Origin of the sequence: Arsenicicoccus piscis (assembly GCF_022568835.1) — a bacterium.
GTDB lineage: Bacteria > Actinomycetota > Actinomycetes > Actinomycetales > Dermatophilaceae > Arsenicicoccus > Arsenicicoccus piscis.
Window position 1 is genome coordinate 1 of the sequence record NZ_JAKZHV010000005.1, and the last position, 115,343, is coordinate 115,343.

The 115,343-nt window shown below is 71.5% G+C and carries 94 protein-coding genes, 1 tRNA gene, 3 rRNA genes and 2 pseudogenes (1 of these 100 running past the window's edge); 61 read left to right on the top strand and 39 right to left on the bottom strand.

The genetic code is table 11. From position 1 onward, the window contains the following. Positions 1 to 398, bottom strand: a pseudogene (locus MM440_RS10365) (hypothetical protein); the annotation flags it as partial. A gap of 1 nt (position 399) precedes the next feature. Next, a complete protein-coding gene (locus MM440_RS10370) occupies positions 400 to 819 on the bottom strand; it encodes a glutamate ligase domain-containing protein (RefSeq protein WP_241444237.1) in 420 nt (139 codons plus the stop codon). Positions 820 to 3,098: 2,279 nt separating this feature from the next. On the opposite strand from MM440_RS10370, the gene MM440_RS10375 reads away from it, so the two are divergent. The 4 genes from MM440_RS10375 to recD are packed head-to-tail and all read left to right on the top strand — an operon-like array spanning position 3,099 to position 11,045. Next, a complete protein-coding gene (locus MM440_RS10375) occupies positions 3,099 to 5,588 on the top strand; it encodes an exodeoxyribonuclease V subunit gamma (protein ID WP_241444238.1) in 2,490 nt (829 codons plus the stop codon). After that, positions 5,585 to 8,188 carry a UvrD-helicase domain-containing protein gene (locus MM440_RS10380; protein ID WP_338155640.1) on the top strand — a complete coding sequence of 868 codons (2,604 nt, stop codon included), beginning with the start codon at positions 5,585 to 5,587 and terminating at the stop codon, positions 8,186 to 8,188. Before MM440_RS10375 ends, MM440_RS10380 begins: the two co-directional genes overlap by 4 nt. Further along, positions 8,110 to 9,030: a PD-(D/E)XK nuclease family protein gene (locus MM440_RS17355; protein ID WP_338155641.1), complete on the top strand. Its 921-nt coding sequence runs from the start codon at positions 8,110 to 8,112 to the stop codon at positions 9,028 to 9,030. The genes MM440_RS10380 and MM440_RS17355 overlap by 79 nt, the downstream gene beginning before the upstream one ends. Further along, positions 9,030 to 11,045, top strand: coding sequence for an exodeoxyribonuclease V subunit alpha (recD, locus tag MM440_RS10385; RefSeq protein ID WP_241444239.1), 2,016 nt, complete (start codon positions 9,030 to 9,032; stop codon positions 11,043 to 11,045). Before MM440_RS17355 ends, recD begins: the two co-directional genes overlap by 1 nt. Here the strand turns inward: recD and gdhA are convergent. Continuing rightward, positions 11,000 to 12,316 (bottom strand): NADP-specific glutamate dehydrogenase, encoded by a 1,317-nt coding sequence (gene gdhA, locus MM440_RS10390; protein WP_241444447.1) that lies wholly within the window; start codon positions 12,314 to 12,316, stop codon positions 11,000 to 11,002. The genes recD and gdhA overlap by 46 nt on opposite strands. A gap of 178 nt (positions 12,317 to 12,494) precedes the next feature. Between gdhA and MM440_RS17360 the strand changes: the two genes are divergently transcribed. The 3 genes from MM440_RS17360 to MM440_RS10410 all read left to right on the top strand — a co-directional run bounded on the left by MM440_RS17360 (position 12,495) and on the right by MM440_RS10410 (position 16,816). Then, the gene (locus tag MM440_RS17360; protein WP_338155642.1) at positions 12,495 to 14,267 is read left to right on the top strand and encodes an alpha/beta fold hydrolase; all 1,773 of its coding nucleotides are present in this window, start codon (positions 12,495 to 12,497) and stop codon (positions 14,265 to 14,267) included. Positions 14,268 to 14,441: 174 nt separating this feature from the next. Continuing rightward, entirely contained in the window at positions 14,442 to 16,283 is a 1,842-nt protein-coding gene (gene ilvD, locus MM440_RS10405; RefSeq protein WP_241444240.1) for a dihydroxy-acid dehydratase, read from the top strand. Then, a complete protein-coding gene (locus MM440_RS10410) occupies positions 16,283 to 16,816 on the top strand; it encodes a DinB family protein (protein WP_241444241.1) in 534 nt (177 codons plus the stop codon). Before ilvD ends, MM440_RS10410 begins: the two co-directional genes overlap by 1 nt. A 39-nt stretch (positions 16,817 to 16,855) precedes the next feature. On the opposite strand, the gene MM440_RS10415 is transcribed toward MM440_RS10410, so the two are convergent. From MM440_RS10415 to modA, 6 genes are all read right to left on the bottom strand, one after another. Continuing rightward, positions 16,856 to 17,362 carry a universal stress protein gene (locus MM440_RS10415; RefSeq protein ID WP_241444242.1) on the bottom strand — a complete coding sequence of 169 codons (507 nt, stop codon included), beginning with the start codon at positions 17,360 to 17,362 and terminating at the stop codon, positions 16,856 to 16,858. Between the two features lie 58 nt (positions 17,363 to 17,420). After that, positions 17,421 to 18,839 (bottom strand): MFS transporter, encoded by a 1,419-nt coding sequence (locus MM440_RS10420; RefSeq protein WP_241444243.1) that lies wholly within the window; start codon positions 18,837 to 18,839, stop codon positions 17,421 to 17,423. Further along, positions 18,836 to 19,315, bottom strand: a complete 480-nt coding sequence (locus tag MM440_RS10425) for an SRPBCC family protein (RefSeq protein WP_241444244.1) — start codon at positions 19,313 to 19,315, stop codon at positions 18,836 to 18,838. The genes MM440_RS10420 and MM440_RS10425 overlap by 4 nt, the downstream gene beginning before the upstream one ends. Before the next feature lie 177 nt (positions 19,316 to 19,492). Next, a complete protein-coding gene (locus tag MM440_RS10430) occupies positions 19,493 to 20,578 on the bottom strand; it encodes an ABC transporter ATP-binding protein (RefSeq protein WP_241444245.1) in 1,086 nt (361 codons plus the stop codon). After that, positions 20,575 to 21,411, bottom strand: coding sequence for an ABC transporter permease (locus MM440_RS10435; protein WP_241444246.1), 837 nt, complete (start codon positions 21,409 to 21,411; stop codon positions 20,575 to 20,577). Before MM440_RS10435 ends, MM440_RS10430 begins: the two co-directional genes overlap by 4 nt. Further along, a complete protein-coding gene (gene modA / locus MM440_RS10440) occupies positions 21,389 to 22,264 on the bottom strand; it encodes a molybdate ABC transporter substrate-binding protein (RefSeq protein WP_241444247.1) in 876 nt (291 codons plus the stop codon). Before modA ends, MM440_RS10435 begins: the two co-directional genes overlap by 23 nt. 129 nt (positions 22,265 to 22,393) lie before the next feature. Here modA and MM440_RS10445 point away from each other — a divergent pair, with 129 nt between their 5' ends. Next, entirely contained in the window at positions 22,394 to 23,401 is a 1,008-nt protein-coding gene (locus MM440_RS10445; protein ID WP_241444248.1) for a hypothetical protein, read from the top strand. Here MM440_RS10445 and MM440_RS10450 read toward each other — a convergent pair. Together MM440_RS10450 and MM440_RS10455 are read right to left on the bottom strand one after the other, a co-directional pair. Beyond that, positions 23,379 to 24,422, bottom strand: coding sequence for an NAD(P)-dependent alcohol dehydrogenase (locus tag MM440_RS10450; protein ID WP_241444249.1), 1,044 nt, complete (start codon positions 24,420 to 24,422; stop codon positions 23,379 to 23,381). The two genes, MM440_RS10445 and MM440_RS10450, sit on opposite strands and share 23 nt — an antisense overlap. 83 nt (positions 24,423 to 24,505) lie before the next feature. Next, positions 24,506 to 25,729, bottom strand: a complete 1,224-nt coding sequence (locus MM440_RS10455; RefSeq protein ID WP_241444250.1) for an MFS transporter — start codon at positions 25,727 to 25,729, stop codon at positions 24,506 to 24,508. Between the two features lie 55 nt (positions 25,730 to 25,784). Here MM440_RS10455 and MM440_RS10460 point away from each other — a divergent pair, with 55 nt between their 5' ends. The 7 genes from MM440_RS10460 (at position 25,785) to MM440_RS10490 (ending at position 34,785) form a co-directional block, all read left to right on the top strand. Next, complete coding sequence (locus MM440_RS10460; RefSeq protein ID WP_241444251.1) at positions 25,785 to 26,228, top strand: (deoxy)nucleoside triphosphate pyrophosphohydrolase; 444 nt, start codon at positions 25,785 to 25,787, stop codon at positions 26,226 to 26,228. A gap of 13 nt (positions 26,229 to 26,241) precedes the next feature. Continuing rightward, entirely contained in the window at positions 26,242 to 28,146 is a 1,905-nt protein-coding gene (typA, locus tag MM440_RS10465; RefSeq protein WP_241444252.1) for a translational GTPase TypA, read from the top strand. 296 nt (positions 28,147 to 28,442) lie between these two features. Further along, entirely contained in the window at positions 28,443 to 29,504 is a 1,062-nt protein-coding gene (locus MM440_RS10470) for an ABC transporter permease (protein ID WP_241444253.1), read from the top strand. Positions 29,505 to 29,640: 136 nt separating this feature from the next. Beyond that, positions 29,641 to 31,383: an ABC transporter substrate-binding protein gene (locus MM440_RS10475; protein WP_241444254.1), complete on the top strand. Its 1,743-nt coding sequence runs from the start codon at positions 29,641 to 29,643 to the stop codon at positions 31,381 to 31,383. A gap of 124 nt (positions 31,384 to 31,507) precedes the next feature. Beyond that, positions 31,508 to 32,521: an ABC transporter permease gene (locus MM440_RS10480; protein ID WP_241444255.1), complete on the top strand. Its 1,014-nt coding sequence runs from the start codon at positions 31,508 to 31,510 to the stop codon at positions 32,519 to 32,521. Positions 32,522 to 32,537: 16 nt separating this feature from the next. Next, the gene (locus MM440_RS10485; RefSeq protein WP_241444256.1) at positions 32,538 to 33,695 is read left to right on the top strand and encodes an ABC transporter ATP-binding protein; all 1,158 of its coding nucleotides are present in this window, start codon (positions 32,538 to 32,540) and stop codon (positions 33,693 to 33,695) included. Positions 33,696 to 33,705: 10 nt separating this feature from the next. Beyond that, a complete protein-coding gene (locus MM440_RS10490; RefSeq protein WP_431308189.1) occupies positions 33,706 to 34,785 on the top strand; it encodes an ABC transporter ATP-binding protein in 1,080 nt (359 codons plus the stop codon). A gap of 182 nt (positions 34,786 to 34,967) precedes the next feature. Here the strand turns inward: MM440_RS10490 and ppk2 are convergent, their stop codons facing one another. Then, entirely contained in the window at positions 34,968 to 35,846 is an 879-nt protein-coding gene (gene ppk2 / locus MM440_RS10495; protein ID WP_241444450.1) for a polyphosphate kinase 2, read from the bottom strand. A gap of 155 nt (positions 35,847 to 36,001) precedes the next feature. Between ppk2 and MM440_RS10500 the strand changes: the two genes are divergently transcribed. The 5 genes and pseudogenes from MM440_RS10500 (at position 36,002) to MM440_RS10520 (ending at position 41,900) form a co-directional block, all read left to right on the top strand. Beyond that, positions 36,002 to 37,021 (top strand): PIG-L family deacetylase, encoded by a 1,020-nt coding sequence (locus tag MM440_RS10500; RefSeq protein ID WP_241444257.1) that lies wholly within the window; start codon positions 36,002 to 36,004, stop codon positions 37,019 to 37,021. A gap of 28 nt (positions 37,022 to 37,049) precedes the next feature. Then, the gene (locus MM440_RS10505; protein ID WP_241444258.1) at positions 37,050 to 38,906 is read left to right on the top strand and encodes a VanW family protein; all 1,857 of its coding nucleotides are present in this window, start codon (positions 37,050 to 37,052) and stop codon (positions 38,904 to 38,906) included. Between the two features lie 75 nt (positions 38,907 to 38,981). Continuing rightward, positions 38,982 to 39,302, top strand: a complete 321-nt coding sequence (gene fdxA, locus MM440_RS10510; protein WP_241444259.1) for a ferredoxin — start codon at positions 38,982 to 38,984, stop codon at positions 39,300 to 39,302. Position 39,303: 1 nt separating this feature from the next. Then, positions 39,304 to 40,418: pseudogene (gene dapC, locus MM440_RS10515) on the top strand (succinyldiaminopimelate transaminase). A 150-nt stretch (positions 40,419 to 40,568) separates the two neighbouring features. Next, positions 40,569 to 41,900, top strand: coding sequence for a citrate synthase (locus MM440_RS10520; protein ID WP_241444260.1), 1,332 nt, complete (start codon positions 40,569 to 40,571; stop codon positions 41,898 to 41,900). 30 nt (positions 41,901 to 41,930) lie between these two features. On the opposite strand, the gene MM440_RS10525 is transcribed toward MM440_RS10520, so the two are convergent. Further along, positions 41,931 to 42,863 (bottom strand): hypothetical protein, encoded by a 933-nt coding sequence (locus tag MM440_RS10525; protein WP_241444261.1) that lies wholly within the window; start codon positions 42,861 to 42,863, stop codon positions 41,931 to 41,933. 19 nt (positions 42,864 to 42,882) lie between these two features. Next, positions 42,883 to 43,812, bottom strand: coding sequence for a 2,3,4,5-tetrahydropyridine-2,6-dicarboxylate N-succinyltransferase (gene dapD / locus MM440_RS10530; protein WP_241444262.1), 930 nt, complete (start codon positions 43,810 to 43,812; stop codon positions 42,883 to 42,885). Positions 43,813 to 43,910: 98 nt separating this feature from the next. On the opposite strand from dapD, the gene dapE reads away from it, so the two are divergent. From dapE to MM440_RS10555, 5 genes are all read left to right on the top strand, one after another. Continuing rightward, positions 43,911 to 45,014 carry a succinyl-diaminopimelate desuccinylase gene (dapE, locus tag MM440_RS10535; RefSeq protein ID WP_241444263.1) on the top strand — a complete coding sequence of 368 codons (1,104 nt, stop codon included), beginning with the start codon at positions 43,911 to 43,913 and terminating at the stop codon, positions 45,012 to 45,014. Positions 45,015 to 45,176: 162 nt separating this feature from the next. Next, positions 45,177 to 45,878, top strand: coding sequence for an LOG family protein (locus tag MM440_RS10540; protein WP_241444451.1), 702 nt, complete (start codon positions 45,177 to 45,179; stop codon positions 45,876 to 45,878). Continuing rightward, on the top strand, positions 45,875 to 46,285 hold the full coding sequence (locus MM440_RS10545) for a DivIVA domain-containing protein (RefSeq protein WP_241444264.1): 411 nt from the start codon (positions 45,875 to 45,877) through the stop codon (positions 46,283 to 46,285). Before MM440_RS10540 ends, MM440_RS10545 begins: the two co-directional genes overlap by 4 nt. Continuing rightward, entirely contained in the window at positions 46,282 to 47,502 is a 1,221-nt protein-coding gene (locus MM440_RS10550; RefSeq protein ID WP_241444265.1) for a hypothetical protein, read from the top strand. Before MM440_RS10545 ends, MM440_RS10550 begins: the two co-directional genes overlap by 4 nt. Before the next feature lie 233 nt (positions 47,503 to 47,735). Next, a complete protein-coding gene (locus MM440_RS10555) occupies positions 47,736 to 47,903 on the top strand; it encodes a DUF3117 domain-containing protein (RefSeq protein WP_241444266.1) in 168 nt (55 codons plus the stop codon). 182 nt (positions 47,904 to 48,085) lie between these two features. On the opposite strand, the gene MM440_RS10560 is transcribed toward MM440_RS10555, so the two are convergent. Beyond that, a complete protein-coding gene (locus MM440_RS10560; RefSeq protein WP_241444267.1) occupies positions 48,086 to 48,718 on the bottom strand; it encodes an O-methyltransferase in 633 nt (210 codons plus the stop codon). Positions 48,719 to 48,913: 195 nt separating this feature from the next. Here MM440_RS10560 and sigE point away from each other — a divergent pair, with 195 nt between their 5' ends. Together sigE and MM440_RS17365 are read left to right on the top strand one after the other, a co-directional pair. After that, positions 48,914 to 49,633 carry an RNA polymerase sigma factor SigE gene (gene sigE / locus MM440_RS10565; protein ID WP_241444268.1) on the top strand — a complete coding sequence of 240 codons (720 nt, stop codon included), beginning with the start codon at positions 48,914 to 48,916 and terminating at the stop codon, positions 49,631 to 49,633. Positions 49,634 to 49,814: 181 nt separating this feature from the next. Next, positions 49,815 to 50,273, top strand: a complete 459-nt coding sequence (locus tag MM440_RS17365; protein WP_241444269.1) for a twin-arginine translocase TatA/TatE family subunit — start codon at positions 49,815 to 49,817, stop codon at positions 50,271 to 50,273. A gap of 240 nt (positions 50,274 to 50,513) precedes the next feature. On the opposite strand, the gene MM440_RS10575 is transcribed toward MM440_RS17365, so the two are convergent. The 3 genes from MM440_RS10575 to MM440_RS10585 are packed head-to-tail and all read right to left on the bottom strand — an operon-like array spanning position 50,514 to position 53,523. Then, positions 50,514 to 51,683 (bottom strand): Mrp/NBP35 family ATP-binding protein, encoded by a 1,170-nt coding sequence (locus MM440_RS10575; RefSeq protein WP_241444270.1) that lies wholly within the window; start codon positions 51,681 to 51,683, stop codon positions 50,514 to 50,516. A gap of 9 nt (positions 51,684 to 51,692) precedes the next feature. After that, positions 51,693 to 52,235 (bottom strand): DUF1003 domain-containing protein, encoded by a 543-nt coding sequence (locus MM440_RS10580; protein ID WP_420914155.1) that lies wholly within the window; start codon positions 52,233 to 52,235, stop codon positions 51,693 to 51,695. Next, positions 52,228 to 53,523, bottom strand: a complete 1,296-nt coding sequence (locus MM440_RS10585; protein WP_241444271.1) for a magnesium transporter MgtE N-terminal domain-containing protein — start codon at positions 53,521 to 53,523, stop codon at positions 52,228 to 52,230. Before MM440_RS10585 ends, MM440_RS10580 begins: the two co-directional genes overlap by 8 nt. A gap of 310 nt (positions 53,524 to 53,833) precedes the next feature. Between MM440_RS10585 and MM440_RS10590 the strand changes: the two genes are divergently transcribed. Beyond that, entirely contained in the window at positions 53,834 to 54,574 is a 741-nt protein-coding gene (locus tag MM440_RS10590) for a L,D-transpeptidase family protein (RefSeq protein WP_241444453.1), read from the top strand. 155 nt (positions 54,575 to 54,729) lie between these two features. Here the strand turns inward: MM440_RS10590 and MM440_RS10595 are convergent, their stop codons facing one another. Next, complete coding sequence (locus MM440_RS10595; protein WP_241444272.1) at positions 54,730 to 55,446, bottom strand: serine protein kinase RIO; 717 nt, start codon at positions 55,444 to 55,446, stop codon at positions 54,730 to 54,732. Between the two features lie 380 nt (positions 55,447 to 55,826). On the opposite strand from MM440_RS10595, the gene MM440_RS10600 reads away from it, so the two are divergent. The 6 genes from MM440_RS10600 to MM440_RS10625 all read left to right on the top strand — a co-directional run bounded on the left by MM440_RS10600 (position 55,827) and on the right by MM440_RS10625 (position 60,630). Continuing rightward, complete coding sequence (locus tag MM440_RS10600; protein ID WP_241444273.1) at positions 55,827 to 57,023, top strand: acyl-CoA dehydrogenase family protein; 1,197 nt, start codon at positions 55,827 to 55,829, stop codon at positions 57,021 to 57,023. 341 nt (positions 57,024 to 57,364) lie between these two features. Further along, on the top strand, positions 57,365 to 57,763 hold the full coding sequence (locus MM440_RS10605) for a hypothetical protein (RefSeq protein WP_241444274.1): 399 nt from the start codon (positions 57,365 to 57,367) through the stop codon (positions 57,761 to 57,763). Positions 57,764 to 57,793: 30 nt separating this feature from the next. Further along, positions 57,794 to 58,228, top strand: a complete 435-nt coding sequence (locus tag MM440_RS10610; RefSeq protein ID WP_241444275.1) for a hypothetical protein — start codon at positions 57,794 to 57,796, stop codon at positions 58,226 to 58,228. A gap of 63 nt (positions 58,229 to 58,291) precedes the next feature. After that, the gene (locus tag MM440_RS10615) at positions 58,292 to 59,041 is read left to right on the top strand and encodes a hypothetical protein (RefSeq protein ID WP_241444276.1); all 750 of its coding nucleotides are present in this window, start codon (positions 58,292 to 58,294) and stop codon (positions 59,039 to 59,041) included. Between the two features lie 58 nt (positions 59,042 to 59,099). Continuing rightward, on the top strand, positions 59,100 to 59,765 hold the full coding sequence (locus tag MM440_RS10620; protein WP_241444277.1) for a hypothetical protein: 666 nt from the start codon (positions 59,100 to 59,102) through the stop codon (positions 59,763 to 59,765). A gap of 319 nt (positions 59,766 to 60,084) precedes the next feature. Then, entirely contained in the window at positions 60,085 to 60,630 is a 546-nt protein-coding gene (locus tag MM440_RS10625) for a YflT domain-containing protein (protein ID WP_241444278.1), read from the top strand. Here MM440_RS10625 and MM440_RS10630 read toward each other — a convergent pair. Then, complete coding sequence (locus MM440_RS10630) at positions 60,627 to 62,138, bottom strand: aminopeptidase P family protein (RefSeq protein ID WP_241444279.1); 1,512 nt, start codon at positions 62,136 to 62,138, stop codon at positions 60,627 to 60,629. The genes MM440_RS10625 and MM440_RS10630 overlap by 4 nt on opposite strands. 151 nt (positions 62,139 to 62,289) lie before the next feature. On the opposite strand from MM440_RS10630, the gene MM440_RS10635 reads away from it, so the two are divergent. From MM440_RS10635 to MM440_RS10645, 3 genes are all read left to right on the top strand, one after another. After that, entirely contained in the window at positions 62,290 to 64,035 is a 1,746-nt protein-coding gene (locus MM440_RS10635; protein WP_241444280.1) for a threonine/serine exporter family protein, read from the top strand. A 92-nt stretch (positions 64,036 to 64,127) separates the two neighbouring features. Beyond that, the gene (locus MM440_RS10640; RefSeq protein ID WP_241444281.1) at positions 64,128 to 65,183 is read left to right on the top strand and encodes a MaoC family dehydratase; all 1,056 of its coding nucleotides are present in this window, start codon (positions 64,128 to 64,130) and stop codon (positions 65,181 to 65,183) included. Between the two features lie 109 nt (positions 65,184 to 65,292). Continuing rightward, a complete protein-coding gene (locus MM440_RS10645) occupies positions 65,293 to 66,138 on the top strand; it encodes a PHP domain-containing protein (RefSeq protein WP_241444282.1) in 846 nt (281 codons plus the stop codon). 3 nt (positions 66,139 to 66,141) lie between these two features. Here the strand turns inward: MM440_RS10645 and MM440_RS10650 are convergent, their stop codons facing one another. Both MM440_RS10650 and MM440_RS10655 read right to left on the bottom strand, forming a co-directional pair. After that, on the bottom strand, positions 66,142 to 68,019 hold the full coding sequence (locus tag MM440_RS10650; RefSeq protein ID WP_420914156.1) for a BCCT family transporter: 1,878 nt from the start codon (positions 68,017 to 68,019) through the stop codon (positions 66,142 to 66,144). 362 nt (positions 68,020 to 68,381) lie between these two features. After that, the gene (locus MM440_RS10655) at positions 68,382 to 69,989 is read right to left on the bottom strand and encodes a DEAD/DEAH box helicase (RefSeq protein ID WP_241444283.1); all 1,608 of its coding nucleotides are present in this window, start codon (positions 69,987 to 69,989) and stop codon (positions 68,382 to 68,384) included. Between the two features lie 218 nt (positions 69,990 to 70,207). Here MM440_RS10655 and MM440_RS10660 point away from each other — a divergent pair, with 218 nt between their 5' ends. After that, positions 70,208 to 70,936 carry a ferritin-like fold-containing protein gene (locus MM440_RS10660; protein WP_241444284.1) on the top strand — a complete coding sequence of 243 codons (729 nt, stop codon included), beginning with the start codon at positions 70,208 to 70,210 and terminating at the stop codon, positions 70,934 to 70,936. A gap of 163 nt (positions 70,937 to 71,099) precedes the next feature. On the opposite strand, the gene MM440_RS10665 is transcribed toward MM440_RS10660, so the two are convergent. The 3 genes from MM440_RS10665 to MM440_RS10675 form a co-directional block, all read right to left on the bottom strand. Beyond that, complete coding sequence (locus tag MM440_RS10665) at positions 71,100 to 71,372, bottom strand: GlsB/YeaQ/YmgE family stress response membrane protein (RefSeq protein WP_241444285.1); 273 nt, start codon at positions 71,370 to 71,372, stop codon at positions 71,100 to 71,102. A gap of 195 nt (positions 71,373 to 71,567) precedes the next feature. After that, on the bottom strand, positions 71,568 to 71,792 hold the full coding sequence (locus MM440_RS10670; protein ID WP_241444286.1) for a DUF3107 domain-containing protein: 225 nt from the start codon (positions 71,790 to 71,792) through the stop codon (positions 71,568 to 71,570). Positions 71,793 to 71,937: 145 nt separating this feature from the next. Then, complete coding sequence (locus MM440_RS10675; RefSeq protein ID WP_241444287.1) at positions 71,938 to 72,555, bottom strand: TetR/AcrR family transcriptional regulator; 618 nt, start codon at positions 72,553 to 72,555, stop codon at positions 71,938 to 71,940. 190 nt (positions 72,556 to 72,745) lie between these two features. Between MM440_RS10675 and MM440_RS10680 the strand changes: the two genes are divergently transcribed. The 4 genes from MM440_RS10680 to MM440_RS10695 are packed head-to-tail and all read left to right on the top strand — an operon-like array spanning position 72,746 to position 81,198. Beyond that, positions 72,746 to 74,053, top strand: coding sequence for a ThiF family adenylyltransferase (locus MM440_RS10680; RefSeq protein ID WP_241444288.1), 1,308 nt, complete (start codon positions 72,746 to 72,748; stop codon positions 74,051 to 74,053). Positions 74,054 to 74,090: 37 nt separating this feature from the next. After that, complete coding sequence (locus MM440_RS10685) at positions 74,091 to 74,510, top strand: MGMT family protein (protein WP_241444289.1); 420 nt, start codon at positions 74,091 to 74,093, stop codon at positions 74,508 to 74,510. Then, positions 74,504 to 77,902: a UrvD/REP family ATP-dependent DNA helicase gene (locus MM440_RS10690; RefSeq protein ID WP_241444290.1), complete on the top strand. Its 3,399-nt coding sequence runs from the start codon at positions 74,504 to 74,506 to the stop codon at positions 77,900 to 77,902. Before MM440_RS10685 ends, MM440_RS10690 begins: the two co-directional genes overlap by 7 nt. Then, on the top strand, positions 77,899 to 81,198 hold the full coding sequence (locus tag MM440_RS10695) for an ATP-dependent DNA helicase (RefSeq protein ID WP_241444291.1): 3,300 nt from the start codon (positions 77,899 to 77,901) through the stop codon (positions 81,196 to 81,198). The genes MM440_RS10690 and MM440_RS10695 overlap by 4 nt, the downstream gene beginning before the upstream one ends. Here the strand turns inward: MM440_RS10695 and MM440_RS10700 are convergent. Further along, positions 81,164 to 82,354, bottom strand: a complete 1,191-nt coding sequence (locus MM440_RS10700; RefSeq protein ID WP_241444292.1) for a phosphotransferase — start codon at positions 82,352 to 82,354, stop codon at positions 81,164 to 81,166. The genes MM440_RS10695 and MM440_RS10700 overlap by 35 nt on opposite strands. Before the next feature lie 41 nt (positions 82,355 to 82,395). Between MM440_RS10700 and nudC the strand changes: the two genes are divergently transcribed. After that, entirely contained in the window at positions 82,396 to 83,355 is a 960-nt protein-coding gene (nudC, locus tag MM440_RS10705; RefSeq protein ID WP_241444293.1) for an NAD(+) diphosphatase, read from the top strand. Between the two features lie 21 nt (positions 83,356 to 83,376). On the opposite strand, the gene MM440_RS10710 is transcribed toward nudC, so the two are convergent. Continuing rightward, on the bottom strand, positions 83,377 to 83,655 hold the full coding sequence (locus tag MM440_RS10710) for a glutaredoxin domain-containing protein (protein WP_241444294.1): 279 nt from the start codon (positions 83,653 to 83,655) through the stop codon (positions 83,377 to 83,379). Here MM440_RS10710 and MM440_RS10715 point away from each other — a divergent pair. The 4 genes from MM440_RS10715 (at position 83,654) to MM440_RS10730 (ending at position 86,980) form a co-directional block, all read left to right on the top strand. Then, positions 83,654 to 85,846, top strand: a complete 2,193-nt coding sequence (locus MM440_RS10715) for an ATP-dependent DNA helicase UvrD2 (RefSeq protein ID WP_277626586.1) — start codon at positions 83,654 to 83,656, stop codon at positions 85,844 to 85,846. The two genes, MM440_RS10710 and MM440_RS10715, sit on opposite strands and share 2 nt — an antisense overlap. A 186-nt stretch (positions 85,847 to 86,032) precedes the next feature. Beyond that, positions 86,033 to 86,284: a hypothetical protein gene (locus MM440_RS10720; protein ID WP_241444296.1), complete on the top strand. Its 252-nt coding sequence runs from the start codon at positions 86,033 to 86,035 to the stop codon at positions 86,282 to 86,284. A gap of 144 nt (positions 86,285 to 86,428) precedes the next feature. Beyond that, positions 86,429 to 86,716: a WhiB family transcriptional regulator gene (locus tag MM440_RS10725; protein WP_241444297.1), complete on the top strand. Its 288-nt coding sequence runs from the start codon at positions 86,429 to 86,431 to the stop codon at positions 86,714 to 86,716. 30 nt (positions 86,717 to 86,746) lie between these two features. Further along, positions 86,747 to 86,980, top strand: a complete 234-nt coding sequence (locus MM440_RS10730) for a hypothetical protein (RefSeq protein ID WP_241444298.1) — start codon at positions 86,747 to 86,749, stop codon at positions 86,978 to 86,980. 44 nt (positions 86,981 to 87,024) lie between these two features. Here the strand turns inward: MM440_RS10730 and MM440_RS10735 are convergent, their stop codons facing one another. Both MM440_RS10735 and MM440_RS10740 read right to left on the bottom strand, forming a co-directional pair. After that, on the bottom strand, positions 87,025 to 87,951 hold the full coding sequence (locus MM440_RS10735; protein ID WP_241444299.1) for a hypothetical protein: 927 nt from the start codon (positions 87,949 to 87,951) through the stop codon (positions 87,025 to 87,027). A gap of 183 nt (positions 87,952 to 88,134) precedes the next feature. Further along, a complete protein-coding gene (locus tag MM440_RS10740) occupies positions 88,135 to 88,290 on the bottom strand; it encodes a DUF5679 domain-containing protein (RefSeq protein WP_019287526.1) in 156 nt (51 codons plus the stop codon). Positions 88,291 to 88,472: 182 nt separating this feature from the next. On the opposite strand from MM440_RS10740, the gene MM440_RS10745 reads away from it, so the two are divergent. After that, positions 88,473 to 89,051 carry a M48 metallopeptidase family protein gene (locus MM440_RS10745; RefSeq protein WP_241444300.1) on the top strand — a complete coding sequence of 193 codons (579 nt, stop codon included), beginning with the start codon at positions 88,473 to 88,475 and terminating at the stop codon, positions 89,049 to 89,051. A gap of 30 nt (positions 89,052 to 89,081) precedes the next feature. On the opposite strand, the gene MM440_RS10750 is transcribed toward MM440_RS10745, so the two are convergent. Together MM440_RS10750 and MM440_RS10755 are read right to left on the bottom strand one after the other, a co-directional pair. After that, the gene (locus tag MM440_RS10750) at positions 89,082 to 89,756 is read right to left on the bottom strand and encodes an NUDIX hydrolase (RefSeq protein ID WP_241444301.1); all 675 of its coding nucleotides are present in this window, start codon (positions 89,754 to 89,756) and stop codon (positions 89,082 to 89,084) included. Beyond that, positions 89,753 to 91,282 carry a zinc-dependent metalloprotease gene (locus tag MM440_RS10755; protein WP_241444302.1) on the bottom strand — a complete coding sequence of 510 codons (1,530 nt, stop codon included), beginning with the start codon at positions 91,280 to 91,282 and terminating at the stop codon, positions 89,753 to 89,755. Before MM440_RS10755 ends, MM440_RS10750 begins: the two co-directional genes overlap by 4 nt. 177 nt (positions 91,283 to 91,459) lie before the next feature. Between MM440_RS10755 and MM440_RS10760 the strand changes: the two genes are divergently transcribed. Continuing rightward, the gene (locus tag MM440_RS10760) at positions 91,460 to 91,969 is read left to right on the top strand and encodes a molybdenum cofactor biosynthesis protein MoaE (RefSeq protein ID WP_241444303.1); all 510 of its coding nucleotides are present in this window, start codon (positions 91,460 to 91,462) and stop codon (positions 91,967 to 91,969) included. Next, positions 91,966 to 93,093: a YlbL family protein gene (locus MM440_RS17370; protein ID WP_241444304.1), complete on the top strand. Its 1,128-nt coding sequence runs from the start codon at positions 91,966 to 91,968 to the stop codon at positions 93,091 to 93,093. Before MM440_RS10760 ends, MM440_RS17370 begins: the two co-directional genes overlap by 4 nt. A gap of 33 nt (positions 93,094 to 93,126) precedes the next feature. Here MM440_RS17370 and MM440_RS10770 read toward each other — a convergent pair whose 3' ends face one another. Beyond that, positions 93,127 to 93,675: a PPA1309 family protein gene (locus MM440_RS10770; protein WP_241444305.1), complete on the bottom strand. Its 549-nt coding sequence runs from the start codon at positions 93,673 to 93,675 to the stop codon at positions 93,127 to 93,129. Between the two features lie 135 nt (positions 93,676 to 93,810). On the opposite strand from MM440_RS10770, the gene MM440_RS10775 reads away from it, so the two are divergent. Next, entirely contained in the window at positions 93,811 to 96,876 is a 3,066-nt protein-coding gene (locus MM440_RS10775) for a UPF0182 family membrane protein (RefSeq protein WP_241444306.1), read from the top strand. 61 nt (positions 96,877 to 96,937) lie between these two features. Here the strand turns inward: MM440_RS10775 and MM440_RS10780 are convergent, their stop codons facing one another. Together MM440_RS10780 and MM440_RS10785 are read right to left on the bottom strand one after the other, a co-directional pair. Next, positions 96,938 to 97,396: a PTS sugar transporter subunit IIA gene (locus MM440_RS10780; RefSeq protein ID WP_241444307.1), complete on the bottom strand. Its 459-nt coding sequence runs from the start codon at positions 97,394 to 97,396 to the stop codon at positions 96,938 to 96,940. Further along, complete coding sequence (locus MM440_RS10785; protein ID WP_241444308.1) at positions 97,393 to 97,623, bottom strand: PTS sugar transporter subunit IIB; 231 nt, start codon at positions 97,621 to 97,623, stop codon at positions 97,393 to 97,395. The genes MM440_RS10780 and MM440_RS10785 overlap by 4 nt, the downstream gene beginning before the upstream one ends. 283 nt (positions 97,624 to 97,906) lie before the next feature. Between MM440_RS10785 and MM440_RS10790 the strand changes: the two genes are divergently transcribed. The 7 genes from MM440_RS10790 to rrf all read left to right on the top strand — a co-directional run bounded on the left by MM440_RS10790 (position 97,907) and on the right by rrf (position 107,322). Next, the gene (locus MM440_RS10790; protein ID WP_241444309.1) at positions 97,907 to 99,151 is read left to right on the top strand and encodes a PTS transporter subunit EIIC; all 1,245 of its coding nucleotides are present in this window, start codon (positions 97,907 to 97,909) and stop codon (positions 99,149 to 99,151) included. A 23-nt stretch (positions 99,152 to 99,174) separates the two neighbouring features. Further along, positions 99,175 to 100,347: an N-acetylglucosamine-6-phosphate deacetylase gene (gene nagA / locus MM440_RS10795; protein WP_241444310.1), complete on the top strand. Its 1,173-nt coding sequence runs from the start codon at positions 99,175 to 99,177 to the stop codon at positions 100,345 to 100,347. A 65-nt stretch (positions 100,348 to 100,412) separates the two neighbouring features. Next, positions 100,413 to 100,489, top strand: a tRNA-Met gene (locus tag MM440_RS10800). An 88-nt stretch (positions 100,490 to 100,577) separates the two neighbouring features. Continuing rightward, a complete protein-coding gene (locus MM440_RS10805) occupies positions 100,578 to 101,540 on the top strand; it encodes a CHAD domain-containing protein (protein WP_241444311.1) in 963 nt (320 codons plus the stop codon). Between the two features lie 501 nt (positions 101,541 to 102,041). After that, positions 102,042 to 103,563 (top strand): 16S ribosomal RNA (locus MM440_RS10810). Between the two features lie 372 nt (positions 103,564 to 103,935). After that, a 23S ribosomal RNA gene (locus MM440_RS10815) occupies positions 103,936 to 107,046 on the top strand. A gap of 159 nt (positions 107,047 to 107,205) precedes the next feature. Further along, a 5S ribosomal RNA gene (rrf, locus tag MM440_RS10820) occupies positions 107,206 to 107,322 on the top strand. The 16S, 23S and 5S rRNA genes sit together here, the layout of an rRNA operon. A gap of 136 nt (positions 107,323 to 107,458) precedes the next feature. Here rrf and MM440_RS10825 read toward each other — a convergent pair. After that, positions 107,459 to 107,680, bottom strand: a complete 222-nt coding sequence (locus tag MM440_RS10825) for a hypothetical protein (protein ID WP_241444312.1) — start codon at positions 107,678 to 107,680, stop codon at positions 107,459 to 107,461. 199 nt (positions 107,681 to 107,879) lie between these two features. On the opposite strand from MM440_RS10825, the gene MM440_RS10830 reads away from it, so the two are divergent. Both MM440_RS10830 and MM440_RS10835 read left to right on the top strand, forming a co-directional pair. Then, on the top strand, positions 107,880 to 109,238 hold the full coding sequence (locus MM440_RS10830; RefSeq protein WP_241444313.1) for a M16 family metallopeptidase: 1,359 nt from the start codon (positions 107,880 to 107,882) through the stop codon (positions 109,236 to 109,238). Next, positions 109,235 to 110,635: a M16 family metallopeptidase gene (locus MM440_RS10835; RefSeq protein ID WP_241444314.1), complete on the top strand. Its 1,401-nt coding sequence runs from the start codon at positions 109,235 to 109,237 to the stop codon at positions 110,633 to 110,635. The genes MM440_RS10830 and MM440_RS10835 overlap by 4 nt, the downstream gene beginning before the upstream one ends. Positions 110,636 to 110,662: 27 nt before the next feature. Here the strand turns inward: MM440_RS10835 and hisN are convergent, their stop codons facing one another. Genes hisN through aroA form a run of 4 tightly spaced genes read right to left on the bottom strand, consistent with a single transcriptional unit; the run spans position 110,663 to position 114,756 of the window. Next, a complete protein-coding gene (gene hisN / locus MM440_RS10840) occupies positions 110,663 to 111,463 on the bottom strand; it encodes a histidinol-phosphatase (RefSeq protein WP_241444315.1) in 801 nt (266 codons plus the stop codon). Then, on the bottom strand, positions 111,460 to 112,356 hold the full coding sequence (locus tag MM440_RS17375; protein ID WP_241444316.1) for a phosphatase PAP2 family protein: 897 nt from the start codon (positions 112,354 to 112,356) through the stop codon (positions 111,460 to 111,462). The genes hisN and MM440_RS17375 overlap by 4 nt, the downstream gene beginning before the upstream one ends. Then, entirely contained in the window at positions 112,340 to 113,371 is a 1,032-nt protein-coding gene (gene rsgA / locus MM440_RS10850) for a ribosome small subunit-dependent GTPase A (protein WP_241444317.1), read from the bottom strand. Before rsgA ends, MM440_RS17375 begins: the two co-directional genes overlap by 17 nt. Further along, the gene (gene aroA / locus MM440_RS10855) at positions 113,368 to 114,756 is read right to left on the bottom strand and encodes a 3-phosphoshikimate 1-carboxyvinyltransferase (protein WP_420914157.1); all 1,389 of its coding nucleotides are present in this window, start codon (positions 114,754 to 114,756) and stop codon (positions 113,368 to 113,370) included. Before aroA ends, rsgA begins: the two co-directional genes overlap by 4 nt. A 194-nt stretch (positions 114,757 to 114,950) precedes the next feature. Between aroA and MM440_RS10860 the strand changes: the two genes are divergently transcribed. Further along, positions 114,951 to 115,343, top strand: partial view of an SOS response-associated peptidase gene (locus MM440_RS10860; protein ID WP_241444318.1) — the 5' portion only. Its footprint extends 408 nt past the window's final position; the window shows 393 of its 801 coding nt (coding positions 1-393); the start codon lies at positions 114,951 to 114,953; its stop codon lies beyond the right edge, outside the window.

Below are 115,343 nucleotides of genomic sequence, written 5' to 3' on the forward strand. Positions count from 1 at the left end.
ACGCCGAGGCCTGGGACGTGGGTGAGCGCCTGCAGCGCGATGGCGAGCAGCAGCGCGGGCAGCGCCATTCGCCGCTTCCACCACAGGGTCGGGATGCGCGAGGCGACGAACGCGAGCACCGCACCGATGAGCGCGAACCTCAGCTGGGCGAAGAAGACCGTGTAGGTGCGGATGCTCGCCGCCGACATGACCATGACCAGGCCGAAGACCGTCAGCGCGATGGTCGTCGACAGCAGCAGGTGATAGGTCGTGAGCGGCGTCTCGATGCGCTCGAGGAGGGCGTTGAGGCGCCCGACGAGGGTCGGGTCGTCGGGGTGGTCGGGCTTCGGGACGGACGCGCCGGCACGGCCCCGAGAGGCGCGTGCGCCGGGTCGCGCAGCGCCGGACGAGGTCGTCATGTCAGGCTCCTTCGGTCGGTCCCTGCTGTGCGCGGACGGCCTTCGCGAAGGCGTCGCCACGCGCGCCGTAGTTGGCGAACATGTCCATGGAGGCCGCAGCCGGGGCGAGCAGCACGACGTCGCCCGGCTGGGCGAGGGCCGTGGCCGCCGCGACGACCTCCGTCATGGCATCAGTGTCGGTGCTGGCGACGTCGACCACGGGGACGTCGGGCGCGTGTGGGGCGACGGCGTCGGCGATCTGCGCCCGGTCGCGCCCGAGCAGCACCACGCCGCGCAGCCGCGGCGCGGCCTCGCGGACCAGGTCATCCACGTCGGCGCCCTTGAGCAGGCCGCCGGCGATCCACACCACCGGGTCGAAGGCCCGCAGCGAGGCGGCTGCGGCGTGCGCGTTGGTCGCCTTGGAGTCGTCGACGTAACGCACCCCGAGATCGTCGCGACCTCGGCGATGCGGTGCTTCTCGGGGCGATAGGCCCGCAACCCCTCGCGCACGGCGAGCGGGCCGACGTGCTGCTGCTCCGGGCGAGGCCGGCGGCCGGCCAGCGCGTTGGCGACGTAGTGCGGCGCCACCGATGATCGCCGAGCAGGCGGCGAGGGTGCCGAGCTCGAGGCGCTGGCCGAGTCGGCGCAGGCCGCGATGAACGCCGCGGTCGGCGTCGCACCTCGTCGCACCACGCCGAGCATGCTGTCGGCCGGCACCCCGAGGGTGAACTCCACCGCGCGGTGCCCTGGACGGCGACGTCGAGCCTCCATGACCAGCGCTCGAGTGGTCGCCGGGCCCGCGAGACCGCGATGCAGGAGGCCATGCCCCTACGGCGCGGCGAGACCTCGCATGCAGTTCCCGAGCCGTGCCAGTCCAGGTGGTCGGCGGCGACGTTGAGGCACTGCGACGCGACGGGCCGAGATGGCGGCCAGTGCGAGCAGGCGCTGGACGCCGCGCGCGCCCACGTCGAACCCGCCAGGGGCGAGCACCGCCTCGACCCGGGACGCCGACGTTGCCGAGCGGCATGGACCGGCCCGGGGTGCCGCTGGCCTGCAAGATCGAGGCCAGCAGTCGGTGGTCGTCTTGCCGTTGGTGCCCGAGACGGTGGCCAGGGCGCGGCGCCGCGCTCGGCGCGCATCCGCCAGGCCAGCTCCACGCGGAGGACGGACCGGGATGCAGCGGGCGGGCCTCGTCCAGCCAGCCGATGGGACTGGGAGCAGCCCCGCCCTCTGCCTGCCCGCCGTCCCGACGACCGGCTGGTCGACGTCGCGCGAGCTCCGAGCTCGCATGGGGCGCCACGACGGACGTCGGCCTCGAGTCGAGGGCGGGCCGACCGGCGCGCCCGGCGGCAGCAGCGCTCCGGCAGGTGGCTCGGCTGTCGGCAGCCGTCGTGGCTGACGGCGATCCGGCGACGCCTCGGCGGGCGACGGACCGCGTGCGCCCCGACGACTGGCCGAGGCCGGTGACGAGGACGCGCAGGCCGGCCCAGTCGGCGTCGCGCGACAGCCCAGGCCGGTGCTGCGGTTCGGGCGCGACCGTGGAGCGGCCGGTGCCGGCATCGAGTCCAGGCGGTCGCTCGCGGCCCACCACCCACTCTCCGTAGAACGAACGCCACCGAGCGCGCGCACAGGCCCGTCGATCCAGAGCTGAACGACCGTGCCTCGCGAGGTCCCGGCGAGCTCGAGGTGGTGGTTCAGCGGGGCGCGATCCGGACGACGCTCTCGCCCACGTGCCGACAGCTCGGCAGAAGCCTGATGGCTGGATCATGACCGGGCGCCTCGGTGACGGCAGGCCCGGCGCTGGCGCTCGAGCAGCCGGTGCGCCGGCGCGATGTCTGCCGACGCCCGGCAGGTCCTGGTTCCGAGCCCTGCACGCCGAGCGCGTGCGCGCCGGTGTCACCGCATGAAAAGCTTGGCTCGGCGCTCTCGGTGCACCGGGTCCGAAGCGAGGCCTGACCTCGGCCGCGGCCGACGATGGCCACCACACCGGATCTTCGTGTGCACCTCGCCGCAGGCTGCGGCGCCTGCGGCGACCACCGGTGTGGCTCATGCCGAGGTGCCGGGGCCGATGATCCCTGCCGAGGCGGTCGAGCATCCTGCTCGCCGGCCCTGCCGCAGGGCCGATCAGGCCGCTCGGTACCGCCGGCTCCGGCCGGCACCGCTCAGCCCGGCCCAGGCAGCCGAACCAGCCGTCGTGGTCCGCCGGGGCGCTGGTCCGCGGTGGCCCGTCGATGACGGTCGACCGCGCAGCACGGTCGCGGATACGGGCACCTTGACCAGACGGCCGGCGTCCGACGGGTCCGGCGTCGAAGGTGTGACCCGGGGCTCCAGGACGAGCACACGAGATGTCGGCTTCCGTGACGGCGCGTGCCGCGATCGAGCGCACGCGCCAGTCGCGCGCAGGAGGCGCGACGTCTTGATGCCAGTCGGTGCGCAGCCGCGACGCTGCACGCTGCTCGCCCGGTCGCGTCGGCAGCTCGATCGCCTCGAGGGCATGGTCCGAGCTGCGCGACAGGTGCGGCTGCCAGGTGCCGTGCTGGACGGCGTCGCGGAGCCGGGCCGCAGCGTGATGACCGCGGCGATCATCGTCGGGGTGCCGCGCTTGGTGCTGGGAGCGGTCGGCCCGCGTCAGCAGGAACGGCGACCTCACCGGCTTGATGAACTCGGGCGCACCTGTCCGAGACCGGCGATCGCCGAGAACGCGCCGGCTCGGCGACCGACATGCAGTCGGTGCAGATCCACGCCTGTCACGGTGCGGCACGTCAGGTCGACGTGCTGCGTGACGTGATCACCGGCCTGCTCGAGGACGACCCGACCCTCGAGCCACGCGACATCCTCGTCATGTGCCCTGACATCGACGCGTTCGCCCCGCTGGTGCACGCAGGCTTCGGCCTCGGTGCGCCGCGGGCGGTGACCGGCGAGCACTCTCTCCCGCCGGGGTTCGCGGATCGCGCTGGGGCACAACAGCATCCGGCACCACACCATCCGGCGCAGGGGCATCCGGCACAAGGACATCCGGCCCACGGGCTCCGGGTGCGCCTGGCGGACCGAGGGCCGCGCGAGACCAACCCGCTGCTCGAGCTCGCCGCCCAGCTGGTGGTGCTGGCCGGCGGACGGCTCACCGCGAGCGAGGTCCTCGACCTGGCCCGCACCGAGCCGGTGCGGGTGCGCTTCGCCCTCGACGACGACGACCTCGACCGGTTCGGTGACTGGGTCGACCAGGTCGTCATCCGGTGGGGGCTCGACGAGGAGCACCGCGCCGACTACCAGCTGTCGTCGTTCGCGCAGAACACCTGGCGCGCCGGTCTCGACCGCGTCGTCGTCGGCGCCGCGCTCGACGGGGTCGACCGCGACCACGTCGGCACCGTCCTCGCCCTCGACGACCTCGACAGCGGTGACATCGACCTGGCGGGCCGGCTCACCGAGCTCGTCGACCGGCTGGGTGCCACCGTGCGCCGGCTGCGCGCGTGCCGGGGCGCCGACGAGTGGGCCGAGGCCCTGCGCGACGGGGTGCTCGGTCTCGCCGACGTGCGGTCGAGCGACGCGTGGCAGGTCACCCAGCTGCGCCGTGAGCTGTCCCGCATCCAGGGCTCGGCCGCCCGCGAGACCGGCACGGCCGATCTACGGCTGTCGGACGTCGCGACCCTGCTGTCCGCGCACCTCGCCGGGCGGGCCACGCGAGCCAACTTCCGCACCGGCACGCTCACCGTGTGCACGATGACCCCGATGCGCTCGGTGCCGCACCGGGTGGTGTGCCTCGTCGGTCTGGACGACGGCATCTTCCCGCGCACGACCGTGCCCGACGGCGACGACGCCCTGGCCCGCAACCCGCTGACCGGTGAGCGCGACCCGCGCAGCGAGGACCGCCAGCTGCTCCTGGACGCGCTCATGGCTGCGCGCGAGACGGTGGTCATCACCTACACCGGGGCCGACGAGCACAGCGGCGCCGAGCGCCCACCGGCCGTGCCGCTCGGCGAGATCATCGACGCCGTGCAGGCGACCGCCTCAGGTCCCGGCGCGGAGGCCGTCGTCACGCGGCACCCGTTGCAGCCCTACGACACGCGCAACCTCGGCGTTCCTGGCGACGACGGCACGTCGCTGCGACCCGATGGGCGGCCGTTCAGCTACGACCCCACGGCGCTCGCGGGAGCGCAGGCGGCCCTCGGCGAACGCACCCTGGCCCAGCCGCTGGCCGACGTGGCGCTGCCGCCGTCCGCCCAGGCTGCCGGCGCCGACGACGTCCCGCTCGACCAGCTCATCCGCTTCCTGCTGAACCCCGCCCAGGACTTCCTGCGCACCCGGCTCGGCCTGCTGCTGCCGGAGGTCCCCGAGGAGCGCGCCGAGGGCATCCCCATCGAGCTCGACGGACTGCAGCGCTGGACGGTGGGCGACCGGCTGCTGCGCGCCGTGCTCGCCGGCCGTGATCTCGACGAGCTGGTGCGCGCCGAGGGCTGGCGCGGTGAGCTGCCGCCGGGGGGACTCGGCAGTCGTCAGCTCGCCGACATCACCGAGATCGTCAAGCACCTCACGGCGGCCGCCTGGCGGGTGGGTGGCGCCGGAGCCCCGGGGCGGCCGGCGCCGACGCGCACGGTCGACCTCGAGATCACGCTGCCCGACGGACGTCGGGTGGTGGGCACCGTCCCGGGCATGACCGATGCCGGGGCGCTCGAGGTCACGTACTCGACCCTGAAGGCCAAGCAGACGCTGCGCTCGTGGGTCACGGCGCTCGCCCTGAGCGCGGCCGGTGAGGAGCTCTCCAGCGCCCACCTCGTCGGTCAGCTCCGCCGCGGCAACCGGCCGGGCGTCCGGCACCTCACCCACGGACCCATGCCGCGCGAGCTGGCGATGACCACGCTGGCCGATCTCGTCGACCTGCGCGACCGAGGGCTCGAGGGCCCGATCCCGTTGCCCGGCAACGCTGCTCACGCCTACGCCCGCACGTTCCTGGTCAGCGGGAGCCCGCGCGACGCCGAGGAGTCGGCGACCAAGGAGTGGGAGAGCCAGACCGGGCGCTTCCTCAAGGTGGGTGAGCAGGAGGACCCGGCCCACCTGCAGGTCTACGGCGAGGCGGTGGGCCTGCACCAGATCCTCGGTGAGCCGCGGGACGACGAGATGTGGTTCCCGGGCGTCACCAGCCGGCTCGGGCAGTACGCCCTGCGGCTGTGGCGGCCCGTCCTCGACGGCGACCTGCAGCAGGGGGAGTGGGCATGAGCGCGCGGCACTTCGCCATCACCGACCCGCTCCCCGAGGGCACCGTGCTCCTCGAGGCCAGCGCCGGGACCGGCAAGACCTGGACGATCGCGGCCCTGGTCACCCGCTACGTCGCCGAGGGCGTCGTGACCCTGCCCGAGATGCTGGTCGTCACCTTCGGTCGGGCGGCCAGCCAGGAGCTGCGCTCGCGGGTGCGCGAGCAGCTCTACGCCGCCGAGCGCGCGCTCGACGACCCGCCGCCGGTCGAGGACCGCGACCAGCTCCTGACCTTGCTGCTCGCGGTCGACGAGGACGAGCGGTTGCTGCGACTCGAGCGGCTCCGCACGGCGCTCACGTCGTTCGACGCGGCCACCATCGCGACCACGCACCAGTTCTGCCAGCAGGTCCTGCGCAGCCTCGGCGTCGCGGGCAACACCGACGCCGGTGCCCAGCTGGTCGACGACCTGGACGACCTGCTCGTCGAGGTCGTCGACGACCTCTACCTGCGCGGCTTCGTGGGGGCCACCAACAGGCCGATCTTCTCGCGCCGCGACGCCTTGGCGATCGCCCGCCGGGCCATCGAGGACGACCACGCCACGCTCGCCCCCTCGGCAGCCGAGCCGGGCAGCGTCGCCGCCCGTCGCGTGGGTTTCGCTCAGGTAGTGCGTCGAGAGATGGACGTCCGCAAGCGTCGGCTGCAGGTCATGCACTACAACGACCTGCTCACCCAGCTCGCCGACGCCTTGACGGACAAGGACTCGCCGGCCCGCGCACGGATGCAGGCGCGCTGGCGGGTGGTGCTGGTCGACGAGTTCCAGGACACCGACCCGGTGCAGTGGCAGGTGCTCGACCGCGCCTTCACCGGGGTGGCGCACGCGATGGTGCTGATCGGCGACCCCAAGCAGGCGATCTACGCCTTCCGCGGGGGTGACATCGTCACCTACCTGGAGGCCGCGCAGACGGCACAGGAGCAGGCCACGCTGCCCTGCAACTTCCGTAGCGACGCCGGGCTGGTGCGGTCCATCGGCGCCCTCCTCGGCGGGGCGGCCCTGGGCGACCCGCAGATCATCGTCCACGACGTGGAGGCGCAGCGCACGCAGTCTCGGCTGCACGGCGCGCCACATCCAGAACCGTTGCGGCTCAGGCAAGTTCGCCAGCGCGAGCACCTGCGCGGCAACAGCAAGGTCGGTGCCGTGCGCGCGCACATCGCCCGCGACCTCGCGCTCGACGTGGCCGCGCTGCTGGACTCCGGGGCGACCTTCGACGGACGGCCGCTGCACGCACGCGACGTCGCCGTCATCGCGCACACCTCGCGCACCCTGATCGAGATCCAGCAGGCGCTGCGCGACGTGGGCATCCACGCCGTCAGCACCGGTGGCTCGAACGTGCTGCAGAGCAAGGCCGCCCACGACTGGCTGGCGCTCCTGACGGCCATGGCGGCCCCGCACCGGTCCATGCTGACCCGCGCGGCTGCGCTCACCGACCTGGTCGGCCTCGACGTCGAGCGGCTGGCCACCGGCGGCGACGACCTCGACGACGAGCTGGCCGCGCTGATGCGGCGTCTCGCCACGGTCTACGCCCGGCAGGGGGCGGCTGCGGTGATCGAGTCCCTCACGGTCGCCGGCCTGCCGGCTCGCGTGCTGGGGCGGGTCGGTGGCGAGCGCGAGCTGACCGACCTGCGCCACGTGGGTCAGCTGCTGCACGAGGTCGGTCAGCGTGAGCAGCTCGGCCTGGTGGCGCTCCTCGAGTGGTTGCAGGCCCAGCTCGCCGACGACACCCCGGTCGCGGCGGGCGCGCGCACCCGACGCCTGGACAGCGACGCTGCGGCCGTCCAGCTCGTCACGGTGCACGGCAGCAAGGGCCTGCAGTACCCCGTCGTCTACCTCCCCGCGCTCTCGGATCGGTGGGTCAGCAAGGAGGCCGACATCCCGCTGTTCCACACCGAGGCCCCACAGCGCACCCGTTGCATCGACGTGGGTGGTCCCTCGGGTCCGGAGTGGGCGGACTCGGTGCGGCGGCACAAGGCCGAGGAGGCGGGGGAGTCACTGCGGCTGCTCTACGTCGCACTCACCCGGGCGCAGTCGCAGGTGGTGGCCTGGTGGGCTCCGTCCAACAACGTCGCCGCGGCGCCGTTGCATCGAGCTCTGTTCGGGCGCAGTCCGATCCAGGCCGAGATCCCCGACACCGTAGCCGCCCCCAAGACCGACGACGACGCCACCGAGCGGCTCTCGCGATGGGCCGAGGTCGGCGCGTTCACCCTCGAGCCGGCCGACCTGGGCGACCCGGTGCCGGCACCGGTCCTGACGGCGCCGAGCGGGCTCGGCATCGGGCGCTTCGACCGCGTGGTCGACACCAGCTGGCGGCGCACGTCCTACTCCGCCCTGAGCGCTCCGCGCGACGCCGAGGGGCACGAGCTGAGCGGTGGCGTCGGCAGCGAGCCTGAGGTCGTGCCCGCGACGACGAGCCCGAGATCCCGGTCGTCGTCGACGAGAGGCCCACGCTGCCTGGCCTGCTCCCGGGCGGCGACGACCTGCCCTCACCGATGGCCGACCTGCCGGTGGGCGCCACCTTCGGCTCGCTCGTCCACGCCGTGCTGGAGCACGCCGACCCGCAGGCCGTAGACCTCGACGCCGAGCTGCGCGCCCGGATCGGCGAGCAGCTGGTGTGGTGGCCGGTCGACGTCGATGTGGACCGGCTCGTCCACGCCCTCGTCGCGGTGCTGGACACGCCCCTCGGACCGCTGGCCGGCGGCACCACCTTGCGCGCGGCCGGCACGCGAGATCGCTTGTGCGAGCTGGACTTCGAGCTGCCGCTCGGGGGCGGTGACCTGGCGGCACCGACCGGCCCCCGCAGGCTGCTGGGTGACCTCGCCCCGCTGCTGCGTCGGCACCTCCCGGCCGGTGATCCGGTGCGTGGCTACGCCGACGTCCTGGACGCCGAGCCCGTGCTGGCCGAGCAGGAGCTGCGCGGCTACCTCACCGGGTCGATCGACGTGGTGCTGCGGGTCGACGGCCGCTACCTGGTCGTCGACTACAAGACCAACTGGCTGGGCCAGCTCGACGCCCCGCTCACTGCCTGGTCCTACCGCCCCGAGGCGCTGGTCGAGGCGATGGGGCACTCCAGCTATCCGCTCCAGGCGTTGCTGTATGCCGTTGTGGCACACCGCTTCCTGCGCTGGCGAGTGTCGGACTACGACCCGCACCGGCAGCTGGGGGGCGTGCTCTACCTCTACCTGCGGGGCATGTGTGGGCCCAGCACCCCCGTCGTCGGCGACCAGGTCTGCGGGGTCTTCTCCTGGCAGCCTCCGGTAGACCTCGTGGTGGCCGTCTCCGACCTCCTGGACGGCGCGTCGGTCGATGGCGTGTCGGTCGATGGTGCGTCGGTCGACGGCGCGGCTGCGGATGGTCGGGTCGGGGCAGGGGCGCGAACGGTCAAAAGCCGCCCACGTCGGAAGGATGCGTGATGGTGCCAACCGAGGACCCGAAGACTGCGGGGCAGGCCGGCCCCGACGGCGTCGAGGGCCACCGCGCCGGCGCCGAGCCGATCGAGCGGTTCGAGCCCACGGGACCGTTCGACCGTCGGTTGGCGCTCGGCGCACAAGGGCGGCTGAAGGAGCTCAACGAGGCGGGCGTGCTGACCGCCGCCGACGTGCACCTGGCCCGCACGCTCGCCCGCGCCGCGCACGAGCAGGACGAGGACGCCGTGCTCGCCGCCGCTCTGGCGGTCCGCGCCGTGCGCCAGGGGTCGGTGGCCGTCGACCTGACCGCGTTCGCGCGTGGACGGCCGAGCCTCGATCCCGACGGCGCTGGCCCCGACGACGTTGAGCCCGCCGGCGCTGATCCCGACGGCCCAGCCGCTGGCAAGGCTGATCCCGACGAGATCCCACCCGACCAGGCGCTGCCGTGGCCGGATGCGGAAGGCTGGACCGACCGGGTGGCGGCCAGCGCCCTGGCCGCGCAGCACGCGCTGGTCGTCGAGCACGGTCTGGTCTACCTCCAGCGCTACCACCACCAGGAGCGGCAGGTTGTCGCGGACCTGCACGCCCGCGCCGAGCAGGCGCCGCCGGTGATCGACGACGCGCGGCTGGTCGCCGGGCTCGAACGCGTCTTCCCCGGCAGCGGCTTCGCCGAGCAGCGCGGCGCAGCAGAGCGGGCGGTGCGCTCGTGGACGACGGTCCTCACCGGGGGCCCGGGCACGGGCAAGACTACGACGGTCGCCGGAGTGCTCGCGCTGCTGGCCGAGCAGGTCGAGAGCTCCTCGGGTCGGCCCGTGCGGGTCGCGCTCGCCGCCCCCACGGGCAAGGCCGCGGCGCGGATGCAGGAGGCGGTGTCCGCGAGCTTTGCGGCCATGCTGGAGCGCACCGACGACCCGGCGGTACGCGCGCGGATCGAGCACCTGGGCCGGGTCGAGGCCACCACGGTCCACCGGCTGCTCGGCCGCCGCCCCGACAGCCGCACCCGGTTCCGGCACGACCGGGCGCACCGCCTGCCGCACGACGTGGTGCTCGTCGACGAGGCGTCGATGGTGTCGCTCACGCACATGGCCCGGCTGCTCGAGGCGGTCCGTCCGACCACCCGGCTGATCCTCGTCGGCGACCCCGACCAGCTCGTGTCGGTCGACGCCGGTGCGGTGCTCGCAGACCTCGTGGCGGGCGTGGAGGCCAGCGCCGAGCCGCCACTCGCGCTGGCCCGGCTGTCCACACCGCATCGCTACGGCGCGGCGATCGGTCGACTGGCCGAGGCGCTGCGTCGCGGGGACGCCGACGCGGTCGTGGACGCCCTGCAGGGCGGCGGTGACGAGGTGCGCTGGCTCGCCGAGCCCGATCCCGCCCCCTACCTGCGCGCCGAGCTGACCCGGCAGGCCGTCGACCTGCACCAGGCGGCCGCGGCAGGCGACGCCGAGCGGTCCCTGGCGCTCGTCGAGCGCCATCGCCTGCTCTGCGCCCACCGCAGCGGCCCGTTCGGGGTCCGCACGTGGAACCACCGCATCGAGGGCTGGCTGAGCGAGGCCACCGGGGACACGTTCTACGACCCGATGTATGTGGGCCGGCCGGTGCTGGTGACGGCCAACGACTACGCGACCGGTGTCTTCAACGGCGACGTCGGCGTGGTGGTCGCGGCGCGGCAGGGTGCGGCCTCGGGGCGGTTCGCGATGATCCGCGGCGCCAAGGGCGACCAGGCGTTCGGCACCGGGCGCCTCGGCGACGTCGAGACCATGCACGCGATGACGATCCACAAGTCGCAGGGCAGCCAGGCGACGCACGTGACCGTGCTGCTCCCCGAGCTGGACTCGCCGCTGCTGACCCGCGAGCTGTTCTACACCGCGGTGACCCGCGCGCAGGAGCGGGTCACCGTCGTCGGGTCCGAGGAGGTGGTGCGAGCAGCCGTGGCCCGACGGGTGGTGCGAGCGAGCGGGCTACGAGCGAGGTTGGCTCAGACGACGCCGAGCGCGACCATCGCGTCGGCGACTCGGATGTAGCCCGCGAGGTTGGCCCCGACGACGTAGTCGTTCTCGAAGCCGTACTCCGCCGCGGTGTCCCGGCAGGTGGCGTGGATGTGCCGCATGATCTCGCGCAGCCGCTCGTCGGTCTGCTCGAAGGTCCAGCTGTCCCGGCTCGCGTTCTGCTGCATCTCCAGGGCGCTGGTGGCGACCCCGCCGGCGTTGGACGCTTTGCCGGGTGCGAAGAGCACGCCGGCCTCGATCAGCATCTCGGCCGCTTCCGGCGTCGTCGGCATGTTGGCGCCCTCGGCGACCAGGTGGACCTTGTTGGCGATCAGGGCTTTCGCCTCGGCCGCGCCGACCTCGTTCTGTGTGGCGCACGGCAGCGCCACGTCGCACGGGACCTCCCAGATGGAGCCCTCGGTGACGTACCGGGCCGAGGGCCGCTGGTCGGCGTAGTCCTTCATCCGGCCGCGGCGGACCTCCTTGATCTCCTTGAGGAGCGCGAGGTCGATGCCGTCCTCGTCGACCACGTAGCCGCCGGAGTCCGAGCACGCGACCACGTTGGCGCCGAGCTGCTGCAGCTTCTCGATCGCGTAGATCGCGACGTTGCCCGACCCGGAGACGACGCACCGGCGCCCCTCGAGGTCCTCGCCGCGGGTCGCCAGCATCTCCTCCACGAAGTACACCAGGCCGTAGCCCGTGGCCTCCGTGCGCACGAGCGAGCCGCCCCAGGACAGCCCCTTGCCGGTGAGCACCCCCGACTCGTAGCGGTTGGTGATGCGCTTGTACTGGCCGAACAGATAGCCGATCTCGCGACCGCCCACGCCGATGTCACCTGCGGGGATGTCGGTGTGCTCGCCGATGTGTCGGTAGAGCTCGGTCATGAAGGACTGGCAAAAACGCATGATCTCGGCGTCCGAGCAGCCCTTGGGGTCGAAGTTGGAGCCGCCCTTGCCGCCGCCGATCGGCAGGCCGGTGAGGGCGTTCTTGTAGACCTGCTCGAAGCCGAGGAACTTCACGATCGACAGGCTCACGCTCGGGTGGAAGCGCAGCCCGCCCTTGTAGGGCCCGAGCGTGGAGTTGAACTCGACCCGGTAGCCGCGGTTGATCCGCACCTCGCCGCTGTCGGAGATCCACGGCACCCGGAAGATGATCTGGCGTTCCGGCTCGCACATGCGGCGCAGGATCGACCACTGGGCGTACTCCGTGCGGGCCCCCGCGATCGGCGCGAGGCTGCGCATGACCTCGTAGACCGCTTGGTGGAACTCCGCCTCTCCAGGGTTGCGCTCGAGCACCTCGTCGAACATCGGGGCCAGGTTGGGATGCAGCTGATCGCTCTTCACGTGAGGAGAATAAGGGGGCGCTCAGCCGTCGGGCTGGGCGGGGCCGGTCGCTCGGCCGCCTTGACCCGCTCCGGCCCGGCTCGCGAGGGTGCCGGGCAGGGGCCGGTAGGACGACGGTGATCGGGCGTGCCAGAGTAGGCCAGTGAGCACCGAGGAGCACGGATCTGGGCACAAGCCGGACGAGCCCGACCAGCACGACTACCCCCAGCACGACGACCGCAAGCACGGGGACGGTCAGCACGGAGACGGTCAGCACGAGCACGGCAGCGTGCCGGGGTCCGAGCAGGAGTGGGACGAGCGTTACGCCGAGCAGGTGTGGAGTGGCCGGCCCAACGGTGCGCTGGTCGACGAAATCGCTGACCTCGCGCCCGGTCGCGTGCTGGACATCGGGTGCGGTGAGGGCGCCGACGCGATCTGGCTCGCAGGGCGTGGCTGGCAGGTGACCGCCCTCGACGTGTCGGGGGTCGCGATCGCCCGCGCCCGCGCGGCCGCCGAGGAGGCGGGGGTGCACGTCACCTGGGTGCACTCCGGGCTGACCGAGGCGGACGTCCCCGTCGGCGGTTTCGACCTGGTGACGGCGTTCTACCCGGCGTTGCGCAAGACCTCCGAGCGGCTGGCCGAGCGGGCCGCGCTGGCGGCGGTCGCCCCGGGCGGCACGCTGCTGTGGGTCGAGCACGCCGACATCGACCGCGAGCACGCGCTGGAGCGGGGATTCGACCCGGACGACTACGTCGGGGTGGACGACGTGCTGGCCCTGATCCGCCCGGACGCGGCCGACGCGACCATCGGCACGGCCACCGACGCGACGGCCAGCACCGACGCCTGGACCATCGACGGCGAGGGCCGCCGGCCGCGCCGGATCGAGGGCGGCGCCGGCGCCCACCACCACACCGACCTGCTGCTGCGCGCCCGCCGCGCCGAGGCCGGCGAGGTCGACGCCGAGGCGACCGACCCGGCAGCCGCCACCGCCCCGACCACCTCAACCATGACCGCCAGCACCCTGACGGTCACCGCCACCGACGGGACGCCGGTGCACGTCCACGTCTGGCTGCCACCAGGGCGGCCGAAGGCGGTCGTCCAGCTCGCCCACGGCATGTCGGAGCACGCGAGCCGCTACGCCCGGCTGGCGCAGGCGCTGACCGCTGCGGGCTACGCGGTCTACGCCGACGACCACCGGGGCCACGGCGAGACGGCGGCGAGCCCGGACGACTACGGCTTCTTCGGCGACCGCGACGGGTGGGACCTGCTCGTCGGTGACCTGGTCGCCCTCACGGCCACCATCAAGGAGCGTCACCCGGGGCTGCCGGTGGTCCTGCTCGGCCACAGCATGGGATCGCTGCTGGCCCGCACCTATGTCCTCGAGCACGGCCGCGACCTCGCCGGCGCGGTGTTCTCCGGCACGGCGGGCGACCCGGGCCCCGTGCGCCGGTTCGGGCTGGCGCTCGCGCTCGCGGAGACGCGGGTGCGCGGACCGCGTCACCGCAGCACCGTGCTGGACTCGATGACCTTCAGCGGCCACAACAAGCGGTTCGCGCCCAACCGCACCGACTTCGACTGGCTGTCGCGCGACGAGGACGAGGTCGACCGCTACGTCGCCGACCCGGCGTGCGGGTTCATCGGGACCTCCCGCTTCTTCGCCGACCTGCTCGACGGCGTGGGTCGGATCAGCGACGACCGACGGCTGGCCGGCGTCCCCCAGGGCCTGCCGGTGCTGCTGCTAAGCGGCGGCGACGACCCGGTCGGCGACTTCGGCAAGGGGCCGCGCCAGGTGGCCGACCAGCTGCGCCGCGTCGGGCTGCGCGACGTCGACGTGCGGCTCTATCCGGGCGCGCGGCACGAGGTGTTCAACGAGACCAACCGCGACGAGGTCACTGCAGACCTGATCGGCTGGCTGGACGAGCGCCTCGCTCGCTGAGCGGTCGTGCGTGGCGCGGGCGCTCCGCCCGCCGAGCGGCTCCCGCGCGCGGCGCCTCCCCCCCCCCCCCCCCCGCGCCACCCGGCCGGCCGTCTCGCGCACTGACGGCCGAGCGCCAGGCCCAGGCAGGAGGTCTACCGTGGGGAGGACGCACCGACTCGGAAGGACCGCACCATGCCGCAGCTCCGCTCCCGCACGACGACCCATGGCCGCAACATGGCCGGGGCCCGCGCCCTGTGGCGGGCGACGGGCATGGGTGAGGGCGACTTCGGCAAGCCGATCGTCGCCATCGCGAACTCGTTCACCCAGTTCGTGCCCGGCCACGTGCACCTCAAGGACATGGGCCAGCTGGTCGCGGGCGCGATCGCCGAGGCCGGGGGAGTGGGCCGCGAGTTCAACACCATCGCGGTCGACGACGGCATCGCGATGGGCCACTCGGGCATGCTCTACTCGCTGCCGAGCCGCGAGATCATCGCCGACTCGGTCGAGTTCATGGTCAACGCCCACCAGGCCGACGCGCTCGTGTGCATCTCGAACTGCGACAAGATCACGCCCGGCATGCTGCTCGCGGCACTGCGCCTCAACATCCCCACGGTCTTCGTCTCCGGCGGTCCGATGGAGGCCGGCAAGGCGATCATCGGCGAGGACGGCACTGCGCAGACGCGCCTGGACCTCATCGACGCGATGATCAAGTCGGTCGACGACACGGTCTCCGACGAGGACATCACGACCATCGAGCAGAACGCCTGCCCCACGTGCGGCTCCTGCTCGGGCATGTTCACGGCCAACTCGATGAACTGCCTCACCGAGGCGCTCGGCCTCTCGCTGCCGGGCAACGGCTCGACCCTCGCGACCGCCGCCGCGCGCAAGGAGCTCTTCCTCGACGCCGGTCGGCTCGTCGTCGACCTGTGCCGGCAGTACTACGAGGGTGACGACGCGTCGGTGCTCCCGCGGGCGATCGCCACCAAGCCGGCGTTCGAGAACGCCATGCGCCTCGACATCGCCATGGGCGGCTCGACCAACACGATCCTGCACCTGCTCGCGGCCGCCCAGGAGGCCGAGGTCGACTTCGACCAGCACGACATCGACGCGCTCTCGCGCGAGACGCCGTGCCTGTGCAAGGTCGCGCCCAACACCACGCAGTTCTACATGGAGGACGTGCACCGCGCGGGCGGCATCGCGGCGATCCTCGGCGAGCTCGACCGCGGCGGCATGCTCAACCGCGACGTGCGGTCGGTCCACTCCGCGAATCTCGATGACTGGCTGGGCGATTGGGACATCCGTTCCGGTCGCACCACCGAGAAGGCCACCGAGCTGTTCCACGCCGCTCCCGGTGGCGTGCGCACCACCGAGGCCTTCTCGACCACCAACCGCTGGGCCAGCCTCGACACCGATCCCGAGCACGGCTGCATCCGGTCCGTAGACCACGCCTACAGCTCCGAGGGCGGCCTCGCCGTGCTGCACGGCAACCTCGCGCCGGACGGCTGCATCGTCAAGACGGCCGGCGTGCCCGAGCACCAGTGGTCGTTCTCCGGGCCGGCGCGCGTCGCGGAGTCGCAGGAGGAGGCGGTCTCGATGATCCTCGGCGGGCAGATCCAGTCCGGCGACGTGGTCGTGGTGCGCTACGAGGGGCCGAAGGGCGGGCCGGGCATGCAGGAGATGCTCTACCCGACGTCCTACCTCAAGGGCGTGGGCCTCGGCCCGAAGTGCGCGCTCATCACCGACGGACGCTTCTCCGGCGGCTCGTCCGGTCTCTCGGTCGGGCACGTGTCGCCGGAGGCCGCGTCCGGCGGCCCGATCGGACTGGTCCGCGACGGTGACGTCATCGAGTTCTCGATCCCCGAGCGCCGCGTGCAGCTGATGGTGCCCGACGACGAGCTCGAGCGGCGCAGGGCCGAGCAGGCCACGCTCGGCTGGGTCCCGCGTGACCGCGACCGCCAGGTCTCGGCCGCGCTGAAGATCTTTGCCCGGTTCGCCCAGAGCGCCGACAAGGGCGCGGCACGGAAGGTCGACTGATGACACCCACCGAGCCGGACCGGATCGAGCCGGACACCAAGGACTGGACCTTCGTCATCACCGACGGCTGCGCCGAGTGCGGCTTCGAGCCGTCGTTCGACGTGGCGAGCACCGGTGCGCTGCTGCGTGACTCGTTGCCGCGCTGGCGAGCACGACTGGCAGCAGACGACATCCACGTGCGTCCGGCCCAAGACGTCTGGTCGCCACTGGAATACGCGTCTCACGCCCGCGACACCTCGCGCGTCTTCCGGGGTCGGCTGGAGCTGATGCTGAGCCGGGACGACCCGACCTTCGACGACTGGGACCAGGACCTGGCGGCCGTGGAGGGGGAGTACTTCACGCAGGACCCGACTCGGGTCGCCGAGGAGCTGACCCGCGAGGGCGAGGCCACCGCAGCGCTGTTCGACCAGGTGACCGGCGACCAGTGGCAGCGACCCGGTCGGCGCAGCAACGGCTCCGTCTTCACGATCGAGACCTTCGCGCGCTACTTCATCCACGACGTCCACCACCACCTGGTCGACGTCAGCGCCTGACGTCGCAGCCTGGCCTGACATCACTACCCGAAGCGTCGCTCAGAGAGCCACGTCCTCGGGGACGACCTGGTCACCCTGCAGCTGCGCGTCGGTGGGGCGCACGACCAGCACGTCGCAGCGCGCCCCGCGGACGACGTCCGTGGCGACCGTGCCGAGCAGGCGCTCGGCGATGGACACGTCGCGGATCGCTCCGACGACGATCAGGTCGGCATGTCGGTCCTCGGCGGTCGACATCAGGGCCTGTGCCGGGTCACCCTCGACGAGCAGGGCCGCGGACGTGGTCGCCCCGACCTCGCGGGCCACGCCGACGGCGTCCGCGAGTGCCTGGCTGGCCGACGACCTGCCGCGGACGTCGCCGGCGGCCGGGTCCAGCCCGAGGGTCGACGTGGACTTCGCCTCGGCCCGGCGCAGCAGCCCGCTCCAGGCGCACACGATGACCAGGTCGGCGTCCTCGAGCTGAGCCAGCCGGGCAGCCCGGCGGACGGTCGGCGCGGCCAGCGCGGAGCCGTCGGTGCCGACGACGATGGTGCGGTAGGTCGTCATCATGGGGTGGTCTCTCCGTCCGGCTCGGGACCTGTCGATCGGGGGCATCCTGCGGGGCGCATCAGTGGGCCGCCGGCAGCTGGGTCGACAGATCCTCGACGTCGCGCACGATCGGCGGCTCCTTGATCCAGAGCATGGCGGCCGCGGCCAGCCCGAGGAACACCGCAGCGAAGGTGATGGCGTTGTTCGGGTTGCTGCCCAGCAGGTGGGAGTAGATCCAGCTGAAGCTCACGGTCTGGATCAGCATCGGGATGACGATCATCATGTTGATGATGCCCATGTAGACGCCGTAGCGGGTGGACGGGATCATCCGGACCGCCATGATGTAGGGGACGCCGAGGATGGACGCCCACGCGATGCCGAGGCCCGTGATGGCCACCAGCACCAACCACTTGTTGTCGAGGTGGGGCACGATCAGCAACCCGACGGTGGCGCACAGCAGGGCGGCGATGTGGACCAGCTTCGCGCCGCGGCGACGAGCGGCGCTGGCGAGGGCGAACGACACCATGAAGGTGACGATGTTGTACCAGCCGTTCACCATCCCGGTCCATGCCGTCGCCTGGGTGTAGCCCTCGTTGCTCGCGAGGTGCTCGGCATGGGGGTCGACGTCCCAGATCGACTGTGCCATCGACAAGGTGATGAACTGCCAGTAGCAGTTCATCGCGAACCACTGGAAGAAGTAGACCAGCGCGAGCTTGCGCAGCTCGACCGGCATGTCGACGATCGCTTCCCTGATCTCCGAGATCATCCGACCGGGTCCGTGCTTCTCCGCGCGCAGCGCCGCGAGCTCCTCGTCGCTCGGCGGGAGCTCCGCCGTCGACAGGACGCTGACCAGCACGGTCGCGATGGAGCAGACCGACCCGAGCATGAAGGCGCCGACGACCCAGTAGGGGATGCCGGACGCCATGGCGCCCGAGATCATCGACTGGAACACGACCAGCGACAGGTTGGCGAGCGTGATGCCGAGGCCGGCGAAGAAGGACTGCGCCAGGAAGCCCTTAGCGAGCTGCGAGGGGGGCAGCCGGTCGGCGATGAAGGCCTTGTAGGGCTCCATCGCCGTGTTGTTGCTCGCGTCCAGCAGCCACAGCAGCAGCGCCGCCATCCAGATGGCCGAGACGAAGGGGAAGAGGAACAGGCAGATGCTGCAGCCGATCGCACCGACGATGAAGAACGGCTTGCGCCGACCCCAGCGCGGGTGCCAGGTGCGGTCGGACCAGGCGCCGATCATCGGCTGGATCAGCAGGCCGGTGATCGGGCCGGCGAGGTTGAGCAGCGGCAGCTCCTCGGGGGACGCCCCGAGATAGGTGTAGATCGGGTTGATCGCGGTCTGCTGCATCCCGAAGGAGTACTGGATGCCGAAGAAGCCGAGATTCATCAGCAGGATCTGCCGCATGCTCATCAGCGGCTTCGCGCGCACGACCGTGCGCCCGGCGCTGGTGCCGCCGTGCTCGTTCATGGAGGTGCTGGTCGCCTGGCTCATCGCGCGCCACCCCCGGCCAGGTAGGTCTCCAGACGACCGAGCTCGGCCTCCCAGCCCGCCGAGTGCTGGTCGGCGATCGACGGCGGGTAGGGGCCTTGGATGATCCGCACCAAGGTGCCGTCGCGACCGGTCTTGACGAACTCGACGCGCAGCTCCATCCGCTGCTGCGGGTCGATCTCGGGGTCCCCGCTGATCTGCTGGAGGGCGACGAACACGTCCGGGTCGAAGAACTCGGTGAACATCGCGTCGGTGGTGACACGGACCGAGGGGTCGTCGTCGCGCACCTTGACGTGGTGGTGCCGACCGCCGGGACGCAGCTCGGACACCAGCCCGTCGGTCTCGACGTGCCACCCCGGGCTCCCTCGCCAGCGGGCCATCTGATCCGGCTCGGTCCAGGCCCGGAACAGCGTCGAGGCATCTTGGGCAAACATGCGCTCGATGATGATCATGGTGTCGGCACGTTGTTGGCTCGGCATGGCAACCCCTGCAGTCGTCCACGGGGCCCGGCGGGTGCCGGGCCGGAATAGGCTCAGCGGTAGATTGCCCCCGGTTGCCGCGCGAGGCGAGTCGACTGACGCGATTCGTGACGCGATTCCTGACGCGATTCGGTGGAGGCCGGCACGACCGACGCTCGGCGCGAGGCTGACGCCGGGTCAGTCCTGCGGGTAGATCTCGATATCGGTTGCCTTGAGCGACAACCAGATTGGCGACCCTGGGCGCAGCTGCAGCTCGGCGACCGCGGCCGGTGTGACGTCGACCAGCAGGTCCGGTCGGGCGTCGACGGCGAGTCGCACGCGATCCCCGAACGTCTCGATCGACTCGATGCTGCCCTCCACCAGGTTGCGGGCGCTGCCGTGCTGGGGCCGCTCGGTGTGCACGGCGATCGCCGACGGGCGGATCGCGGCCAGCACCCGGTGGCCGGCGGCGATCTCGGCCGGCGCGACGACGACCAGTGAGCCGCGCTCGCTGAGGTCGAGCGTCGTCGAGCGGCCGACTCGGCGCAGCACCCCGGCGTGCAGGTTCAGGCCGACGAGCGTCGCGACGTAGTCCGTGCGCGGCCGACGTGCCACCTCGGCGGGTGGGCCGGCCTGGGTCAGCCTGCCGTGCTCGAGCACCAGCAGGCGGTCGGCGAGGGTGATGGCCTCGAGCGGGTCGTGCGTGACGATCACCGTGGCGGCGTCGAGCTGGTCCAGGTGCGAGCGCAGCTCGGTGCGCGTGATCGATCGGGTGCGCACGTCGAGCGCCGCGGTGGGCTCGTCCAGCAGCAGCACCCCGGGGGTCGTCGCCAACGCTCGGGCGAGGGCTACCCGCTGCGACTGGCCACCGGACAGCTGCGCAGGCCGGTGATCGGCCAACGACTCGATCCCGAAGCGGCGCAACCACTCCCGCGCCGCGCGACGGGCTTGCGCACGGTCTACGCCCTGCGCACGAGGGCCGAACGCGACGTTGTCGACCGCGTCGAGGTGGGGGAAGAGTCGGTGGTCCTGGAAGACCAGCCCGACCGGTCGGTCCTCGGGTGGCAGGTAGTAGCCGCGCTCGACGTCGTCGAAGACGTTCTCGCCCAGGCTGATCCGACCGCGAGTAAGAGCTGTGATCCCTGAGATCGATTGCAGCAGAGTGGTCTTGCCCGACCCGTTGGGGCCGAGGACCACGGTGACCTGACCGCGCGCGAAGGTCTCGGAGAGCGCCAGCTCGAAGTCGCCGCGGACGACGGACCCGTCGAACACCAGGTCGCTCAACGGAGTTCACCCGCGGCGCCGTGGCCCAGACCGCCCAGCCAGCGCCCTCGCAGGCACAGCAGCACGACCAGGCAGACCCCGAGCAGCAGCAGCGACAGCGCGATGGCCGCGTCCGGGTCGCTCTCGAGCGCGAGGTAGACCGCGAGCGGCATGGTCTGCGTGCGACCCGGGAAGTTGCCGGCGAAGGTGATGGTCGCGCCGAACTCTCCGAGCGCCCGGGCCCACGACAGCAGCGCCCCGGACAGCAGCGCCGGCACCGTGAGGGGCAGCGTGACGCGGCGGAAGACGGTCAGCGGCGCTGCTCCCAGCGTGCGGGCGGCCTGCTCGAGACCGCGGTCGGCGGCGCGGAAGGCGCTCTCGACCGAGATGACGAGGAAGGGCATGGCGACGAAGGTCTCGGCGACCACCACCCCTGCGGTCGTGAACGGGAGGGTGATGCCGGTCCACTGGTCCAGCAGCCGGCCGACCACCCCGGTCCGGCCGAGCGCCATGAGCAGCGCGACGCCCGCGACGACCGGCGGCAGCACCAGCGGCACGGTGACGAGGGCGCGCACGAGCGGCACGAGGCGCGAGCGCGAGCGGGCGAGGAACCACGCCAGCGGCACCCCGACGACGACCGAGACGAGCGTCGCCAGGGTGGCGCAGACCAGCGACAGCCGCAGCGCCGCCGCGACCTCGGGGCCCGCCAGGATGTCGCCGAGCGAGGTCCACGGCGCCCGCACGAGCAGCGCGACGAACGGCACGACGAGCATCGCCGCGCCGATGGCCGCCGGGATCCCGAGGGGCCAGGGGACGCGCGTCCCCGTCGGGTCAGGGCGCCGTGAAGCCGGCATCGGTGAGGACGGCGCGCCCCTGCGGCGAGCGCACCAGGTCGGCGAAGGCCTGCGCGGTCGCGTGGTTGGCCGAGTCCTTGACGGTGGCGATCGGGTAGCTCGTGCCGGCGGCCTGCGCGACCGCCCCGGTGCCGACCGGGATCGCCCTCACCGTCGCGCCCGAAGCCTTCGCGTCCGTCACGTAGACCATTCCCGCGTCGACCTCGCCGAGGCGCACCTTGGTGAGCACGGCCTTGACGTCGGCCTCGCGGGTGACGGGGGTGACCTGCAGCCCAGCCCGGTCGAGCACGGCAGCGGCCACCGCGCCGCAGGGGACGGCCTGCTGGCACAGCGCGACCGTGACGTCGGGCCTCGCGAGGTCGGCGAGGGCGGTGACGTGCCCCGGGTTCGCCGCCGGCACGACCACGGTCAGCTCGTTGACGGCGAACGTCTGCGGAGTGTCCACGCGGTCGGCCTGGACGGCCCGCTGCATCGTCGAGGCGCTGGCGGCCGCGAACACATCGGCCGGGGCGCCGCTGACCAGCTGCTGGGCGAGCGTCGAGGAGGCCCCGAACGACGTGGTGACCGTGACCCCGGGGTGCGCGGCCTCGAACTGCTGGGCCAAGGTGGTGAAGCTCTCCTTGAGCGACGCGGCCGCCAGCACGGTGATCTCACCCGACACCGGTCCCGCGGCTGCGGATGCCCCGGCGCCGGCGCTCGCGGCACCCCCCGAGGTGGCCGCGGGGCGGTCGGTGGTGCCGCTGCCGCACGCCGCGAGGCCCAGCCCGGCCAGCACGATCGCGGCGGTCGTCACGGCGCGGCCGGGGGAGCGGTCGAGACCCGGCGAACGGCTGAGGGCGGGGGAGCGGCGCACGACTCCGACGATAGCCGAGGAGCGGCGCCGGTCAGCCGGAGGTTCACGCAGGCCCGCGGGACAGGTCTGACGGGCGACCGGCGCAGCGCCGGATGGGCACGACCGGGACAAAACCCCAACAATGGCCCCATGTGGTGGCGAACGCTCTGGCGCTGGCGGCGGCACGTGCTCGCCGCGGTGCGCTGGGCGCTGCAGTCGGACGCCACGGAGTCCGAGCAGAGCCGCAGCGAGCGCACCCGGCGCGGCCGGCTCGTCCAGGGGATCACCCACGGCGGGCAGGCGATCGGCTCGACGGTCGCCGCGGCGCCCAGGCTGGCGTGGCGGTGGGGCCCCCGGCCGGTCAACGACCAGATCGAGCACCTGGTGCGCCGAGCGCCGGTGTGGGTGGGGAGCGCCTCGCACCTGCCGAGCACGGTCTACGTCCCGGACACCGAGCCGGCGTGGACGCTGGAGCGCACCCGACGGTCCTGGTGGGGCGCGGTGCTGGAGGAGCTGCGCGTGCGGCTGCCGCTGGTGATCGTCGTGCTGCTCTGGCCGCTGATCATCCTGCTGCGCCGGGTGGGGGTGCCGGGCGTGCGCTGGCTGACCGACCTGGAGCCGGTCCGGGCCACGAGCGGCGTCGTCTTCCCCGCCGCGCTGCTGCTGCTGATCGTGCTCATCACCCGGTCGTCACGGCAGCTGCTGGCGTGGCGCCAGGCGTTGCGCACCGGGCGATGGCAGGTCTGGCAGGCGCACCGCCCCGGCGGACCGGCCCGCGGGCGGCAGGGGACCCGGACGCTGCTGGAGCTGACCTCGATCTCGCACCGGACCGGTCGCGGGTTCCGCGCGGTCATCGTCTCGGACCGGCTGGACCCCGAGCTCGAGGCGGCGCTGCCCGGCACTGTCTGGGTGCGCCCGACCCGGGACAGCCAGGGGCTGGTCGTCGCGCTGCCGGACGGCGTCGCGATGAGCGGGGCGTTCCTGCCGGCCGACCGCCGCGTGCTCGCCCGGCTGCTCACCAACGCCGACGAGGCGCAGCGGGTGGGTGTGATCGGGAAGGGCGTGATCGGGACGGCCGGGCGCACCGGTGAGGGTGCGCCCGGCCGTCCGGAGCGTGATGAGGTGCTGGCCCGCGTCAGAAGGTCGACGCGTCGATGACGAACCGGTAGCGCACGTCGGAGTCGACGACCCGCTCGTAGGCCTCGTTGATGGCGTCGGCGCCGATCTGCTCGATCTCGGCGGTGATGCCATGCTCGGCGCAGAAGTCGAGCATCTCCTGGGTCTCCGCGATGCCGCCGATGCACGAGCCGGCCAGCGACTTGCGCATCCCGATGAGCGAGAACGCCTGCACGCTGAGCGGCTTGGAGGGCGCGCCGAGCTCGACGAGCACGCCGTCGAAGCGCAGCAGCGCGAGGTAGTCGTCCATCGGCAGGTTGACCGAGACGGTGTTGATGATCAGGTCGAAGGTGCCGCGCAGCGCCTTCATCGCGTCCTCGTCGGTGGTCGCGACGTAGTTCTTGGCGCCGAAGCGCAGGCCGTCGTCCTTCTTGGCCAGCGAGTGCGACAGCACGGTGACCTCGGCGCCCATGGCCGCGGCGATCTTGACGCCCACGTGACCGAGCCCGCCCATGCCGATGATCGCGACCTTCGACCCGGGGCCGACCTCCCAGTGCCGCAGCGGGCTGTAGAGCGTGATGCCGGCGCACAGCAGCGGGGTGGCGGCCGCGTGGTCGATGCCGTCGGGCACGTGCACGACGAAGCGCTCGTCGACGACCACGTGGGTGGAGTAGCCACCCTGGGTGATGGTGCCGTCCTTGTCCTTGACGCCGTAGGTGCCGATGTTGCCCTTCACGCAGTACTGCTCGAGGCCCTCGGTGCAGGCCTCGCACTCCTGGCAGGAGTTGACCATGCAGCCGACCCCGACGGCGTCGCCCACCTGGTGACGGGTGACGTCGGAGCCGACCTCCTTGACGTGGCCGATGATCTCGTGGCCCGGCGTGAGGGGGTAGGTCTGCTTGCCCCACTCGTCGCGGACGGTGTGGATGTCGGAGTGGCAGATCCCGGCGTACTCGATCTCGATCAGCACGTCGTGCGCGCCGACGTCACGTCGGTCGATCGAGGTCTTCTCGAGGGGAGCTCCACCGGAGGGTGCCGCGTAGGCGGCAACAGTCGTCGTCACGGCACCGACGCTACGCCGAGGCACTGACAGACCCCCAAGGTGAGAATCCTTCTCGCACAGGAGCGTTGCAGCGTCGGCGCGCCTCAGCGAGCCAGCTCGTCGTCCACGTAGACCGGGTGCGCGGCCCGCAGCCCGAAGGCCACCATGGCGACGGCGCTCGCGACGAGCAGCCACAGGACCACCGTCCAGCCGTGCGTGAGGTCGTGGACGACGCCGACGAGGAACGGCCCGGCCGCCGCGAGCAGGTATCCCGTGGGCTGCACGAACCCGGACACCATCGCCGTCGTGCGCGGGTGCCGGGTGCGGGCGGTGATCAGCGCGATCGCCATGGGGAACGCGAAGCCGGACAGGCCGAGCAGGGTGGCCCAGAGCCAGGCCAGCTCGGCCGGTCGCCACAACAGCCCGAGGTAGCCGGCGGCGAGCAGCAGCCCGAAGAGCCACATGGCCCAGCTGAGGTCGCGCGAGCGCGCGATGAGGGTGGGCATGAGCAGCCCGCCGAGCACCCCGAGCGCGGCGACGAACGCGAGCACCGAGCCGGCCTCGACCTTGCCCATCCCCGCGTCCCGCAGGATCTGCGGCAGCCACCCGAACTGCACGTAGGCATTCATCGACTGGATCCCGAACAGGCCGGTGAGGCCGACGACGACGCGCGAGTGGTGCACCCGCGCCTGGGGCGACTGCGCGGGCGCGGCCCGGTCCGGCGCCTCGACCCGCCGCTCGCGCATCAGCAGCACCGCCCACAGCGCCGCCGCGAGCAGGGCGACCAGGCCCCAGAGGCCCAGCGCGGCCCGCCAGCCCGCGCTCGCCGCGACCGGTGCCGCGGTGAGCGACCCGAGCGAGCCGCCGAGCGTCAGGCCGGCCGAGTAGACCGTCATGAGCCGTCGTCCCCCGTCGGACGAGTGCCGCTTGATCCAGGCGGGCACCAGGACGTTGCCGACGGCCATGCCGCCGAGCGCCACCACCGAGAGGGCGAGGAAGGCGACCCCCGAGCCGACGAGCGAGCGCAGCACCAGCGCGAGCGCGATGAGGACCAGACCGGCCGTGATGCCCGCGGTCACGCCGATCCGCGCGGCGATCCGGACGGCGAGTGCCCCGACCAGCGCGAAGCACAGGCCGGGCAGCGCGGTGAGCACGCCCGCGAGTCCGGCACCGATGCCGAGGCCAGTGCGCACCTCGGCGAGGACCGGACCGACCGTCGTCGCACCTGGGCGGAGGTTGACCGCGATGACGAGGACGGCGATCAGCGCGACCCCGGCACCGATGGTCGGTCCCGGCCTGGTCGGGCGCGGGGCGCTGGGTTGGGGCATGGGCCCCAGTGTGACCGATCCGCGCAGCCACCGGCGTTCCGGCACGATGGGGGACATGGCTCACTCACCCGCCGAGCAGACCCCGCGGATCGCCGTCGTGGGCGCGGCGATCGTCGACGACCTGCACCGGCCGACCCGCCTGCTGGCGGCCCGGCGCACCGAGCCGCCGGCGCTGGCCGGCGGGTGGGAGTTCCCCGGCGGCAAGGTCGACCCCGGCGAGGGCGAGATCGAGGCGCTGCACCGGGAGGTGCGCGAGGAGCTCGGCGTGGAGGTCGCGCTGGGGGAGGAGATCACCGGTCCGCTGCCGGACGGGCGCTGGCCGCTCGGCGGGGGCTACGCCATCCGGGTGGTGCTGGCCGCCGTCACCGCCGGGGACCCGCAGCCGCTCGAGGACCACGACGCGCTGCGCTGGCTCGGGGCCGACGAGCTGGGGTCGGTGCCGTGGCTACCGGCGGACGAGCCGATCGTCGCCGTGGTCCGGAGCCGCTTGTCGCTCTGAGACAATGGAAAGCATGGCTCAAACCTCTCGCGGCGACATCCGAAACGTCGCCATCGTTGCCCACGTCGACCACGGCAAGACCACCCTCGTAGACAAGATGCTCTGGCAAGGGGGCGCCTTTGGCGAGCACGACCACGTCGACGAGCGCGCGATGGACTCCGGTGATCTCGAGCGCGAGAAGGGCATCACCATCCTCGCCAAGAACACGGCGATCCACTACAACGGTCCGTCCGCGTCGGACTACCCCGACGGCGTGACCATCAACATCATCGACACCCCGGGCCACGCCGACTTCGGTGGCGAGGTCGAGCGCGGCCTGTCCATGGTCGACGGCGTCGTGCTGCTCGTCGACGCGTCCGAGGGCCCGCTGCCGCAGACCCGCTTCGTGCTGCGCAAGGCGCTCGCCGCCAAGATGCCGGTCGTCCTGTGCATCAACAAGGTGGACCGCCCGGACGCGCGGATCGCCGAGGTCGTCGACGAGGTCTACGAGCTGTTCATGGACCTGCTCGAGGACGCCGACCAGCACCAGGACCAGCTGGAGTTCCCCATCGTCTACGCCTCGGCGAAGGCCGGTCGCGCCAGCCTGGAGCAGCCGGCGGACGGCGGGCTGCCGGACAGCCCCGACCTGGAGCCGCTGTTCCGCACGATCATGGAGACGGTGCCCGCCCCGGTCTACGACGACGAGGCCCCGCTGCAGGCCCACGTCACCAACCTGGACTCCTCGAACTTCCTCGGCCGGCTCGCGCTGCTGCGCGTCTTCAACGGCACCATCCGCAAGGGCCAGCAGGTCATGTGGATGAAGCACGGCGGCGGCCAGGAGCGGGTCAAGATCACCGAGCTGCTGGTCACCGAGGGCCTCGAGCGCAAGCCCGCTGAGTCCGCGGGCCCCGGCGACATCATCGCCATCGCGGGCATCCCCGAGATCACCATCGGTGAGACCCTCGCGGACCCCGAGAACCCGGTAGCCCTCCCGCTCATCACCGTGGACGAGCCCGCCATCTCGATGACGATCGGCACGAACACCTCCCCGATGGTCGGTCGGGTCCGTGGCTCGAAGGTCACCGCCCGCCTGGTCAAGGACCGGCTGGACCGCGAGCTGATCGGCAACGTGTCGCTGCGCGTCCTGCCGACCGAGCGCCCGGACGCCTGGGAGGTGCAGGGCCGCGGTGAGCTCGCGCTCGCCATCCTCGTGGAGCAGATGCGCCGCGAGGGCTACGAGCTGACGGTGGGCAAGCCGCAGGTCGTGACCCGCGAGGTCGACGGCAAGGTCCACGAGCCGGTCGAGCACCTCACCATCGACTCGCCCGAGGAGTACCTCGGCGCGATCACCCAGATCATGGCCGCCCGCAAGGGCCGCATGGAGCAGATGAGCAACCACGGCACCGGCTGGGTGCGGATGGAGTTCAAGGTGCCCTCGCGCGGCCTGATCGGCTTCCGCACCGAGTTCCTCACCGAGACCCGCGGCACCGGCATCGCCCACCACGTCTTCCACGGCTACGAGCCGTGGTTCGGACCGATCTCGACCCGCATCTCGGGCTCGCTGGTGTCCGACCGCGCGGGCGTCGTGACGGCCTACGCCATGCTCGGCCTGCAGGAGCGCGGCGTGCTCTTCGTCGACCCGACCACCGAGGTCTACGAGGGCATGATCATCGGCGAGAACTCCCGCGCCGACGACATGGACGTCAACATCACCAAGGAGAAGAAGCTCACCAACGTGCGCGCCTCCTCCGCGGACAACTTCGAGAAGGTCGTGCCGCCGCGCAAGCTGTCGCTCGAGCAGTCGCTGGAGTTCTGCCGCGAGGACGAGTGCGTCGAGGTGACGCCGGAGGCGGTCCGGATCCGCAAGGTGGTGCTCGACATGACCGAGCGCAACCGCACCGCGGCCCGGGCCCGCTCGGCGGCCAAGCGTGACGCCTGACGGCTGCCCCCCGGGCGTCCGCTTCCTGCCGATTGGCCTCTTGCGGACAGCCGGGGAGTCTGGCTCGTAGTGACCATGGCGAGGTCACAAGACGGTCTCAGAGGCCCCCGGGGGTAGCCGACAACTTTCCAGATCCAGGAACGCGCCATATGGTTTCGGCACCGCGTACGCGTCAGTAGGCCAAAGAGGGTCGCGCTGGCTTTCTCCTCGGCACGGCTGCTCCATCGACAGGACCCGGACCACGGGGCTGGCTGGAGCATCGTGCACCCCGGCCTCACCCGAAAGGCAGGAACTGGATGTCGTCTGACCACGACCCCATCAAGCCCGCAGCTGGGGTGTCCGAGATGGGCATGTCCGGTTCGGCAGGCGCGGTCGAGCTGGCCGAGGACGAGATCCAGGGGGCGGAGGCCCGAGGAGAGATCCTCGGCCGCACCCAGCGGCAGATCGCCTGGGCCCGGTTCAAGCGCGACAAGGTGTCGATGGCGGCGCTGGTCGGGTCGATCATCGTGGTCCTGCTGGCGGTCATCGCCCCGCTGCTCGAGGCCGTCGGTCTCACGAACACCACACAGGGCAACCCGGCGCTCGTGCCCGAGGAGGGCTCGCTGCCCTCCGGGGCGTTCGGCGGCATGTCCACCTCGCACTGGCTCGGCGTCCAGCCGGGCAGCGGCAAGGACCTGCTCAGCCTCATCCTCGCCGGCATGACGACCTCGCTGCAGGTGGCCGTGTTCGCGACCGCCATCGCCATCGTCCTCGGCACCCTCTTCGGGCTGATCGCGGGCTTCGCAGGCGGCAAGATCGACTGGCTGATCAGCCGGTTCATGGACCTGGTGCTCAGCTTCCCGCAGGTGCTCATGCTGCTGTCCCTGCAGCTGGTGCTCGTCGCGATCATCGCCAACGTGATGGGCATGAGCGAGGCGGCCCCGTGGCCCAAGAAGCTGTTCATGATCATCGTGCTCGGCTTCTTCGGCTGGCCCTACTTCGCCCGCATCATCCGCGGCCAGGTCATGTCGCTGCGCCAGCGCGAGTTCGTCGAGGCGGCCCGGTCCCTCGGCGCCAAGAACGGCCGGCTCTACCTCAAGGAGCTGCTGCCGCACCTGTGGGCGCCGATCCTGGTCTACACCTCGCTGATCCTGCCGCAGAACATCTCGGCCGAGGCCGCGCTGGGCTTCCTGGGCGTCGGGCTGAACCCGCCCGCCGTCTCGCTGGGGTCGATCCTCAACGACTCCGTGGTCTACGCGCCGTCCGACCCTGCGTACTTCCTGTTCCCCGGCGGCACCGTGTTCCTCATGGTGCTCGCGTTCAACCTCCTCGGTGACGGACTGCGGGACGCCCTGGACCCCAAGGCGGACCGGCAGTGACCGGGGCCATCCCGACGAATCGTCGGCCCAGACTTCCGCTAGGCCCCTGCTCAGGTCCTACGGATGAGCCGCTGCAGTCAGCAGGGGCACGCTCCACCGCGATCGTCGCGGTACGGACGGCACACAAGGAGAACTCATGATGCGTACAACCAAGGGTGTGATGGTTGTCGCCCTCGGCGCGGTCGCGACGGTGGGGCTCAGCGCCTGTGGTGGCGGTGGTGGCGGCACCACCGGCAACGCCACCGGTGGCACCTCGGCGGCTGCCAAGGGTGGCAACCTCACCATCCTCGAGCTCGGCCCGCGCGAGCACCTGGACCCCCAGCGCATGTACCTCGGCGCCGACATCACCTTCGCGAACCGCACCTATGTGCGCTCGCTGACCGCCTACTCCCCGGGCTCGGACGGCAAGCTCGTCGCCGACCTCGCGACCGACACCGGCACCATGAGTGACGGCGGCAAGACCTGGACCTTCACCCTCGCCGACGGCAACAAGTGGGAGGACGGCAAGCCGGTTACCTGCGCCGACGCCAAGTACGGCGTCTCGCGCACGTTCGCCCAGGACGTCATCACCGGTGGCCCGAACTACGCCATCCAGTTCCTGGACATCCCGACGACCAAGGACAAGGACGGCAACGAGGTCCCGGTCTACAACGGCCCCTACAAGAAGGCCGGCCAGGCGGAGTTCGACAAGGCCGTCACCTGCGAGGGCAACAAGATCACCTACAAGTTCAAGAAGCCGTGGACCGACTTCAACATGAACACCGGTGCGCTGCTCGCCTTCGCGCCCTACCGCCAGGACAAGGACCAGGGCGCCAAGAGCGACTTCGTCCCCTTCTCCAACGGCCCTTACAAGATCTCCGGCACCTTTGACCAGAACAAGGGTGGCAAGTGGGTCCGCAACGACCAGTGGGACGAGTCCAAGGACCCGTTCCGCAAGGCCTACCCCGACACGGTGACCAACACCCTCGGTGTGCAGAACGAGGTCGCCTACCCCCGCATCGTCGCGGACGCGGGCGAGGACAAGAACTCCTACGTCGGCATCCAGGCCCCGCCGTCGGTGCTGCCGCAGATCACCGGCAACCCGGCCGCGAAGTCGCGCTCGATCAACGTCGCCGCCCCGTACGTCGACTACATCCAGCCGAACATGAAGTCCAAGGTGTTCTCCAACGAGAAGGCCCGTCAGGCCTTCGCCGTGGCGACCAACCGCGACGCCTACATCACCGCCTACGGTGGCCCGTCGGTCATGACCCCGACCTACGCCATGTGCAACAAGGAGCTGAAGTGCTACAAGGACTTCAACCCCTTCGGTGCGCCCACCGCGGGTGACCCGGCCAAGGCCAAGCAGCTGCTGCAGGAGGCCGGGATGACCCTCCCGGTCCCGATCACCGTGGTCTACCGCAGCCGTCCGACCGCCGACAAGGCGCTCGCCGGCCTCAAGCAGAGCTGGGACCAGGCCGGCTTCAACGTCACCCTGCAGGGTCTGACGGAGAGCTACTACGCCACGATCCAGGGCCCGGCCATGGCGACCAAGGACGCCTTCTGGGGCGGCTGGGGTGCTGACTGGCCGTCGGGCTCGACGGTTCTGCCGGCGCTCTTCGACGGTCGTGTCAACATCTCCGCCGGTGGTAGTGGCCAGGACTACGGCTACTTCAACGACCCCGAGGTCAATGCCGCCATCGACAAGGCCTACACGATCGCGAACGAGGACGAGCGTGAGAAGGCCTGGGGCGACGTCGACGAGATGATCAACAAGAAGGCCGGCGTCATCCCGCTGGTCAACCAGAAGTTCACCTTCCTGCACGGCTCGAACATCAAGAACTTCGAGCCGGCGACCTTCCTCGGGTCCTACCCCGACACCGCCCGCATCGCGGTCAAGTGATTGACACCGGGGCGCCCGACGAGCTCGTCGGGCGCCCCGGTCTGACCGGGTCTCCGGTCCTCCCTGCACCTGCACCTCGCCCCGGAAGGTGGTGAAGGCGCCACGACCTGGCGCACCACAGCCGATGCTCTTCTACATCATCAGACGGCTCATCACCGCTGTCGCCATGCTGCTCATCGTCACGCTGACGACGTTCGTGATGTTCTTCGCCGGGCCCGTCGACCCGGCGCGGCTGACCTGCGCCAAGAACTGCACGCCCGCGGTGGTCGAGGGCAACCGCAAGTTCATGGGCTTCGACAAGCCCGTCATGGTCCAGTACGGCGACTTCCTCAAGGGCATCGTCGTCGGCCGTGACTACCCCGACGACCCCGAGATGCGCGCCAACGCGCCGCAGACGGTCGCGCACTGCGACGCCCCCTGCCTCGGCTACTCCGTGCTGCAGAACAAGTCCGTGACGGACATCGTCAAGGACACGTTGCCGATCACCGGCTCGATCGCCTTGTCCGCGTTCGTGCTGTGGATGATCGTCGGCGTCCTGGGCGGCATCATCGCCGCCCTCAACCGCGGTAGATGGATCGACCGGGTCATCGTCGCGCTCGCGCTCATCGGCTTCTCGTTGCCGTCCTTCTTCATCGGTCTGATCCTGCTGACCTTCGTGGCCATCAAGTGGGAGATCGTCCCCGTACCGGCCTACACCGCGTTCACCGAGAACCCCTTCCTGTGGGCCCAGGGCCTGGTGCTGCCGGCGATCACGCTGGCCTGCATCTTCGCCGCGAGCTACGTGCGCCTCACCCGGGCCTACATGATCGAGACGATGAGCGAGGACTACATCCGCACGGCCAAGGCCAAGGGCGTCAAGCCGTGGACCATCGTGCGGCGACACGGCCTGCGCGCCGCGCTCACCCCGATCGTCACGGCCGCCGGCCTCGACCTCGGCGGTCTGCTCGGTGGTGCCGTCATCACCGAGCAGGTGTTCAACTTCCAGGGGCTCGGCTGGACGGCCGTCCGCTCGATCGTCGCCACCGACCTGCCGGTCATCGTCGGAATGGTCCTCGTCGCTGCAGCGTTCATCGTCCTGGCGAACCTCGTCGTCGACGTGCTCTACGGCGTCATCGATCCGCGCGTGCGCCTGACCTGACGAGGAGAGACCCTTCATGAGCGACAGCAGCTACAGCGGTTCGCACCGCGCCGACGAGCACCCGGACGAGCGCCCCGGGGGCGACCCTGCCCCCGCCCGGGACTTCACCCGCGTCTCGTCCTCCCGCATCCACACCCTCGAGGGGGAGCGTCCCTACCTGGACGTCGTCGACCTCAAGGTGCACTTCCCGACCGACGACGGTGTCGTCCGCGCCGTCGACGGGCTGTCCTTCTCGATCGAGAAGGGCCAGACCATCGGCATCGTCGGTGAGTCCGGCTCCGGCAAGTCGGTCACCAGCCAGGCCATCCTCGGGCTGCACCGGGGGACCCGCGCCCAGGTGTCCGGGTCGATCTACCTCGACGGCCAGGAGCTGCTCGAGATCGACGACGAGGAGCTGCGCCGGCTGCGCGGCAACAAGATGGCGATGATCTTCCAGGACCCGCTGTCGGCGATGCACCCCTACTACACGGTGGGCAATCAGATCGTCGAGGGAATCCGGGTCCACCACAGCGACATGTCCAAGGCGGCCGCGAAGTCCCGCGCCCTGGACCTGCTCGCCCGGGTGGGCATCCCGAACCCCGCCAAGCGCGTGGACCAGTACCCGCACGAGTTCTCCGGCGGCATGCGCCAGCGCGCGATGATCGCGCTCTCGCTCGCCAACGACCCGTCCCTGCTGATCGCGGACGAGCCCACCACGGCCCTCGACGTGACGGTGCAGGCGCAGATCCTGGACCTGATGCGTGACCTGCAGGCCGAGTTCGGGTCCGCGATCATCATGATCACTCACGACCTCGGCGTGGTCGCCGAGATGGCCGACGACGTGCTGGTGATGTACGGCGGCAAGAAGGTCGAGTACGGCCCGGTGCACGAGGTGTTCTACGGACCGCAGATGCCCTACACCTGGGGCCTGCTGTCGTCGATGCCGCGCCTGGACCGGGCTCGCCGCGACACCCTCGACCCCGTGCCGGGCAACCCGCCCTCGCTGATCAACATCCCCTCCGGCTGCGCCTTCCACCCCCGGTGCGTCTACCGCGGCGAGGTCCCCGGCGACGCCTGCGTGAGCGAGATCCCCGAGCTCATCGACACCGGGTCGGGCCACCACCAGGTGCGCTGCCACATGCCGCAGGAGCGGCGCCTGGAGATCTTCGCCAACGACATCAAGCCGCGACTGTGAGGAGCACCCCGTGACCGACGACCTCACGAGGCCCCGGACCACCGACGGGCAGCCCACCGGCGCCACCGCGTCCCGGGCGACCGGCAGCGCCACCCTCGAGGGTGCGCCGCTGCTCAAGGTGACCGACCTGAAGAAGCACTTCCCGCAGTACATCCAAAAGCTGCTGCGCCACCCCGACGCCCCGGTCAAGGCCGTCGACGGCATCTCGCTCGAGCTGCGCTCGGGCCAGACCCTCGGCCTGGTGGGGGAGTCCGGCTGCGGCAAGTCCACCGCCGGCCGCACGATGTTGCGCCTGCTCGAGCCCACCTCGGGCACGATCGAGTTCGAGGGCGAGGACCTCACCCGTCTCGACGCCAACGGCATGCGCCGGATGCGCCGCGAGATGCAGATGGTCTTCCAGGACCCCTACGGCTCGCTCAACCCGCGGCACACGATCGGCAACATCATCGCGGCGCCGTTCGAGATCCAGGGCATCAAGCCCGACGGCGGCGTCAAGAAGACCGTGCAGGGTCTGATGGAGCGCGTGGGCCTCAACCCCGAGCACTACAACCGCTTCCCGCACGAGTTCTCCGGCGGTCAGCGCCAGCGCATCGGCGTGGCCCGGGCCATCGCCTTGCGCCCCAAGCTGATCGTCTGCGACGAGCCGGTCTCGGCGCTCGACGTGTCGATCCAGGCCCAGGTCGTCAACCTGCTCGAGGAGATCCAGGCCGAGCAGAACCTCGCCTACGTCTTCATCGCCCATGACCTGTCCGTCGTGCGCCACATCTCCGACCGGGTCGCCGTGATGTATCTCGGCAAGGTGATGGAGGAGGCCGACCGCGACGAGCTCTACGAGCGGCCGTTGCACCCCTACACGCACGCGCTGCTCTCGGCCGTGCCGGTGCCCGACCCCGAGCGTGAGCAGGGCCGCGACCGCATCCTGCTCAAGGGCGACCTGCCGTCCCCGCAGAACCCGCCCTCGGGCTGCGTCTTCCGCACCCGCTGCCCCAAGGCGCAGCAGAAGTGCGCCGACGAGGTCCCCGAGGTCCGCGAGGTCTCGCCCGGTCACCGCGTCGCCTGCCACTTCCCCGAGCTGCGTCAGGTCCTGTAGCCCTACCGCTGCGCGCGTGCCCGGGTGCGGCCCGGGTGCGTGCTCGGCCTCTTCCGGCACGACGGCCCACAGATGCGGGCACACACGTCGCCACCCCGTAGACCCCTCCAGCACCACCAGCCCACCCACCACATCGCCCCTCGGCTGCCCCTGGCTAACCACCGTCTCGGCGGCGCTGGGGGTCAGTCGTCGATGGTGTCGCGGCCGCGGCGGACGATCTTGGGGTCGGCGGGGAAGACGATGTCGGGGTCCTTGCCCTCGTAGTCGAACTGGTTGAGGAAGAACCGCATGGCGTTGATGCGAGCGCGCTTCTTGTCGTTGGACTTGATGGTCGTCCAAGGCGCTGCGTCGGTGTCGGTGCCGGTGAGCATGGCTTCCTTGGCGGCGGTGTAGTCGTCCCACCGGTCGAGCGACTCGATGTCCATGGGGGAGAGCTTCCACTGGCGCACGGGGTCGATCTGGCGGATCGCGAACCGGGTGCGCTGCTCGGCCTGGGTGACCGAGAACCACAGCTTGGTCAGCGAGATGCCCGAGTCGGTGAGCATCTCCTCGAACATCGGGGCCTGGTGCATGAACCGGTCGTACTGCTCGTCGGTGCAAAAGCCCATCACCCGCTCGACACCCGCCCGGTTGTACCAGGACCGGTCGAACAGCACCATCTCCCCGAAGGTCGGCAGGTGGTTGACGTAGCGCTGGAAGTACCACTGGCCGGCCTCGGTCTCGGTCGGCTTGTTGAGCGCGACCACGCGGGCCTTGCGGGGGTTGAGGTGCTCGGTGAAGCGCTTGATGGTGCCACCCTTGCCGGCGGCGTCCCGGCCCTCGAAGAGGATGACGTGTCGGCTGCCCTGCTCGCCCGCCCAGTACTGGAACTTCAGCAGCTCGATCTGCAGCAGGTACTTCTCGACCTCGTACTGCTCGCGGGTCATCCGCTCGTCGTAGGGGTAGTCCTGGCGCCAGGTGTCGATGGGCCGGCCACCCGGGTCGATGAGGTCCGGGTCCGAGCCATGGTCGTCGCGCACCGAGTACCCCTCGGACAGCAGGGTGTCGAGATATTCACGCATGTTCTGCACAGGTGGCTCCTTGGGACCTTGGCTGGGGCACGATCGGGCCCACACGTCCTACCGTAGAGAGTGTGGTCGAGCGATGAGCGAACGTCACTCCACGCGCGGGTGAACGGCGCGCTCGGACCCGCTGCCCGGCTCGCTAGGGTGACCAGATGAGCACGAGACGACCGGTCTTCGGCGACACCCGCGAGCAGCGGGCCGCGCAGGACCAGCAGCTCGAGCACCGCCCGCTGCGGCTGCTCGCCGTGCACGCCCACCCCGACGACGAGACGCTCTGGCACGGCATCGCGCTGGCGCACCATGCCGCGCTAGGGGACGACGTGCACGTCGTCACCTGCACCCTCGGCGAGGAGGGCGAGGTGATCCCGGCCGAGCTGGCCCACCTTGAGGGGCAGGGCGAGGCGCTCGCCCGGCACCGTCGCGAGGAGCTGCGTCGCGCGACGGCCACGCTCGGGGTCCGCTCCAGCATCCTCGGCGTCGGTCCCGCCGCGGCGTCCGCCACGGGCCGCCTCTCGCGCTGGCGCGACTCGGGCATGGCCGGGACGTCGGCGGCGGAGCACCCGGACGCCTTCGCGGGAGCGCCGTTGGCGGAGCCCGCGGCGGCGCTCGCGGAGGTGATCCTGGCCGAGCGCCCGGACGCCGTGGTCACCTACGAGGACCAGGGGGGCTACGGGCACCCGGACCACATCCGCGCGCACGAGGTGACCGTCGCGGCGCTCACCCGCGCCCACTCCGTAGACCCCACGCTCACCACCCGCCTCTACCTCACCGTGGTGCCCCGCAGCTGGGCGCAGGAGGACCGGGCGTGGCTCGCCGAGCACGCGAGTGGTGACCAGGAGGTGGGGCGCGGCGGGCCGGCCGCGGTGGTGGTGCTGGGCCCGGACGACCCCTACCCGCCGTCGGTGGTGCCGGACGAGGAGGCGCCGCTGCGGATCGTCGACCCCGCGGTGCTGCCGGTGGTGCGCGCGGCGATCGCCGAGCACCCCACCCAGGTGCTGCTGCACGACGGCTACTACACGTTGTCCAACCATGTGGCGACGCGGATGAGAGGCCGGGAGGCCTTCGTGGAGATGCCGATCCCGCTCTCCGTGCGTCGGCACGAGGAGGACGACGAGTCACGTACCGTAGGGGGACAACAGTCCAGAGGGTTGCCGCACGATCACGGTGCGTAGCGACTCCACGAGCACCAAGGGGTCGGCGGTGGCGGAGCGGAAGCCGGAGCGCACGGGCGCGAGCGCCGGAGCGATCGTCGGACGGCTGGCCGCCTCGCTGGTCGTGCTGGGCGGGGTCTACACGGGAGCGGCGTACCTGCTCAGCCAGCGCGCGCCGGCCGACATGACCATCTCCGGGGTCGCGATCGGCGGGCTCGGCCACGAGGAGGCCGCCTCCAAGCTGCGCGCCAAGCTCGCCCCGCTCACCGCCAAGGACGTCGTGCTGACGGCCGGCGGCAAGCAGGCCACGCTCGACCCCCAGGCCGCGGGCCTCGCGCTCGACGTCGACGGCACGCTCGACGGGCTGACGTCCTTCTCGCTCAACCCCTCCGACGTGCTGGCCCACCTCACCGGCGGTGGCAGCCGCAAGGTCGACACCACCGTCGACCGCACCAAGCTCGCGGCGGCGGTCGCGGCCTCGGCCAAGCAGCTGGACGTCGCCCCGAAGGACGCGACGCTGTCGATCGCCACCGGCCAGGTCGTGGCCACCGACGCGGTCAAGGGCGTCACGGTCGACGCCGGCCGCACGGCCGACGCGGTCGCCGACCAGTGGCCCGCGGACGGCCCGATCGCGGCGTCGTCCCAGGTCAAGGACCCGGCCGTCACCCAGGACGCCCTGGACAAGGCCGTGTCGGGCGACGCCAAGGCGATCCTCGCCGGCCCGGTCACCGTCACCGACGGCAAGGCCAAGGGGCAGCTCTCGCCGGCCCAGCTCGGTGCCGTGACGACCTTCCCCGCCAAGGACGGCGCCCTGGTGGCGACCCTCGACCCGACCAAGCTCGCCGAGTCGGTCCGCCGCGTCGCGCCCGCCCTGGAGGCCAAGCCGGTCAATGCGACGGTGAAGCTCGTCAACGACAAGCCGACCCCGGTCGCGGGCAAGCCGGGCACGACGATCGACCCCAAGGATCTGGTGTCGAGCGTGCTCGGGGCCGCCCACGACGGCGCCCGCACCGCCACCGTCAAGACCACCGTGGCCCAGCCGGAGTTCAGCCTCGAGGACGTGCAGAAGTGGGGGATCAAGGAGGTCATCGCCACGTACGACGCCGACCTTCCCTACAACCCCCCGCGCACGACCAACATCCGGATCGCCGCCAACACCATCAACGGCACGGTCATCCCGCCGGGCGGCACCTTCAGCCTCAACGGCATCCTCGGTGAGCGCACCCCCGAGAAGGGCTACCAGGACGCCATCGTCATCATGGACGGGCGCTACGAGAAGGGCACCGGCGGTGGGGTGTCGCAGGTGTCCACGTCCGTGCTCAACGCCGCCTTCTTCGCCGGCATGAAGCTCACCGAGCACCACGCCCACGCGTTCTACATCACGCACTATCCCGAGGGCCGTGAGGCCACCGTGCACTGGGACGACCTGGACAACAAGTGGACCAACGACACCCCCTACGGCGTGCTGGTCCAGTCCTCGGTCGAGTCCGGGGTGCTCAAGTTCGCGATGTGGAGCACCAAGAGCTGGGACGACATCAAGGCGCTGAAGAGCCCGCGTAGAGCGATCCGCGCCCCGAAGGTCATCTACGACACCAGCGCCGGTTGCGTGCCGCAGGTGCCGGTGCCCGGCTTCTCTGTCACCATCACCCGCCAGTTCATCAAGGGCGGCGCGGTGGCGAAGACCGACGGGTTCACCACCAGCTACATCCCGCAGGACGACGTCAACTGCCACGCCAAGCCGGTGCCCAAGGCGACCCCTGCGCCGGCCACCCCCGCGCCCAAGCCCTCCTCGGCGACGTCGAAGCCCGCCACCCCGGCGCCGACGCCCAAGCCGGCCGCCACCCCCGCGCCCGCGGCCAAGCCCGCCACCCCGGCTCCTGCGCCGAAGCCCGCCGCGAAACCGTAGACCGCCCGCCCCGCGGTGCGGTATAGGCTGGCGCGGGACATCCGGCCCCGATCACCCTCAAGGAGGACCCTCCCCATGACGTACGTCATCGCCCAGCCCTGCGTCGATGTCAAGGACAAGGCCTGCATCGAGGAGTGCCCGGTGGACTGCATCTACGAAGGGGAGCGGTCGCTGTACATCCACCCCGACGAGTGCGTCGACTGTGGCGCCTGCGAGCCGGTCTGCCCGGTCGAGGCGATCTACTACGAGGACGACGTCCCCGAGCAGTGGACCGACTACTACAAGGCCAACGTCGAGTTCTTCGACGACCTCGGCAGCCCGGGTGGCGCGGCCAAGCTGGGCCTGATCAAGAAGGACCACCCGCTCGTGGCGGCGCTGCCGCCGCAGGGTGAGTGAGGTGCGGGTCCTTCCCGACTTCCCCTGGGACTCCCTCGCACCCGCCAAGGCCACCGCGGCGGCGCACCCCGACGGCATCGTCGACCTCTCCGTCGGCACCCCGGTCGACCCGACGCCGCAGGTCGTGCAGGACGCACTGATCGCCGCCGCCGACGCGCCCGGCTATCCGCAGACCTACGGCACGCCCGCGCTGCGCCAGGCGGTGGCCGACTGGTCGCGACCCGCAGGTCGGCCCCCGGGGTCGACCCGGCCGGCGTGCTCCCGACGGTCGGCTCCAAGGAGTTGGTCGCCTGGCTGCCCACCCTCCTCGGGCTCGGCGATGGTGACCTCGTCGGCATCCCGAAGATCGCCTACCCCACCTACGACGTCGGTGCTCGGCTCGCGGGCGCGACCCCCGTCGTCGTCGACGGACTCGCCGCGTTCGGTCCGCCGACCAAGGGGCGCACGCCCAAGCTGCTCTGGGTCAACAGCCCGAGCAACCCGACCGGGCGCGTCCTCGGCGTGGACCACCTGGCCAAGGTCGTCGACTGGGCCCGCCGCAACGGCATCGTCGTCGCGAGCGACGAGTGCTACGCCGAGCTGGGCCGGAGCGACGACGAGGTGCCGAGCATCCTCGACCCGCGGGTCAACGGGGGCTCGCACGAGGGCCTGCTCGCGGTCTACAGCCTCTCCAAGCAGAGCAACCTCGCGGGCTACCGCGCCGCGTTCGTCGCCGGCGACCCCGCCCTGGTCCAGCGGCTCCTCGAGATCCGCAAGCACGCCGGCATGATCGTCCCGTGGCCCGTCCAGGAAGCCATGCGGGTGGCCGTCGGCGACGTCGAGCACGTGCTGGAGCAGAAGGAGCGCTACCGCTCGCGCCGCGAGACCCTGCTGCCGGCGATCGAGGCCGCCGGCCTGCGGGTCGAGGACTCCGCGGCCGGGCTCTACCTGTGGGCCACCCGGGACGAGGACTGCTGGGACACCGTCGCCGACCTGGCACGGCTGGGCATCCTGGTCGCGCCGGGCGCCTTCTACGGCGAGGCGGCCGCCCGCCACGTGCGGATCGCGCTGACCGCCACCGACGAGCGGATCGCCGCCGCGGCCACTCGTCTGGCCCAGCGATCCGTTGAGCGCTGAGTCCGTTTCGACCTCTGACCGACGTTTTCCGGCCCCAGTCGGGGTGCGGTAGCGTCCATCGCAGAGCCGACCGATCCGCGATGTCGGATCCCCAACACACGATCCGCACGGATCACGAGCACGATCCGACATCGGATCGGAGGAGGAACCATGGCTACTGATTCCGGGAAGGCCGTGCTCCAGGCGGCCGACAAGAAGCTCGACCTGCCGTTCACCGAGGCCACCGAGGGCCCGGGTGGCTACGGCATCAGCAAGCTGATGTCCACCACCGGCAACGTCACCCTCGACCCCGGCTTCACCAACACCGCGAGCTGCAAGTCCGAGATCACCTACATCGACGGTGACGCGGGCATCCTGCGCTACCGCGGCTACCCGATCGAGCAGCTGGCCGAGCACTCGAACTTCCTCGAGGTCGCCTACCTGGTCATCTACGGCGAGCTGCCCACCGGCGCGCAGATGGAGCACTTCAGCGAGCGGATCACCCGCGGCACCATGCTGGACGAGCGGATGCGCGACCTGTTCCGCTGCTTCCCCCGCCGCTCGCACCCGATGCCGGTGCTCTCCGCCGGCGTCATGGCCCTGTCGACCTTCGCCACCGACTCCCTGGACGTCTTCGACCAGGACCAGATCGAGCTCGCGACGCACCGGCTGATGGCCAAGATGCCGACCCTCGCCGCGTACGCCTACAAGAACTCCGTGGGCCAGCCGTTCCTCTACCCGCGCAACGACCTCGGCTACGTCGAGAACTTCCTGCGCATGTCGTTCGGCTTCCCGACCGAGGAGTACGAGCTGGACCCGGCCACCGTCAAGGCCCTCGACACGCTGCTCATCCTGCACGCCGACCACGAGCAGAACTGCTCGACCTCCACGGTGCGATTGGTCGGCTCCTCGCAGGCCGACATCTACGCCTCGATCGCCGCCGGCATCAACGCGCTCTCCGGCCCGCTGCACGGTGGCGCCAACCAGGCCGTCCTGGAGATGCTCGGCCGCATCGACGCCGACGGCGGTGACGTCAACAAGTTCGTCACCCGCGTCAAGAACAAGGAGGCGGGCGTCCGCCTCATGGGCTTCGGCCACCGGGTCTACAAGAACTACGACCCGCGGGCGGCCATCATCAAGAAGCACGCCGATGAGATCCTGCGCGCGACCGGTCAGCAGAACGCCCTGCTCGACATCGCCCAGGAGCTGGAGCAGATCGCCCTGTCGGACGACTACTTCAAGGAGCGCAAGCTTTACCCCAACGTCGACTTCTACACCGGCCTGATCTACGAGGCCATGGGCTTCCCGTCCAACTACTTCACGGTGCTCTTCGCGCTCGGCCGGCTCCCCGGCTGGATCGCGCAGTGGCGCGAGATGATGAGCGACCCGGACACCAAGATCGGGCGTCCGCGCCAGGTCTACGTCGGTGCCGCGGAGCGCAACTACCCGGGCGCCGAGGGTGCCGCGGACAGCCAGGACGCGGCGGACGCGGCCAAGGCCTGATCGCCCCGCTTCGTACGTCCCCGACGACCGTCAGCGCACGATGACGGTCGTCGGGGACGTCGCTTGCTCGGCCGGCTGCCAGGACCACGCCTCCCGGCCGGGTGCACGGCTCCACTGCCGGCTCCCCACGGTCACCTGCTCGATCCCGTAGAGCTCGGCCTTGGCCACGGCCCACGCACCGATCGCGTTCGCCTGGTCCGCACCCGTCGCGGTCACGGTGAGCGTGCTGCCGCCGACCAGCTGGCGGTCGGCTCGGATGCCGAGCTGGGTCGTGAGCGCCTGAGCGACGGTGCCCTTGAAGGTGCGCTTCTCGCTCATCGTGAGCTTGGGCAGCCGGCAGCCCATGCCGCCGGGGGTGTGCCCGGCCAGCGTCGACGCCAGCGCGCGACCCTCGGGCTCGTGCTGGGCGTAGGCGAGCGGCGCCGCCGACTTCTGGACCAGCTGGGCGACGTGCGTGATCTCCATCGTCTGCCAGCCGTCGATCTTGACCAGCGCGTCGTAGAACGCGTTGGTCGCGTGGATCGGGTCCAGCACCTGCGCCTCGGTGCCCCAGCCTTGGCTGGGGCGCTGCTGGAACAGCCCGAGGGAGTCGCGGTCGCCGTAGTCGATGTTGTGCAGCTTGGACTCCTGCATGGCCGTGGCCAGCGCGATCGTCGCCGCCCGGGCCGGCAGCCCACGCTTGACGGCGATCGCCGTGATGGTCGCGGCGTTGTCCATCGCGTCGGGGTCCAGCTGGGCCTCGTAGCTGGACGCCACCGCGCGACAGCTGGAGGACCCGAGGTCGGTCACGAAGTCGGACGCGGTGCGCCAGACGAAGAGGCCGGCCGCGATCGCGAGGACCGCGAGCACCAGCGCGACGTAGCCCTGGCGACGGCGATAGTTGGTCCGTCCGGTCGACCCCGAGCGCCCGGAGGACTTGGAGCGGCCGGACGAACGGCCGGATGAGCGGCCGGATGAGCGCAAGCGGCCCGCGCTGGTGCGCCTAGTCGTTGGCATGCAGCGCGGCGTTGAGCTCGACGCCGGTGCCCGTGCGCGAGCGCACCTCGACCGTCCCGGTGACCGAGTTGCGCAAGAAGAGCAGGCCGGACTGCCCGGACAGCTCGCGCGCCTTGACGACCTGGCCCTCTGGCAGCGTCACCTTGGTGCCGGCGGTGAGGTAGAGCCCGGCCTCGACCACGCAGTCGTCGCCGAGGGCGATGCCCACGCCGGCCTCGGCGCCGACCAGACAACGCTTGCCGATGCGGACCCGCTCGGTCCCTCCGCCGGACAGGGTGCCCATCGTGGACGCGCCACCGCCGATGTCGGAGCCGTCGTCGACGACCACACCCTGGGAGATCCGGCCCTCGACCATCGAGGAGCCGAGGGTGCCGGCGTTGAAGTTGACGAAGCCCTCGTGCATCACGGTGGTGCCGCTCGCGAGGTGCGCGCCGAGGCGGACCCGGTCGGCGTCGCCGATGCGCACGCCCGAGGGCAGCACGTAGTCGACCATCCGCGGGAACTTGTCGACCCCGAGGACCTGGACCGGACCCCGCGCCCGCAGCGCGAGCCGGGTGCGCTCGAAGCCCTCCGGCGAGCACGGCCCGTAGTTGGTCCACACGACGTTGGCGAGCTGGCCGAACAGGCCGTCGAGGTTGAGGCTGTTGGGCTGAACCAGCCGGTGGGAGAGCAGGTGCAGGCGCAGGTAGGCGTCGGCCGCGTCGGCGGGAGCCTCGTCGAGGTCGATCGTGGTCGTCACGACCTCGGTGCGGACCCCGCGGTCGGGGTCGCTCGACGCCAGCGCGGTCAGCTCGGCGGGGACGGGGCCGAGGTCGTCGGCGCCGCCCAGGGTGGGCGTTGGGTACCACGTGTCGAGGACCTGACCGGCGTCGGTGATGGTGGCGAGGCCGTGCCCCCAGGCGGTGCGTGACGTCATGCCGGACAGCGTACCGGCGGCCACCGACAGACCCTGAAGACTTGCCTGGGAGGACCCAGTCGGATCCGGGGAGGCTGACGGGCCCGATAATGGGGCCCATGCCCACCGCAGCCGCACCCGCGTCCCTGGACCTCACGCAGCCCCCCGTCGACCTCACCGAGGAGGTGTGCAACGTCGCGTCGGTCAGCGGCGACGAGCAGGCCCTCGCCGACCTGGTCGAGACCGCCCTGCGCACCCTGGCGCACCTGCAGGTCAGCCGCGACGGCAACACCGTCATCGCCCGGACCGAGCTCGGCCGTCCCGAGCGGGTCGTGATCGCCGGGCACCTGGACACGGTGCCCTTCGCAGCCCAGGGGCCGGCCGCGTCGCTGCCGATCGAGCGCACCGCCGAGCGGCTCGTCGGCCGCGGCACCACCGACATGAAGGGGGGCATCGGCGTCATGCTGGCGCTCGCCGCGGCGCTGCCCGAGCCCAACCGGGACGTGACGTTCGTGTTCTACGACTGCGAGGAGGTCGACGCCGCGCGCAACGGTCTCGGCCGTGTCGCGACGAACGACCCGCAGCTGCTGGAGGCCGACTTCGCGGTGCTCATGGAGCCGACCGACGGCACCGTGGAGGGGGGCTGCAAGGGCACCATCCGGTTCGAGGTCAAGGCCAAGGGGCTCGCAGCCCATAGCGGTCGACCGTGGTTGGGGCACAACGCGATTCACGAAGCCGGAGGGATCATCGACCGGCTGCGCGAGTTCGCGGCCGAGACCGTCGAGGTCGACGGACTGACCTTCCACGAGGGCCTGTCGGCGGTGGGGATCACCGGCGGTCGGGCGACCAACGTCGTGCCCGACGAGTGCGTCGTGACGATCAACTACCGGTTCGCGCCGCACCGCAGCGCCGTCGAGGCCGAGGACCTGATGCGAGCCCTCTTCGCGGGCTACGAGCTGGCGATGACCGACGCCTCCGACGGTGCCCGACCGGGGCTGGACCGACCGGCCGCCCAGGCGTTCGTCGAGGCGCTGGGTCTGCCCGTCCAGGCCAAGGAGGGGTGGACCGACGTGGCCCGGTTCAGCGCCGTCGGGGTGCCCGCCGTCAACTTCGGCCCGGGCAACCCGCTCGTCGCGCACCAGGACGAGGAGTACTGCGACATCGCGCAGATCGACCAGGCCTTCGACGCGATGCACCGCTGGCTCGGCGGCCCGGTGGCTTAGGTTGGCCGGGTGACCGATCACGAGCAGGCGAGCCGGCAGGCCTACGAGCGCGACGTCGTCCAGGCCGATGCCGCGAGCCCCGACCGCACCGACGACCGCACCTCAGACCGCACCTCGGACCCCGACGTAGACCGTGGGGACTACCACCGCGGCCCGGTCACCCTGCGCGGTGCGCAGGTCCCGCGGTCCACGACCGACCAGCGGCTGCTGGACAGCAGGGACTCGGCCGACTGGCTGCACACCGACCCCTGGCGGGTGCTGCGGATCCAGGCCGAGTTCGTCGAGGGCTTCGGCGCCCTGGCCGAGCTGGGGCCGGCCATCAGCGTCTTCGGCTCGGCGCGCGTGCGGCCGGGCGAGCCCTCCTACGAGCTGGGGGTCCGCGTCGGGCGCGCGCTCGCCGAGGCGGGCTACGCCGTGATCACCGGCGGCGGGCCGGGACTGATGGAGGCCACCAACAAGGGCGCGCGCGAGGCGGGCGGCGTGAGCGTGGGGCTCGGGATCGAGCTGCCCTTCGAGACCGGCCTCAACCCCTACGTGGACCTCGGGGTCAACTTCCGCTACTTCTTCGCCCGCAAGACCATGTTCGTGAAGTACGCCGAGGGGTTCGTGGTCCTGCCGGGCGGCTTCGGGACGCTGGACGAGGTCTTCGAGTCGGTGACCCTCGTGCAGACCGGCAAGGTCACCTCCTTCCCGATCGTGCTGCTCGGGGTCGACTACTGGTCCGGTCTGCTGGCCTGGGTGCGGGACGTGCTCGTGCCCGCAGGCACCGTCTCGCCGAACGACCTGGACCTGTTCCAGCTGACCGACGACCCCGACGACGTCGTCCGGCTGCTCGGCGGCCCATGTGGGAGCATCAAGGCGTGACCCTGCTGCTCATGCTCCTCGCCGTGGTGGTCGTCGGGCTGCTCACCGGGCTGCTCGTGCGCACCACCGGCACCGGACAGCGCACGCTCGGCGACGAGACCATGGCCGAGCCCACGTCCAGCAGCCCGTTCGTGCCGCTGCCCGAGCGGACGCTGCGCGACGACGACGTCGCCGCGCTGCGCTTCGACCAGGTCTTCCGCGGCTACCGGATGAGCCAGGTGGACGCCGTGCTGGACCGGTTGCGCGCCGAGCTGGCCGACCGTGACGCCCAGATCGAGCAGCTCAGCGAGGACGTGCGCGACTTCGAGGTGCGCTACGGCGCCCGGGTCAGCGCGCCCACGATGCCCGGGCTGTGGAGCCGGCAGCCGCAGGCGGGCACGACGACCGAGTCCGAACCGTCCCCGTGAGGGGTGCGACCGGATCGACCCGGACGTCCGGTGCGACCCGGACGTCCAGTTCGACCCGGACGTTCGCGCTCGCGGCGCTCGGCATCTACGCCGCGTCGCGCCTGCTGAGCGGGCTGCTCATCCGCTCGGTCATCCCGCTCCAGGTCCCCAACGGCTGGACCGGCGACCCGGTCACCTACCTCGGCATGACGGTCCTGTGGGACGGCACCTGGTATCGCCGGATCGCCGAGCACGGCTACCCCGCGACCCTGCCCGTCGACGCCCTCGGCCAGGTGCAGCAGAGCGAGTGGGCGTTCTACCCGCTCTTCCCGCTGCTCGCCCGCGCCCTGATGACCGTCACCGGCCTCGGCTTCCCGGCCGTCGCGTCCACGCTCGCGCTGGTGCTCGGTGCGGTCGCCGCCGTGCTCATCGCGCTGCTGCTGCGGCGCTGGCTGCCCGACCGGCTCGCGCTGGTGGCGCTGGCCTGCTGGTGCACCTACCTCGCCACACCCACGCTGCAGCTCGCCTACACCGAGTCCATGGCGCTGGCCCTGCTGGCGGCCTTCCTGGCGCTGGTCCTGCGCCGCTCGTGGTGGGCCGCAGCTGCGGTAGCCCTCGTGCTCGGGCTCGCGCGACCCATCGCCCTGCCGCTCGCGATCGTGGGTCTCGCGGCCTGCCTGCAGCGCTGGCACGGCCGCCGCGCGCAGCCGCTGCGGCGCGGCGAGGCCACGGCGATGGCGGCCATGCTCGCCTCGTGCGGCATCGCCGGGCTGCTCTGGCCGGGCCTCGCGTGGCTCGGCACCGGCATCCCTGACGCCTACACGCAGACCATGTCCGCGTGGCGCGCGGGTCACGAGATCCACGCCTTCACGCCCTGGTGGCACAACGCCCGCTTCTTCTTCGGCGACGTGTGGGGCCCGGTGCTGCTGGTGGTCCTGCCCGTGCTCTACCTCGTCGTCGTGCTCGGTCCCTGGGCCCGTCCGGTAGACCTCGTGGTGCGGGTCTGGCTGCTCGCCTACCCGCTCTACCTCGGTGCCGTGCTCGACCCGATCTCGAGCACCTACCGCTACCTGCTGCCGCTCTTCCCGGTGGCCGCGATCCTCGTCGGCTGGGGGAGGGGACACCGCGTCCTCGGTCCGCTGTGGTGGGGTCTGCTGCTCGCCGTCAACGTCGCCACGCAGGTGTGGTGGGTCCGTCACCTGCTCGTCTACTACCCGCCGGCCTCCTGGCCACCGTGATCGAGTGGGTGATCGAGACCGTGTTCGGGAGCCCGTGATCGAGAGGACGGGTGCCGGTGCGGCGCGACGAGCCCATGGCCGGATAATTAGGTGCCAGACGCGCGGGTGGGAGATACTGATGTCATTTACCTGTCGCTGCGGCCAGCTGAAGCTCTCTGGAGCCATGCCGGTCGCCGTGCATGCCGGGGGAGGCCGCTGAGCCTTTCGCGGATCGGACGAGAAGGGAATGGCTAATGGCTGCGATGAAGCCCAGGACGGGTGATGGACCGCTCGAGGTCGTCAAGGAGGGCCGCGGGATCGTGCTCCGCATGCCTCTCGAGGGCGGCGGTCGGCTCGTGGTCGAGATGACGCCCGACGAGATTGCGGCACTCGGTGAGGCCATCAAGGGCGTGACCGGCTAGGACCGCTCACGACAGGTCGGACGGCACCATCGACAGCGCGCCGACACCAGCACTTGTGCCACGAGGCGCCATCCCCGGTCGGGGGTGGCGCCTCGAGTTGTTCGTGGGTTGGTTCTCGCGGCTGGTGCGGGCTGTTCCGAGTGCTCTACGGCCGTTCTGGGGCTCTTCTGGAGTCGTCGCGGTCAGCGCTTGACCGCGACGAACAGGCCGTCGCCCACCGGCAGCAGGGCGGGCAGGACCCGCTCGTCCTCACGCAGCGACTTGGCGAGCGTGCGCAGGACCGTGGTCGTCTCGTCGCGCACCGCGGGGTCGGCGACCCGGTCGTGCCACAGCATGTTGTCGAGCACCAGCAGCCCCCCCGGGCGCAGCAGCCGCAGCCCCTCCTCGACGTAGCGTGGGTACTCGACCTTGTCGCCGTCGACCAGCACCAGGTCGTAGGCACCGTCGGTGAGCCGCGGCAGCACGTCGAGCGCCCGACCGGTGATCAGCCGGGTGCGCTGGTGCGGCACCTTCGCGGCGAGGAAGGCGCTGCGGGCCGAGCGCGTGTGCGAGGTCTCGATGTCGATCGTCGTGAGGACGCCCTCCGCAGCCATGCCCTCGAGCAGCCAGAGCCCGGACACGCCGGCGCCGGTGCCGATCTCGACAACCGCCTTGGCCTGCACCGCGGCGGCCAGCATGCGCAGCGTCGCGCCCGCGGCCGGTCGGACCGGCGTGCAGCCGAGCTTGTCCCCCCGGGCGCGCGCAGCCAGGGCGACCGGGCTCTCGTCGATGAAGTCCTCGGCGTAGGACCAGCTCGCGACCTTCGCTGTGCTCATGACCGGAGTCTACCTGCGCAGACATACGCGAGCCGGGTCGGTGCTGGTCGGGGAGAGCCGACGGACACCCGCGAACGCCGCTAGAGATACGGCCCGCTCACCGTGGTCTCACAGACTTTGCCCAGTCCCAGTTGGAACGATGTCGGCACGACGGCCCTCCAAGGAGTGCCCCGTCATCGACGAAAGGCCACGACCGTGACCGCTGTGACGACCACGACGGACCACCGCAGCACCACTGACCGCTCCGACCTGCCTGCCGGCGCCACCGCGTCCGGCGCCGAGTGGGTGCCTCCCACCTGGGCCGAGATCGTCGAGCAGCACTCGGCCCGGGTCTACCGGCTGTCCTACCGGCTGACCGGCAACCAGCACGACGCCGAGGACCTCACCCACGACGTCTTCCTGCGCGTGTTCCGCTCGCTCGACAGCTACCGCCCTGGCACCTTCGAGGGCTGGCTGCACCGCATCACGACCAACGTCTTCCTGGACCGGATGCGCCGCAAGCAGCGGATCCGCTTCGACGCGCTCTCTGACGACGCCTCCGCGCGGCTCGTCAGCCGCGAGGCCGGGCCGGCGCAGACCTACGCCGACACCCACTTCGACGACGACGTGCAGCGCGCGCTGGACGCGCTCTCCCCGGAGTTTCGCGCCGCCGTGGTCCTGTGCGACATCGAGGGGCTGACCTACGAGGAGATCGCCGACGTCCTCGACATCAAGCTGGGCACCGTCCGCTCGCGCATCCACCGCGGCCGTTCGCAGCTGCGCGCCGCGCTCGCGCACCGCGACCCGGCCCTGCGCCGCGCCGAGGCCGAGCAGGCTCGCGCCGTTGCGGCCGACCGGAGCCGGCTGCGGCTCCCCGGTCGGGGCACGGCCGCCGGTCTGACCGGTGGGCTCGGCCCGGTCGCTCCCGCCCTCTGAGCCGTGCCTGCATCCTCGCCGGGACGTGCTGAGAGACACCCTGCGCGGCGGCCTGGCCGTCCGGATGTGTCTCTCGATGTCGGTCCGGTAGCCTGACCGAGGCGTCGGGCGGTCCGACGCGCCGCGAGGCACGAGGCTCACGGCCTGAGGCTGGGCGACACGACGACAGGAGGACGGCCGGGTGTTCGACATCAACGGCTCCGAGTTCCTCATCCTGATCGTCATCGCGATCGTGGTGCTCGGCCCCGAGCGGCTGCCGGAGTACGCCGCGAAGCTCGGTCAGCTCGTCCGCAACCTGCGCCGCCTGGCCGAGGGTGCCAAGGACCAGCTGCGCGACCAGATGGGCCCGGAGTTCGACGAGATCGACTGGAAGCAGTACGACCCCCGTCAGTACGACCCCCGCCGCATCGTCCGCGAGGCGTTGATGGACGAGCCCGCGAGCACCGGCCCCGATGGCTACCCGGACGACCACATCGACGACGGTGGCGGTCAGCGCTACGACGCCCCGGTCTACGCGCCGGGCGACGAGCCCGATGGCTACCTCGGCCGGCACACCCGCGCCGACGACGAGCCGCGTCCGCTGCGCCCCGGTCAGCGCTACGACCCCACCTTCACGCCGTTCGACCTCGAGGCGACCTGAGGTCGAGCGGCAGCCGCGCACGTACCCGTGAGGTGCGCAGGAAACCGAAAGACGCCGCCTTCCCGACCCTGCGCGCAGCACGCCACCCTGCGCGTCTCCCGGGAACCTGCGCATCTGCACCCGCCAGGGCCCTCGACTGCCGCGCCCAGGTCTGCAGTAGATCGGCCGGCCGAGTTGCGGACGCACCGAACCCGCCCAACACCGAGGGGGCCTGGGCACGCAGCAGAGCGGGAGAGGGGTCTACCGGCCGGTGGGGGTGAGGCCGAGCTTGCGGCCGGCCAGGCCGCGGGCGCGCTGGCCGAGGCCACGGGCGATGCCGGAGAGGGCGACGGCGGCGGGGCTCTCGGGGGCGGAGAGGACGACCGGCTCACCGACGTCGCCGGCCTCGCGCACCCGCACGTCGAGCGGGATCTGGCCGAGCAGCGGGACCTCGGCCCCGACGACGCGCGACAGCGACTCGGCCACGCGGCGACCGCCACCGGAGCCGAAGAGCTCCAGCCGGCTGCCGTCGGGCTGCTCGAGCCAGGACATGTTCTCGATCACGCCGGCGACCCGCTGCCGGGTCTGGGTGGCGATCGTGCCGGCCCGCTCCGCGACCTCCGCGGCGGCCTGCTGAGGGGTCGTGACCACGAGGATCTCGGCGCCGGGGATGAGCTGGGCCACCGAGATGGCGACGTCGCCGGTGCCCGGGGGCAGGTCGAGGAGCAGCACGTCGAGGTCGCCCCAGTAGACGTCGGCGAGGAACTGCTGCAGCGCCCGGTGCAGCATCGGGCCGCGCCAGACGACGGGCTGGTTGTCGGGGACGAACATGCCGACCGAGATGACCTTCACGTCCGAGACCACCGGCGGCATGATCATGTCGTCGACCTGGGTCGGCGGGGTGGTCACGCCGAGCATGCGGGGCACCGAGAAGCCGTAGATGTCGGCGTCGACGACCCCGACCTTGAGCCCCTGCTGCGCGAGCGCCGCGGCGAGGTTGACGGTGACCGAGGACTTGCCGACGCCACCCTTCCCCGACGCGACCGCGTAGACCCTGGTGAGGCTGTCGGGTCGGGCGAAGGGGATCTCGCGCTCGGCGATACCCCCGCGCAGCTTGGTCTTGAGCGCGGCGCGCTGGTCGTCGTTCATCACGTCGAGGGTCACGTCGACGCCGGTCACCCCCGCGACGCGGGAGACCGCCTCGTCGACCGAGGAGATGATCTGCGAGCGCATCGGGCAGCCCGCGACCGTGAGCAGCACCGTGACGGCGACCCGACCGTCGTCGGACACGTCGACCGACCGCACCATGTCCAGCTCGGTGATGGGGCGCCGGATCTCGGGGTCGTTGACCGTCGCCAACGCCCCGTGGACGGCGTCCAGGCTGACGGGTGACGGGGAGGCAGGCTGACTGGCGGACGGGCTGACGGGCATGGGGTCACGCTACCCCCGGCGGCGGCCCGACCCGGAATCCTCGTCCTCGGGCCGACGCAGCCCCCGGTCCTCCAGCTGCTCGAGCAGGTCGCGCAGCTCCGAGCGCAGGTAGTCGCGAGTGGCCACGTCGCGCAGCGCGATCCGCAGCGCCGCGACCTCCCGGGTGAGGAACTCGGTGTCGGCGAGATTGCGCTCGTCCCGACCGCGGTCCTGCTCGAGGGCGACCCGGTCGCGGTCGTCCTGACGGTTCTGCGCGAGCAGGATCAGCGGCGCGGCGTAGGACGCCTGCAGCGACAGGATGAGCGTGAGCAGCGTGTAGTTGAGGCTGCGCGGGTCGAACTGCGCGGACTCGGGCATGAAGGTGTTCCACGCCAGCCACACCACGACGAAGACGGTCATGTAGATCAGGAAGGCGGGCGTCCCCATGAAGCGGGCGAACGCCTCGCTCGCCTTCCCGAAGCGTTCGGCGTCCATGACCCGCGGGCGGCTGAAGCGGACTCCTGCCTCCCGCGGCTGGTCGAGCCGGTTCCCGGAGTCGTTGCGCTCAGCCACGGATCACCTCGTCACTCTCCTCGTGCCGCTCCTCGCGCCAGTCCTCGGGGAGGATGTGGTCGAGGACGTCGTCGACGCTGACCGCGCCGAGCAGGTGCCCGTCGGCGTCGACCACCGGCATGCACACCTGGTTGTAGTTGGCGAGCACGCGGGTGACCGTGCCGAGGGTGTCCTCGGGGTCCAGCGGCTCCAGCTCCTTGTCGAGGATCGAACCGACGGGGGAGTGCGGCGGCTCGCGCAGCAGGCGCTGGATGTGCACGATGCCGAGGTAGCGCCCGGTGGGCGTCTCCAGCGGCGGGCGGCACACGCAGACCACGGTGGCGAGCGCGGGGGCCACGTCCTCCTGGCGCACCGTCGCCAGCGCCTCGGCGATGGTCGCCTCGGGCCCGAGGATGATCGGCTCGGTCGTCATCAGACCACCGGCCGACTCGTCGTCGTAGGTCAGCAGGCGGCGCAGCGGAGCAGCCTCGCCGGGCTCCATCAGCTGCAGCAGCTCCTCCTGGCGGTCCTGCGGCAGCTCGGACAGCAGGTCGGCGGCGTCGTCGGGCTCCATCGCCTCGAGCACGTCGGCGGCGCGCTCGACGTCGAGGCTGGCGAGGATCTCGATCTGGTCGTCGGCCGGGAGCTCCTCCATGACGTCGGCGAGCTTGTCGTCGTCGAGGCTGGTCGCGACCTCCACCCGGCGCTGCGGGGTGAGCTCGTGGATGACCTCGGCGAGGTCGGCCGGCCGGGAGTCGTCGTAGCTCTCGAGGAGCCGCGCCGCTCCCTGCCCGCTCGCGGACAGGTGCAGGCCGGTGACGTCGGCGACGTCGACCAGGCGCGTCTCGCCGCGGCGCCCGGTGATGCGCCGCAGCCCACCGCCCTGGGACGGCACACCCTTGCGCACGTAGACCTTGGTGACCGCCCACTCGCGGCCCCGCTCGGGCTCCATCAGGATGTCCTCGACGGTGGCCTCGTAGGCCTCCTGGCCGGCTTCCTGGACCTGCACCCCGCGGTCGAGCACCTCGGCCAGCGCCAGGGTCTCGGTGGGACGCTGCTCGAACCGGCGCATGTTGACCAGGCCGGTCGTGACGACCTGACCGGCGTCCATGTTGGTGACGCGGGTGATCGGCACGAACACCCGGCGGCGGCCGGCCACCTCGACGACGAGGCCCAGCACGCGGGGCCGGCGGCGGGTGGCGGGGAAGGCCAGCACGACGTCGCGGACGCGCCCCACACGGTCGCCGAGCGGGTCGAAGACCGACAGCCCGGCGAGGCGTGCGACGAAGACGCGCGTCATGGTGGCCACGAGCGGCAAGCCTAACGCGTGCGGTTGTCCGAACGGACCGAGCCGGACCGAGTCGGACCGAGTCGGCGTGACACGTTCCGTGGCGGCTCGTCACGCACCGGGTGACAACCCGCAGGCCGGGTGATTCGATGAGCGCCCGGGGCAACCTTTGCGGGACCTGAGTGCGTCTTGGGGTGTGTAAGGCAGATCAGGCAGGGCTGGTGCCGACGAGCAACGTCGCACCGGGCGGCGCGACGACGACGTCGTGGCCGAGGGAGCGTGGCACCGCGTCGAGGACCGGGCCGCAGAGTAGGGGTATCTCATGCTGGTGATGACTCGTCGAGACCTGTTCCGAGCCGGATCGGTCGCCGCGGCCGGTGCCGCGCTCGCAGGAGGGGCGGTCGCGGGTGCGTCCGGTGCGGGGGCGGCCGGCCTCGCCCCGAGTGCCGCAGCGAGCGCCGCGGCCGTCAGCAGCGGCCTGCGGGTCGGCTCGCGCGGCCCCAAGGTCGTGGCCCTGCAGAACCGGCTGAACGCCCTCGGCTACTACGCGGGTCGGGCCGACGGGGTCTACGCCGGCCAGACCCGGCAGGCCGTCCTCGCCGTGCAGAAGGTTGCCGGCCTGTCCCGCGTGGGCTCGGTCGGCACCGGCACCGCGTCCGCGCTCAACCGCGGCGTGCGACCCAAGGCGCGGTCGACCTCCGGTCACGTCATCGAGATCGACAAGGCCCGTCAGGTGCTGCTCGTGGTCGACGGTGGCCGGGTCACCCGGATCTACAACTGCTCGAGCGGCAACGGTCACTACTACTACGACCGCGGCAAGCGGGTGCGCGCCGTGACGCCGTCCGGCACCTTCCGGTTCTACTGGCAGGTGGCAAACGGGTGGCAGCACGGCCGACTGGGCGACATGTACCGCCCGATGTACTTCAATGGCGGCGTGGCCGTGCACGGCTCGCGGTTCGACGTGGGTGCGTGGCCATCGAGCCACGGCTGCGTGCGGGTCTACAACGGGACCATGGACGAGCTGCGCCGGGGCCGGGCCATCTACCTGGGCGGCACCGTCCGGGTCTACTGACTCCCCGGGGGCAACTGTCGGCACCGGGCTCGTGGGGGCGAGCCGCCGACGACGGGGTGGAACCCGACGTGTGAGGGCACGGGGTTCCCAGCAGGGGCCACCAGCGATCGCGCTGGTGGCCCCTCGCCGTTGCCGGCGCCGACAACCCTCTGGCGTCAGCGTGACGTCGCCGCCGCGACGACCTCCCCCTGGAGCATCCCCTCGTCGACGTCGAGGCCGCGCCGGACGAACCACTGACAGACGTTGGCGACGTCGCGTGCGAGCAGGTCGAAGCCGTGCGGGTTGCCGATCACGTCGACGATCTGGGGCCAGTCGATGACGACGACCTGGTCCTGGTCGGGACCGGTCACGAGGACGTTGTAGGGCGACAGGTCACCGTGCGCCCACCCCTCACCGGCCAGCACGAGCAGGACCGTGCGCAGCTGCTCGTAGAGCTCGGCCAGCACCGGCGGCGACGGCCGGGTCTGGGCCAGCCGCGGTGCGGCGACGCCGTCCGCGGTGCCGATGAACTCCATCAGCATCTCGGTGCCGGTCAGCTGCACGGGATAGGGGACCGGCAGGCCGAGCGACCAGAGCCGGTCGAGCGCCGCGAACTCGGCGCCGGCCCACTGGGTCGTGATCACGTCCTTGCCGAAGTCGGTCCGGCGGGCCATGGCGCGGGTCTCGCGCGAGCGCCGCACCCGGCGCCCCTCGAGATAGCCCGCGTCGCGGTGGAACATGCGGTGGTCCGCCGTGCGGTAGCGCTTGGCGGCCAGGACCACCGCGCCGTCCGGGTCCGCGGGGACCCATCGCCGGAGCAGGTGGACGTCGGCCTCCTTGCCGGACTTGAGGATGCCGAGGTCGGCGTCGACGGCGCCGAGCGCCGTGATCACCCAGGGTGGGCGCGGCTCGGGGCCGTGCTGGGCACCGTCCCAGGTGGACCAGCGCTCGCCCTCGGGCGGGTCGTCCGGTCTGCTGTCGACGGCGAGGTCGGGTAGGCCGTGCAGGGCACGTCTCCTTCGTCGGTGGGTTCGGTCGGGCCCAGCATGGCGCTCGGTCCGTGGGGACGGCGACTGGTTTTCGGGGGTGCTCCGGACCACGGGCCGGGCGTCGGCCCGGACATCGGCCTGGTCCCGACCACGGCCCGGGCGTGGTGAGGCTCACGCTCGGGTTGGCTGTCGAGGGGTCCGGCGGCTCGGCATACTCGGGAGTAACGACCGACCCGAGCGGCACCCCGCCGGACCAGCCCCACCAACGAAGCCGGAGACCCCTCATGGGACGCATCCAGACCACCGACGGCCTCACCGAGGAGCAGCAGGAGCTGCTGGCTCTCGTGCGCGAGTTCGTCGACGAGCAGATCATCCCGAACGCTCAGGAGCTGGAGCACTCCGACACCTACCCCGAGCAGATCGTCGAGCAGATGAAGGAGCTCGGGATCTTCGGGCTGATGATCCCCGAGGAGTACGGCGGCCTGGGGGAGTCGCTGCTCACCTACGCGCTCACGGTCGAGGAGATCGCCCGCGGCTGGATGAGCGTGAGCGGCATCATCAACACCCACTTCATCGTGGCCTACATGATCCTGCAGCACGGCACGGACGAGCAGAAGCAGAAGTACCTGCCCAAGATGGCCACCGGCGAGATCCGCGGCGCCTTCTCGATGTCGGAGCCGGGCTGCGGCTCGGACGTCTCGGCGATCCGGACCAAGGCCGTCAACACCGAGGGTGACACCTGGGTCATCAACGGCCAGAAGATGTGGCTCACCAACGGCGGCAGTGCCAACCTGGTCGCGTGCCTGGTCCGCACGGACACCGGCGCCGACTCGGTCTACAAGAACATGTCGACGTTCCTGCTGGAGAAGGAGCCCGGCTTCGGGCAGACCGCGCCGGGCATCACCGTCCCGGGCAAGATCGAGAAGATGGGCTACAAGGGCGTCGACACCACCGAGCTCGTGCTCGAGAACGTCGAGAAGACCACCGCCGACATCCTCGGCGGGGAGCCGGGCCGCGGGTTCTACCAGATGATGGACGGCGTCGAGGTGGGCCGGGTCAACGTCGCGGCGCGCGCCTGCGGGGTCGCGCAGCGTGCCTTCGAGCTGGGCATCGCCTACGCGCAGCAGCGGGAGACCTTCGGCAAGAAGATCGCGCAGCACCAGGCCGTGATGTTCCGCCTCGCCGACATGGCCACCAAGGCCGAGGCCGCGCACCAGATGATGGTGAAGGCGGCGCGGCTCAAGGACGCCGGCCAGCGCAACGACCTCGAGGCCGGCATGGCGAAGTACCTCGCGTCGGAGTACTGCGCCGAGGTCGTCGAGGACTCCTTCCGCATCCACGGCGGCTACGGCTACTCCAAGGAGTACGAGATCGAGCGGCTCTACCGCGAGGCGCCGATGCTGCTCATCGGCGAGGGCACCGCGGACATCCAGCGGATGATCATTGGTCGCCGGCTGCTCGAGGACTACAAGGCCCGGTAGACCTCCCGCCGAGCTCGCGTGAGCTCTCACCCACCCTGGGTGAGGGCCTGCGTCAGGCGCGGCGACCTTGGGTGAAGGGGCTGGCGAGGCGGCGTGACGATCCGTCGTGGACGTTGCACGTCCCGGGTGAATTGGGCGCCCGAGTCCTGGGCCAGGGCTAGAGGATTCACCCATCTGGCTGACAGCATCCTCCCGTCGCATGGGTCCCTCGGATGGCCCACGCACCTAGCAACGGCGAGGAGAACGGGCATGGCTTCGCTCACGAAGACGAGGCGCAGCCCGAGCGTGTCCTCGGCGCCCGACGGCTCGATGACCGTGGCCTCCCTGATCGGGAAGCACCGATGACCATCTTCAGCGGACCGGCACCCGCGCTCGCCAACGTGGGGGAGCTCTACGCGGTGCTGGACCCGGACGACACCGCCGAGGGCATGCGCGTGGCGCCGCAGCGGGCCACCGGCCTGACCATGATGAACGAGCACGTGCTGCTGGTCTGCGACGACTCGGTGTCCTTCGACCTGCCCGGCCCGGCGCACGCCGACCAGATGGTCCCGCGCCACCGCGGCGGCAAGACCCGGCACGGGGAGATCTGGCGCACCCTGCTCCCCGGCAGCTCCGGCGCCCGGCCGCACGGCTACTCCTATGTCGTCGGCACGCCCACGGGGCGGCCGAGGTCGAGGTCAGCAACCCGGACTCGATCAGCGACCAGTCGTCGACCACCGTGCTCGACTCCCTCGACGTGACCTGGACGACCGATCGGAAGAGCCGCTGACATGAGTCCGTGGGTCGCCGTCGTCGTCAGCTGGATCGCCATCGTGGTCCTCTATCTCGGGCTGGCCGCCTGCCTGCGCGAGATCAGGTTGCTGCGCGGTCAGGTGAGTCGGCTGACCTACCCGGCCGGTGCCGCGTCCGACAGCGCGTGCCCGTTGTGCCGGCTCGTCCTCGCCCGGCTCGCGGACCTGTCGTCACGCCTGCCCGAGCCCGCCGTCCTGCTGACCTACGAGAGCGACGACGTCTGGGGCCCGCTGCCGGCGGGGATCCGCGTCGTGCGGGACGACCCGTCCTGGTCGGCGGTCGCCCACCTCACCCCGCCGGTCCTGATGCTCGTCGCGCCCTCCGGAGAGGTCCTTGAGCTGGCCCTTCCCGCCGGCCCCGACGACGTGGACCGCGCCCTCGAGTCGTTCCGCACGTTCTACTCCCGGCACTGAGCCCGCGAGCAGACCCGCCCACCAGACCCGCCCAGCAGACCCGCACGCCGAAAGGGACGTCCCATGGCCCTGGACCTCACCACCATCCCGTCGACCGAGGCCGACTCCTCGACCCCGACCACCCGAACCCTGGCGCTCACCGGGCTCGGGTCGCTGGCCCGGCGTCGCACCGTGCTGCGCGGCGTCGCGCTGTCGGGCGCCGCCGTCGGTGCCACCGCCCTCGGGTGGTCGCCGCTCGTCCAGCAGCCGCGGTCCGCGGCCGGGACCAGCCCCACCGGCCTCACCGGCTGGGACGCCATCGACTGCCGCGCCGGCTACCCGAACGGCTACCGCGAGTCCAACGACACCGAGGGCGCCTACGTCAACGCCGGAGCGGCCTGCTACGGCGGCTACATCATGGGGTCGACCCGCTGCGACAGCACCGGTTGGCACCGCAGCGACACCGAGATCGCCGGCTCGCAGACGCGCTACAACCGACCCATCTCCTCGGCCTGCGGGGCGACGACCACCAAGAACGCCTGGCGCTGGACCGTCAACGGCGTGACCTACCGGTGCTCGGACGGCTCCATGACGGTCCGGACCCTGACGTCCTACACGTACCTGACGATCTGCCGGACGGCGGTCTCGGGCGGTTCGACGCCGACCGCGCCGGCGACCCCGACCAGCACGCCCACCAGCACGCCGACTCCGACGAGCACGCCGACTCCGACGTCCACCAGCCCCACGCCGACGCCGACCTCGACGAGCCCGACGCCCACCCCGACGACCACCACGACGTCCGACCCGTGGTGGTGGTGGTTCTTCGGCTGGTGAGCGTCTCGACCACCCCGTCCGGCGCGCCTGGCACCCGCTCGTCGGTGCCACGCTCGTCGTGCTGCCCGCCGTCGCTGCAGTGGCCCTCGCCCTCCTGACCGGCCCGGCCCCCTTCGGTCTCGGCCCCGTGACCGGGGGTGTCGTCACCGCGCTCGTCGTGCTGACGCTCGGCTCGCTGCTGCGGCTGGCCCTGCCCTGGTGGGCCTGGGCCGGGCTGCTCGCCACCTGGTTCGTCGTGATCGCCGTCCGCGAGATGGGTCTGGTGTCGTTCCGGCTGCCGCAGAACGCTCGGCTGGTCCCCGAGACCGTCTTTCGGCACGGCAGGTTCTTCGGGCCGTTCGAGTTCGGCTTCGAGATGGGCACGGGGGTGCGCACGTACGTGACCAGCGGGCTGCCCTACGTCGCCGTCCCCGTCGTCGCGCTGTTCGCCGGCCCGCTCGGTGCCGTACTCACCGGGGTGGGCTGGGGTCTCGGTCGGCAGCTGATGACCGCCGCCAACCTGCGCTACAGCCCCGACGGCGACTGGGACCTGGCCTTCGACGACCACGGCGCACTGATCCGGCGCCCGGGTCGCGCTCCCCGGCGTAGCCCGTGCCCGCAGCGAGCAGCGCCGCGATGGACAGCACGGCCGCGCGGGTCGTCGTCGCAGCCCCGGCCGGCTCGTCGCCCCCGAAGCAGCCGCACGGCGTGGCCGGCCGCAGCCGCCACACCAGGGCGAGGTTGACCGCGAACGCCGCGTAGAGCACCCCCACCGCCCCCGCAGCCCAGCGCACCCAGCCCCCTCCCGCCGTCCAGTGCCCGCCTGCAGTCCAGAGTCCGACGACCGCTGGCGCAGTCCAGAGTCCGACGACCGCTGGCGCAGTCCAGAGTCCGACGACCGCTGGCGCAGTCCAGAGTCCGACGACCGCTGGGGCAGTCCAGCCGACCAGCGGCAGCACGCCGAGGGCTACCTCGACCGGGCCCTGCACGACGGCCACGAACCGCGCCACCCGGGAGCAGCCGCTGGGCCTGCAGCACCGCCAGCAGAAGCGTAGAGTGGTCGCATGTCCACGAACCCCTTGGATCCGCGTGTCCCCGCCGCAGGGCTCAACCTCCGATACCCCATGTCGCTGCGCGTCTTCGACGACTACGCCGGCGCCCAGAAGGCCGTCGACTACCTCTCCGACCACGAGTTCCCGGTCGAGAACGTCATGATCGTCGGCACCGACCTCAAGCTGGTCGAGCGGGTCACCGGCCGCCTCACCACGCCCACGGTCGCCCTCGGTGGCGTCCTCTCCGGCCTGTGGCTGGGCCTGTTCGTCGGTCTGATCTTCTCGCTGTTCGCCGGTCTCGGTCTGGGCTTCGGCATCGTGTTCTGGACGATGATCTTCGGTGCGATCTTCGGCCTGATCTGGGCGCTCATCGGCTACAGCTTCACTCTCGGACGGCGCGACTTCACCTCGGTGCAGCAGGTCGTCGCGACGAAGTACGAAGTGCTCGTCGAGCAGAACCTGCACGCCCAGGCCGCGCAGCTGCTCGCCGGCGACAGCACCCTCGGTGGGGTGCGCCGCAGCCCCCAGGAGCCCACCGACGAGCGGCCCACGATCTAGCGTCGGGCCTCGGCCTGGACGCGGGCGATCCACGCCTCGACGTCCGCGGACGAGCGCGGCATCCCCGCCGACAGGACCTCGCAGCCGTCCTCGGTGACGACGACGTCGTCCTCGATGCGCACGCCGATGCCGCGCAGCTCCTCGGGGACGAGCAGGTCGTCGGCCTTGAAGTACAGCCCCGGCTCGACGGTGAGGATCATGCCGGGCGTCAGCTCGGCGTCCATGTAGTCCTCGCGCAGCGCCAGCTGGCAGTCGTGCACGTCCAGCCCCAGGTGGTGGGAGGTGCCGTGCACCATCCAGCGCCGGTGGTACTGCCCGTGGTCGGCGTCGAGCGTGTCCTCGACGCTCACCCCGTCGGGCAGCAGCCCCCACGCGTGCAGGTGCTCGGCGATGACCCGGATGGCCGCGGCGTGGATGTCGCGGAACTTGTTGCCCGGCCGACAGGCCGCGATGCCCGTCTCCTGCGCGGCGAACACCGCGTCGTAGACCCGGCGCTGGGCGTCGCTGAACCGGCCGCTCACGGGCAGCGTGCGGGTGATGTCGGCGGTGAACAGCGAGTCGACCTCGACGCCCGCGTCGACCAGGATCAGGTCGCCCTCGCGGACCTCGCCGTCGTTCTTGATCCAGTGCAGCGTGTTGGCGTGATCGCCTGCGGCACAGATGGATTCGTAGCCCACCCCGTTGCCCTCGTGGCGAGCGTAGAGGCCGAAGACCCCCTCGACCCAGCGCTCGCCGCGGCCTCGACGCACGGCCTCGGGCAGGTCGGCGATGATCCCCTCGAAGCCGTGCTGGGTGGCGTCGACGGCCTTACGCATCTCGCCGACCTCCCACTCGTCCTTGACCATGCGCAGGGTGGACAGCTCTCGCGCGAGGGCCGCGTCGGCCTCCTGCTCCGCCTGCAGCTGCTCCGCCGTGACTCCGACCTCCTGGCGCACGGCGTCGACCATGGCGGCGACCTCGGCGTCGGCGTGCCGCACGACGCGCAGGGTGGCGCCGTCCTTGCCCAGGGCGTCGCGCAGCCCGTCGATGTGCCGGGCCGCGATGCCGAGCTCGGCCTGCACGTGCTCGATCGTCGGGCGCGCGCCCACCCAGAACTCGCCGTAGCGGCTGTCGGCGAAGAACTCCTCGGACTCGCGCGGGGCGAGCGGGCGGAAGTAGAGGACCGCCTCGTGGCCGCCGCCGTCCTGCTCCGAGCGCGGGTCGAGGACGAGCACGGCGTCCGGCTCGCGGTCGGCGCCGAGCCCGCTCTGGTGCACGAAGGCGGTGTGCGGCCGGAACTGGTAGTCCGTGTCGTTGCTGCGGACCTTGAGCCCGCCCGCCGGCAGCACGATCCGCTCGCCGGGGTGGGCCGCACTCAGGGCCTCACGCCGCCGCCCGGCATGGACTGCAGCCTCGGTGCGCTCGGGCAGCTCGGTGCTGCGCGGCGCCCATCCCGACGCGACGAACTCGCGGAACTGGGTCGACGTGGGACTGCTGCGGTGCTCGGCCTTCGGCTGCTCTTCGCTCATGTCGGCCATCCTGCCCCACCGCGGTGGCTCGCCGCCACGAGCGGGGCCCCGGCCGGGAGGTCTACCCCGTCGTGGTTAGCAGCCTCGTGTCACCCGGGCACCCGGGCGCGGGGACGTGACATCGCCTGCCCCGACCGTCCACAGTGGGGGCGTGCCCACCCCGCGCCTGCTTCGCCGCACCGCCAGCTCGGCGTTGCGGGCGATCCGACCCCGGCTCGGACTCTCGCGCCAGCAGCCCGGCGAGGAGGAGGTCGACCCCCGTCGCGCGCAGAAGGTCCTGGACCTGGCGCTGCGGATCGCCGACCTGATGCTCTCGCACGGCGCCTCGGCCAACGACGTGACGCTGACCGCGATCCGCGTGGTGCGGGCCTACGGGCTGAGCGGGGCGCACGTCGACGTGACGTTCACCTCGATCACGGTGTCCTACCACCCGGGGCAGTCCGGGACGCCGCTCACCATGACGCGGGTCGTGCGCAGCCGCAGCACGGACTACACCCGCCTGCTGCGGATCCAGGCGCTGGTCGACAACATCGAGCGCGGGCTGTCGCTCGACCAGGCCACCAACCGGTTCGTCGCCATCTTGTCGGCCCCGCGGCCCTACCGGCCGTGGGTCGTCAGCGTCGGCAACGCCGTCCTCGCGCTCGGCGTCTGCCTGATGCTCGGCGCCGGACCGTTCATCACGGTGATCGCGGCGGCCTCGACCGCCGCCATCGAGCGGCTGCAGGGACTGCTCGGGCGCAAGGCCGTGCCACCGTTCTTCGCCCAGGCCGCGGGTGCGGCGGTGCCGACCAGCGCGGCCGTGATCGTCATGGCCCTGAGCGACCACGGCTTCGCGCTGGCCCAGGACACCCGGCCGTCGCTCATCGTCACGTCCGGCATCGTCTATCTGCTCGCCGGGATGTCCGTCGTCGGGGCCGCCCAGGACGCCATCGACGGGTTCTACGTCACGGCGGGGGCGCGGGCGTTCGAGGTCATGGTGCTCACGCTCGGCATCGTCGTCGGCATCATCGCGGTGCTGCAGCTGGGCACCCGGCTGGGCGTGCCGCTCTACGTGTCGGGGGACGACGTCGGCATCGTGGCCCCGGTCCGGGGGTTCGTCGGTGCCGTGGTCGTGTCCTGCGCCTTCGCCGTGGCCACGCAGGCCGGGCCGCGCACCGTGCTGTTCTGCGGGGCGATGGGCGCGGTCGCGCAGCTGGGCTACATGGCGATGATCACCATCGGCATGGGGGTCATCGGCGCCAGCGCCGTCGGGGCGATGATCGCGGCCTTCCTCGCGGCTCCGGTGGCTCGCCGCTACGTGCTGCCCGCGCTCGCCCTGACGACGGCGGCCATCGTGCCGCTGATGCCCGGCTCGCGGACCTTCAGCGGCATCCTCACCATGGTGACCGAGAGCGAGTTCCTCTCCTCCCAGATGGCCGGCTTCGCCACCCTGCTCACCGCCGCCGGCATCGGCATGGCGCTCGCCGCCGGCGCCAGCCTCGGCACCTACTTCGCCCGGCCGGTCCGCGACCGGCTGCTGTGGCGCCGCAAGATGCTCAGCGTCACCCGGCCGGTCAGCCCGGCGCTCGCCGAGGCCGCCGGGCTGACCCCTGCGTCCGTCGCCGCGGCCCGGGACGCCGCGCGGGACGCCGTCCGCGCTGACGGTCACGGGCCGCCGCTCGAGGGCAGCGGTCTGGAGGCGTGGGTCGGTGCGGCCCAGGTGCCGGTCGACGGCGGAGATCCCCTCGGCGCCGCGGGTGGCGAGGGTGCTGACGAGGCTGTTGCCGAGGACGCTGCGGTGGACGGCTCGGTGGAGGGCTCGGTGGGCCACGAGACGGAGCCCGACAGCGCTGTCGACGACGGCACTGTGGACAACGGCACTGTGGGCAACGGCACTGTCGGAGAGCCTCGCGGCTGAGCAGCCGGTGGGGCAGCATGGGCGCCGAGGACACCAGGTCCTCTCCGGCCGTGGCCCCTGTGCGCGGCCGGTGCGATGCGAAGGGTGGGTCGATGAAGACCAGCGCAGGTCGGTACTTCGAGGACTTCCGGCTCGGTGAGCACATCGTCCACGCGACCCCACGCACGCTCACGGACGGGGACATCGCGCTCAGCACCGCGCTCTACGGCTCCCGGTTCGCGCTGACGTCCGGGGCGACCTTCGCCGAGGCGCTCGGTCTGCGCCAGCTTCCCGTAGACCCGCTGCTCACCTTCCACGTCGTGTTCGGCAAGACCGTGCCGGACATCTCGATCAACGCGGTGGCCAACCTCGGCTACGCCGGCGGTCGCTTCGGCGTGCCGGTCCTGCCCGGTGACACCGTGACGGCGACGTCCGAGGTGATCGGGCTCAAGGCCAACCGCGACGGGCGCACCGGCACGGTCTACGTCCGGTCGCAGGGGCGCAACCAGCGGGACGAGGTGGTGCTCGACTACGTGCGGTGGGTGATGGTCAACAAGGCCGAGCCGCACGAGACCGCCGAGGCGCCGGTCGTGCCCGAGCTGCCCGGCGCCGTGCCGGCGGGGGACCTGCACGTGCCGATCACCGTGCCCGTCGACTACGCGGCCCGGCTGGCCCCGCTCGCCGGGAGCGCCCAGCTGTTCGAGGACTACGAGGTGGGGGAGCGCATCGACCACGTCGACGGCATGACCGTCGAGGAGGCCGAGCACATGCTCGCGACCCGGCTCTACCAGAACACCGCGAAGGTCCACTTCAACCAGCTCGCGCAGGCGGACTCGCGGTTCGGGCGCCGGCTGGTCTACGGCGGGCACATCATCTCGATGGCCCGCGCGCTGTCCTTCAACGGCCTGCAGAACGCGCTCTGGGTCGCCGCGATCAACGCCGGCACGCACGCCAACCCGACCTTCGCCGGCGACACGATCCACGCCTGGTCCGAGGTGCTCGAACGCCTCGACCTGCCCGGCCGCACCGACGTGGGTGCGCTGCGGCTGCGCACCGTGGCGACGAAGAACCACCCCTGCGGCGACTTCCCGCTGCGCGGGGAGGACGGGCGCTACCGGCCCGAGGTCGTGCTCGACCTCGACTACACGGTGCTGATCCCGCGCGGCTGATCCCGCGCGGCTGATGCCACGCGGCTGATCCCACGGCTGACGGGATCGCCGGCGACCGCTGCGGGAGCAACCGGCCCGGGTGCGTGCGGTGCCCGGCTACGGTGGGCCCATGGTGATCGACCTGCACACCCACTCCACCGCGAGCGACGGCACGCAGACCCCGCGCGAGCTCGTGCGGGAGGCTGCCGACCGGGGGCTCAGCGTGCTGGCGCTCACCGACCACGACAGCACGGCCGGCTGGGACGAGGCCGCCGCCGAGGCCGCAGCGACGGGTCTGACACTGGTGCGCGGGATGGAGCTGTCCTGTGCTCATCAGGGCATCTCGATCCACCTGCTCTCCTACCTGCACGACCCGGACGACCCGGCCCTGCTCGCCGAGATCACGCACGCCCGGCGCTCGCGCGAGACCCGGGCGCAGCGGATCGTCGAGCTGCTGAGCGAGGACCTCCCCATCAGCTACGACGACGTCCTCGAGCAGGTCGCCGACGGGGCGACGGTCGGGCGCCCGCACATCGCCGACGCCCTCGTCGCGAGCGGCGCCGTCGGCTCCCGGGACGAGGCCTTCGCGCAGTACCTCTACACCGGGTCGCCCTACTACGCCCGGCACTACGCCACCGACGTCGTCGACGCCGTCCGCCTGGTCCGCGCCGCCGGCGGGGTGCCCGTGATGGCCCACCCCTTCGCCGCCAAGCGCGGCCGCGTCGTCCCGGACTCGGTCGTCCGGGCCATGACCGATGCCGGCCTCGCCGGTCTGGAGGCGCGGCACCGCGACCACGACGAGCAGCAGACCCGGCACGCCATGCGCCTCGCGACGGCGCTCGACCTGGTCACGACGGGGTCGAGCGACTACCACGGCTCCGGCAAGGTCAACCGCCTCGCCGAGAACACCACCCACCCCGAGGTCCTCGCGGTCATCGAGGACCAGGCCGGCGGCGTCCCCGTGCTCCGGCCCTGACGGTCAGCGCCGGGCGCCGCGACGTCGGTCGGCGAGCCAGGACAGCAGGCCGCGCGGCCGGCGCTGGGCGGGCGCATCGGTGCCGGTGCCGGCGACGACCAGCTGGATGTCCTCGGTGCCGTGCTCCTGCAGGCCGGTGACGACCGCCTCGGCGAGCAGCCGGTCGGCCAGGTCGGCGCGACGGACCAGCGGGTCGGTGGTGACGTCCTTGACCAGGGCCCAGCACATCAGCCCCATCACGATGACGAACGGCATCGCCGAGACGATCGTGATGTTCTTCAGACCGTTCAGGGCCTCGCTGGTGTCTCCGGCCGCGCTCCCCGCGAGGAGCATGACGGCGGCGACAGCACCGGTCGCGGCACCCCAGAAGATCACCGTCTTGCGGGTGGGCTCGATCGAGCCGTGCTCGGACAGGGTGCCCATGACGATGGACGCGGCGTCGGCACCCGAGACGAAGAAGATCGCCACCAGGACCATGACGAGCACGGTGGTGATTGACGCGATCGGGTAGTGCGCGAGCAGCTGGAACAGCGCCGCGTCGGAGTTGATCGTCGGGACGCCGTCCTTGATCGGGGCCAGGTCCTTGAAGGTGCGCTGGGCGTCGATCGCGCCGCCACCGAAGATGCAGAACCAGACCAGCGAGACCAGGCTCGGGACGATGAGCACGCCGGACACGAACTGACGGATCGTGCGACCGCGGCTGATCGTGGCGATGAACATGCCGACGAAGGGGGTCCAGGAGATCCACCAGGCCCAGTAGAAGACGGTCCACGAGGACAGCCAGTCGTGCATCGGGCCCAGGCCGCTCGCGTCGCTGCGCGAGGCCATGCCCGGCAGCTGGGCGAGGTACTGACCGAGCGTGGTCGGCAGCAGGTTCAGGATGAACAGCGTCGGCCCGACGACGAACACGAACAGCGCGAGGGCGAGGGCCAGCACCATGTTGATGTTGGCGAGCAGCTGGATGCCGCGGGCGATGCCGGAGGTGGCGCTGAGGATGAAGGCCACGGTGAGGACGGCGATGATCATCAGCAGCACGCCGGTGCTGACCGACTGCACCCAGCCGTTGAACTCCATGCCGGCAGCGATCTGCAGGGCGCCGAGACCCAGCGAGGCCGCGGAGCCGAAAAGGGTCGCGAAGATCGCGAGACCGTCGATGACCTTCCCACCCCAGCCGTTGGCGTGCTTGCCGAACAGGGGCGTGAACACCGAGGAGACGAGCTGCGGACGGCCCTTGCGGAACGTGCTGTAGGCGATGGCGACACCGACGACGGCGTAGATCGCCCACGGGTGCAGCGCCCAGTGGAACATCGTCGTGGCCATGGCCACCTGGAGCGCCTCGGGAGTCTGGCCCTGCGCCCCGGCGCCCGGGGGCGGCGAGACGTAGTGGAACAGCGGCTCGGCCACGCCGTAGAACATCAGGCCGATGCCCATGCCGGCGCTGAACATCATTGCCACCCACGAGACGGTGGAGTACTCCGGCTCCTCCCGGTCGTTGCCGAGCGGGATGCGCCCGTAGCGGCTCGCGGCGAGCCACAGCACGAAGAAGACGAAGCCGGTGGCCAGCAGCACGAACAGCCAACCGGTGCTGGTCATCACCCAGTTGAGGGCGGTGGTGCTCGTGGCGGACAACGAGCTCGGCGAGGCGAAGCCCCACGACACGAACGCGATGGCGATGAGCGCGGTCACGCCGAAGACGACCCAGTCGATGCCCTCCTTGACCGCCGAGGAGCGCGGGGCGGGGGTCGTCAGACCGGTGAGCAGGTGGTGCTCCCCGGTGGCGCCGGTCTCGTCGGAGGACGCCGGGCTGGTCGCGGCGTCGGTCGGGGAGCGCGACTCGAGCGTGTCGGTCGCAGTCGCCCCCGAGGACGACTGCGCGGTCACGGCGGTCGAGCCGGACGTGGGGACTGGTCCGACGCCGTTGGAGGTCGAGACTGGTGCGACACCGTCGGACGACGACGTGTGTCCGACTCCGTCGGACGTTGACGCTGGTGCGACACCGTCGGACGACGACGTGTGTCCGACTCCGTCGGACGAAGGCAGCTGGTCTGGCATGCGGTCCTCTCCGTAGGGCGCGCCGGACCGCCCGGACTGGGGGAACCGGCGCAAACCGTCAGATCAAAGGGACCACCGTAGACACGAAGAGGGGAAGAAGTCCCAATCGAGTTTTACGGCCCAGCAACACAACGTCGCTCGGATGGGGGAGCTACGACACGTACAGTGAGTGCGTAGAACGAGTCGGCCGGTCAGCTCTCCACGTTCGGCGTAGACCCCTCGGCGGGCTTGCCGCCGCGGGTGCGGCGACGGCTGCGCTGACGACGCGGGCGCTCGCCGGACTCACCGCGCGTGTCGGCACGAGCCTCGCCGCGCGACTCCGCGCGCCCCTCGCCACGACCGGCGCCGCCGCGGCCCGAACCTCCGCGGCCAGAGCCACCGCGACCAGAACCACGGCCCGCGTCACGGCCAGAGCCGCCCTGACCAGAACCGCCGTGGCGACCGGTCTCACCCAGGTCCTCGAGGCGCTCGGCCGCGAGCCCGTCGCGGACCTGCTTGCTCTTCGGCAGCCGGCCCGTGGTGCCCTCGGGGATCGACAGGTCGGCGTACAGGTGGGGAGAGGAGGAGTACGTCTCCGGCGGCTCGGCGATGCCAAGGTCCAGGGCCTTGTTGATGAGCGACCAGCGCGGCAGGTCGTCCCAGTCGACCAGGGTCACGGCGATGCCGGTGTGCCCGGCGCGACCGGTGCGGCCGACCCGGTGGACGTAGGTCTTCTCGTCCTCGGGGCACTGGTAGTTGATGACGTGGGTGACGTTCTCCACGTCGATGCCGCGGGCGGCGACGTCGGTGGCGACGAGGATGTCGATGTGGCCGTTGCGGAACGCCCGCAGCGCCTGCTCACGGGCCCCCTGGCCGAGGTCGCCGTGCAGCGAGCCGGCCGCGAAGCCACGCTCGGTGAGCTCTTCGGCGACCTTGGCGGCGGTGCGCTTGGTCCGGCTGAAGATGATGGTCAGGCCGCGGTCCTTGGCCTGCAGGATGCGCGCGAGCATCTCGACCTTGTCGAGCGCGTGCGCCCGGTAGACCAGCTGCTCGATCGCGGCCACGGTGTGGGCGTTGCTGCCCTCCTCGTGCATCGCGCGGATGTGCGTCGGACGGCTCATGTAGCGGCGAGCCATCGCCACGACCGGGCCAGGCATGGTCGCCGAGAAGAGCATCGTCTGACGCTGCGGCGCGGTGCGGGCGAGGATCGCCTCGACGTCCGGCAGGAAGCCGAGGTCGAGCATCTCGTCGGCCTCGTCCAGCACGACGATGGAGCAGTGTGACAGGTCCAGGTGCCGCTGCTTGGCCAGGTCGAGCAGCCGGCCCGGCGTGCCGACGACGACCTCGACGCCGCGCTGCAGCGCCTCGATCTGCGGCTCGAAGGCCCGGCCACCGTAGATCTCGGCGACCCGGACACCCCGGCGGCGGCCGGCGATCTTGAGGTCGCTCGCGACCTGGACGGCCAGCTCACGGGTCGGCGCGACGGCCAGGGCCTGCGGCTTGCCCGCGTGCGGCAGCGTCGCGAACGCCGCGTCGGTGGGGGAGACCACGCGCTGCAGGATCGGCACGCCGAAGCCGAGGGTCTTCCCGGTGCCGGTCTTGGCCTGACCGATGATGTCGTGCCCGTCCAGGGCGACCGGCAGGGTCATCGCCTGGATCGGGAACGGGTGGGTGATGCCGGCGTCGTCGAGCGCGGCCACGATGTCGGGGTGGACGCCGAAGTCGGCGAACGTCGGCTTCGGCGCCTCGGGGGCCGCCACGGTCTCTACGGACGGGGACGACGCGACGGAGGCGTCGGTGTGCTGGGTCTGGTCGGACATGGATCTTCCTTGCGCGATCGGCCGGCTGCGCACGGGCGCTGCGCCGGAGCCCCGGGCTTGCCAGGGCGGGAGGAGCCGATCGGAGGTCTTCGTCGCCGCCGTGCTCGTCGCAGTCGCGAGCGGCGGAGGTCTGGGATCGCAGTCCCGTCGGGGGATTCGTGCCGACCGGGCACCTGTTGACACCGCCAGTCTAGCCGCACCGGCTACCGTGAGTCGTCATGAGCGAGAACCCGCACGCGTCGCCCGTCGAGCCGGTAGACCCCGCGGCCGGCACCCCCGAGCAGGCTGCGGTCGTCGATCTGCTCGGTCTGCTGGCCCTCGGTGAGCTGACCGGGTTCGCCCGCCTGGCCGCCGACAGCGACGCCGCGCCCACGTTGACCGCCCGCGCTGCCCTCGGTCGGCACGCCTGCCGCGAGTTCGGGCACTACGAGCTGCTGGCCGAGCGGCTGCGGGCGCTCGGGGTGGAGGCCGCCGCGGCGATGGCGCCGTTCGAGCCCGTCCTCGCCCGGTTCCACGAGCGCACCCTGCCGGCCACCTGGGCCGAGCGCCTGGTCAAGGCGCACGTGGGTGACTCGATCGCGACCGACTTCTACCGCGAGGTGGCTGCCTACGTCGACGACGACACCCGCGACCTGGTGCTCCAGGTGCTGGACCGCGGCAGCGCCGAGGACGCCGGGTCGGTCGAGGGCTTCCTGGTCAGCGCCATCCGCGAGGCCATCGCGACCGACCCGGCCTCCTCGGGCCGGCTGGCGCTCTACGGCCGACGGCTCGTCGGCGAGGCGCTCGCCCAGGCTCAGCAGGCCGTGGTGGAGCGCGACGCGCTGGCGACCCTGCTCGTCGGCGGTGTCCCGGGCCGCAGCGCCGACCTGGCCGAGGTCGGGCGGATGTTCACTCGGATGACCGAGGCGCACACCCAGCGGCTGGCCAACCTGGGCCTCGCTTCCTGAGCCACCCCGAGCCGCCATCCAGAGCCGCCACCCAGAGCCGCCACCCAGAGCCGACAACCCCGTAGGCAGCACGAAGCCCCCGCACCAGGTCGGTGCGGGGGCTTCGTGAGATTCGGCTGCGTCAGTGTTCCGACGCGTCAGCCGGCTCGGCGAGCGGGGTGCGTCACGGGCGCGAGCGGCGACCGGTCATCGACAGGTAGCCCACGATGAGCAGGGCCGCGACGATGATGCCGACGATGAACGGGATGAACTCGAACCCGCCGTTGCTGTTGCTGTAGCCGAACTGGTAGGTCAGCCACGAGCCGATGAGCGAGCCCAGGATGCCGAGGACGATCGTCATCACGATGCCGATGTTCTGGCGACCCGGGAGGGCGAGGCGCGCGAGGGCGCCGATGATGAGTCCGGCGATGATGGCGCTGATGATGGTGGAAACCATGAGTTCTTGACTCCTTGTCTGTAGCGGTGGGGCCGAGCGTCCCGCCTGCTGGCGTGAGGTCGGGTGGCTGGCACCCGTCATGTCGAGTTCGATGAGCGACTCGAACACTGTGACACGCCCCTTCATACCCACTGGGCGAGGTCCAACCCGCTTTTCGATAACGAGTGGGTGACAGAACGTGTCTGAGCAGGGTGCTCAGAGGGAGCCGAAGCCCACCCGGCCCTTCTCCGGGGCGCCGATCTCCAGGTAGCCCAGCCGGTCGGCCGGGACCACGACGACTCGGCCCTTGTCGTCACGCAGCGTGATGAGATCCTTCGCGGCGACGGCCGCAGCCACGGTCTGCTGGATCTGCTCCGCGGTCTCGGTGGACTCGAACGTGATCTCGCGGGCGACGTTCTGGACGCCGATCTTGACCTCCACGGGTCATCCTCTCGTTGTGCTCGCCGGCGCCGCCGTGGGCGCCGGTCTTGTCATGTGCACCAACCCTGGCACGCGTCCCGATGTTCCCATGACCCGCGGAGTCCGGCGGAGTCCGGCGAGGCTATAGGGACGTGGGGCTGCGGCCTCAGCCGGCCTGCGTGCGGGGGAAGCCGCCGAGCCCGCGCCAGTTGAGCGCGCTCACGAGTCGGGTGGCCTCCGCGCGGGGGACCGACTGGCCCTGGGTCACCCAGTGCTTGGCCGACTGCATGGCCGCGCCGGTGAGGGCCATGCCCAGCAGCAGCGCCTGGTCGGTGCGCAGCCCTGCCTCCTCGGCGATGACCGCGGCGATCGCCTCGGCGCAGCGCAGGGCCACGGAGTCCAGCCGCGTGCGCACCGGCTCCTCGCCGGTGAGGTCGGACTCGAACACCAGTCGCGCGGGGGAGCCGTTCTGCTCGAAGAAGCTGAAGTAGGCGTCGATCGCCGCCGCCACGCGCTGCTTGTTGTCCTGGTTGTCCGCGAGCGCCTGCTCCACCATGCTCACGATCGCGTTGCAGTGCTGGTCGAGCAGCGCGAGGTAGAGCGCCTGCTTGCTCGGGAAGTGCTGGTAGAGCACGGGCTTGCTGACCCCGGCCCGCTCGGCGATCGTGTCCATCGCGGCCGCGTGGTAGCCGGCCTCGACAAACACCTCCTGGGCGGCGTCGAGCAGCTGGACGCGGCGCTGGGATCGCGGGAGCCGGGTGTATCGACCGGTCGTGGTGGTCACAAAGGGGTGTCCTTCCTGTCCCGGGCGGGCAGTCCGTCGCCCGGCCCGGCCATGCTACCCGGCCGTAACCTGCCTGAAGCGGTCGGTTCGGTCCCCGTCTGCGGCCGGTGCCCACGGCCGGTGCCCACGGTCAGGCCCGCGCGAGGCCCACCCTGCTCACGCTCACGGTCTACGGGACTAGGCTCGGGGGATGCCGAACCCCGTCGCCCAGGTGCAGCACCGGCAACAGGCGCACCAGGGGCCCCAGACCGACGTGGCACGCGCTCGCGCCCGTCGCGGTGTGCCGCTGGTCGAGCCCGGTCCGCCGCTGGGCGAGGCCGAGCGCGCGCGCTACGCGAGGCACCTGCTGCTGCCGGAGATCGGCGAGATCGGGCAGCGCCGGCTGGGTGCCGCCCGGGTGCTCGTGGTCGGCGCCGGCGGGCTGGGGTCGCCCGCCCTGCTCTATCTGGCGGCCGCCGGGATCGGGACGATCGGGATCGTCGACGACGACGTCGTCGAGCGGTCGAACCTGCAGCGCCAGGTCGTGCACGGCGAGGCCGACCTCGGACGGCTCAAGGTCGACTCCGCCGCCGAGACCGTGGCGGCGGTCAACCCGCTGGTCACGGTCGTGCGGCACCCGCAACGGCTGGTCGCCGCGAATGCCGAGGAGATCCTCGCGGGCTATGACGTCGTGCTGGACGGCAGCGACTCCTTCGCCACGCGCTACCTGGTCAACGACGCCTGCGTCCTGCTCGGGATCCCGCACGTGTGGGCGAGCGTGCTGCGCTTCCAGGGCCAGGCGTCGGTCTGGGGCGCCGCCGACGGTCCCTGCTACCGCTGCGTGTTCCCCGAGCCGCCTCCTGCGGGGTCGGTGCCCTCCTGCGCGGAGGCCGGCGTGCTGGGGGTGACCTGCTCGGCGCTCGCCGCGGCCCAGGGTGCCGAGGTGGTCAAGCTGGTCACGGGGAGCGGTGCACCGCTGATCGGCCGGCTCCTGCTGCACGACGCCCTCGCCGCCACCTGGTCCGAGCTCCCGGTGCGCCGCAACCCGGACTGTCAGGTCTGCGCCCCCGGGCGCGAGGTGCGCCTCGCCGACCTGGAGGCGAGCGTGTGCGCGGTCGCGGTCCCTCCCGCTCCCGACGTCAGCGACGTCCCGGTCGTCTCGCCGACCCAGCTGCAGTCCCTGCTCGTAGACCGTGCCGCCGGTGCCGCCGCTGTAGCCACTGCTGCCGGTGCCGCACGTCCCGCCGCCGTGCGGCTCGTCGACGTGCGCACGGCGGCCGAGCGCGAGATCGTCACGATCGATGGCGCCGAGCACGTGCCGCTGGAGGAGATCCTCGACGGGCGCTGCGACGCCGTGCTCGCCCGCGACGACGACCTGGTCCTGCACTGTCGCTCCGGCGTCCGCTCGGAGCAGGCCGGGCGGGCGCTGCTGGACCGTGGTTACCGCCACGTCCGGCACCTCGACGGGGGGATCCTCGCCTGGGTGGACGAGATCGAGCCCGAGCGGCCGCGCTACTGATGCCACCGTTGCTGGTGCGCCGCACGGGAGCGTCACGATGAGCGACCCCGATCACGACCACCTGGGCGTCGACGAGCTCCCGGCGCAGGTGGAGCGGGTCCTCGACGTCGCGGACCAGATCCCGTCCGGGATGGCGCTCGCCTACGGCGACGTCGCGGAGCTGGCCGGGCGCGGAGGACCGCGGCAGGTGGGCCAGGTGATGTCGCGCTACGGATCGCTCACCTGCTGGTGGCGGGTGGTCCGCGCCGACGGGAGCCTGCCCGATACGCTCACCGACCGGGCCCGGCCGCACTGGCTCGAGGAAGGGACCCCGCTCGTCGGCGGCCCCGTCGACGGTCGGCGCATCGACCTGCGGCTGGCCCGCTGGGACGGGGGCGGGCACGACGGTCACCGCGGGCGGATCCGCCCTGGTGAGGAGGGTCTGTCAGAGGTGCGTGGTCTGATCGACCCATGGTGAGCATGAGACGAGCCCCGGCGCTCGGCGTCGGCGGTGACGGACCCGGAGGCGGGGTGCGCCTCGACGACGACCAGCGTGCGGTCATCGCCTGCGAGGCACCGGTCGTGCGCGTGCTGGCAGGCCCCGGCACCGGCAAGTCCACCGTCGCCGTCGAGCTCGTCGCCGACCGGGTGCGCCGTGGCCTCGTCGCGGCCGACCGCGCCCTGCTGCTCACGTCCTCCCGGCTCGCCGCTGCCGACCTGCGCGAACGCGTCACGGCCCGCCTCGGCACGACCACCACCCAGCCACTCGCTCGGACCCACCAGGCGCTCGGGTTCGGGATCCTGCGCCGGGCCGCGGTGCTGCGCGGCGATCCTGTCCCGGTCCTGCTGAGCGGGTCCGAGCAGGACACGATCCTCAAGGAGCTCCTGGCCGGCCACGCCGAGGGGGCAGTCCCTGGCCCGCAGTGGCCGGAGGGTGTGCGAGAGGCGCTGTCCACCAGGGGATTTCGCGCCGAGCTGCGTGACCTGCTGATGCGCGCCGTCGAGCGCGGGCTGGAGCCCGCCGACCTCGCGCGCCTCGGCCGCGTCAAGGACCGGCCCGAGTGGGTGGGCGCTGCCGAGGTCTTGCTCGAATACGACCAGGTCACGGCCTTCTCGCGCCCGGGTGCCTACGACCCGGCGTGGATCCTGTCGGCCGCCGCCGACCTGCTCCTCGACGACCCCGACGCCCTCGCCCGCGTCCGCGAGGACGTGGGCCTCATCGTCGTCGACGATGCCCAGGAGCTCACGGTCTCGGCAGCCCGCCTGCTCCAAGTCATCCTCACCGGCCGGTCCGGCCGCCGCGGACGCGCCCTGCCCAGCGGTGCCCCCCGGCCCCAGCTGGTGCTGCTGGGCGACCCCGACAGCACCGTGCAGGGCTTCCGCGGAGCCGACCCGACGCTGCTCGCCCAGGGCTGGCACGACCTCTTCGGCGACGGCGCCGAGCTCGTCCTGCGCCGGCTACACCGTCAGCCGCCGGAGCTCGCGGACGTGACCGCCCGGGTGGCCCGGGCGATCGGCGCGGTCGGTGGTGCCTCCCACCGGGTGGCACCCCGCCCACCTGCCGAGCGGCCCGACGGCGTCCCGGCCACCTCGCCGGCCACCACAGCCACCACCACACCTTTCACCACCGCCACCACCACGCCAGCCACCGCCTCCTCCATCCCGCCTGCCACCACCCCCACCACCGTGGCGGCTCCCACCAGCGCGGTGGAGGTGGCGCTGCTGCGCAACGTCGCCCAGGAGGCGGCCTTCCTCGCGGCGCGGCTGCGTCGGGCGCACCTGGTCGACCAGGTGCCGTGGTCGCAGATGGCGGTCGTCGTGCGCGGCGGTGGCCGGGTCGCCGCTCTGCGCCGGGTGCTGGCCGCGCAGGGCGTGCCGGTCGCGGCGGCCACCACCGAGATCCCGCTGCGCGACCAGTCCGCGGCCCGCGCGCTGCTCCTGCTCCTGGACGCAGTCCTCGGCCTCGCCCGTGGTGAGGACGACCCGCTGGACGCCGACCGCGCCGCCGACCTCATGGGCTCGGTCCTCGTCGGTCTCGACGTCGTCGCCCAGCGGCGCGTGCGACGAGCGGTTCGTCGTGCCCGGGCGGGTTCGGTCGGGGACGCCACCGAACGCCCGGGTCCAGCGCGTGACGAGCTCGTCACGCTGCTCCTCGCCGACCCTCAGCTGGACGCCCTGGACCTGGACGCCCTGGATCTCGACGCCCTGGACCTTGACGCCCTGGACCTTGACGCCCACTTGATCGAGGCCGTGGCCCGCCTGCGTGCGGCGCTGCGCAGCGGGGTGCAGGCGGCAGCGCGAGACGGCGACGGCTGGCGCGCCGACACCACGGCCGAGCAGGTGCTGTGGGCCTGCTGGTCCGCGCTGCAGCTGGCCGAGCCCTGGCGTCGCTCCGCGCTCGCCGGGGGCGCGTCCGGGGCCAGGGCCGACCAGCACCTCGACTCGGTCGTCGCCCTCTTCGCCGCAGCCGAGTCGTTCACCGAGCGTCTGCCCGGCGCCGGTCCGCAGGCGTTCGTCGACCAGATCCTCGCCCAGGATGTGCCGGCCGACTCCCTGGTGGCAGCGGCACCGACCGATCACGTCCTCACGCTCACCACCCCCGCCGGTGCGGCGGGGCGGCAGTGGCGGGTGGTCGCCGTGTCCGGGCTGCAGGAGGGCGTCTGGCCCGACCTGCGGCTGCGTGGCTCGCTGCTCGGGTCCGAGGAGCTCGTCGACGTGGTCGCGGGCCGCGACGGCACGGTGCAGGCGGCCCAGCGAGCGGTGCGGGACGACGAGACCCGGCTGCTCCACGTGGCGGTCAGCCGGGCGACCGAGCGGCTGCTCGTCACGGCCGTCAGCAGCGACGACGAGCAGCCCTCCGCGTACCTCGAGCTGATCGACCCCCGTGACGACGAGCACCCGCGTCCTGTGGCGCACCTCCCGAGACCGATGTCTCTCGGTGGCATCGTCGCCGAGCTGCGCCAGCAGTGCCTGCACGTCGATCCCGAGGTCCGCGGCGCTGCGGCGGACCGGCTCGCGCTGCTGGCACGCGCGGGCGTCGCCGCCGCGGACCCGGCGACCTGGTGGCCCCTGCGCGCACTGAGCGACGACCGCCCGGTGGTGCCCGACGAGGGACCGGTGCGGGTGTCGCCGTCCCAGCTCGAAGGCTTCGCCGAGTGCTCGCTGCGCTGGCTGCTGCTCAGCCGCGGCGGCGACGCGGCGGCCAAGCCGACCGCAGCCCTCGGCACGCTGGTCCACGAGATCGCCGCGGAGCTCGGTGACGCCGATGCGGCGACCTACCAGGCCGAGCTCGATCGCCGCTTCGACGAGCTGGGCCTGCCGCCCGACACGTTCGCCACGCGGCACCAGCGCCGACGGGCCGAGCAGATGCTCGAGCGGCTGGCGACCTACACCACCACCTTGCAGCAGGCCGGCTGGCAGCTGGTGGGGCACGAGCTGGACGCCCGGTTCGACGTCGGCCGGGCCCAGGTCCGAGCCCGCGTCGACCGGCTCGAGCGCGACGACGAGGGACATCTGCGGGTGGTCGACCTCAAGACCGCCGGCACCCCACCGGCCGACACGACCATCGCGAGCAACGCCCAGCTCGCGGCCTACCAGGTGGCCGTCGAGGAGGGAGCCTTCGACGAGCTCGTCGGTCGTGCGCGCTCCGGCGGAGCCGCTCTGCTGCAGCTCGGCACCAAGGCCAAGTCGCACAAGGTCCAGCACCAGCCACCGGTGGCCGCCGCGGACGACCCGCGCTGGGCGCACGACCTGCTCACCGAGACGGCCGAGCAGATGGGTGGCGCGGCGTTCGGCGCGCGCGTCGGTCCGCACTGCCGCTACTGCCAGGTCAAGAGCTCCTGCCCACTTCGCGCCACGGAAGACGAATGATGCTGCACGCCAACGCTATTGCTGCGGCTCTCGGGCTGCCGACGCCGACCACCGAGCAGGTCGCGGTGATCGAGGCACCGCTGGCCCCCGTCCTGGTGGTGGCCGGAGCCGGGTCCGGCAAGACCGAGACGATGGCGGCGCGGGTCGTGTGGCTCGTCGCCAACGGTCACTGCCGGCCCGACGAGGTCCTCGGGCTGACGTTCACCCGCAAGGCTGCGGGCGAGCTCGCCGAGCGCATCGGCCGGCGGTTGCGTCGGCTCGAGCAGGTGGGGCTGTGGACCCCCGCAGCCGATGACCCGGCCGTCGCCCCGACCGTGTCGACCTACCACTCCTACGCCGGCCGACTCGTCGGCGAGCACGCGCTGCGCCTCGGCCGGGAGCCGGGCGCCCGGCTGCTCTCACCCGCCTCGACCTGGCACCTGGTGCAAGGTCTCGTCGAGCGGTTCAGCGGTCCGCTCGACACCGTCGGCGCCGGCAAGGTGCCGGCACAGAGCACCGTCGTCGAGGCGGTGCTGCACCTCGCCGGCGAGCTCGCCGAGCATCTGCGCGAGCCGGCCGAGGTCACGGCCTTCCTCGACACCGTCATCGCGCACCTGGAGTCGCTGCCGCCCAAGGACCCGGGTCGGCGCACCCCCCGGACGGCTCCTGCCAAGGAGCTGCTGCGCGAGCTGCGCCTGCGCCGCGAGGTGCTGCCCCTGCTCGTCAGCTACGAGCGCGCCAAGCGCGAGTCCGAGTCGCTGGACTTCGCCGACCAGATGGCGCTCGCCGCTCAGCTCGCCCGAGCGTTCCCGGACATCGCCGCGATCGAGCGGCGCCGCTTCCGCGCGGTCCTGCTCGACGAGTTCCAGGACACGAGCGAGGCCCAGCTCGTCCTGCTGAAGGAGCTGTTCGGTGCGCGCGTCGACGTCACGCTCGACCCCGTGCCGGTGATGGCGGTGGGCGACCCGCACCAGTCGATCTACGGCTGGCGCGGGGCGAGCGCAACGACCCTGACCCGCTTCCCGCGCGAGTTCGCCCAGCACGGCACGCCCGCCGCCGTCCTCACCCTCTCGACCAGCTGGCGCAACGACACCGAGGTCCTCGCGGCCGCCAACGTGGTCGCCGGCCCGTTGCGGTCGGCGAGCAGGGTGCCGGTGCCGCCCCTCACTGCCCGGCCGGGCGCGGACCAGGGACACGTAGAGATCATCGTCACCGACACGCTCGAGTCCGAGGCGCGACGCATCGCCGAGTGGATCCTCGCCCACCGCTCACCGGACGACTCGGTGGCCATCGACTCTCCTGCGCGCAGCGCGGCAGTGTTGTGCCGCAAACGATCTCAGTTCGCCGAGGTCGTGCACGCGCTCGAGGAGGTCGGGTTGCCGGTCGAGGTCGTGGGCCTCGGCGGGCTGCTCCACACGCCCGAGGTCACCGACGTGCTGGCCCTCCTGCACGTCGCCCACGACCCGACCCGCGGCGACCACCTCATGCGTCTGCTCTCCGGCCCGGTCGCCCGGCTCGGTGCTGCCGACCTCACCGGTCTGTCCGCCTGGGGCAGCGAGCTGCGTCGGCGCTCGACGTCCGAGGACCAGCCTCGCGGTGACCTCAGCCTCGTCGAGGCGTTGGACGACCCGCCCCCGGTCGGCTGGGTGGGGCCCGGTGGTGAGCACCTCGGCGACACCGCCCGAGAGCGCGTGCTCGGGTTGCGCGGGGTGCTGCGCCGGCTGCGGTCGCTGTCCGGGCTCAGCCTGCCGGAGCTCGCCGAGGAGGCCGAGCGGGCGCTCGGCCTCGATGTCGAGGTGCTCGCGCGCCCGAGTGCGACCCCCACGACCGCGCGCACCCACCTTGAGGCCTTCTTGGACGTCGCGGCCGATTTCGCGGCGGCCTCCCAGCGCGCCTCGCTGGGCCCGTTTCTCGCCTGGCTGGAAGCTGCCGAGGAGCACGAGAACGCCCTCGAGCTCGGCACCCGAGACGTCAACCCGGAGGCCGTGCAGGTGCTCACCGTCCACGCGGCGAAGGGTCTCGAGTGGGACCTCGTCGCCGTGGCCGGCCTGGAGGAGACCGGCTTCCCGACCTACACCGGCAGCGCGTCCTACCGCGGTGACGCCTGGCGGGTCGGGCCGCCCAAGGACAAGGCCTGGCTCCTCGGCCTCGCCGACCTGCCCTTCGACCTGCGCGGTGACCGGGCCGGACTGCCGTCCCTGGACTGGCGCGGGGCCGGCGACCTGTCGACGCTGTCGGACCGCATCGACGAATTCGTCCTCGCAGCAGGCGAGCACGCGATCGTGGAGGAGCGACGCCTCGCCTACGTCGCCTTCACGCGCGCCCGGCACCGGCTGCTCCTGACGGCCGCGGGGTGGCGCACCGGGCGGCGACCACGGCTGCCGTCCCGGTTCCTGACCGAGGTGCGCGACGCCGGGGTGGGGGAGGTCCTGCAGTGGTGGGACCCCCCGGTCCCGACCGAGGAGGAACCCGTGGAGAACCCGCGCCTCGCCGACGAGATCATCGGCGCCTGGCCGGTGCCGCCGTCCACCGCACCGGGGGTGCTGGCCCTGCGTGCCCTCGCCGTCGAGGTCGACACCCGGCTGGTGTCCGATCAGGCGCACGAGCCGGCTCCCTACGGCGACGGGTCGTTGGACGCCGAGCTCGAGCTGCTCCTCGCCGAGCGGCAGGACCACCAGCGCCGGGTCGCTCGCGACGTCGTGGTGCCCCGCCACCTCTCCACCTCCGCCGTGGTGGCGCTCGCCAGCGACCCGGAGGCCTTCGCCTCCTCGCTGCGTCGACCCATGCCCGCCGCGCCGGCCACGGCCGCCCGCCGCGGCACCGACTTCCACGCCTGGGTCGAGGCCCACTACACCCAGGCGGCGATGCTCGATCTGGCCGACCTGACCGAGCCGGCCGCCTGGACTCTCGCCGCCGATGGCGCCGGTCCGTCCGAGGCTGACCAGCTGGCGAGGATGCAGGCCAACTTCCTCGCCAGCGAGTGGTCCGGCCGGTCGCCCGAGGCCGTCGAGGTCGCCGTCGAGACGGTCGTGGATGGCCTGGCCATCCGGGGGCGCATCGACGCCGTGTTCGCCGACCCGGACGGGCTGGTCACGATCGTCGACTGGAAGACCGGGGCGCCGCCGCGGGGCGCGCAGGCCCAGGCCCGCGCGGCCCAGCTCGCGGCCTACCGGCTCGCGTACGCCCGGCTCCGGGGCCTGCCGCTCGACCGGGTCCGGGGCGCGTTCTTCTACGCCGCCACCGGCGAGACGGTGTGGCCCGAGCTGGTGGACGAGGCCGGCCTCAGCGCTGTGCTCGCGGCGATCCCGGATCGATGATGTCGCCGGTGGTCGCCTCCGGCTGGTAGGCCTTCGGCGCCACTTCGACGGGACCCGGCGCCGAGCGCTCCGCCAGCGCCTCGGTGCGCTCGGTGCGCTCGGTCGACTCCGCCGCCTCAGTCGGCGCCGTCGGCTCGGCCATGTCCTCGTCCTCCAGCTCGTCCAGCTCCTCACCACCCGGCGCGCTGGGCCGGGTGGTGAGCACCTGGGGCTCCATCAGGTCGGCGCCTGCGGTGCGCTCGTCCAGGTCGGCCAGCGCGGCCGACAGGGTCTCGACGAGGGCGGGGTCGCCGTCGGCGCGCGCCCTCGACAGCCGCGCCGCTAGCTCGAGCTCGGCGGCCAGGCGGGCGCGCGTGACCAGGCCCCGGTCCGGCCGGTCGGTGCGCGCCGCCGCGTAGGCCTCGAGCACGGTGTCGAAGGCGTCCGCGGGCGCGTTCGCACACAGCAGCGCGAAGTCGTCGGCGGGATCACCCACCTGCGCGTGGTGCCAGCCGGACACGGCCACGACCTCGCCGGTGGCGCTGTCCTCGTCGTCGGCGAACGCCACGACGACGTGCGCCCCGTGCAGCGGGCCGTGGGTCGGCGTGGGGGCGAAGCGCCACAGCGTCACCGTGTCGAGCGCCCGCTCCCAGCGGGCCAGGAGCCGCGGCGGGACGTGCCCACCGGCGGCGGCCTGGTCCAGCTCGGCGAGCCGGCGACGGCGGCAGCCCTCGGCGTCGTAGACCGGCACCCCCGCCTCCTCGTAGACCGCGGGGTCCAGCTCGTGGATCGCGGCCAGCAGACGCCCGAGGGTCGCGGCCAGACCGGGCCCGGCCGGGAGGCTCTCGAGGGCGAGCTGATGACCCTCGCGGTGCGGGTGGACGGCGGCCCGACCGACGCCCTTGACGGCGGCGTACCCGCTCGGTCGGGGCACGTCGAAGGGCAGTCGCGCGTCGAGCAGCGGCAGCAGGGTGTCGGGGAGGTCGAGCGCGGCTCCCTGGGCGGCACTGCGGGGGACGACGACGTGCCAGGTGCGCCCCTTGGTGTCCGTCACCAGCGCCTGGTCCACGCCGGGCTCGTCGGTGTGCAGGCCCGAGACGGAGACCGGGTCCAGGTCGCGCACGGCGGCGCTTGCCAGGGCGGCGAGGGTGAGGGGGCGACGGCTGGGGGAGCTCACGGGCTCCACGGTACGTGCCGCACGGCGTCTACAGTGTGAGCGTGACCGGAGCGCCGCGCCAGGACCCCTTGCTCGCCCTGAACCGGACCGCAGTCGACCGAGCGTCGTGGCGACGCAGCGAGGCTTCCCTACAGGAAGGCCTGCTCGACGACCCCAGGACTGCCGTGCTCGACGTCCTCGGCGATCGCGTGCCGATGCGGGCCCGCGACGGTGCCGAGAGCTACGGTGACGCCACCCTCGTGCTGCGCGCCCCGCGCCCGAGCGACCGGGACCTGGTCACGGTCTACCTCGGTGAGGACGACGACGGCCGGCACTATGTCGCGGTGCTCCACGACGAGTCGGGCGAGCGGGCCGAGCAGCTCGTCGACCTCCCCGCGCAGGGGGTCCTGCTGGACCTGCGCGCCGCCGGCGGGATCCTCGACGACGCCGGGGCGGGCCTCGCGACGACGGCCATCGCCATGGCGCACTGGCACCGCACGCACCGGCACTGCCCACGCTGCGGCGCGCGGACCGAGGTGGTCCAGGCCGGCTGGGTGCGCCGCTGTCCCGTGGACGGCGCCGAGTCGTATCCCCTGACCCATCCGGCCGTCATCATGGCCGTGACCGACCCGGACGACCGGCTGCTGCTTGCCCGCGGCGCCCAGTGGGCGGCCGGCCGGATGAGCGTGCTGGCCGGCTTCGTCGAGCCGGGGGAGTCCCTCGAGTCCGCCGTCGCGCGCGAGGTGCGCGAAGAGGTCGGCGTGCGCGTGCGGGACGTGCGCTACGTCGCCAACCAGCCCTGGCCCTTCCCGGCGTCGCTGATGTTGGCCTTTGCCGCGCGGGCGGACGACCCCCGGCTCGTCCTGGACCCGGGCGAGATCGCCGAGGCGCGCTGGTTCAGCCGCGCGGACTTCGCTGCGGCGATCGACCAGGGTGAGCTCGCGGCACCGAGCGGTGTCTCGGTCGCGCGGCACCTCATCGAGGGGTGGTTCGGCGGGCCTGTAGAGTCCCGCACCTGGTGACCGGCTTGGTGACCGTGGGCGTCAGCCCAGACGCGCCTGCACCTGCTTGATCGACGGGTTGGTCTCGACGCTGCCGTCGGGGTAGAGCACGGTGGGCACCACGGCGTCCCCATGGTTGACCTGCTTGACGAACGCCTCCGCGTCGGGGTCGCGCTCGATGTCGACCAGCGTGGCCCCGATGCCCTCCGCGACCAGCTGCTGCTCCAGCCGCCGGCAGAACGAGCACCAGCCGGTCCGGTAGACGACGACCTCGCCGGCCGGCGGGTAGCGCTTCGGGTCCAGGTACGGGTGGTCGGCCATGGGGCCATTGTGCCCCCTGGGTCTGTCAGTGGGCTCAACTACCATCAGCGGCGTGACACCGTCCCCCGATGAGCTGCTGGCCGCCCTCGATCCCGAGCAGCGCGACGTCGCGGCCAACCCGCGCGGGCCGATGTGTGTCCTCGCCGGTGCAGGGACCGGCAAGACGCGGGCCATCACGCACCGCATCGCCTTCGGTGTCGCGAGCGGGGTCTACCAGCCGCAGCAGGTGCTGGCCGTCACCTTCACGGCGCGGGCTGCGGGCGAGATGCGCACCCGGCTGCGCGGGCTGGGCGCTCCCGGGGTCCAGGCGCGCACGTTCCACGCCGCCGCCCTGCGTCAGCTGCACTACTTCTGGCCGCGCACCATCGGAGGCGCCGCCCCCGAGATCCTGCCGCACAAGGCGTCGGTCGTCGCCGAGGCCGCCGCGCGGCTGCGCCTCCAGCTCGACCGGCCCGCCCTGCGCGACCTCGCCTCCGAGGTCGAGTGGGCCAAGGTCAGCCTGCTCACCCCTGACAGCTACGCCACGGCAGCGCGGCGCGCCGGTCGCGAGCCGGCCGGCATCGACGTGACGACCGTGGCGCGGCTGCTCCAGGTCTACGAGGACCTGAAGGTCGACCGCGGCGTGATCGACTTCGAGGACGTCCTGCTCATCACCGCCGGGATCCTCGCCGAGCACCCCGACGTGGCCGCCGAGGTCCGCGGGCAGTACCGCACGTTCGTCGTGGACGAGTACCAAGACGTCAACGCGGTCCAGCAGCGGCTGCTCGCCCTGTGGGTGGGGGACCGCGACGACGTGTGCGTCGTGGGTGACCCGGCCCAGACGATCTACTCCTTCACCGGAGCCACGCCCGAGCACCTGCTCGGGTTCACGAGCCGCTGGCCGGGCGCCCGCACCGTCACGCTCGTGCGCAACTACCGCTCCACCCCGCAGATCGTCTCCCTCGCCAACACCGTGCTCAAGGCGCAGGGGCGCGCAGGCGCGTCGCCGCGCTCGCTCGTCCAGCTGCAGGCTCAGCGGGACGCCGGTCCGAGGCCCGTCCTCGAGCGGCACGACGACGACCAGGCCGAGGCGCGCGAGGTCGCCTCGGCGATCAAGGCCCGCATCGCACGCGGCGTCCCGGCGAGCGAGATCGCCGTGCTCTTTCGCACCAACGGCCAGTCCGCGGCGCTGGAGTCGGCGCTCGCGGAGGCCGACGTGCCCTACCTCGTGCGCGGCGGCGAGCGCTTCTTCTCCCGGCGCGAGGTCCGCGACGCGGTGGTGCTGCTGCGCGGTCAGGCGCGGGCCGACGACGGCTCGGTCCCGCTCGGCCGGCTCGCACGCGACGTGCTGAGCGGGGCCGGGTGGTCCCCGGAGCCACCTCGAGCGGGTGGCGCGACCCGCGAGCGGTGGGAGTCGCTGCAGGCGCTCGTGTCGCTGGCCGACGACCTCGCTGCGACGAACCCGCAGGCCCGGCTGCCCGAGCTGGTCGCCGACCTCGCAGAGCGTGCGTCGGCGCAGCACGCCCCGACGGTGCAGGGCGTCACGCTGGCCAGCCTGCACTCGGCCAAGGGCCTCGAGTGGGACGTCGTCCACCTGGTCGGCTGCTCCGACGGGCTGCTGCCCATCTCGATGGCCGAGGGACCGGAGGCCATCGAGGAGGAGCGGCGGCTGTTCTACGTCGGGGTGACCCGGGCCCGCCGAGAGCTCGCGCTCAGCTGGGCCGCCTCCCGCAACGTCGGCGGTCGGGCGTCACGGCGCCCGTCGCGCTTCCTCGACGACGCCGTAGCCATCCTGGGCGAGGGAGCGCGCTCGGCACCTCGCGGTGGACGCGGCTCCGGAGGGCGCGCCAAGGCCGCCAAGGTCACCGGGCCGGTGCGCTGCCGCACCTGCGGCACCGAGCTCGAGAGCGCGGCTGAGCGCAAGGTCGGCCGTTGCACGGGTTGCCCGCCGAGCTACGACGAGGCGACCTTCGAGTCGCTGCGCACCTGGCGCCGGCTGGTCGCTGCCGAGGCGAGCGTCCCCGCCTACGTCGTCTTCACCGACGCCACGCTCACCGCGATCGCCGAGCGCCGCCCGCGTGACCTCGGCGCGCTGGCGGGGGTGAGCGGTGTCGGCGCACGCAAGCTCGAGCTCTACGGCACGCCGGTCCTGAAGATTCTCGAGGGCGCCGATCCGGACGAGATCGATACGGCCGCAACGGAATCCGTCTAGCCGGCCTGGCCCAGCGACACCCGTCTCGACGAATATCGGTTAATTCCGTTGCCCCCGCGAGCGCGCCGGGGCTACGCTCGCAATCACGTCAGCGGTCGACCCCGGCCGTGACCGCCAGCAGCTGCTTCCCGCAGCACCGGAGCACCACCACAGCAGCACCCGAGCCCCGTGAGGAGGGATCTCTCGATGATCAGCACCTTGATCTGCGCCACCGGCATCGCCTCCGCGACGTCCGGCGCCGTTGCGCGTCGCGCCGAGATCGCTGCCACCTGGCCGTGCGCCGCGCTGGCCGTCACCGCTCGTCGCGACGGAGCCGATCTCTCGGCTCGTCGCCGTGGCGTCGCCGCCGTCAAGCACGTGGGCTCCGCCCCGTTCTACGGCACCCCCATGTCCACCCGTCTCGTCGTTTCCACCGACCTCACCCGACCACCGGTCTAGCCACCACCAGACCTGGTCAGCCTGAGGGCCGCGGATCCGACACCGGATCCGCGGCCTTCAGGCTTTTTCGGCCTCTCCCGGGTCCACCCCACCCAACCGCTCACCACCCACCCGAACCCCGAGCACGTCCGAGAGGAACCGACGATGTCACTGAGCATGCTGATCGACCAGCGCCAGCAGGCGCTGATAGCCGGGGCGTCGATCCCCTGCCAGGAGAACGACGCCGAGATCTGGTTCGCCGACACCCCCGAGGGTGTCGAGTTCGCGAAGATGCTGTGCGGCGACTGTCCGCTGCGCGAGGCCTGCCTCGATGGCGCCCTGCAGCGCGCCGAGCCGTGGGGCGTCTGGGGTGGCGAGCTGTTCGTCCAGGGGCAGGTCGTGGCCCGCAAGCGGCCGCGTGGTCGGCCGCGCAAGGACTCCGTCGCGGCCTGACCGGACGGCCGGCCCCCTACGCTGGGTGCGATGACGAACGAACCGGACCAGCGTGGCGACCACCCGGCACCGCGACCGACGCCGCAGCTGATGCAGTGCAGCAGCTGCGGCGTCGACGCGTCCAGCGAACCTGGCGGCCTGGCCGCCGCCCGCGTGACCTGGACCTTCGGCACCGAGCGCGGCCGGACCGTGTGGACCTGCCCGGCGTGCAGCCGCCGGCACGCCCGCAGCATGGAGGGGCGCCTCGACTCCGCGTGGTGGTAGCCGCTGACCCGTGGTGGTAGCGGCCAGGTCGTCGTAGCCGCTGCTCAGCCGGCCACCGCCACCGACGTCTCGTGCGCCGGGCACGCCGGGTGTCGCGACCAGTGCCGATGGAGGATATGCGGCACCGGGCCACCCAGCTCCAGCGACAGCCCGTCGGCCACGAGCGGACCGTCGAGCACGGCCGCGCACACCACGCCCGCCAGGCTGGTTGCGACCGCGTCGGCCCCCACCGGGCGGTGACCGCCGTCCGGCAGCACCTGGGCGAGCTGGGCCAGCAGGCGCGGCCAGGCCGGGTCGCGATCACGGCGGGCGAGGTCGAGGCAGCGGGGGCAGGGGCCGGCCACGCCGTGGTGGAGCGGCCCGACGACGACCCCGCCGTCGCGCGCGACGACCGGCAGCAGCGGATCGACCCGCCAGTCGACCCGGGACGCCTGATGGGGGTCGATCGCGCCGTCGGCGGTGAGGACGACGACGCGCCGAGCGCGCGAGGCGAGGGGCTCGACGGCCTCGAGCTCGAGGTGGTGACGCACGTCGGCCCGGGGCAGCGCGGTGGCGAGCTGCTGGGCGATCGCGCTCGGCAACGGACCGCGCCCGATGACCAGCAGATCGAGCTGCTCGGCCCGGCGCCGGGCCTGCTCGGAGGTCAACCAGGGCCTGCAATGCCCGTCGTGGGCCTCCTGCGGGCGGTGCGCGGGCCGGTCTACCCAGTGCAGGACGTCGGCGCGGCCCAGCAACGTGAGCAGCGCTGCAACGCGCGTGCTCGGCTGCTGCCGGGCGTGGCAGATCTCGTCCAGCTCTGCGACGGTGCTCTCGGCGGCCAGGGCGGTGAGCAGCGCGAGGTCCAGGTCGTCGATCTCGTCCACGACGACAGCGCGTGGACCGAGCCCGATCTGGATGCTCGTGGCCGAGCGCCGGACCAGGCGCCCGGCGAGGCGAGGCTGAGGAGATGGCGGGACGTGCGGGGTGGACACCGGGCCTCCTGCGGGAGTGTGAGCTGGAAGTCGCATCCTGTCACGCGCAAACGCAGGCAAACAGCATCAAAGTTCATCTGTGGACAGCGCAGCGGTCGGACGCGGGGAGCTGTCACCCGGGCCGTGGCATGACGATGGGGCGCGACCAGGTGGTCGCGCCCCATCGGATCAGGTTCGGCTGGGTCAGGCCTTGCCGAGGATGCGGTTCAGGTTCGTGCCGCACTCGGGGCACTTGCCCTTGGCCATCCGGCGTCCGTTCGTCTCCACGATGTTGCCCTCGGCCTCACGCTTGGCCTTGCACTTCACGCAGTAGAACTCGCCCTTGTAGGTGTCGGCCATCTCGGTCTTCTCCTTGTCGTTCGGATCGTCTGAGTCGATCAGGGGACTTCGCTCACCATAGAGCACACACGCACGGATTCTTGGATCTCCCGCCCGCCGATCGTCACGTGCCGTGCGTGATTTCCTGTGACAGAAAGTGATATCTTGCCGAGGGTCCGCCGGCTACGGCGTAGATTTCCGCCATGGACGGAGGGGAGCAGGAGGAGCAGCCGCAGGTCGAGGTGCGTCGCAGCGCTCGCCGCAAGCGGACGGTGAGCGCCTACGAGGAGGGCGGTCGCACGATCGTGCTGATCCCCGACCGGTTCACCGCCGCAGAGGAGGCTCAGTGGGTCTCCCAGATGCTCGGTCGGCTGGCGGCCCGCCGGCACCGGACGCCGCGTGGTGATCAGGAGCTCCAGGAGCGGGCCCGCGAGCTGTCCCGGCTGCACCTCGGCGGCCTCGCCAAGCCGACCTCGGTGACCTGGGTGGGCAATCAGACCACGCGGTGGGGCTCGTGCACCCCGGCGAGCGGGACCATCCGCATCTCCACACGGCTGCAGCAGATGCCGTCGTGGGTGCTCGACTACGTGCTGGTGCACGAGCTGGCGCACCTGCTCGCACCCGGCCACGGCAAGGACTTCTGGGCGCTCGTGCGCAGCTATCCACGCACCGAACGAGCCCGGGGCTACCTCGAGGGCTTCGTGCACGCCGAGCGGGGGGTCGTCTCGCCCGACGACGAGCCGTCGGGCGAGGGGCTCGAGGACGACGTCGAGGACAGCTGAGCCAGCACCTGCGCCGGCCAGCTGAGCCGATCAGCCCCGCAGCGAGCGCACCCGCTCGACCAGCCGGGGCAGGTCAGCCCCGCACGGCTGCGGCAGCGCGTCGGCCGGCCACCACGCGACGTCGAGCGACTCCGGCGACACGACCGGCGGTTGCGCCGAGCCACCGTGCGCCACGGCGACGAATCGCAGGTCGAGGTGCTCGCGGCACCGGGTGAAGCCGTCGCCCAGCGCATGCCGGTCCAGCTCCACCAGCTCCGGTCGCACGACCAGGTCGGCCAACCCCGACTCCTCGCGCGCCTCGCGGGTGGCAGCGCTCAGCAGGTCCGCGTCGCCCGGCTCCAGGTGACCGCCGAGCTGTAGCCACATCCGGGCCTTCGCGTGGTGCGTCAGCAGCACCTCGCGCAGCGCCGGACCCACCGCGTCGACGACCAGGACGCTCACGGTGAAGTGCTCCGGCGGCCCGCCTCGACTCATCGCATCGGGGTGAGCCCGCAGCTGGGCGACCAGCTCGTCGCGCAGCCGCTCCTGGTCGGCGTCGGGCGGGGCCCAGCCGGTCAGCAGCGCCAGGGCCTGGGCGTGCAGAGCAGCGAGGGCATCCGGTGCGCCCGAGTCGTCCGAGCCATCCAGGCCGCCCGGGCTGCCCGGACTGCCCAGACCGCCCAGCGTGGGCGCGGTGCCGAGCCCTGGGGGAGGAGGGAGCGTCACGGGTTCCTCGGGCCGTCTGACGAACCATCCGCCGGGCCGTCCGCCGGACCGTTCGACGGGTCGTCGTCGGGCGTCTCGTCCGAGGCGCCGGTCTCGGTGCCCTCGAGCCACGCCGCGAGCGCGGCGTCGAAGTCGTCGCTCGCGCCCTGCTTGACGCGCTCGACGAAGCCGAGCGGGTCGTCCAGGTCGGCGCTCGTGGGAGCGACGTCGGGGTGCGCCCACGCACTGTCCCGCAGCTCGGCGCCGCCCTCGGACTCGAGCGCGGCGAACAGGTTCGCGGCATCACGCAGCCGTCGGGGCCGCAGCTGCAGCCCGACGAGCTGGGCGAAGATCTTCTCGGCCGGCCCGCCCGTCGCGCGCCGGCGGCGCACCGCCTCCCCGAGCGCCTCGGCCTGGGGCAGGTGCGGTCGGGTCGCCCGATCGGCGACCACGTCGACCCAGCCCTCGACGAGGGCGAGCGCCGTCTCGAGCCGGTCCAGGGCGCGGCGCTGGGCGTCGCTCGGCTCGGTGGCGAACAGGTCCGTGCCGAGCGCCTGCTGCAGCGCCGCCGGGTCGCTCGGATCCAGGCCCTGCACCTTGGCGGCGATCGCGTCGACGTCGAACGAGATGTCTCGCGCGTAGGCCTGCACCGCCGAGGTCAGCGCGGCGGCGAGCCACGGCGCCGCGGTGAACAGGCGCGAGCGGGCCGACTCGCGCGCGGCGAGGTAGAGCCGAACCTGAGCAGGGTCTACCTCGAGCCCTTCGCTGAACTCGGCGATCGACTGCGGGAGCAGCGCCACGGCGTGATCGGACAGCAGCGGCAGGCCGACCTCGGTGCCGGACAGCACCTCGCCGGCGAGCGTCCCGACCGCCTGACCGGTCTGGGCCGCGAACATCATGGCGCTCATCCGCTGCACCATCGGACCCATCTGCGACATCAGCATGGAGGGGTCGGTGCCGGGCGGGATGGCCGGCATGCCGGGCACCGAGCCGAGCTGCTCGAGCCCGCCGTGCTCGGCGAGGTCGTCGAGCTGTCCGCGCATCGCGCTCGTCATCGCGCCGGTGACACCGTCGGCGACCGGGCCGACGAGCTGGATCCAGGCGGGCATGGTGGCCTCTACCCACTCCGCCCGGCTCCACACCTGCGGGGCCGCGGCGGCCGCCTCGAAGTCGGTGGCCTGGTCCAACCACAGCTGGGCCACGTGGACGGCCTCGCCCAGAGCCTTGCGGTCCGCCTGCGAGACGCTAGTGTCACCGCTGGCTGCCGTCACGCGGCGGGCCATGTCGGTCGCCTGGGCCGGGTCGAGCGGACCGTCCGGGGTCGGCCCGCTGAACATCGCCTCCATCTGCTGGCGCACGATGGCGAGCTGGGCCGGGTCGAGGTCCATCCCGCCCATCGCGGAGAGGGCGGCCTTGATCTGGGGGTTGTCCACGATTGACGGATCACCCACCAGGTCGGCGAGCATCTTGGCGAGCTCGTCCGGGCCGGGGCGCGAACCCTCGTCGTCGGGGTCGGGCAGGGCGGGGTCGGGAGGCAGGGAGGACACGCGGGTGCTCCTTCGTCGCATCGAGGTCGTTGCCTCTCAGACAACCACGGGCGGCCTTCCACAGTTCCCCGCAGTCCGTCCCGTAGACCCCTCGCCACGGTGGAGGTGCCGCGCCGGCGGGGCAGGGGCAGCGCGCCGGGTGAGGAAGGCTCAGCGCTGCGTGAGAAGATCACGGGCGTGACTGCCCCCTCGGCCCGCCGCCTGGTCGACCTTCGCGACACCGCGCTGTCGGTGGCGGAGGCGACCGACTTCTGCCGCGACCCCGGCACCGGAGGCCTGGTGACCTTCGTCGGGGCGGTGCGCGACCACGACGCCCCGCACCAACTCCAGCACGACGCCCCGCAGGGCTCCAGCCGACCCGGCCGGCCCGACCAGCACGGCTCAGACCGGCCCGACCAGGTCGTGATCGGTCTCGGGTACTCGGCGCACCCGAGCGCCCGGGCAGCGCTCGACGCCGTCGTCGACCGGGTCGCAGCCCTCCCCGGGGTGCGCAGCGTGGCCGCCGTGCACCGGGTCGGCGAGCTGGCGGTGGGGGACCTCGCGGTCGTCTGCTGCGTCGGTGCGGCGCACCGGGGCGAGGCGTTCGACGCCTGCCGCCAGCTGATCGACGACCTCAAGCAGAGCGTGCCGATCTGGAAGCACCAGCGCTTCGCCGACGGCACCGACGAGTGGGTGGGGCTGCCGTGAGCGGCGCGTCCACCCGACCGCCGGCGGCCCCCACGCCCGAGCCGACCCCGGGCGCGGCCACACCCCCCGCCACCCGGCTCGGCCGGCGCAGCTGGACCTGGCTGATCGCCTCCCTCGTGACGATCGTCGTCCTGGCCGCGGCATCGTTCATCCCGTTGCCCTACGCCATCCTCGGCCCCGGCCCGGTCATCAACACCCTCGGCAACGCCCAGGACGGCAAGCCGCTGGTCACCATCACCGGCCGCGAGCAATTCCCCACGTCCGGAGCCCTGGACTTCACCACCGTCTCGGTCCGGGGTGGCCCGAGCTACCCGGTCAACGTGTTCGACCTGATCGGGGCGAAGATCGACGGCGACCAGCAGATCGTCGACGAGGCGACGGTGTTCCCGCCGAACAGCTCGAGCGAGGACATCAAGGCCGAGAACGCCGCCCAGATGGCCGGTTCCGAGCAGAACGCCATCGCCGTGGCCCTGCGTCGCCTCGGCTACACGGTGCCCGAGAAGGTCTACATCGCCCAGGTCCCGAAGGGCTCGCCCGCCGAGGGCAAGCTCGTCGCCGGCGACCAGGTCGTCGAGGCCGCGGGCCAGCAGGTGGCCGGGTCCGATGCGCTGCGCGCCCTCATCACCCGGGCCAAGCCCGGCGAGCCGTTCACCCTGGTCGTCGACCGGTCGGGGGTCCGCAAGACGGTGACCACGACCCCGACGAGCATCGACGGACGCACCGCGATCGGCGTCCTGCTGGGCGTCCGGTTCACCTTCCCGTTCCAGGTGGCGATCAACGCCGGCGACGTCGGTGGGCCCTCCGCCGGCATGATGTTCGCGCTCGCGGTCTACGACAAGCTCACGCCGGGCGCTCTCACCGGCGGCAAGACCATCGCCGGCACCGGCTCGATCAGCCCCGGCGGCACCGTCGGCGCGATCGGCGGCATCGACCACAAGCTCGTCGGTGCGGCCGCCAGTGGCGCCGACTACTTCCTCGCCCCGGCGGGCAACTGCTCCGAGGTCGTCGGCCACGTCCCCGACAACATCAAGAGGGTCGTCAAGGTCTCGACCTTCTCCGACGCGCTCACCGCGGTGCAGGCCATCGCGGCCGGCACGGCCGACACCCTCCCCACCTGCGGGTAGACCGCCCCACGCCGCGCGCGGGTGGCGCAGGGGTCAGCGCAGCGTGGCGCGCAGCGCCTCGACCAGACCCGGGGCGATGTCCTGACCGAGCGCCACGTCGGCGTCGTCGTCGTGCGCGCGCTGACGCAGCGCGGTGGTCGTCTCGCCGTCACGCAGGACGGCCACCAGCAGCCGCACCTCGGTGCGGTCCGGGTGGGTCGCCAGCGCCTGGAGCGCGGCCTGCGGATCGGCGGGGAGGTCCTGCTCGGCCTCGGGCGGCACGACCACCCGCTCGACGGCGATCGCCGTGCCGGCGACCTCGTCGGGCCAGGCGATCTGGCCGAGGAGCTCCTCCAACGAGTCTGCGGTGGGCAGCCCGTCCTGCTCGACGGCGGTGAAGCCGTCCGGGTCGGCCGACCCCAGCTGCTCGGCCAGAGCGGGCTCGGCGGCGATCAGCTGGGCGGTCGGCACGAGGGCGAACAGTCGGGGCGGTTGGTCCCACCCGAAGCCGGCGACGTGTCGCTCGGTCTCCACCGCACAGGTCATCAGGGGGCTCAGCACATAGCGAAAGGTCGGTTCAGGCACAGTCCCATCCTCGCGCATCGGGGGGACCAGGGCGCGAGCCCGATGGACCCGCTCCCAGAATCGGTAGGTAGGTTGTCCCCTGGCCACCTCGTGGCCAGCCCTAGTGGTCAGCCCTGTTCAGGCCCGCCCGGCCCGCACGACGTAAGGCAGCGAGTGAGCACCGAAGAACCCCCACCGCCGCAGTCCCCCGCCCCTCGTCCGAGGCCGCGGCGCCGTGCGCAGCGCGGAGCGGTCGGGCCCACCCTGGCCATCATCGCGCTGGTCGCCGTGCTGCTCACGATGGGTGCGTCCGTGTGGACCCGGGTGCTGTGGTTCCAGAGCCTCGGCTACACCAGCGTGTTCACTACCCAGCTGACCACCCAGGCGCTGCTGTTCGTCGTGGGCGGGCTGGTCACCGCGCTTCTCGTCGCCTCCAGCCTCGCGATCGGCTTCCGCACCCGGCCGATCTACGCGCCGAGCACGCCCGAGCAGGACGCGCTCGACCGTTACCGGGCGATGTTCGACCCGCTGCGCCGCCTCGGGGTGTGGCTCGTGCCCGCCGTCCTCGGCGCGTTCGCCGGCACGGCGATGGCCAGCCAGTGGAAGACCTTCCTGCTGTGGCGCAACGGCGGCGACTTCGGCACCAAGGACCCGGCGTTCGGCATGGACGTGGGCTTCTTCGTCTTCCGGCTGCCCTGGTGGGAGTTCTTCGTCGACTACGTGCTGATGTCGTTGGCGCTCGCCACCATCGTGGCGGCCCTCACGCACTACGTCTACGGCGGACTGCGGCTCGGCGGCTCGGCGGGCGGCACCCGCACGACCCGCGCGGCGATCGTGCACCTGTCCGTCCTCTGCGCGGGCCTGGCCCTGGTCCAGGCGATCAGCTACTGGCTCTCCCGCTACTCCCTGTCGGTCCAGAGCTCCACGAAGATCACCGGCATGACCTACACCGACGCCCACGCCGTGCTGCCGAGCCGCAGCATCCTCGCGGTCGCGGCGGTGATCTGCGCGCTGTTCTTCCTCGCGACCATCCGCACCGGCTCCTGGCGGCTGCCGATCGTCGGTGTCTCGCTGCTCGCGGTGCTCGCCCTCGTCGTCGGGACGCTCTACCCGGCGATCGTGCAGAGCGTCCAGGCGCGCCCCAACCAGTACTCGCTCGAGACCGAGTACGTCGACCGCAACATCAAGTCGACCCGGGCGGCGTTCGCCATCGACAAGGTGATCAAGTCCGACTACACCGCCACGACGACGGCCACGCCCGGCCAGCTGCGCCAGGACGCCGAGACGGTCCCCGGCATCCGGATCATGGACCCGTCGGTCGTCAGCACGACGTTCAAGCAGCAGCAGGCGATCCGGGGCTACTACGACTTCGCGCCGTCGCTCGACGTCGACCGCTACACCCTCGACGGCAAGACCCAGGACACCATCGTCGGCGTCCGCGAGCTGTCCCTGCCGGCCAGCGCGCAGGGCACCCGCAACTGGGTCAGCGACCACACGGTCTACACGCACGGCTATGGGGTGGTCGCGGCCTACGGCAACCGGAAGGGCCCCGACGGCCAGCCGGTCTACTTCGAGACCGGCACCACCCCGGGCCCGCTCAAGGTCACCCAGCCGCGGGTCTACTTCGGCGAGCTCTCGACGCCGTACTCCATCGTCGGTGGACCGCCCGGCGGCACCCAGCGCGAGCTCGACTACGGCGACACGACCTCCACCTACGAGGGCTCGGGCGGCGTGAGCATCGGCTCGTTCGCCCGCCGGCTCGCCTACGCGGTGACCTACCGCGACCCCAACATCGTGCTCTCCGACACGATCACCGACCAGTCGCGTCTGCTCGACGTGCGCGAGCCGCGCGAGCGGGTCCAGGCCGTAGCCCCCTGGCTCACCCTGGACGGCAACCCCTACCCGACGGTCGTCAACGGCCGGATCCAGTGGGTGGTCGACGGCTACACCACCTCCGACCACTACCCCTACTCGCAGCTGACCCAGATCGGGGACGCCACGGCCGACTCGCTCACCGAGCGGCCGTCCTCGAACGTCGCCGCCCTCGGGGCCGAGCAGGTCAACTACATGCGCAACTCGGTGAAGGCGACGGTCGACGCCTACGACGGTCACGTCACGCTCTACGCGTGGGACGACACGGACCCGGTCCTCAAGGCGTGGTCGTCCGCCTTCGGCAACACCGTAGAACCCCTCTCGGCCATCTCGGGTGAGCTCATGTCCCACCTGCGCTACCCCGAGGACCTGTTCAAGGTGCAGCGTCAGCTGCTCGCGAGCTACCACGTCACCGACCCGAGCACGTTCCTCTACGAGTCGCAGAAGTGGAAGGTGCCGAGCGACCCGACCGGCTCCACCACGGCCACGCCCGCGAGCGGGGCGACGACCGCCAGCCCGGCGGCCACCGACTCGGGCGACGCGCAGCCGCCCTACTACCAGTCCATCGCGATGCCGGGCACCGGCAGCCCGACGTTCTCACTCACCACCTCGTTCATCCCCAACAACCGCACCCGGCTGTCCGGCTACCTGTCGGCAGACTCCGACGCCGGTGCGACCGCGGGGAAGCGGCGGGCGGGCTACGGCATCCTGCGGCTGCTGCAGGTGGACAACGACGCCGTGGACGGGCCGGGTCAGGTCGCCAACAAGATCAAGTCCTCGAGCGACAACTCGGCGGCCTTCTCGCTGACGCTGAGCCAGTGGTTGAACAACGGCGGCAGCAACCTCACCATGGGCAACCTGCTCACCCTCCCGGTCGGCGGCGGCTTCCTCTACGTGCAACCCCTCTACCTGCGCGGCGCCGCGGGCGGCACGTCGTTCCCGCAGGTCAAGGCCATCGTGACGGTGTTCGGCGACAAGATCGCCTGGTCCGACTCGCTGGACGGAGCCCTCGACGCGCTGTTCGCCGGCAGCGCCGGCGCCTCGTCCGACGACAAGGCCAGCCCGCCGTCCGGCACCCCGTCCGGCCCAGTGACCGGTGAAGTGGCTCGACAGCTGCGTCTGGCCCAGCAGGCCATGAACGACGGGCAGAAGGCGCTCGCGAAGGGAGACTTCGCGGCCTACGGCCAGGCGCAGACCCGGTTGAAGGCAGCGCTGGAGGCGGCGGTGAAGGCCCAACAGGCCCCGGCCCCCACGGGCTCACCGACCCCTACGCCCGCGGCCACGGCCACGCCCACCCCTACGCCCGCGGCCACGGCCACGCCCACCCCCGCAGCGACAGGCACGCCGACGCCGACCGGCACCCCCTGACGGGGGCCGGTCGGCGCGCGGGGTGGAGCCTGGTTGAGCGGGTTGAGCAGGGCGGAGCGGGTCAGCCCTGCGGGAGCTGCAGCAGCGGCTCGCCCACGCTGACCGCCGATCCGTCGGCCGGCCCGGGGATGCTGCCGGCCGGCGTGTCGAGCACACAGACCAGCACCCAGGCCGACAGGCCCTGGGCGGTGATGGCCGCGGCATCCCACGCGACCACGCCGTCACCGGCGCTGACCTGGTCCTGCTCGGCCCGGAGCACCTCGAAGCCCTCGCCACCGAGCTTCACGGTGTCGATGCCGAGGTGGACCAGCACCGCCGTGCCGTCCGAACCCGCCACGACGAACGCGTGCGGGTGCACCTTGACCAGCTGGCCGTCGATCGGTGCGACGACGGTGGCTCGGCCGGGGGAGGATTCGACGGCGATGCCGGCGCCCAGCATCTCGGCTGCGAACACCGGGTCCGGTGCCTGGGCCAGCGGGTGCGCGACACCGCTCGTCGGAGCGAGGACGACCTCGGTCACATCAGGTCCTTGATGTCGTCGGCCAGGGTGTCCGCCTCGGGCCCGACGACGACCTGCACGATGTTGCCCTGGACGATGACGCCGTGCGCGCCCGCGGCCTTGAGCGCGCCCTGGTCGACCCGGCTGCCGTCCGAGACCTCGGTCCGCAGCCGGGTGATGCAGGCCTCGATGTCCTCGATGTTGTCGGCTCCGCCGAGTCCGGCGACGATCTGCTCTGCCTTGCCCATGAGGGGTCCTTTCGAAGGGGAGTCGCTGCGGCGGTCGGTGCCGCGATGCAGGTCAGCCTAGGGCCCCCGGTCGCGCCGGCGCCGGGCCAAGGTCGCAGCCAAGGTCGGCCAGAGTCGGCCAAGGTCACCGCGAGGTCACCGGTTGATCACCTTGTGGTGGCGACGCGGGTCGTGGCGTTGACGCGCGCGGTGCCGACCGACAGGGTCGCTGCGGCACGGTCTACCGATCCTGTCTTCGCCTCGCGCGCAGCTCACGCGCGGGATCTCCCGAAAGGAATCTCCCATGGCAAGCACCACAGCCTCCGGCTCCGGCTCCGGGAGAAGGTCCGGCCTCGCCGGTCTCCAGCAGCTGGGGCGCAGCCTCATGCTCCCCATCGCCGCGCTCCCTGTCGCCGGTCTGCTCCTGCGCCTCGGCCAGGACGACATGCTCGGCCCCAAGGGCCTCGGCTGGAACGACGTCGCTGCTGTCATCGGTGCCGCCGGTGGCGCCCTGTTCAACAACCTGCCGCTGCTGTTCGCGCTCGGTGTCTCCATCGGCCTGGCCAAGAAGTCCGACGGGTCGACCGTGCTCGCCGCCGCCGTCGGCTACCTCGTCTTCAAGGCCGTGGGTGACGCGATGTCGCCGATCATCGGCCTGCCCAAGGACGAGAAGGGCGTGCAGACGCTGATCAACTACGGCGTCCTCGGCGGTCTGCTCTCTGGATTCGTCGCGGCCAAGCTCTGGGAGCGCTTCCACCGCACCAAGCTGCCGCCGTACCTCGCCTTCTTCGGTGGCCGCCGCCTGGTCCCGATGCTCGCCGCCGCCGCCATGCTGGTGCTGAGCGTGCTGCTCTCCTTCGCCTACCCGGCGTTCAACTCCGTCCTCACCGGGCTCGGCAACTGGGTCGGGTCCAACAGCGTGATCGGCGGGTTCGTCTACGGCACCGCCAACCGCCTGCTCATCCCGCTCGGCCTGCACCACATCCTCAACTCGGTGGTGTGGTTCGTGCTCGGTGACTACAACACGGCCACCGGCGTGGTCCATGGCGACCTCACCCGCTTCTTCGCCGGGGACAAGACGGCCGGCATCTTCATGACCGGCTTCTTCCCGATCATGATGTTCGCCCTGCCGGCGGCCGCGCTCGCGATATACCAGGAGGCGCGGGCCGAGCACAAGAAGGTCGTCGGCGGTCTGATGCTCTCGACGGCGCTCACGGCCTTCCTCACCGGTGTCACCGAGCCGCTCGAGTTCTCGTTCATGTTCATCGCCTGGCCGCTGTACGTCGTGCACGCGGTGCTCACCGGCACCTCGATCGCGCTGTGCAACGCCCTCGGCATCCGGGACGGGTTCACCTTCTCGGCGGGCCTGTTCGACTATCTGATCAACTTCCGGATCGCCACCCAGCCGTTGCTGCTGCTGGTCATCGGCCTCGGCTACGCCATCGTCTACTACCTGCTGTTCCGGTTCGTGATCCGGCGGTGGAACCTCAAGACGCCGGGGCGCGAGGACGAGGGTCAGGACTCGATGGTCGACCCCGACCTGAGCTGACCGGTCGGCCTAGGCTGGGCGCCATGATCCTCGCGGCTCCCAGCGTCCTGCTCCCCGACGGCAGCGCCGAGCGCGGCTTCGTCGAGGTCACGGACAGCACGATCACTGGGGTGAGCGCACACGCGCCCACCCCGGTGGCGTCCCAGGACGCGGTAGACCCCACCGTCGCGCCCGAGCAGGTCGACCTCGAGGCGCTCGGCATCACCCACCTGGCGCCCGGGTTCGTCGACATCCACAACCACGGGGGCGGGGGAGCGGCCTTCACCGAGGGCGCCGTGGCCGCGGCCCGAGCCGTCGCGCTGCACCGCTCGCACGGGACCACCTCGCTGATGGCCAGCCTGGTCACCGACACCATCGACCGCCTCGCCGAGCAGGTGGCCGCGCTGGCGCCGCTGGTCGAGGCCGGCGAGCTGGTGGGCGTGCACCTGGAGGGACCGTGGCTCTCCGACCTGCACTGCGGTGCGCACGACCCGATGCTGCTGCGCGACCCGGATATCGCCGACATCGATCGGGTCCTCGACGCCGGTGAGGGCACCGTCGCGATGGTCACGCTCGCCGTAGAGCGCCCCGGTGGCCTCGAGGCCGTCGCCCACCTCGCCGCCCGCGGGGTGATCGCCGCCCCGGGGCACAGCGACGCGGGCTACGAGATCGCCAAGGAGGCCGTGGCGGCCGGCGCCTCGGTGGCCACGCACCTGTTCAACGCGGAGCGGCCGATGCATCATCGCGTCCCCGGGCTCATCCCCGCGCTTCTCGAATCCCCTTCTGTGGCAATCGAGCTCATCGCCGACGGCGTTCACGTCCACCCGGTCATGCTGCGCCACGCGATCACCTGCGCACCCACCCGCTACGTCCTGGTGACCGACGCGATGGCCGCTGCCGGAGCCCCCGACGGCGACTACCGGCTCGGCCCGCTACGGGTGCGCGTGCAGGACTCCGTAGCCCGTCTCGATCCCGGTGGTGCGATCGCCGGCTCGACCCTCACCCTCGACCGGGCCGTGCGCTTCCTGGTCGAGCAGGTGGGCGTCCCGGTGCCCGAGGCCGTGCGCGCCGCGACCCTGGTGCCCGCCGAGACCATCGGGCGCGCCGACCTCGGCCGCCTGGCGCCGGGTGCTCGGGCGGACCTCGTTGCACTCGGCGAAGACCTGCAGGTCAGGGCCGTGATGCGTGGCGGCCGCTGGGTCGTGCCGCCCTGCTGAGCGCCCGCGGGCGACGACCACGGATTTGCCCCGCCGCCCCACCTCGCCTAACCTGGAGTCACCGACGCGGGGTGGAGCAGCTCGGTAGCTCGCCGGGCTCATAACCCGGAGGTCGCAGGTTCAAATCCTGCCCCCGCTACCAATCGCATCGGCACGAAGGCCCTGGGACTCCCAGGGTCTTCGCCGTGCCCGCGACCTTCCCCTGCGCCTGCCGGGCGAGACAATGGGGGATGGACACCCACGACCGCGCGGACGCCGAGCACCTCCCACCACCCCCGCCCAAGCCGGGGGCGAAGGCCGACATGGGCCAGCTGATCGCGTGGCGGGTGGGCCAGCAGATCGCCGCGCTGCGCCGGCACGCGGCCGAGGTTCGTGACGGGCATCCGGAGGGGATCCACCGGATGCGCATCGCGGCGCGTCGGCTCCGGTCCGCCCTGACAACGACGAAGCCGCTCTTCACCGATCCGCCGGACGACCTGCGGCAGGAGCTGCGCTGGCTGGGGCAGGCACTCAGCCCGGCCCGGGATGCTGTGGTGGTCCACGAGCGGCTTGCGGCCGCTGTCGACGCCGAGCCCCGGCGCCACGTCGTCGGTCCAGTCCGCCGCCGCCTGCGCACCGAGCTGATGCGCGAGCGACGCGAAGGCCTCGCCGCGGCTCAGCAGGCGCTCGAGTCCGCGCGCTACCAGCGGCTCCTCGACGCCTTGGACGCGTTCGCCGCAGACCTCCCGCTGACTCCGGTGGCGCAGGAGCGCGCGCGTGCGGTCATGGGGGACCTGGTGCGAACTGACGCCCAGAAGGTGCACCGGGCGATCCGAGCCGCCCGTGACCCGGACGCCGCGCTCGACCGGGACCGGCTCGACGAGGCAATGCACGAGGCCCGCAAGAAGGCCAAGCGGCTCCGCTACGCGGCCGAGCTGGCGGTGCCCACCGGAGGTCGCAAAGCCAAGAAGCTCGCGAAGCGGGCCAAGGCCGTGCAGGAGGCGCTCGGCCGGCACCAGGACAGCGTCGTCGCCCGCCAGCACCTGCGCCGGCTGGGGGCGGCGGCGTCCCAGCACGGCGAGGACGCCTTCACGTTCGGGCTCCTCCACGGTGCGGAGCTGCTCCAGGCAGACCATGCCGAGCGCGACTTCCGGCGGGCGGCGCAGCGACTTCCGCGCCCACGCGCCGCCGCCGCCTGGGTGTCGACGAAGTAGCGAGGACCGGCCCCGCGCCCACACCTGTCGCATTCCCGCAGGTCAGGGCCGCGGGTCGGCTCACGGCGGTGGACGGCGAGGCTTCGAGGCGCTGGGGGAACCGCCCTCGATTTGGCATCGCGGCGGATCCCGGGCTAATGTTTCTCCTCGTGCCCCGGACGCCGGGACAACGACACCGAGCAGGACCTAGCGAGGATCGCTGGTCGGTCGAGTTGACACGGGGTGGAGCACGTAGTAGGATAGATGAGTTGCCTTCACGCGAGACGGTCACCCGGATGGGTGCCGAGCAGCGAGAAGCGCGTCCGATGTTTGTGAACTCAACAGCGTGCCGAGATTCTTGATGCCTATCTGGTCTTGGTTGGTGGTTTGGTTGGTCTGCGTTGTGTGGGCTGGCTGGGTTGCTGGTCGGGGCTGATTTGTTGTTTTTTTGAGTTGGATGGACATCTGCTTGATCTTGATGGATCTTGCTGGTGTTTGTTCTTTTTGCTTGTGATCAAGTTTTTTATGGAGAGTTTGATCCTGGCTCAGGACGAACGCTGGCGGCGTGCTTAACACATGCAAGTCGAACGATGATGCCCAGCTTGCTGGGTGGATTAGTGGCGAACGGGTGAGTAACACGTGAGTAACCTGCCCTTCACTTCGGGATAACTCCGGGAAACCGGGGCTAATACTGGATATGACCTGCGCCTGCATGGGTGTGGGTGGAAAGCTTTTGTGGTGGAGGATGGACTCGCGGCCTATCAGCTTGTTGGTGAGGTAGTGGCTTACCAAGGCGACGACGGGTAGCCGGCCTGAGAGGGCGACCGGCCACACTGGGACTGAGACACGGCCCAGACTCCTACGGGAGGCAGCAGTGGGGAATATTGCACAATGGGCGAAAGCCTGATGCAGCGACGCCGCGTGAGGGATGACGGCCTTCGGGTTGTAAACCTCTTTCAGCAGGGAAGAAGCGAAAGTGACGGTACCTGCAGAAGAAGCACCGGCTAACTACGTGCCAGCAGCCGCGGTAATACGTAGGGTGCGAGCGTTGTCCGGAATTATTGGGCGTAAAGAGCTTGTAGGTGGCTTGTCGCGTCTGCGGTGAAAACCCAAGGCTTAACCTTGGGCTTGCCGTGGGTACGGGCTGGCTAGAGTGTGGTAGGGGAGACTGGAATTCCTGGTGTAGCGGTGAAATGCGCAGATATCAGGAGGAACACCGATGGCGAAGGCAGGTCTCTGGGCCATAACTGACACTGAGAAGCGAAAGCATGGGGAGCGAACAGGATTAGATACCCTGGTAGTCCATGCCGTAAACGTTGGGCGCTAGGTGTGGGGCTCATTCCACGAGTTCCGTGCCGCAGCTAACGCATTAAGCGCCCCGCCTGGGGAGTACGGCCGCAAGGCTAAAACTCAAAGGAATTGACGGGGGCCCGCACAAGCGGCGGAGCATGCGGATTAATTCGATGCAACGCGAAGAACCTTACCAAGGCTTGACATACACCGGAAACATGCAGAGATGTGTGCCCCGCAAGGCTGGTGTACAGGTGGTGCATGGTTGTCGTCAGCTCGTGTCGTGAGATGTTGGGTTAAGTCCCGCAACGAGCGCAACCCTCGTTCTATGTTGCCAGCACGTGATGGTGGGGACTCATAGGAGACTGCCGGGGTCAACTCGGAGGAAGGTGGGGATGACGTCAAATCATCATGCCCCTTATGTCTTGGGCTTCACGCATGCTACAATGGCCGGTACAAAGGGTTGCGATACTGTGAGGTGGAGCGAATCCCAAAAAACCGGTCTCAGTTCGGATTGGGGTCTGCAACTCGACCCCATGAAGTCGGAGTCGCTAGTAATCGCAGATCAGCAATGCTGCGGTGAATACGTTCCCGGGCCTTGTACACACCGCCCGTCAAGTCACGAAAGTCGGTAACACCCGAAGCCGGTGGCCTAACCCCTTGTGGGAGGGAGCTGTCGAAGGTGGGACTGGCGATTGGGACTAAGTCGTAACAAGGTAGCCGTACCGGAAGGTGCGGCTGGATCACCTCCTTTCTAAGGAGCTCACTGGCCGGCTGCGTCCACTGTGGTGGGTGTGGTTGGTGGTGGCCCGTGCCAGGCCGAGTGTGTCTGGACGGTGCTCATGGGTGGAACGTCAAGAGTTGTTGGTGGCTGCGTTCGTCGCGTCTGTTGGTCGAGTACGACCCCACGCGTCCCCTGTGGGGGGTGTGGGGTGTGGAAGGACCGCAGATGTGGGGGTGTGGTTGCTGTCGGCGCGTTGTTGGGTTCTCGATCATCGGGCGCCCCCCGTTTGTGGGGGGTGTGGTGGTTGGTCCTCACTGGTCTCGTGTCCTGCCTGTTGGTGGGTGCTCGGGGTTGGTCGGGGTTGTGTTTTGTGAACTACACAGTGGACGCGAGCATCTTTGTGGCCAAGTTTTTAAGGGCGCACGGTGGATGCCTTGGCACCAGGAACCGAAGAAGGACGTGGGAATCTGCGATAAGCCTCGGGGAGCCGATAACCAGGCTGTGATCCGAGGGTGTCCGAATGGGGAAACCCGGCAAGATGAGTGTCTTGTCACCTGCACCTGAATATATAGGGTGTGTGGAGGGAACGTGGGGAAGTGAAACATCTCAGTACCCACAGGAAGAGAAAACAACAGTGATTCCGTGAGTAGTGGCGAGCGAAAGCGGAAGAGGCTAAACCGGTTGTGTGTGATACCTGTCAGGGGTTGCATGGCCGGGGTTGTGGGACGATCCGTTCCAGTGCTGACAAGCTGGTGAGGAGTGAAAAATCTGCGTCATAGCCGAACGGTCTTGAATGGCCGGGCACAGAGGGTGTGACCCCCGTAGGCGAAATGGTGTGGACTTCTGGGTCGTATCCCAAGTAGCACGGGGCCCGAGAAATCCCGTGTGAATCTGGCGGGACCACCCGCTAAGCCTAAATATTCCCTGGTGACCGATAGCGGACTAGTACCGTGAGGGAAAGGTGAAAAGTACCCCGGGAGGGGAGTGAAATAGATCCTGAAACCGTGCGCTTACAATCCGTCGGAGCCTCCTTGTGGGGTGACGGCGTGCCTTTTGAAGAATGAGCCTGCGAGTTAGTGCTCCGTGGCGAGGTTAACCCGTGTGGGGAAGCCGTAGCGAAAGCGAGTCCGAACAGGGCGTGTAGTCGCGGGGTCTAGACCCGAAGCGAAGTGATCTACCCATGGCCAGGTTGAAGCGCGGGTAAGACCGTGTGGAGGACCGAACCCACCTAGGTTGAAAACTGGGGGGATGAGCTGTGGGTAGGGGTGAAAGGCCAATCAAACTTCGTGATAGCTGGTTCTCCCCGAAATGCATTTAGGTGCAGCGTCACGTGTTTCTTGCCGGAGGTAGAGCTACTGGATGGCTGATGGGCCCCACCGGGTTACTGACGTCAACCAAACTCCGAATGCCGGTAAGTGAGAGCGTGGCAGTGAGACTGCGGGGGATAAGCTCCGTAGTCGAGAGGGAAACAGCCCAGATCACCAGCTAAGGCCCCTAAGCGTGTGCTAAGTGGAAAAGGATGTGGAGTTGCGATGACAACCAGGAGGTTGGCTTAGAAGCAGCCACCCTTTAAAGAGTGCGTAATAGCTCACTGGTCAAGTGATTCTGCGCCGACAATGTAGCGGGGCTCAAGCACACCGCCGAAGCTGTGGCATTGACACATTGCTAAGCCGTTTGTGGTTCAGGCGTGTTGATGGGTAGGGGAGCGTCGTGTGGCGAGTGAAGCGGCGGAGTGATCCAGTCGTGGACGCTACACGAGTGAGAATGCAGGCATGAGTAGCGAATGACGGGTGAGAAACCCGTCCGCCGAATAACCAAGGGTTCCAGGGTCAAGCTAATCTGCCCTGGGTAAGTCGGGACCTAAGGCGAGGCCGACAGGCGTAGTCGATGGACATCCGGTTGATATTCCGGAACCGGCGCAGTACCGCCCCTGTCGAGGCCAGTGATACTAAGCTCGGTGAAGCTGCGCGTAACCTCCCTTCGGGGAGGGTGCGTGGTGGATGGAGCGGCCTGATCTGGTAGTAGGCAAGCGATGGAGTGACGCAGGAAGGTAACCTCCGCGTGGCGATGGTTGTCCACGTCCAAGGACGTAGCCCGTGTCATAGGTAAATCCGTGGCACATGTAGGGTGAGATCTGATAGTGACCGCGTATGCGGGAAGAGGGTGATCCTATGCTGCCTAGAAAAGCTTCTAGCGAGGGACTGAGCCGCCCGTACCCCAAACCGACTCAGGTGGTTAGGTAGAGAATACCAAGGCGATCGAGTGAATCGTGGTTAAGGAATTCGGCAAAATGCCCCCGTAACTTCGGGAGAAGGGGGGCCATGATCGTGATGACACACGCTGTCTGAGCGTGATTGGCCGCAGAGACCAGGGGGAAGCGACTGTTTACTAAAAACACAGGTCCGTGCGAAGAAGTAATTCGATGTATACGGACTGACGCCTGCCCGGTGCTGGAACGTTAAGGGGACCGGTTAGCTCTTCGGGGCGAAGCTGAGAACTTAAGCGCCAGTAAACGGCGGTGGTAACTATAACCATCCTAAGGTAGCGAAATTCCTTGTCGGGTAAGTTCCGACCTGCACGAATGGCGTAACGACTTCCCTACTGTCTCAACCGCGAACTCGGCGAAATTGCACTACGAGTAAAGATGCTCGTTACGCGCAGCAGGACGGAAAGACCCCGGGACCTTTACTATAGCTTGGTATTGGTGTTCGGCACGGCTTGTGTAGGATAGGTGGGAGACTGTGAAGCTGTCACGCCAGTGATGGTGGAGTCATCGTTGAAATACCACTCTGGTCGTGCTGGATGCCTGAACCTCGGTCCGTGATCCGGATCAGGGACAGTGCCTGGTGGGTAGTTTAACTGGGGCGGTTGCCTCCTAAAGGGTAACGGAGGCGCCCAAAGGTTCCCTCAGCCTGGTTGGCAATCAGGTTTTGAGTGTAAGTGCACAAGGGAGCTTGACTGTGAGACTGACAGGTCGAGCAGGGACGAAAGTCGGGACTAGTGACCCGGCCGTGGATTGTGGAATCGCGGTCGCTCAACGGATAAAAGGTACCCCGGGGATAACAGGCTGATCTTGCCCAAGAGTTCATATCGACGGCATGGTTTGGCACCTCGATGTCGGCTCGTCGCATCCTGGGGCTGGAGTAGGTCCCAAGGGTTGGGCTGTTCGCCCATTAAAGCGGTACGCGAGCTGGGTTTAGAACGTCGTGAGACAGTTCGGTCCCTATCCGCTGTGCGCGTTGGAAACTTGAGAAGGGCTGTCCCTAGTACGAGAGGACCGGGATGGACGAACCTCTGGTGTGTCAGTTGTTCTGCCAAGAGCACCGCTGATTAGCTACGTTCGGGAGTGATAACCGCTGAAAGCATCTAAGCGGGAAGCATGCTTCAAGATGAGGTTTCCGTGCCCCTTGTGGGTGAGAGGCTCCCAGCTAGACTACTGGGTTGATAGGCCGGATGTGGAAGCACAGTAATGTGTGGAGCTGACCGGTACTAATAAGCCGATGACTTGACCATGATGATGACTCGCGTCCACTGTGTTGTTCACTGAGCACAACCCCCACCCGCTTGGCGGGTGAGGTTGTGTTGTTTGGTTGTGACTGGATTTCCCAGCCCCGAACGCTCGGGAAGCGCCCTGACGGGTGGCTGACTGTGTGGGGGTGTGGGTGAGAGGGTTACGGCGGTCATAGCGTCAGGGAAACGCCCGGTTCCATTCCGAACCCGGAAGCTAAGCCTGACAGCGCCGATGGTACTGCACTGGTGACGGTGTGGGAGAGTAGGACGCCGCCGGACATCTTGTATGACGAAAGCCCCTGTGGCTGATCCCGACGAAAGTCGGTTGATCGCCCAGGGGCTTTCGTGTGTTCTGGTGGCGCTTCGCGAGCGAAGAGCCCGCGCACCGATGAGGCTCGTCAGTCGATGAGGTTCCTCAGCCGCTGTGGTTGGCCAGGGCGCTGAGGACGCCGGCGAGGGCGAAGTACTTGTTGGTGCCAAGATCGCGAACGGTCTTGATGCCGAGCTCGGCCAGCAGCTGGTCGTGCTTCTCTGTGAGGCCGGCGAGGGCGGACGGCGGAGCGGACAGAACCTCGGCGAGGGTCTTGTCCTCGTACGCCTTGTCGAGCTTCTTCGCGAGGTCGACGGACAGGGCCATGGGTACTCCTTCAGGTGAGAGCGAGGCGTCGTCGCCTCTGCCGGCCACTGTAGGACGGCGGCGCGATCGGGGAGGACAATTGTCGAGAAGTCCTCGTCCGGGCCCTGAGAGGTTGTTCAGCCCCGGGTCGGTGGGCAGGCCAGGCTGCGTCGGTGCGGACGGCTTCGAGGCTGCGAGGGGGAGGGCCTAGGGTAGGTCCATGCCCCTGGACTACCGGATCAGCGAGCGCACCCTGGCCAACGGGCTACGGGTCGTCGTCAACGAGGACCACAATGTGCCGACCGTGACGGTCAACCTCTGGGTGAACGTCGGCTCGCGGCACGAGGCGACTGGGCACACCGGGTTCGCCCACCTCTTCGAGCACCTGATGTTCCAGGGATCAGCGAACGTCGCGTCGGGGGAGCACTTCGCGCTGCTGATGGACCAGGGTGGGCGGCTCAACGCGACCACGTGGTTCGATCGCACCAACTACTTCGAGACGGTGCCGACGGGTGCGCTGGATCTGGCGCTGTGGCTCGAGGCCGACCGGCACGGCCGGCTGCTCGCGGCGCTCAGCCAGGAGAACCTCGACAACCAGCGGGACGTGGTGAAGGAGGAGAAGCGGCAGCGCTACGACAACCAGCCGTACGGTCACGCCATCGCGGACATGTACGCCACCGTCTTCCCCGTCGGGCACCCCTACCACCACTCCACCATCGGGTCGATGGAGGACCTGGACGAGGCCAGCCTCGAGGACGTGCGGTCGTTCTTCAGCGAGCACTACGGGCCGAACAACACGGTGATCACGCTGGCCGGTGACGTGACGCCGGAGGAGGGGTTTGCTGCGGTCGAGCGGTACTTCGGTGGGCTGCCGGCCAGCGCCGCCGCGCGCCGTGAGCCGGTCGAGCCGCTGCCTCCGCTGGACGAGCCGGTGCGGTTGGAGCGACGCGAGGACGTGCCGAGCGACCGGCTCTACCTGTGCTTCCGGCTGCCCGTGGACGGGACCGACGAGTTCTTCGCGGCCTCGATGGCCCTGGACGTCCTCGGTGGGCTGGCGACGTCTCGGCTGTACAAGCGGCTGGTCCGGCGCGAGCACCTGGCCAACAGCCTGCACGCCGCGGCGTGGGGGCTCGTCGACGGGGTGTCGCTGGGCTTCATCAGCGTGGACGTGGCCGACGGGGTCAACCCGAACCGGGCCGAGGCGGCGCTGACCGAGGAGCTGGACCGGTTCGCCCTGGAGGGACCGACGGCGGGGGAGCTCGAGGCGGTCATGGCGCAGAACGAGCGCGGCTGGCTGCAGCACCTCGCCTCGCTCGACGAGCGCGCGGACGCCATCTGCGGGAACACGCTGCTGCACGATGACCCCCAGTTCATCAACACCATCCTGGACCGGCTCGGGGCCATCACGGGCGAGCAGGTCAAGCAGGCGGCCGCGACCTATCTGCGACCCCGCAACCGGGCCGTCGTCGCCTACCTGCGTGCGGAGCCACCGGCCGGCGAGGAACCAGTAGAGCCGGTCACCGACCTCCCGAGCGGGCTGTCGCAGCAGGCCGCCGTCGTAGACAAGGAAGATCGATGAGCACCGACACGTCCACCGCCACCGAGGCGAGCCTGCCGGGTCGCCCCCCGGTTACGCCGCCCGCCGACTGGACCATGCCCACCGCCACCCGGTGGACGCTGGACAACGGGCTCACGGTGCTGGCCTACGACGTGCCGGGGCAGTATGTGCTGTCGGTGCGGCTCGCGGTGCCGGCGCTACCGTCGCAGGAGCCGCAGGAGCGCGAGGGGGTCCTCGGGATCCTCGCGCACACCTTCGACGAGGGCACCGAGGAGCACTCGGCGGAGGACTTCGCCGACCTGCTGGAGCGCTCGGGAGCCGCGCTCGGGTCGTCGTCGTCGGAGCACGGCGTGATCTTCGACCTCGACCTGCCGCGCACCCGCTGGGACGAGGGGATGACGTTGTTCGGTGAGTGCCTGCGGCACCCGGCCTTCCCCGACGACGAGGTCGCCCGCGCGGTGCGCCGCCGACTCGCCGACATCGAGCAGGAGAAGGTCGACCCCCGGTCCCGGGCCTCGCGAGAGTTCGCGTCGGTGTTCTACACCCCGGACAGCCGGGTCAGCCGGCCGGGCGGTGGCTCCGCGGCCTCGGTCCGGACCATCACCGCGCAGGACGTCCGCGAGTTCTACCGCCGCCACATCGGTCCGGTCGGGTCGACGCTCGTCGTCGCCGGCGACCTGTCCGCCGGACCGGCTGGAGAGCCCGCCGTCGACGTGCTGGCGACGGCGGAGCGGATCTTCGGCGCCTGGGCGGCGCAGCCGGACCCGGTGGTGGCGCCGCAGCAGCCGCAGCGGGCAGCGGACGCGACGAAGATCGTGCTGCTGGACCGGCCCGGCTCGGTGCAGTCCGAGCTCTACGTCGGCTGTCTCGGCCCCGACCACGACGTCGAGGGCGGCTGGGCGGCCTACCAGGTGCTCGGTTTCGTGCTGGGCGGAGCCCCGCAGGCGCGGCTCGACGCGGTGCTGCGCGAGGAGAAGGGCTACACCTACGGCGTGCGGGCCGGCTTCGTGCCGCGATCGAAGGACGGGATCTTCCTCAGCTCGGGCTCGGTGCGCTCCGAGGTGACCGTGGACGCGCTGCGGCTGCTGCTCGAGATCCTCGCGAACGCCCGCGACGGCTTCACCGAGAAGGAGCTGCGCTCCGGGGCCGACTTCATGCGGATGACCGCGCCGAGCCGGTTCGCGACCGCGGACGACCTGGCGTCCGAGGCGGCCGGGCTGGCGCTGGAGGGGCGCGACACCGGCTGGTCCCAGCAGCTCCTCGACGACCTCGGCCGGCTGACCACGACGGACCTGGACTCGGCCTACGAGCGGGTCCCCGTGGGGGAGTGGACGATCGTCGTGGTGGGCGACGCACAGGTCTACCGCGAGGGGGTCGAGGCGCTCGGCGCGGGACCGGTTGAGGTGCGACCCGCCTGACCGGCCCGGCTCGACGCCGGGCGGGCGTCAGCCGAGGCGGCCGAGCACCTCGTCGTGCAGGAGGCCGTTGGTGGCGACCGCGTTGCCGCTGAACGGACCGGGGCGGCCGTCGAGCCCGGTGAACCGCCCGCCCGCCTCGGTGACGATCGGGGCGAGCGCCGCCATGTCGTAGAGCGCGAGCTCGGGCTCCGCGGCGATGTCCGCGCACCCCTCGGCCACCAGCATGTAGGACCAGAAGTCGCCGTAGGCGCGGGTGCGCCAGCAGTCCTCGGTGAGGCCGAGGAAGGCGTCGCGGCGGCCGATCTCGGTCCAGCCGCCGATGCTCGCGTAGGACAGCGAGGCGTCCTGGATGTGGGAGACCTTCGAGACTTGGAGGCGGCTGGCCCGCATCAGGCTGCGGCCGGTCCAGGCGCCGGCGCCGGCGCTGGCCCACCAGCGGCGATTGAGCGCCGGGGCGGACACCAGGCCCATCACCGGCTGGTCGCCGTCGATGAGGGCGATGAGGGTGGCCCAGACCGGGAGCCCACGGACGTAGTTCTTGGTGCCGTCGATCGGGTCGATCACCCAGCGGCGCGAGCCGTGCCCGGTGATGCCGAACTCCTCGCCCTCGACCGCGTCCCGCGGCCGGGCCCGCTTGAGCTGGCCGCGGATGAGCTCCTCGGCGTCGCGGTCGGCGTCGCTCACCGGGGTGAGGTCGGGCTTGGTGTCGACCACCAGGTCCTCGGCCCGGAACCGCGTCATGGTGACCCGCTCGACCGAGTCGGCGAGGACGTGCGCCAGCCTGACGTCGTCCTCGTAGGTCTGGGGGCGGGCGGCGGCGCTGGTCACGCCCCCACGTTAGTCGCTTTGTCCCGCTTCACGGTCAGCCACAGGCGGTGCGCCGTGATCAACGCGGTCAACCAGGCCAGCCCGAGGGCCCACCCCATGACGACGTCGGAGAGCCAGTGGTGGCCGAGGAAGACCCGCGAGAGCCCCATCGCGACGGCGTAGACCACGGCCGCGAGGACCGCGAGGGTGCGTGAGACGCGGGTGTGCTCGTGGGCGAGCAGCAGATAGGCCAGGGTGCCGGCGATGACCACGGCGTTCAGGGTGTGGCCGCTCGGGAAGCTGGGGGAGTACTCGTACGGCGGCACGGCGTCGGCGAGCGGGGGCCGCAGCCGGCCGACGAGGTCCTTGCCGGCGATCGTCATGGCGAGCGACCCGGCGCCCGCGATCACCATCAGGACCACCGGGGTCCAGCTGCGCCAGCGCCAGGCCAGGAACGCCATGACGACAGCGGCGATCGCCGGGGCGAGGACCGGCCCGCCGAGGTCGGTGAACCAGGTGATCCACTGGTCCAGGTCCGGGGAGCGCCAGCGCAGCATCAGGTCCAGGGTCGGCCGGTCGATCGAGGCGAGCGCGTCACCCTCCTTCACCGACTCGTAGACCTCCGCGCTCACCTGGGTGAGCAGCAGGCAGAGCAGGCCGCCGAGGATGGCGGTGACCAGCAGGGTCACGGCGTGCGGCGACCTGGCCCCGAGCCGGGTGGCACCGCGCGCGAGCACCCGGCCGGGGGTGCTGCGCCAGGACGCGAGGTCGCGCTCGCCGATGTGCTCGTCGAACGGACCGGGCGCGCGGACCCGGCCGTCGGCGGGAAGGTGGCCACCCCCTGCGGTGTCAGGACGGTGACCGTGCGGGTCGGTGCCGGGGCGGTCAGGGGTGGGATCAGTCGGACTCGGCACGGGACCTCAGGAGTAGGCGGAGTGAGACGAGACGTTCGGCGCCGGTCGGACCGGCTTTCCCGGAGGCGACCCAGTCGTCGAGCGCACACTCGGGCTCGTCGTGGGTGCAGCCGCGCGGGCACTGCCCGGTGCCGGGCGCAAGGTCGGGGAAGTGGTCGACGATGCTTGTCGGGTCGACGTGGGCGAGCCCGAACGAGCGCACGCCGGGGGTGTCGATGACCCAGCCGTCGCGCCCGGGCAGCCGCAGGGCCACGGCGCTGGTGGACGTGTGCCGCCCGCGGCCGGTGACGTCGTTGACCTGGCCGGTGGCGCGTCCGGCGTCCGGCACCAGCAGGTTGACCACGGTCGACTTCCCCACGCCCGAGTGTCCCACGAGGACGCTGGTCCGTCCGCGCAACGCGTCCGTGAGCTCGGCGATGCCCTTCGGGTCCAGGTCCCCGTCGGGGGAGGCGGCCGTGGCGAGGGTGGGCACCTCGAGTGGTGCGTAGCGCTGCAGGAAGGGGCCGGGGTCTACGAGGTCGGCCTTGGTGAGCAGCAGCAGCGGGTCCATGCCCGCGTCGTAGGCGGCGACCAGACAGCGGTCGATCATCCGCGGTCGCGGCTCGGGGTTGGCGAGCGCGGTGACGATGACGAGCTGGTCGGCGTTGGCGACGATGATCCGCTCGACCGGGTCCGAGTCGTCGGCGGTGCGGCGCAGCACCGAGGTGCGGGGGTGGACCCGGACGACGCGGGCGAGGGAGTCCGGCCCGCCGCGCAGGTCACCGACGAGACCGACGAGATCGCCGACGACGATGCCCTTGCGGCCCAGCTCGCGGGCCTTCATCGCGACGACGGTGCGCTCGCCGGGCTCGCCCTCGTCGAGCAGCGTGGTGTAGCGGCCGCGGTCGACACCGACGACCCGAGCCGGGACGGCGTCCTCGTGGCCCGGGCGGTCCTTCGAGCGCGGCCGTGAGCCGCGCCGGCTCGGGCGGATCCGGACGTCGCTCTCGTCGTAGTCGCTCGGGCGCCGGCTCACGACGCGCGGCCCCCGGCCAGGAAGGCCTCCCAGCGCTGGGTGAACTGCGGCAACGTCTTGCTGGTGGTCTCGACGTCCTCCACGACGACACCGCGGACGGCGAGGCCGAGGACCGTGGCGGCCATCGCCATGCGGTGGTCGGCGTAGGTGGCGAACAGCCCGCCGTGCAAGCGCGCCGGTCGGATGGCGAGACCGTCGTCCGTCTCGTGGACGTCCGCGCCCAGGTGGCCGAGCTCGGTCGTCAGCGCGGCCAGCCGGTCGGTCTCGTGGCCGCGGATGTGCGCGACGCCGCGGATCCAGCTGGGGGTCTGCGCGAGGGCGGCCACGGCGGCCACGACGGGCGTGAGCTCGCTGGCGTCGTGCAGGTCAACGTCGACGCCCAGCAGGCGTTGGGGCCCGGTGACGGTGAGCCCGTCACGGTCGAGGACCACGTCGGCACCCATCGCGGCGAAGACCTCGCGGATCTGGTCGCCGGCCTGCGTCGTGTGCCGCGGCCAGTCGGGCACGTGCACCCGCCCGCCGGTGACCATCGCCGCCGCGAGGAAGCAGGCCGCGTTGGACAGGTCCGGCTCGACCGTGACGTCGAGCGCGTTGATCTCGCTGGGGTCGACCCGCCAGGTGTCGGCGTCGGAGTCGTCGACCATGACGCCGGCGTCGCGCAGCACCTCGACGGTCATCTGGATGTGCGGCAGGCTCGGCACCTGCTTGCCGACATGGTGCACCACCACGCCCTCGTCGAACCGGGCGCCCGCGAGCAGCAGCGCCGAGACGAACTGGCTGCTGGCCGACGCGTCCAGGGTGACGTCGCCGCCGCGCACCGCGCCGTGCCCCTCGACCGTGAAGGGCAACGTGCCGCGCCCCTCGTCGTCGATGTCGGCGCCGAGGGCGCGCAACGCCTCCAGCACCGGGCCGACCGGCCGGGTGCGGGCGTGCGGGTCACCGTCGAAGGTCACCGGACCGGCGGCGAGGGTGGCCACGGCCGGGACGAATCGCATCACGGTGCCGGCCAGGCCGCAGTCGATGGTCGTCGGTCCGCGCAGCGGAGCCGGGCGCACCACCCAGTCGGGGGTGTCCGGGTCGTGCGTCGGGTGATCGGTGATCTCGGCGCCGAGCGAGCGCATCGCCTCGGCCATCAGCAGCGTGTCGCGGCTGCGCAGCGGTCGCCGCAGGCGCGACACGTCGTTGGCGAGCGCCGCGATGACGAGCAACCGGTTGGTGAGGGACTTGCTGCCCGGCAGGGCGACGGTCGCGTCGATCGGGCCGCTCGCGGTGGGGGCCGCCCAGTCTCGGCGGCCGAGGACGGTCGTGGACGGTGGCGTCGCGGGCGTCGTGGCGGTCGATCTGTCGGACGGGCTGGGGTCCGCGGGCGAGGAGGAGCGAGGCACGGGCGATCGTTTCGTCTCGGGGACAGGTGTTGGGCGGTGCTGGCTGGAGCTGGGCGGTGCTGGTCTGCTGCGCGGTGCTGGTCGCGGCCGGCTGGGGCCGGCTCGCGCAGGTTCCTACGGTAGTTCCTTCGGCGCACTGAGGGGAGCCCGCCCGAGCAAGCCCGTCCGGCGCGGCGGCGTCCTACGCTGGACGCATGTGCGGACGCTACGCAGCAAGTGCCAATGCCGACGAGCTGGTGCTCGAGCTTGAGGTGGACGAGGTGCGCGTCGACGAGCCGCTGGCCCCGAACTACAACCTGGCGCCCACCGACCCGGCCCCGATCGTGCTGACCCGCGAGCCGCGGGGGGAGGACCGCTTGCCCACCGGCGAACCCGCGGTGCGCCAGCTGCGGGTGCTGCGCTGGGGCCTCGTGCCGAGCTGGGCCAAGGACAGCAAGGGTGGCGCCCGGATGATCAACGCCCGCGCCGAGAGCGTGCTCACCAAAGGGGCCTTCGCGAAGGCCGCGCGCTCGCGGCGGTGCCTGGTGCCCGCGGACGGCTACTACGAGTGGCAGGCGTCCCCGGTGGCGACCGGCCCGCGCGGGGCG

Excerpts from the sequence above, each read along its gene's own strand:
- dapE (WP_241444263.1), top strand. The coding sequence starts at position 43,911 with ATGCCCACCGCAGCCGCACCCGCGTCCCTGGACCTCACGCAGCCCCCC.
- MM440_RS10645 (WP_241444282.1), top strand. The coding sequence starts at position 65,293 with ATGGTGATCGACCTGCACACCCACTCCACCGCGAGCGACGGCACGCAG.
- MM440_RS10520 (WP_241444260.1), top strand. The coding sequence starts at position 40,569 with ATGGCTACTGATTCCGGGAAGGCCGTGCTCCAGGCGGCCGACAAGAAG.
- fdxA (WP_241444259.1), top strand. The coding sequence starts at position 38,982 with ATGACGTACGTCATCGCCCAGCCCTGCGTCGATGTCAAGGACAAGGCC.
- MM440_RS10830 (WP_241444313.1), top strand. The coding sequence starts at position 107,880 with ATGCCCCTGGACTACCGGATCAGCGAGCGCACCCTGGCCAACGGGCTA.
- MM440_RS10605 (WP_241444274.1), top strand. The coding sequence starts at position 57,365 with ATGACCATCTTCAGCGGACCGGCACCCGCGCTCGCCAACGTGGGGGAG.
- MM440_RS10835 (WP_241444314.1), top strand. The coding sequence starts at position 109,235 with ATGAGCACCGACACGTCCACCGCCACCGAGGCGAGCCTGCCGGGTCGC.
- MM440_RS10695 (WP_241444291.1), top strand. The coding sequence starts at position 77,899 with ATGATGCTGCACGCCAACGCTATTGCTGCGGCTCTCGGGCTGCCGACG.
- MM440_RS10555 (WP_241444266.1), top strand. The coding sequence starts at position 47,736 with ATGGCTGCGATGAAGCCCAGGACGGGTGATGGACCGCTCGAGGTCGTC.
- MM440_RS10500 (WP_241444257.1), top strand. The coding sequence starts at position 36,002 with ATGAGCACGAGACGACCGGTCTTCGGCGACACCCGCGAGCAGCGGGCC.
- MM440_RS10655 (WP_241444283.1), bottom strand. The coding sequence starts at position 69,989 with ATGTCCGACCAGACCCAGCACACCGACGCCTCCGTCGCGTCGTCCCCG.
- MM440_RS10375 (WP_241444238.1), top strand. The coding sequence starts at position 3,099 with ATGCAGTCGGTGCAGATCCACGCCTGTCACGGTGCGGCACGTCAGGTC.
- MM440_RS10560 (WP_241444267.1), bottom strand. The coding sequence starts at position 48,718 with ATGAGCACAGCGAAGGTCGCGAGCTGGTCCTACGCCGAGGACTTCATC.
- ppk2 (WP_241444450.1), bottom strand. The coding sequence starts at position 35,846 with ATGCGTGAATATCTCGACACCCTGCTGTCCGAGGGGTACTCGGTGCGC.
- MM440_RS10610 (WP_241444275.1), top strand. The coding sequence starts at position 57,794 with ATGAGTCCGTGGGTCGCCGTCGTCGTCAGCTGGATCGCCATCGTGGTC.
- MM440_RS10630 (WP_241444279.1), bottom strand. The coding sequence starts at position 62,138 with ATGAGCGAAGAGCAGCCGAAGGCCGAGCACCGCAGCAGTCCCACGTCG.
- MM440_RS10720 (WP_241444296.1), top strand. The coding sequence starts at position 86,033 with ATGATCAGCACCTTGATCTGCGCCACCGGCATCGCCTCCGCGACGTCC.
- MM440_RS10680 (WP_241444288.1), top strand. The coding sequence starts at position 72,746 with ATGCCGAACCCCGTCGCCCAGGTGCAGCACCGGCAACAGGCGCACCAG.
- MM440_RS10380 (WP_338155640.1), top strand. The coding sequence starts at position 5,585 with ATGAGCGCGCGGCACTTCGCCATCACCGACCCGCTCCCCGAGGGCACC.
- MM440_RS10625 (WP_241444278.1), top strand. The coding sequence starts at position 60,085 with ATGTCCACGAACCCCTTGGATCCGCGTGTCCCCGCCGCAGGGCTCAAC.
- MM440_RS10710 (WP_241444294.1), bottom strand. The coding sequence starts at position 83,655 with ATGGCCGACCACCCGTACCTGGACCCGAAGCGCTACCCGCCGGCCGGC.
- MM440_RS10480 (WP_241444255.1), top strand. The coding sequence starts at position 31,508 with ATGCTCTTCTACATCATCAGACGGCTCATCACCGCTGTCGCCATGCTG.
- MM440_RS10460 (WP_241444251.1), top strand. The coding sequence starts at position 25,785 with ATGGCTCACTCACCCGCCGAGCAGACCCCGCGGATCGCCGTCGTGGGC.
- dapD (WP_241444262.1), bottom strand. The coding sequence starts at position 43,812 with ATGACGTCACGCACCGCCTGGGGGCACGGCCTCGCCACCATCACCGAC.
- MM440_RS10475 (WP_241444254.1), top strand. The coding sequence starts at position 29,641 with ATGATGCGTACAACCAAGGGTGTGATGGTTGTCGCCCTCGGCGCGGTC.
- MM440_RS10600 (WP_241444273.1), top strand. The coding sequence starts at position 55,827 with ATGGGACGCATCCAGACCACCGACGGCCTCACCGAGGAGCAGCAGGAG.
- MM440_RS10690 (WP_241444290.1), top strand. The coding sequence starts at position 74,504 with ATGGTGAGCATGAGACGAGCCCCGGCGCTCGGCGTCGGCGGTGACGGA.
- MM440_RS10790 (WP_241444309.1), top strand. The coding sequence starts at position 97,907 with ATGGCAAGCACCACAGCCTCCGGCTCCGGCTCCGGGAGAAGGTCCGGC.
- MM440_RS10805 (WP_241444311.1), top strand. The coding sequence starts at position 100,578 with ATGGACACCCACGACCGCGCGGACGCCGAGCACCTCCCACCACCCCCG.
- MM440_RS10745 (WP_241444300.1), top strand. The coding sequence starts at position 88,473 with ATGGACGGAGGGGAGCAGGAGGAGCAGCCGCAGGTCGAGGTGCGTCGC.
- nagA (WP_241444310.1), top strand. The coding sequence starts at position 99,175 with ATGATCCTCGCGGCTCCCAGCGTCCTGCTCCCCGACGGCAGCGCCGAG.
- MM440_RS10665 (WP_241444285.1), bottom strand. The coding sequence starts at position 71,372 with ATGGTTTCCACCATCATCAGCGCCATCATCGCCGGACTCATCATCGGC.
- MM440_RS10420 (WP_241444243.1), bottom strand. The coding sequence starts at position 18,839 with ATGAGCCAGGCGACCAGCACCTCCATGAACGAGCACGGCGGCACCAGC.
- MM440_RS10825 (WP_241444312.1), bottom strand. The coding sequence starts at position 107,680 with ATGGCCCTGTCCGTCGACCTCGCGAAGAAGCTCGACAAGGCGTACGAG.
- MM440_RS10590 (WP_241444453.1), top strand. The coding sequence starts at position 53,834 with ATGACTCGTCGAGACCTGTTCCGAGCCGGATCGGTCGCCGCGGCCGGT.
- gdhA (WP_241444447.1), bottom strand. The coding sequence starts at position 12,316 with ATGTTCGACGAGGTGCTCGAGCGCAACCCTGGAGAGGCGGAGTTCCAC.
- MM440_RS10485 (WP_241444256.1), top strand. The coding sequence starts at position 32,538 with ATGAGCGACAGCAGCTACAGCGGTTCGCACCGCGCCGACGAGCACCCG.
- MM440_RS10660 (WP_241444284.1), top strand. The coding sequence starts at position 70,208 with ATGAGCGAGAACCCGCACGCGTCGCCCGTCGAGCCGGTAGACCCCGCG.
- MM440_RS10715 (WP_277626586.1), top strand. The coding sequence starts at position 83,654 with ATGGGGCCATTGTGCCCCCTGGGTCTGTCAGTGGGCTCAACTACCATC.
- MM440_RS10770 (WP_241444305.1), bottom strand. The coding sequence starts at position 93,675 with ATGCGCGAGGATGGGACTGTGCCTGAACCGACCTTTCGCTATGTGCTG.
- MM440_RS10445 (WP_241444248.1), top strand. The coding sequence starts at position 22,394 with ATGTGGTGGCGAACGCTCTGGCGCTGGCGGCGGCACGTGCTCGCCGCG.
- MM440_RS10455 (WP_241444250.1), bottom strand. The coding sequence starts at position 25,729 with ATGCCCCAACCCAGCGCCCCGCGCCCGACCAGGCCGGGACCGACCATC.
- MM440_RS10425 (WP_241444244.1), bottom strand. The coding sequence starts at position 19,315 with ATGCCGAGCCAACAACGTGCCGACACCATGATCATCATCGAGCGCATG.
- MM440_RS10435 (WP_241444246.1), bottom strand. The coding sequence starts at position 21,411 with ATGCCGGCTTCACGGCGCCCTGACCCGACGGGGACGCGCGTCCCCTGG.
- MM440_RS17355 (WP_338155641.1), top strand. The coding sequence starts at position 8,110 with ATGGCCGACCTGCCGGTGGGCGCCACCTTCGGCTCGCTCGTCCACGCC.
- MM440_RS10410 (WP_241444241.1), top strand. The coding sequence starts at position 16,283 with ATGACACCCACCGAGCCGGACCGGATCGAGCCGGACACCAAGGACTGG.
- recD (WP_241444239.1), top strand. The coding sequence starts at position 9,030 with ATGGTGCCAACCGAGGACCCGAAGACTGCGGGGCAGGCCGGCCCCGAC.
- MM440_RS10415 (WP_241444242.1), bottom strand. The coding sequence starts at position 17,362 with ATGATGACGACCTACCGCACCATCGTCGTCGGCACCGACGGCTCCGCG.
- MM440_RS10640 (WP_241444281.1), top strand. The coding sequence starts at position 64,128 with ATGAAGACCAGCGCAGGTCGGTACTTCGAGGACTTCCGGCTCGGTGAG.
- MM440_RS10785 (WP_241444308.1), bottom strand. The coding sequence starts at position 97,623 with ATGGGCAAGGCAGAGCAGATCGTCGCCGGACTCGGCGGAGCCGACAAC.
- MM440_RS10740 (WP_019287526.1), bottom strand. The coding sequence starts at position 88,290 with ATGGCCGACACCTACAAGGGCGAGTTCTACTGCGTGAAGTGCAAGGCC.
- MM440_RS10730 (WP_241444298.1), top strand. The coding sequence starts at position 86,747 with ATGACGAACGAACCGGACCAGCGTGGCGACCACCCGGCACCGCGACCG.
- MM440_RS10575 (WP_241444270.1), bottom strand. The coding sequence starts at position 51,683 with ATGCCCGTCAGCCCGTCCGCCAGTCAGCCTGCCTCCCCGTCACCCGTC.
- typA (WP_241444252.1), top strand. The coding sequence starts at position 26,242 with ATGGCTCAAACCTCTCGCGGCGACATCCGAAACGTCGCCATCGTTGCC.
- ilvD (WP_241444240.1), top strand. The coding sequence starts at position 14,442 with ATGCCGCAGCTCCGCTCCCGCACGACGACCCATGGCCGCAACATGGCC.
- MM440_RS10470 (WP_241444253.1), top strand. The coding sequence starts at position 28,443 with ATGTCGTCTGACCACGACCCCATCAAGCCCGCAGCTGGGGTGTCCGAG.
- MM440_RS10685 (WP_241444289.1), top strand. The coding sequence starts at position 74,091 with ATGAGCGACCCCGATCACGACCACCTGGGCGTCGACGAGCTCCCGGCG.
- MM440_RS10615 (WP_241444276.1), top strand. The coding sequence starts at position 58,292 with ATGGCCCTGGACCTCACCACCATCCCGTCGACCGAGGCCGACTCCTCG.
- MM440_RS10725 (WP_241444297.1), top strand. The coding sequence starts at position 86,429 with ATGTCACTGAGCATGCTGATCGACCAGCGCCAGCAGGCGCTGATAGCC.